Here is a 111182-nt window from a genome sequence, read left to right as displayed (position 1 = left end):
GCCGGCTGGCCGAACGCGTCGAGTACAGCCAGCCGGTGCTCTACAGCCACTTCAACGGCAAGGACGCCATCGTCAGCGCCGTCGCCCTCGACGGCTTCACCGAACTCGCCGCCCACCTGCGCCGCGCCCGGCAGTCCGCCCCCGGCCCCGGCCAGGCCGCTCTGCGCGCCGTCTGCCACGCCTACCTGGAGTTCGCCACCGAGCGACCCGCTCTTTACCAGGCCATGTTCATCCTGCCCACCGACCTCAAGTTCGCCAGCAGCGAGACACCACCCGCGCTCAGGGCCGCGTTCGACGAGTTCGTCGACTGCTTCGACCCGGACAACAGGCGCCGCGAACTCTACGCCGAGGTCACGTGGAGCGCGCTGCACGGCATGGCGGTTCTGTCCGACAGCGGCCGCATCCCCCCGGAGCCCCAGGAGGAACGCCTTGACTTCCTCGTCACCCAGATCACCCGCTGATCCAGCCAGAGGCCGATGGGTTTCGGGCGGCGGATTCGTCTAACGCATCAGCGTCAGGTCACAGCCACGCGGCTGTGCCCTGGCACGCACGATCGCCTCGAGACCCCGGAGCCCCCATCATGCGAAAGCTGATAGCAACAGTCTTCAACTACTCCCTCGACGGTCTCCTCGCCGACGAGGGGACCGACTTCTGGAAGTTCTGCTTCGACCTGCCCGAGAACCGCGAGCCCGCCGACCAGGCGCACCTCGACTTCCTTCGCGGCGCGTACGCCCACGTCATGGGCCGCACCGCCTACGAGGGCATCTCCGCGGGCATGCGGGCGTCCACCGACCACCCGTTCGCCGACATCCTGAACCCCAGCCGCAAGATCGTCTTCTCCCGCACCCTGAAGACAGCCGACTGGACCAACACCACCATCGCCGGCGGCGACACCACAGAAGAGATCGACAAGCTCAGGCTGGACGGTGACGGCCACATCATCGTCTGGGGCGGCGTCACCCTCTGGCGCTCACTCATGCGCCTCGACCTGATCGACGAACTCCGGCTGAGCATGTTCCCCTACGTCTCAGGCGCCGGCACCCGCCTGTTCGACGGCGTCCCGGAGTCGTACCAGCTCGACCTGGTCTCCAGCACCCCCTCCAGCAACGGCATCGTCTACCTCCGCTACCAGCGCCCCCGCGACCTCTGAAGCCGGGACCGCTCACAGACAACTCCAGCAATAGAGCAACTGACCTTCGTCACGGGCCCGCCGGGCCAGCCCACGCAACTCGCCGATCAGCTCGGCCAGCTGAGCCGGCTCGGCGCCGAACATGGACTCCTCGTCACCCTCCGCCCACCGCTCACCCAGCTCGACCAGCCTCTCATCGGGAACGTCGGCGAGCGTGTCGCGCACGTCCACCGGCAGCTCCTCTATGCCCGGCCCGATGAAGTACGGCGAATCCTCGGGAAGGGCGCCCCACTCCTCATCGGTCTGGGGCGCGCCTTCCTGAGGCGGGTAGAGAACGACGGTCCGTACGAGGTCATCGGCGGAGGGCACGTCCCTGACCAACGCGACCAACTGCGCCAACGCCTCCCACGGACTGATCCACTTGGTCTCCACCGCATCGAAGACCGGACGCCCAGGCGGGGGATCGTCGACCGCGCGACAGCCGGGTTGCCGCTCGCGGCGGTTACGGCTTGACGACCCTGGTGGCGAAGTAACCAGGCATGTACCGGGCGGTGGCATCCGCGTGGTGCGGAGCCTCGTCGAAGTGGGTCAGCGCGAAGCCGGCCGCGAGCTGACCGCCGATCTGTCCGGCGAGTGAGTGGCTGTATTCGATCGGCCCGTTCCCGTACGAGCTCTGCCGCTCGGCATCCGGGAGATCAAGGCTGCTGAACGGGAGCGGATGACGTACGACGAGCTCACCCCGCTCCTCCATCGCCGTGACATCGAAGATGAAGACGTCGGGGTTCAGGAACCCGGCCATCAAGATTCCCCCCGGACGCAGCACACGGAACGACTCCCGCCAGACCGGTGCGAGATCGGGGCAGAACACGTTGGACACCGGATTGAAGACGACGTCGAAGCCGGCGTCGGGAAACACGCTCAGGTCGCGCATGTCGCCGAGCACAGTACGCACGGCCAGCCCCTCGCGGGTGGCGACCTCCTGATCGCGGCCCAGTTGCTGCGGCGAGTTGTCCAGCACCGTCACGGCCGCGCCCGCCGCAGCGAGCACCGGCCCCTGCTGCCCTCCACCGGAAGCCAGGCACAACACCTCGGCACCGGCCAGCTCAGCCGGAAACCAGTCACGCGGCACTGCCTCGTGGCCGATCAGGACGACGGACCAATCACCGGCCCGGGCTCGGGCGATGACCTCCGGCCCGACCGGCCGCGTCCATTCGTTACCGTTGTCCACCTCGCGGTCCCAGGCGGCACGGTTGTACGCCACGGGGTCAAAGCTGTCCGTCACAACGGCACAGCTTAGGGGCCGGCACAAGGGCACCCGATGCGGGCTGGGCACTGCCCAAGGCTCTGGCTCAACCGTCCCGAGGTGCGGCCCGTCCGAGTCGGGCGAGGGCGGAGGCGGTCGCCGCGTCGGCCGGGAGGAAGGCCTCCATCCGCAGCTCGGCGACGGTGACGTCGACCGCGGTCCCGAAGTGGGTCAGCGTGGTCAGGAGCCGAAGCTCTCCGTCGCCGAGACGGAGCCGCAGCGGGACCGCGAAGCCGAGGTGATCCGGTCCTGGTTGCTGCGGGCGCTCGGGTACCGATTTCCTGAGCTCGGCGACCAGCGCCTCAAGCCGGTCATCGGGATTGCGAGCCGCCTCCTGCCGGATATGGTCGATCACGTGCCAGGCCCATACGTCCAGGTTGATGATCCGCGGTGCCATTCCTTGCGGATCTAGCAACAAGCGGGGCACGTTGGCGGGCGGCGTAAGGAGATGGGGCGCGGAGCCCTCGGTCAGCATCCAGAACGCGTCATTGGCCGAGACGAGATCACCGCGCCGATCGACGATCACCGCGGGATACGGGTGGTGCCCGCGCAGGACGCCTTCCAGCGCGGTGCGGACCGGTTCGAGCTCGGGGTCGTCGAACCGGGTTTCCGGGTAGGCGGGGGCGTAGCCCGCGGCCAGCAGCAGCGCGTTCCGCTCCCGGAGCGGCAGCTCCAGCGACTCGGCGAGCCGTACGACCATGGCTCTGCCGGGGATCGACCGTCCGCTCTCGATGAAGCTGACGTGCCGCTGCGTGGTTCCGGCACGCAGAGCGAGGTCCAGCTGGCTGACGCCGCGGCGTCCGCGCCACTCGCGCAGGGCGCCGGCGAACCCGCCGCGTTCCGAAGTGATGGTCACCTGACTTTGTCTAACGCAGCGAACGGCGGAGGACCATTCCCTCCAGGGAATTGCCGGGCCACGGTGTCGCGCCCAGGATCGGCAGCGTTCACGAACCCATTGCGACGAAGGAAAAGCCGTGATCGATGCCGAGGAACTGGTCGGCCGCTACGTGGCGGTCTGGAACGAACCGGATGCCGGGCTGCGCCGTAAGGCCGTCGCCGAGCTGTGGACCGAGGACGGCGTCCAGTTGCTCCAGCCACCGCAGGACATCCGGGAGGCGGCCGCCGCGCTGGGCGTCACCCCCATCCTCGAAGCGCGCGGACATGAGGCACTCGAAGCGAGAGTGACCCGCTCGTACGAGAAGTTCGTCGCGCCCGGGGAGTTCTTCTTCAGGCCGCGGGACAACGCCGACCGTCTCGCCGACATCGTCAAGTTCACCTGGGAGATGGTGCCCACGGACGGCGGTGAACCGGTGGGCGCCGGACTTGAGATTCTCGTCCTCGGCGCGGACGGCCGGATCCGGACCGACTACCAGTTCATCGAAGGATGAGCACTCAGACGGCACCAGGCCGGACGACCATGCGTTGTTACCGTCTGGAGAAGGGCGGCCACCTCGACGGGATCGTGCCGCGTGAAGAGCCGATGCCGACGCCGAAACCGACCGACATCCTCGTCCGCGTCCACGCGGTCTCGCTCAACCGGCGCGACGCGCTCATCCTGCACGAACGCTACCCCTTGCCGTCGGCACCGGACGTCATCCCGATCAGCGATGGAGCCGGTGAGGTCGTCGCCGTCGGTGCGGAAGTGACCCGTTTCCAGGTGGGCGACAGGATCGTCGGCGGCTACTGGCCCCGGTGGCACGACGGCAGGCTGAGGCCCGAACTCCTCGACCAGCCCGGCTGCACCTTGGACGGCATGCTGACCGAGTACGCGCTCCTCGATCAGCAGTGGGCGGTCCACGTGCCGGGCCATCTGAGCTGGGCGGAGGCGGCGACCCTGCCCTGCGCCGGCGTGACCGCGTGGAACTCGATCGTCGGCGGCGAACCCCTCCGCCCCGGACAGACCGTTCTCACCCTCGGCACCGGAAGCGTTTCTCTCTTCGCTCTCCAATTCGCGAAGATGCTGGGCTGCCGCGTCATCTCCACCACATCCAGCAAGATCAAGGCCGGCCGGCTCAAAGCACTCGGCGCAGACCACGTCATCAACTACATCGACACCCCCGAATGGGGACAGGCGGTGCGCGAGCTCACCGAAGGGCGCGGGGCGGATCTCATCGTCGAGACCAACGGGCCCGCCACCATCGAGCAGTCGGTCAGAGCCGCCGCCCTCTACGGGCAGATCGTGCTGCTCGCGGTCTCCGCCCCCACCAGCAGGTCTCACATCGAGATCTCCGGCGAAGCCTACGGATCCACCCTCGCGACCATCCGACGCATCTTCGCCGGCAACCGCGCTGATCACGAGGCCATGAACCAGGCGATCAGCGCACACCACCTGCGACCGGTCATCGACCGCGTGTTCGGCTTCGCCGAAACGCACGACGCCTTCACCTATTACCTCGGCAGCAAGCCCTTCGGAAAGGTGATCATCCGAATCGACTGACAGGCGACGCCCTGCTCTCGTGGTTCGCGGGGCGTGCCTCCAGATCCACGGCCTGAGGGGCCATCGCTCATCGCCGACCCACCGAGTCGACACGCGCGTGCTCGCTGCTCGACTCGTGGAGGCGGCTTCTCAGACATTCCCGGTGCGCGACGACGGCATGACTGCCAGGGCCGTCGGCGCTCCTGACATCCATGACCACGCCGTCACCTCCCGGGCTGAGGACGGTGGGCGTACCGCAGAAGTCGCATAGCCACTGAAAGCTGCGCAGGTCCTCAGCTCGAATCGTCAGACGCACCCACGCCGGCGGACTCCATCGACGGATCTCCTGCACCACGGCGTCCATCTCCGTCCCGGCCGCCGGATACTCGCCCAGCCACGCTCGGCCGGTACCGGAGGGACTGTCGATCGCCGCACCATCGATCGACGCACCGATGCCCTCATGACCGAGGATCTCCACCATGACACCCCACCGGTGCTGCTGGGTCACCCGGACCCGGACCCGTTGACCAGGGACCAGGCCGGCTCCCGCGGCGTCGAATCGCTGCACGAGATCATTGTGCCGCAGGGGACTCAGCGCGCTGATCGCGATGGTCGCGCCGGCCATAAGTACGATCACCGGCATGAAAGAGTTCCCGCAATACGACAGATACCGTCACGATGCTGCCGTGCTCGCAGAAGTCGGGCGGCGGGTCGAGCCTCAGGTGAACCCCCTACCCGTGCGCATGCCACGTGACCTGGCGGCCGCCGCCGTGGCCGCCTGGGAGCGCAGCGAGGATGACGAGATCAGCGAAGAGAACCATGAGGAGTCAAGAGTTCGCCATCAGGCTGGAGCGTTGGCTCTGATCGGGCTCGCAATCTCCGAACGTGGTGTGACCGAGGGCAATGAAGTCCTGGTCACCCTCAACATCACAGAGATCGCGGCTGCTCTGTCAGCGGCACTCGAAGCACGCTGAAGCAGCCACCGCTAAGAACCTTCAATCGCCCCGGCGGGCACCGACGCCCGCCACCTCGCCGCAACGCTCCTCATCGAGCAAGGTGTGCGCATCCACGCCGCCCAGAAGATCCACTTCCGGCCGTTCCAGGTAGTTCCATTCGTCGTATCTCAGACTGTCGGATCGCAAGTCTCTGCCATACCATCACGCAGTGGCGAAAAGACCAACAGATATGTGGCGCGAGCACGTCGCCGAGGAGATCGCCGAGCGGGCTGCCGGGCTTAGAAGTGTCAAGGACACGAACTTTGCCGCACTGTATCCGGAGCCGTTCGTAGTGGCGACTGAGCGGGTTCTCATGTCCTTCGAGGATGAGGTCCATGGCATTGATTCGCCGTCCGACGAAGAGGTCTTCGCAGCGATTCAAAAGGTGGTCGAGGGGCTCAACGCCGTCGACGCTGCCCATGACGATCACGACTACGAGACGATCGAACGGGAAGAGTTGTGCGAGTTCATCGACGACGTGCTCAGCGAGGCTGGGATAGATCTTGATGCACTCACCGCTCGTCGGGGGATCAAGCGATTTGAGATCACAGACGAATGGCGTGAGTGGTGATCTAGTCTGCGAGCCCCCTGCCTGACGCCCGAAGGGGAAGCAGGCCGGGGCATGCCCGAAGAAATCTGTGTCCCTACGCTGTCACCGTGGGAACCGACATCTACGGCTTCATCGAAACTCGTCACCCGTGTGCTGACGAGGATTGGTACGACGGAGAGCCATGGTCGGTATCGACGCCCCTTTATCCCCTCTATGACGGCTGCGACTACGACGCCTTCGGTTGTCTCTTCGGCGTCCGCAACCGGCTTGGCTGGACTCCCGTAGCGGCCGGCCGAGGCCTACCGGCCGACGCTTCGGAAGCGATCCGTCATGACTACGAGAAGTCGGTGCACATCGATACCGCCGTGCACGGCTGCACATGGGTCGCGTGGGCGGAGCTTCGTGACCTGGACATGACTGTCCGGCCCGCCGCTCGCGGAGTACTGCAGATCCGCTCGGCGAAATCGGTGATCCACCAGTATCGAATCGACGATCAGTGGCCGGAAGAGCTCGTGGACCTCTATTCCATACCGCCCTTCGGCGTCTCGCCTGATCGAGCCCTGGCTGGTCGATGGGACCTTCCCGATGTGACGCTCGAGTACGGCCCGTCGACCCGGCAGGCCGTGCTGGGCCCTGGATCAGGCTGGGAACACGTCTTCGGGGTGATGGAGGCGTTGGGGCGGCGCTTCAGGCCCGATGGCGTGCGGTTGGTGGTCTGGTTCGACTGAGAGAAGAGGTATCTGAGCCGCAAGGCATCCACATTCGGCTCGTCCAAGAGATCCTCGGCCGCACCCGGGACCACCATCACGGAGCGCTACACCCACGTGGCGATCCTTCAGATGTGAAGGACGCCATCGAGCGCATGCATGCCCCCCTCTGGGAGTCACCCTGAGGCCAACTGCGATCCCGATGTCCACAGAGATCGAAAGGCCCTCCCCCGAAGATCGGGAGAGGGCCTTTCACGTGCGGAGGATCGGGGATTTGAACCCCGGATGGTGTTGCCACCAAACCGCATTAGCAGTGCGGCGCCATAGACCTGACTAGGCGAATCCTCCTGGAAGCCATCGCGGCAAGCACAGCGTACCGGCCTTCTGGCGAGGCGGCAAAGCGATTGCGCGGCACGCCTTCGCCAAGAGTTATCAACAGCCTGTGGGTAACTATCTGTGGATGAAGCCCGCCCAGAGCTAGGGCGGGCTTCCGGCTTGTGGATAACCCCGAGATGACCGTCAGGCGGCCGGGTTGGCCTCGCCCTCGATCTCGATCTTGACCTTCTTGCCCACCAGCACGCCGCCCGTCTCCAGGGCCTGGTTCCAGGTCAGGCCGAAGTCCTCGCGGTCGAACTCCGTGGTGATCGTGTAGCCCCAGACGGCCTGGCCCCACGGGTTGGTGCCGGCGCCACCGTACTCGACCGTGAGCTCGACCTCCTTGGTCACGTCACGGATGGTCAGGTCGCCGACGACGGTGAACTCGTCGCCCTTGTGGCCGGTCACGCGGGTGCTCTTGAAGGTGATGGTCGGGAACTTCTCGACGGACAGGAAGTCGTCGCTGCGCAGGTGGCCGTCGCGGTCGGCGGCGCCCGTGGTGATGCTTTCCGCCTGGATGGTGAGCTCGGCGGTCGACTCCAGCGGGTTCTCCGCGATCGTGACCGCGCCCTCGAACGTGTCGAAACGGCCGCGGACCTTGCTGACCATCATGTGCTTGACGACGAAGCCGATGCTGGTGTGCGCTACGTCCAGGTTGTACGTTCCGGCGGCCGGGATGGTCAGGGATTCCCAGGTGCGGGTGGTCATCGGAGGCTCCTATGGAAGATTGTCGTGCGGATATCTGCGGCAACAACTTTCTACCTGAGGAATATTCCGCACGTCAACTATCGTCGTCTAAGGTATGAGTGTGATGAAGTACGACGACCCCCGAGCGGACGGCCACCAGCTGTACGACGACTCCCGGCTGACGGCCATCGGCCTGTTCGCCGAGGTGCACGCGGGCCTGATGAGCAGGTTCTCGCCAGTGATGAACGCGGCAGGGCTGTCGGAGGTCGACTTCGAGACCCTCATCCGTTTGGCACGTTCCCCCGGGCAGAGGCTGCGGATGAGTGATCTCGCCGCGCAGACCGGACTGTCCACGAGCGGGGTGACCCGGGTGGTGGACCGGCTGGAGCGCGAGGAGCTGGTGCAGCGGGAGGCCTGCGCGAGCGATCGGCGGGCGTCCTACACCGTGCTCACCGTGGCGGGGGCCGAGCGGCTGGAGCGGGTGCTGCCCCAGCACCTTCAGGACATCGAGAATCTCTTCACCGGGCTGCTGGGCGCCGAGGAAATGGAAGCCTTCCTGGACACTCTGCGCAAGATCAGGACCGTCGTACGGCCGTGCGCCACCGCCGGAGCCGAGACCTCCCCGGACAAGAACCCCTGCGAGTCCTAGGCAGAGCCCTAAAAGCCTAGGAAAGACCCAGCGATGTCCTCAGCTTGGCCATGGCACGCGACACCGTGCTCTTGACCGTCCCCACGCTGATCCCCAGCGTCCTGGCGATCTCCGGCTCGGTCATGTCCTCGTAGTACCGCAGCACGATCGCGGCCCGCATGCGCTCGGGCAGCTCGCGCAGGGCCTGTTCGAGGGCCTCGTGGATCTCCGGGGCCGGGAGCGGGTCGTGGGCGGCCGGCTCGGGCAGCTCGTCCGACGGGTACTCCTCCAGCTTGCGCCGCCGCCACTGCGAGATGTTGATGTTGACCATGGCCCGCCGCACGTAGCCGTCCAGCGCGTTGCGGTCCTCGATGCGGTCCCAGGCCAGGTACGTCTTGGTCAGCGCGTTCTGCAGCAGGTCCTCGGCGTCGAGCGGATGGCCGGTCAGCTGATGGGCCGCGCGCAGCAGCGCGGGACCGCGCGCCGTGACGTACTCGCGGAACTCGTCTTCCCAGCTCGTGGTCTGCATCGTGGCCAGAATCGCAGCCTGATGCCCGTTTGTGCCGGAACCACAATTCAGGTTTCGGCCCGCCGACGATAAAGGTCCGTATAGGTCGGTGGCGGTTTGTACGCCGCCGTAGGTGAACTCCCTTCCCCAGGGATGGGTATTTTGCTCCCATCTGATCTACTACGGTGTGGCCCGCCCTCAAGTCGTGTGAATCTAGTACCCGACGAGGGAGGGGTTCATGGGTCATCCGAGCGTCGAGCGCCGCCGGGTGCTCGCCGCGGCCGTGCTCGGCCGTACGGGCGCCGTCCCCGGTGCCGACCCCGGCGACGAGGAGCCCCTGCGGGCCGTCGTCGGCGAGGTCCTGGACGTCAGCCCGCACCTGATCACCATCGAGACCCCCGGCGGCGTCCAGGAGCGGCTCGTGATCGCGCCGTGGGCCACCGCATGGAACGGCTCCGACACCACGCCGGGCGACCTGTCCGTGGGCTCCATGGTGCTGATGCGCACGCTGCGCGACGGCCGCGTGGTCGAGCGCATCTGGGCCGACACCACCCGCATCACCGGGACGATCCTCTCCATCACCGGCAAGAAGGACCTGACGGTCGAACTCGACTGCGGGCCTCATCGCGGCCACCGCTCGGTGGTCATCCCCTACCGCGCGTCGGGCCGGCTGCAGGTGCGCCACCCCCAGTTCGAGCCCGGCTACCTGTTCGACGCGATCGGCATCAGGCGCGACGGCGCCAGCCTGGCCCTGCTGCCCGCGACCTCGCAACCGCCCTACCCGGCCCGGTCCGTGCCACCCCCGCCGCCCGCCTACGCGGGCACGCTGTCACGCATCGCGGGCACCGCGACCTGGTCGGACACGTTCGACGAGGAAGAGCGCGGCGCGGCTTACCCCATGCTGGAACGTACCGACACCGGCTGCCCCAAGACCGGCGTCTCGTGCGCCGGCCTGCCGTATCTGGCCGTCGGCTCGCTGCTCCAGGTCAGGAACGTCTGCTCCAACCGCTCCGCCAACGTGCCCGTGGTCGCCTGCGGCTGCATGGCGGGGCGCTTCTGCGACCGCTGCGTCGAGTGCGACACCTCGCCGCGCGGGCGGATCGCGGAGCTGTCGCCGTCCTCGTACGTGGAGCTCGGCGGCGAGTTGATCAAAGGGTGCTTCAACGCGCAGATCGGATTAGGGTGACGCTCGTGCTGGAATCACAGCTCCCGCTCCTGATCGTCATGCTCACCCTGGGGACGGTGGCGAAGGTGCGCACCGTCGGCTCGGGGGGCGAGCCGGGGGCGCTGTCCAGGCTGGGGCCCGCGGTGCTGGTGCCCGGGCGCATGCAGGCTCCCGCGCTGCTGGTGTGCGCGGCCGGCGAGCTGGTGCTGGCGGCAGGGCTGCTGGTCAGCACGCATCCGTTCTTCCGGTGGGGTACGGTCGCGTTCTTCGCGATGTCCACGTACGTGCTGCTGGAGCTGCGCCGGCGCCGGCCCGACGCGGGTTGCGGCTGCTTCGGCGAGGTGAGCTCGGCGCCGGTCGGATGGCGTTCGATCGGCCGGACGGTCGCGCTGACCGGTCTGGCCGCCGTGTCGGTGTGGTCACCGGTGACGGGGTGGGCGGCCGCGGCGGGATGGGTGATTGCGGGCCCGCCGCCGTGGTACGCGGCCGCCGGGGTGGCCCTGCTCGCGCTGCTGTCGCCCGAGATCGAGGAGCTGATCGACCGGGTACGGTACCGCGCCCCCTGCGAGCAGCGCCACGGTCCGGCCGAGTCGGTGACCCTGTCCAAGCTGAGGTCCAGCGGCACCTGGCGGGCCCACCACCAGGACCTGGTGTCGGCGGAGCCGTACGACAGCTGGCGGGAGCTGTGCTGGCGCTTCTTCGCCTTCCGGAACCACGAGGACGACGACGTGGTCTTCGCCGTCTATCTGAGCGGTCGCCGCCCGGCGGTGCGGATGGCCGTGGTCAGCCGGGAGGGCAGCGACTCTCTGCCGGACTATATCCCCGTATCGGCCTGACGCTAGAGAGCACTAGATTTCCCTCGACAGGCATGGCGATATTGCTCTATTGGGCTGTCTAGCTTCCCCACTAGACAGCCCAATAGAGGTCTAGGGGCGTCGCTCAGATCGGCTGAGCGCGCAGGAACCTCCCGAAATGCGGCACCGTGAACGCGATCAGGCCACGCTCGGCGCTGTAGATGAGCCCTTTCTTGATCAGGCTGTCGCGGGCGGGTGACAGGCTGGACGGCTTACGCCCGAGGGCGTCGGCCACCTCGGCGGTCGCGACCGGCTCGTCGCCGATCTGCGCCATGGCGTGCATGTAGTCGCGCTCGGCCGGGGTGGCCCGCTCGTAGCGGCTGCCGAAGAACCCGACCGCGAGCTCCTCCTCGGCCTCCGGCGCGGAGACCTTGACGTCGTCGATGGTGATCGGGCTGCGCGGGGCCAGGTCCCAGGCGACCTTGCCGTACGCCTGCACGAAGTAGGGGTAGCCGTCGGCCGCCTCGTAGAGGGCGTCGAGCGCCTCCTGGGTGAACTCCACCTCTTCCTCCCGCGCGGGAAGGATGAGCGCGAGGTCGGCCGCGTCGCGGTCGAGCTTGTCGATGCGCGCGTAGCGGAAGAGCCGTTCGGAATAGCTCTTGCTCGCCGACAGCACGCTCGGCAGGTGCGGCAGGCCGGCCCCCACCACGATCAGCGGGCCGCCCGACTGCGACAGCTCGTGGCAGGCCGCGCAGAGCGCCGAGACGTCGGCGGCCTGCACGTCCTGCATCTCGTCGATGAACAGCGCGATGCCCACCGCCAGGTCGGTGGCCACGCTCGCCGCGTCGACGAACAACTCGGTGAGGTCGATCTCCAGATCGCCCGAGTCGGCGCGCCCGCGGCTGGCGGGCACCTCGATCCCGGGCGACCAGTGGGAGGTGCCCTTGGCCGCGGCCGGATCGCGCATGGCGAACGCCTTGAGCACGCCGAGGAACTCCTCGATGCGCTCGGGCGCGCGATGCCGCGGCGCCAGCTCGCGGATGGCCATGTGCAGGGCGGCCGCCACCGGCCGTCTGATCGACTGGTCGGGCCGGGCCTCGATCTTGCCCGTGCCCCACAGCCGCTGCATGGCCATGGACTTGAAGGTGTTGAGCAGGACGGTCTTGCCGACGCCCCGCAGGCCGGTCACGACCATGCTGCGCTCGGGACGGCCGCGGGCCACCCGCTCCAGCACGACCTCGAACTGCTGCAGCTCGCGGTCGCGCCCGGCGAGCTCCGGCGGGCGCTGCCCGGCGCCTGGAGCGTAGGGGTTTCGCACAGGGTCCACGCTCTCGGACTTTATTGCCGGATATAGCGGCCGTCTTAGATTTGGGAAGAAAGTGCTACGGCGTGTCCGAGCAGGGGCCAGCGCGAGCACCGTCATCCGGACACACCCCCTCTCACCAGGCCGAACCTCTGTTCGATTGCGGTACCTAAGACTGTAGCGCGGACTCGAACACCTATGCGATGGTTTCGAGTAAAGATCTTCGTGACGGGTCCGGGAGAGACCCGAACTTGGCACCCGTCCCGCGCGCGCAATAGCGTTCGACACCATGCGGACCTTCGCGAACGTTCAGGAGCTCAAGGCGGCCGTCGGCGAGTCGTTCGGCCCGACCGAGTGGCGCACCGTCACCCAGGACCAGGTCAATCTCTTCGCCGACGCCACCGACGACCATCAGTGGATCCACGTGGACGTGGAGCGGGCCAAGGAGGGGCCGTTCGGCGGCACGATCGCCCACGGCTACCTGACCTTGTCGCTGCTGCCGTCGTTCATGTTCGCCCTGATCAAGGTGAATGGCATCGCGATGGGCGTCAACTACGGCCTCAACAAGGTCCGCTTCCCGCGGCCGGTCCCGGTCGGCGGCCGGATCAGGGCGCTGGGCGAGCTCACCGACGTCAAGGGCACCCCGGCCGGCTACCTGGCCAACCTCAAGGTGACGATCGAGATCGAGGGCGAGAGGCGGCCAGCCTGCATCGCCGAGACGCTCAGCCTGTACGTCCCCGCGCCGTAATCTTCCTCCCGCGTGCAACAGAAGCCCGCGTGACGTGATCCCTGGGTTCGTGGAGGATTTCGACGAGTTCGTCCGGACCCGGGGTGACGCGCTTCTCCGGTACGGCTACGTGCTGGCCGGCAACACGGAGGACGCGGCCGATCTCGTGCAGGAGGCCCTGGCCCGGCTGGGTGACGCCTGGTCCCGCGTGCGCAGGAAACACGACCCCGAGGGATACGTGCGCACGACCATGGTCAGGCTGCACATCAGGTCGTGGCGACGGCGGCGCAGGGAGGACCTGGTCGCCGCCGTGCCCGAGCAGGGCGAACACGACCGTTACGGCGACGCCGACCTCTGGGCCGAACTCCAGGAGCTCCCCCGCAGACAGCGGGCCGTCCTCGTGCTGCGTTACTACGAGGACCTGCCGGACCGCGACATCGCCGAGATTCTCGGCGTTTCACGTGGAACGGTACGCAGCCAGGCGGCCCGCGCCCTGGACAAGCTCCGGATCAAGCGAGAGACACCTGTGCCGCGGGAGGCCCGCGCAGGTGGCCTCACCGGTGCCCGGCGCGATCGAGCCGGTCGCCTCGGTGTGGCCGCGGGCGCTGTCCCAGGTGCCCGCCGTGGACGCCGACGGCTGGCGGACGACGCCGGTGACCGCGGTCAGCGCCACCGAGCTGCTCATGTACGTCATGCCCGGGGAGGGGAGGGCGGAGCGGCTGGAGATCTACGACACGGCGACAGGGCGGACCCGCGTGCTGGGCGCCGTACCGTACCCCGAGAAGGACTACTACCCGCAGTCCCTCGACGTCGGCGAGAAGTACATCGCCTGGCACGCCGAGAAGGGCGCGAACCGCGAGCGGGCCGACTTCTGGATCATGCCGAGGGAGGGCGGCGCGGCGCGGCGCGTCGGCGAGGTCGCCGCGGACGTGGACAGGACCGGCATCGCGGGCGACCACCTCGTCTGGTCGCTGGAGAAGGGCGGCGGCGTCTACCGGATGCCGCTGACCGGCGGCACGCCGGAGCGGCTGCCGGGCAGCGACGGGCTGCATCTCTCGGCCTGGCCCTGGGCGCACGAGGGCGAGACCGGGCTGAACATGACGAAGATCGTCAACCTGGAGACCGGGCGAGCCTCCGCCGTGGCGATCCCGGAGGGCGTCGACATGATGCAGTGTCATCCGCAGTGGTGCGCGGGGATGCGGGACAGCCGGCTGGTCGTGCAGCGGGTGGACGGGTCCGCGCGGCGCACGCTGCCCGGCACGCTCGTCCGTACGGGCTTCACGTGGTTGCACGGCGACCGTTTCGCGCTCTTCCTGCTGAACGCTCCCGACCGGCAGCAGCCCGTCCTGTACGACCTGAGCACGGGGACGATGGCCGCGATCGGGCCCGTCCAGCCGCACGACACCTCCTCCAGGCCGTCGAGCGCGCTCTTCTGGGGCGACGGCGCTGAGCGGACCGTCCTCAACCTCAAGGCCATCCCGGGCTGACCGCTCAGCCTGACGGCCACCCCAGGACGATCGCCGCCAGCGCGGCGAGGCCGATGAGGCCGAGGTAGGCCAGCACGAGCCGGGTGTCGCGCAGGAAGCACTTGCTCCTGGTCAGCCCGGCTCGCCGCGCCCGCCAGTAACCGGCGAACCCGAGCGCCGCGAACCCCAGCACCGCCCACGGCCCGAGCAGCCAGGCGAGCAGCGCGACGGTCGCGTACACGCACAGGCGGAGCGGATCGTACGGCTCCTTCGCCGCACCACCCCGAACGGCCTTCTGGACGTCTTCCTTCACAGCACCACCTCGAACGGCCCCCTCGACTTGGAGGCCACCGCCGACAGCCGCTGCCCGGACAGTTGCGGCCACGCCTGCACGGCGCAGAACGGCGCGCACTGGTCCTGCTCGGCCCGCGTGCCCACGTGCACGCAGCACTGCGTGAGCCGTTCCTCGATCATGGTGGACAGGTCCATGAACGGTTTGACGGTGATGCGCACGACCCGCTCCCCGAGCATCGCGCGCAGCTTCCTGCGCCGCCCGGGCAGGGCCGAGGAGGCGAGGGTGAGCAGGGTGGCGACGCCGAGGTCGCAGTTCTCGCAGATGGTCCGCCACAGGTCTCCAACCTGCGGATGCGACAGCGACGACTGCTCGGACAGCAGTCCGAGCAGCGACTCCTGTACGGCCAGGCGCAGCTCGCGCGGGATCTCGCTGTCGGCGATGCGGTTGGAGACCAGGCCGAGGTTCGCCTTGAGCCGGTCGTGGCCGATCAACTCGGTGAGCGAGCGCCAGCGGGCGGAGTCGTCGCGGATGAGGTAGCCGACCGAGCAGCAGTGGGGGTGTGAGCAGGGCAGCGCGGTCAGGTCGCGCCAGGTCACCAGGCCGTCGGTCTGCGGGCCGAGGCGCTTGAGCACGCCGGTGTGGGTGAGCCGGTCCTGCTCGCCGATCGGGGCCGACCGGCCCGAGCCGAACTGGGGCTGCAGGGACACGCCGCCGACGTACGGGGTGTCCAGGGCCAGGCGGACGACGTCGCCGATCTCCCCGTCGTTCACGCCGAGCGCGGCGGTCATCACCAGCGTGGTGAAGATCTCCCGCTCGGACAGGCGTCGTACGGCGCTCGCCTTGATCCGGGTCAGGTCGCCGCCCCGGTGGTGCCGCGACGCCTCGGCCGAACTGCCGTCGTACTGGAGGTAGACCTCGACCCGCTCCCTGTGCGCGGTGAGGAGGTCGAGCAGGACGTCGTCCCTGGCGACGCGGACGCCGTTGGTGTTGATCAGGATGCGGGTGATCGGGCGTTCGGCCAGCTCGGCGAGGAGTCTGTCGAGCTCGGGGTGGAGGGTGGGCTCGCCGCCGCTCAGCATGAGGACGTCGAGCTTGCCGTTCTCCCTGGACAGGCGCTGGTCGACGTTCGCCAGGACGTCCTCGACGGGGACGATGCCGGTCAGGTCGGGCGAGCTGTCGGCGAAGCAGGTGGGGCAGCGCAGGTTGCAGGCTTCGGCGATGTCCTCAAGGAGGATGCAGGTGTGCTGGGTCTGCAGCTCGGGCAGGCCGCGCAGGTAGGCCTGGGGTACCGGATCAAAATTTCCGGATATATCCGGTACGTGCTGCTTCGTCGGGGCGGTCCACTCCTCCAGGTACGCCAGGATCTCCGGATCCTCGTCGTACAACGTACGGACGAGACCGTGCTCGCGGCACCCGCGCTCCAGCCACACGCGGCCCTCACGCTCGGCCAGATACCCGCTCAGCCGCTCCACCTGCGACAGGTCGCGGTCGTGGCAGCGCGGGCAGAACGCGTTCACGTACCTGAGGATGCGGTCACCCCGCAGCCCCATCCCTGCACTCATGTCATGACCTTCCGCTCGAAAAGGGGATCGTAGTAGCCGCGCCGCCAGCCGTACGCGAGCCGGACGCCGAGCAGCAGCAGCCCGGGGATCAGGAACCACTGGGGCCTGGTCAGGTCGAGCCAGACCGTCTCGTTGGCCCTCGTGAACTCGACGAGGAAGCGGAAGGCGGCGTACCCGGCCAGGTAGAGCGTGAACAACTCCCCCGGCTGCGTGAGCCGCTTACGTGCCCAGAGCAGCGCGGCGAACGCGGCCAGCTGGAAGACGATCTCGTAGATGAACGACGGGTGCATGGCCTGCCCGGTCAGGCAGCCAGGGCACTCCGGGATGGCCGGCGGGGCGTGCACCCCCCACGGCAGGTCGGTGGGCCGGCCCGGCGCCTCCGTCAGATGACAGCCGATCCTGCCGACGGCCATGCCGAGCGCCACCGCCGGGGCGAACAGGTCGCCGGTCCGCTCCTTGTAGCCGATGATCCGCTTGGCGACCAGGACGCCGACGTACGCGCCGGTGAGGCCGCCGAGGATGCTGCGGGAGCCGTACAGCCAGAGGTCTCGCAGCTCCAGGGTCTCCAGCCAGCCGGCCAGCCGCATCCCGATCGCGCCGCCGACCAGGGCTCCGGCCACCGCGATCAGGGACTGCTCGTTGAGCGCGCCGCGCCTCCTGGCCTCCCTGACGAAGACGACGGAGGCCACAAGGACGCCCAGGCCGACGAAGATCTCGTGAAAGGGCATGTCAGCCGTACAGGCCCGGGTTGATGCCGGTGCAGAAGCCGGCGGAGAGGATCGACCAGAGCGCCCAGCCGATCATCAGCCCCAGCCCCAGGCCTCTGCTCCAGGTCTTACGGACGAAGCACAACCCGATCCCCGCGCCCAGCCCGGCCAGGGCCAGGGCTATGGCGCCTGCGGCCAGGTAGGGGATGGAGTTGGCGGGGGTGCTCATGGCGGCGAAGAAGACGAAGAAGCCGATGACGATGTTGAGGGCGCTGTAGGCGGCGAGGCCGGCGAACAGGAAGCCGATCAGGGCGCCTGTGTTGCCGCCGCTGGATGGGGGCGGGGTGGGGTGGGGGCCGGGAGGTGGGGGGCCGTACTGCGGGGGGCCTTGAGGAGGCGGACCACTGTACGAAGGCTGGCCGCCGTGAGGGGACGGACCGCCGTGCGAGAGCGGGCCTCCATGAGCCGAACCGCCGTGAAAAGGCTGGCCACCGCTGGAAGGCGAGCCGCCGTGAGAAGGAGGGCCACCCTGAGAAGGCTGGCCTCCATGCGGAGCCGAGCCACCCTGAGAAGGCGGGCCACCGTAAGGGCCTCCGCTGGAAGGCGGGCCGGCGTGGCCGGCCGGGGGGCTGTAGCCAGGCGGGGGTCCGTACTCCGGCGGGCCTTCGTAACCGGGCGGCGGCCCCTGCGGCGATTGCCCCTGGCCTCCTGCGACATTTCCGGAATATCCGTACGCCGACTGCCCTTGCTGCGGACCCACCTGCCCCGGCGTCTGCCCACCCGAATCCGGCTGCCCCGCCGACGAAGGCTTCACCACGGGCGCGACGAAGGACGGCCTCCCCGCACCGGGCGGAATGCCTGGCCCCCGCGCGGCCGGTGCCGAAGCGCCACCCGACTGCCCAGCCGACGGTGACGCCTCACCCGGCTCCCCGACGGCTCCGGACGACGACGCCCGGCCCGGTTGCACAGCTCCCGGAACCTCCCCAGAACCGCCACCCCCTTCCTCACGTCCAGCGCCCGTTCCCCCTCCGCCCGCCGCCAGAAACTTCGGCTGGCCGGCAGGCGGCGGCAGAGGCACCGGCCGCCCCGTCGGCGGCGGCGGCAGAAGCGACGGCTCACCACTGGGAGGCGGCACCGACGCCGGCGCCCGCTCACCGATGGCAGGTGACGACACCCTCTCCCCGGTCGGAGGCGGCAGAAACTCCGGCTCCCCCTCCTGCCCCGATCCCGGCCCCGCCTCCTGCCCCGATCTCGACCCTGCCCCCAGCCCCGACACCGCCTCCGGCCCCGGCTCCGATCCCGACTGCCGCTGCGGCCCCGACCCTGACTCCAGCCCAGACCCGGCCCCCTGCCCCGGCTCCTCCGGTTCCCCGGACGACGACGGCGGTGCAGGCGGCGTGGGTGGTCTCGTACTCATGCGCTTTGCTCTACCCCCTAGTCGCGATCAGACCAGGAGCCGAGCCCGCGACCGACATCCGCTCAACACCGTCATCACACGTACAACAGTTCGTAGGCCTACGTATACATCTCAGGGTTGAGCCCCGTACAGAAGCCCGCCGACACGATCGACGCCAGCCCCCACCCGATCATCAACCCGAGTCCCAACCCCACCGACCACGACCTCCGCAGCCGGACGAGCACCACCCCGGCCCCGATCCCCCGAACCGCCAGCACCCCCCCCCCCACCCCGATCGCCACCGTCGACTCCAAGCTCAGGGCGACGACCCCCACGACCACGTTGACCACGAGATAACCGAGGACCCCGACCAGGGCCAGCCCGACCACCACCCCCGTCCGCCGAGGCGACGGCTCACCGCCCGAGGACGAAGGCGAGGACGAATCAGACGGCGGCGGCATTTCGCTCACCCCCTCACAGTACGACGTATGCGCGCCCTCCACCCGAACAAGTTCCAGCGCCCCCACCGCGAAGCACCATCCTCATCAGACCACCTCCTCCGGACGCCGGAACACGCAGATCCCCAACCTGTGGATACATCGAACGGTGTATCCACAGGCGGACCTCCGCAGGAGGAAAACGCTGGCCAGAAGTGATGGGATGAAGCCTTGACATCCTTCCCCGCCTGAAGGAGGGGGTCCCACGGTCGCCCGTGAGGTTTCCTGCTTCATCGCCGGTCGCCCGCCCGAGAAAGGGATCTCTCGTTGAGGTCTTACACCAGCTCCACAGGCGTTTCACCTCTCCGCCAGCCCGGCGGCGAGGGTATTGCCGATCGTTGCTCCGACGGCTTGGTCATCGCCGCCATCGAACACACTACCGAATTCTGCGGCATCGCGCCGCGTTTCGACGGCGGTCCGCCTGGCTGCGAATCGCCTGCCTCTGTCCTGCTCCCGCAAGGTCCGATTCCTCCCCCGCCTGAAGGCTGGGGTCTCCTCGGAGGTTTCTGATGAACCGGGTGACGCTGGGAGCGGCGCTGGCCTTCGCGATGGGCGCGCTGCTCATCGCGGGCGGGTCGTACGTCCATCGCGGCACGCCCACCTGGCTGCTGTTCGTGCCGCTGGCGCTCACCTGCGCGGGAGTCCTGCTGCGGACGCGGGCGCCGCTGCTCTGCCTGGGGCTCGGGGTCGTCGGGATCGCGATCGACGGGCTCGTGGGCCCGTCCCTGGGGACGGTACTGGTCTTCACCGACAACCTGTACGCGGCCGCGCTCTACGGTCCGGCCGGCCTGTCCCGCATCCTGCTGGGCACCACCTCCGTGCTGGCGGTCGGGGCGGGCGCCACGGCCGGGTTCCTCGCCGCAGACTGGCGCGCGCTGGCCGTGATGGGCGTGCAGGCGGGGCTGGTGCTCGTCACGCCCGTCCTCACCGCGGTCTACCTGCGCGAGCAGCGAGATCGGGCGGCGGCCGAGCGGGCGCGGGCCGAGCAGGTGGCCCGCCTGGCGGAGCTCGACCGCCAGGCCGCCGTCACCGCCGAACGCACCCGGATGGCTCGCGAGCTGCACGATATGATCGCCAACCACTTCAGCGCCATCGCCATCCAGTCCACCGCCGCGCTGTCGCGCAAGGATCTCGATCGGGAGACGGTGCGGAAGGTCATGGAGTCCGTACGGGAGAACAGTGTCGCGGGCATGGCCGAGATGCGAGCCATGATCGGCCTGCTGAGACAGGAAGGCGACGAGGCCGAGAGCGAGACGACCCGCCCACGCCTCGGGGACGCCGATCCCCTGGTCGAACGGGTGCGGCAAGCAGGCATGGACGTACGGACCCGGATCGAGGGCGAGCCCCGCGACCTGCCCCCGTCCGTGGATCTCGCCGGCTACCGCATACTCCAGGAAGCGCTCACCAACGCCCTCAAACACGGCGAGTCTCCAGTCTCCGTGGTGCTCGGCTATGAGCCCGACCAGGTCGTCGTCCGCGTCGACAACGCGCTGAGTCTCGACCGGCGAGGCGGGCTACCCGGCGCCGGCGCCGGCCTGATCGGCATGCGCGAACGAGCAACCCTGGTCGGAGGGCGGTTCGAGGCCGGAGCGGCCGACGGGGAAAGCTGGCGGGTCTCGGTGGCCCTGCCGACGACGACCGAGATGGACACGAGAGGCGCCGGGTCCGACCCGGCAGCCGAGAAGAAGAACACTGGAGGCGGACGGTGACCATCAGGGTGCTCGTGGCCGATGATCACGCCGCGGTCCGGGCCGGAATCGTGCTGATCCTGGGCGGAGCCGACGACATCGAGGTCGTGGGCGAGGCCGAGGACGGCGAACGCGCCGTCGCCATGGCCGAGGAGCTGCGCCCCGACCTCGTCCTGATGGACGTACGCATGCCCCGGCTCGACGGCATCTCCGCCACGCGCGCGCTGGCGGGAGTCTGCGACGTCCTCATCCTCACCACGTTCGACGTCGACGAATACGTCTTCGGCGCCCTCCGGGCCGGCGCGGCCGGCTTCCTGCTGAAGAACACCGACGCCGAATCCCTGGTGGAGGCGGTCCGCGTGGTGGCCCGCGGCGAGGGGCTCATCGCACCAGGCGTCACCCGCCGCCTGATAGCCGCCTTCGCCGAGCAACTCCCCACCCGCAGAGAACCGGCAACCGACCCAGCCGGCCTGACCCCCCGCGAACAACAAGTGCTGGCCTGCATCGGACGGGGCCTGTCCAACGCCGAGATCGCCCGCGAACTCGACATGGCAGAAGCCACCACGAAGACCCACGTAAGCCGCGTGCTCAACAAACTAGGCCTGAAAAGCCGCGTCCAAGCAGCCATCTACTACTCAGAGGGCACGTAGCGGCACGCCACTCCAAGGCCCCGGAGCGCACTCACCCTCTCCCGCGTTTTGCCTGCTCTTGCCGTAGATGCCACCTTCACCACCCACCCGCCGAGCAGAGAAACGCACCCAGCGGTGATCTCCACTACACCCCCGGGAGAAAGTCTTCACCCCGCCCACCCATCACGGTTTCCCACTTCCCCCCACACCTTGCAACCATGTGCTCACAGAACGTGGGACCACGAGCGCACACCCTCGCAAGCGGATCCCTCCCAACTACCGCGAAGGTAGAGGTACGTGGACATCGAGACGGAGATTCGCCAACTGAAACTCCGCGCGGACGCCCTGGAGGCCACCGTACGTACCGGCGACCCGACCCTCAGCCCCCTGAGACCTCGACGCCGACGACGCAGACACCCCCGCACGCCGGGAGACTCGCACACCGACACAAGAACCCAGGTCATATGCCTCCAAGCGGAGCTGAACCAAGACTTCTCCGCCCTCAACGACGAGATCGAAAGCTTCCGCAGGCACACGACCGACCAGCTCACCAAGATCCGCGTCCAGACCCACGACCAGTACGCCCTCATCCTCCGCAGACTGACTGACATGGCCATCCTGCTCGACGTCCTCCTGAACCAAGCGGACCCGTAAGCCCGCACCCAGAAGACCCACAAGCTCCCCCTGCTCAAACCCCCTCACACCACCCCACACCCACCCAGCCCCCGAACCAACACCAGTCATAACCCCGTATCCGGTTCGAGGCACTCCCGAAAACCCGCTATGCTTGCTTACGCAGCGAGCGGCCGTAGCTCAATGGATAGAGCATCTGACTACGGATCAGAAGGTTACGGGTTCGACTCCTGTCGGCCGCGCACAGCACAAAAGGCCCGCCACCAGGGATCCCTGGAGCGGGCCTTTCTGCTTGTCTAGGACGATCGCGCGATCTGGCTGACACCCCTGCTTACGCGGGTCCGCCTCACTCACCGATCGCCTCGGCGAAGATGCCGGCGGCTGAGGCGCACTGGCGAGCAAGGTTGACGACGGTTGACGTCAGCTGCCGTTGTCGGCCTTGGTCTTCCACCAGGACTTGTCATCGATCACTACGCAAGGTGCGACCTGGCCGGTGATCAACGTCCCGGTCAGCCGCCACAACAGGCGGTGCTCCTTCGTCTCGGCGATCTCCTGAACGTCTCCGGCGAACTCCAGCACAAGCGTCTGGCCCGAGCCGATGTACCGGGGTCGATGTCGACTCCGCCGTTGCTCATCCAGGCAGCCCGCGCCCCTGCGTACAGTCGGCGGGTCATGCGGCGCGGCAGACAACTCGCTTGGCGGGTCGAGTTCGGCCTTCCCCCCATCACCCCGGCAATCTGGCCAAGCACCGCACCGTCCCGCATGAGCTCGCGCCGATCGCAGTCGGGGCACAGCCGAGCGTTGGGCGGCCTCTGACCGCCGTTACCGCTGGATTGCGATGAAGCTCAAATGAAGGCTGTTCATGTCAAAGTGACATGGAAGCGGGTGCAGCTAGGGCTGGCCTTCTCTCATCGGCCGAGCACTGAATAGCGGCCGCTTCGCGAATAAGCAAGCAGTCCATTCGAGGAAGCTCCGGTCTTCCTCATCGAAAGGGGCAACAATGTTCCGACTCCGGTTGGCAGCCGTCGCCCTGGCGATCCCCATGCTTGTCCTCGGCGGCGTGGGAAGTGCGTCAGCGAGTCCACGCAGTGAAGGTTCCAGCGCCGACTATCCTCCCGGAACTCCCGGGCCATTCAAAATCGCCAATCATGCGAACCAGGGGTTGTGCCTGGACACCAGCGGCAACTTGGGTTGGGGCGTCTACCTGGGTCGTTGCAACAGCAGCGACACCGGCCAGAGGTGGGGCTGGTGGAACGGTGGGTGGCTGATCCACCTCCAAAGCGGCTACTGCTTAGCTGCCGTAACCGTATCCGGAGTCAACGTGACGCAGTTACAGCACTGCATCGACCATCGCATTCAGTATTGGACGCACCTGAACTCCGCCATTCGCAACTCGAGCACGGGCACAGAGCGATGCCTGTCTCCCGCTGCCATTACGGAGGGGGCGGACGTGGAGCCCTTGCCCTGCATCAGCAGTCCATCGAGGGGGTGGAGCGTGACCTACTGGTGACAGCCGCCATGTGCATCACTCGACGGTCCCCGACGGCTCGCAGCATCAGCGATCGCGGCTGAATGCGAAGACGTAACATGCCCAGGCCAGAACTACCCTAAGAAAGTGCCAGGACAACGCAGAAGATAAGGAAGAGGGCCAGAACCAAACTGCGCCTTCGCCACGACAGGCGCGGCGAGCTCACCAGGGCGGCCAGCGGGTAGGCGAACGTTCCGGCCATCACGCTGAGCGGCATTTCGGCGAGCTCCCAGATCGGCACCAGGAAGAAGGGCGCCAGCACGGCGACGGGCCACGCCGGGCGCACGCGAAAGAGGTGCAGCAGCGGCCAGGCGAGCACGATCGCCGCCCAGCTGCCCACCTTCCACGCGTCGGCCAGTAAGCCGACACAGCCGAAGTGACCGCAACGTGAGTCGTCGGACAGGGCGGCCAGCAGCAGCAACACGCCGAGCGGGACGAGGATCAGGATGGTGCCGGCGAACGCGGCGGCTACCGCCCGCTCGGCCAGCCGTCCCTCGGCGGCAGGTGAGATGCTCACCTTGCCCGTATCCACACCTGCAAGCATCTGATCCGGCCGTCTCGCGACGCACACGCATTGATCACGATTCATGGGGCGCCCGGCCACCCGTGCCGGAAAGGCCCAGCGGCAGCGCTGAGCCGTCCCCCGTACGCGGAAACCTAGGTCCAAAGCAGTAGGGGTTCCCGGTCGGAGGGCCGAGGTGTGGGGTGGTGGGAGCTACTAGCGTCCGATGGCATGAATGACACCGGGACTTTGGACGAAGCGTACGGACGGCTGCACACGACCGGACCCGAGTTCGACGGGTGGCTGTCCAACCACGGGCCGATGGCGGTCGAATCGATGGTCAGGCACGGGTACGGGCGTGAAGTGCACCGTTGGCTCGACACGTACGTCGGACGGCTGGATGAGCTGCCGCGCGGCAGCTCGCCGATCGAGGCCGGGGAGTGGCGGGAGGCGCTGGGTGATCCGCGCCGGCTCGGCGACTGGCTGGCGTACTTCGACAGGGAGTTGCGGGAGCAGCCGTGGCGGGCCGTGCTGGGGACCTGGTGGCCACGGTTGCTGCCGGGGATCGCGGCCGGAGCCACGCACGGGGTGATTCGCACGGGGCATGCGATTCATGCGTTGTTGCGGCAGGAGGACGAGACGCGGCTGGCTGAGCTGGGGCAGGCGCTCGGGTACTGGGCGGCGCGGTGGCAGGCCATCGCGGGGTTCGAGGCGCTGTCCGGTAGGGGCGGCTCCGAGCGCGTCATGACGGGGTCCGGTACGCCTGGGATCGACGCGCCGTCCAGTACAGGCGCGTCCGAGCGCGCCACCGCGGGATTCGACGCGCCGTCCGGTACGGCCGGGCCCGAGCGTGCCTTCGCGGGAGTGCCCCGTGTGCCGGACCAGAGTGCGGGGATCAATCATCGCCTCGAACAGCTGGGTGAGCTCGCCGGATGGAGGTCCTCGCTCGCCGCGCTCAAGCCGGCCGCCGACCCCGAGCAGGCGCGTGCGTACCTGACCGAGCTCGCGGACGCGGCGACCCTGCGGTACGCCACTCACGCGCACGGCAATGCCGTCATGCTGGTCCACACCGCGACGGCGCCGACGGCGGTGCTGCGGGCGCTGCCCGCGTTGCCGGCCGAGATGTGGGTGGCCGGCTTGAACGCGGCGTGGGCGGCAGGTGCTGCGGTGACCGCCGCCTATGCCCCCGATCAGCCCGTTCCCCGCCAGGACCTGCCCGCTGTCCCCGGGCCGGCGGAGGAGGTGTTCGAGCTGGCGGTGCGGCACGGAGACGAGCACGTGATCAAGCTGGCCGACACCGCGCTGGACGTCCACCGGCGCACCGGCGATCCCGATGCCCTCGCCGCGGTGGTCCGCGCGACCGGCCTGATCAAGCCTTTGCGATGAGGTCCAGGGTGCGGCTTCTTTCGTTGAGGGGTGAGACGACCAGGTCGGTCACCCCCGCGTCCTGATACCGCTTCAGCGCGTCCGTGATCGTCGTCTCGTCTCCGATGACGATGGTGTCGGCGGGGTTGTCGAGCCCGGCGCGGCCGAGGGAGGCGCGGTACGCGGGCATCTGGCCGATCGCGGCGAGTTGTTCGGCGACGGCGGCCCGGGCGGCGTCGGGGTCCGGGCTCAGCAGGGTGATGAGCTGGGCCACGATGCGGGCGCCGGGAGCGGTGTGCGGGGCGATGTGCTCGGCGAGCATCTCCGGGGTGATCCAGGTGACGACCACCCCGTCCGCGAGGTCGTACGCCACCTCCAGCATGCGCGGTCCGAGCGCCGACATCAGCAGGCTGGGCGCCGGGGCGGTGATGTCCAGGCGGGTGTCGACGGTGAAGAACTCGCCCGTGTGCCGGACCGGTTCGCCGTGCAGCAGGGGGCGCAGCACGGTCAGATATTCGCGGGTGTGCCGCAGCGGTGACGTGTAGGGGAGGCCGAGCTGGTCCTGGACGTACCAGGCGTGGCTCGGGCCGACGCCCAGGGCGAGCCCGCCGCCCGCGGCGGCCTGGAAGGTCAGCGCCTCGGTCGCGGTGGTCACCGGGTGACGGGGGTAGGTGGCCAGGATCGCCGTGCCCACCTCGGCCGGCCGGCGGCCGAGGGAGGCCAGCAGCGTGAGCGGGTCCCAGCCGCCCGGGTTCTGATTGGTCCAGAAGGTGTCGAGTCCGCGGTCGGCGGCGTCGGCCGCGGCGGCCGCCACGTCCGCGGGTGACGTGGGATTGATCAAAGCAGTGCCATAGTGCATGTCTCCATCCCAGCCGTCCGATACCCGGCGGAACCAGCCCCAGTTAGACTGTTCAGCGATTACTTTTTGTCATCGTAGGAGCGTGGGACGTGGAGCTGCGCGCGTTGCGCTACTTCGTGACCGTCGCCGAGGAGCTCCACTTCGGCCGGGCCGCCGAGCGGCTCAACATCGTGCAGCCGGCCGTCAGCCACCAGATCGCCCGGCTCGAACGGGAGCTCGGCACCCGCCTGTTCGACCGTTCCCCGCGGCACGTCCGGCTCACCCCGGCCGGCCGGCGCGTGCTGGAGGCGGCTCAGGAGACCCTCGCCGCGGCGGCCCGCGTGCGCGTGGTGGCCGGGGAGCAGGCGGCCCTCCTGCGGATCGGCGTCGCCCCCGGCCTGACCGCGCGCCTGGAGCGCGGCGCGGAGCTCCTGCACGAAGGGGAACGGCCCGCCGAGGCGATGCTGGTGGACCTGCCGGTGCCCGCGCGGCTCGCCGCGGTCAGGGACGGTGAGCTGGATCTCGCGCTGGTACGCGGTCCGGTGGAGGCCACCGGCGTCCGCGTCGTCCGCGCCTGGTCCGAGTCGCTGCTGGCCGTGGTCTCCGACCGGCACCCGATGGCCGGCCTCCCCGTCGCGCGGCTCGCGGACCTGGATCGCGCCGCGCTGCGCCTGCCCGCGCACGAGGAGGACCCGGCGCTGCACGAAGCGGTCACCTCGGCGTTGCACCAGGCCGGAGGGGGATCGACGGGCCGGTCGGGCGGCTCACTGCTCACCGTCCTGATCGAGATCGGCGCCGGGCAGGGCGCGTGGACGCTGCTGACCGCCGAGCAACTGACCGGGTACGCCGCCCGCCGGATCCGCGCGTTGCCGCTCGACCCGCCGCTGAGCATCGACGGGCACATCGTCGCTTCGCTGGCGACTCCTGACGTCTGCGTGTCCTCGTTCGTCCGGGCGTTCACCGACCCGCCCCAAGCGGCACAGTGACCCGCCGTCAGCTCGCCCGGTGCCGCTCGCTCCAGTGCGCCAGCGGCTGAAGTGCGGAGACGAGCTCTTCGGCGCCGGGCGTGAGGGCGTACGTGATCTGAACCGGCGGGCCCCGGCGAGGAGGATCGGCCCGACCCGGATCCGGTGTCCCGGCCGGGCGGCCCATCGGTGAGTCCGTGTACGCCAGCGGCCCCTTCGTGATGAACACCCGCGCCGAGATCGAGCAGGCCTACCGCGACTTCCACTCCGGCAAGTTCGGCAGCATCCCCCGTGCCCTCCGGCACGTGATCCACGAGCGCGGCGCGGTTTCCGGCATCAGGCAGCCTGGATGATCAACTCCGGCTAAGGTACGGATGACCGTCGATCGAGTGGGGGCTCCTTCGGGGGGCGTTTCCCGGTGCCCTGCTCGAAGCGGCCCGGGTCGAGATTTCGCCATGACATCGCCGCCGCGGTCATGCGCGCGAGCGCCATACGCGTCACGCGGAAGGAGCGTGATCGTGGAGTTCAAGGTTCTGGGTCCGTTGCGGGTCCGGTCCGGCGACGTCGTCCCGGCCCTGGGGCCGCGTAAGCAGCGGCTCCTGCTCGCCGTGCTGCTCGGCCATCCGCATGGCAGCTTCCGCGCCGACTACCTGGTCGACGCGCTGTGGGGGTCCGCGCCTCCGCCTTCAGCCGCGGCCAACCTGCGGCTGTACACGCGGGGCCTGCGGGTGATCCTCGGGCCCGATCGGGTGCTGCGGGAGGGTGGCGCCGGGTACCGGCTCGACGTCGACTGCGCCGAGGTCGACGCCTGCCGGTTCGTCGCTTCCGTACGGGAGGGGCAGGAGGCCCTGGCGGCGGAGGATCCCGTACGGGCCCGGCGGGTGCTGAGCACGGCGCTGGAGCTGTGGCAGGGACCCCCGTTCGTGGACCTCTCGGCCGAGTCCGCCCTGAGCGAGGAGCGGTCCCGCCTGGAGGAGTGGCACCTGGTCGCCCTGGAGCAGCGGATAGAGGCGGACCTGCGCCTGGGGCAGGACGCCTCGCTGGTGGCGGAGCTGTCGACGCTGGTGAACCGGCATGCCTTCCGTGAGCGCCTGTGGTCACACCTGATGCTCGCCCTCTACCGGTCCGGCCGCCGGGCGGACGCGCTGGAGACCTACCGGCGGGCGCGTGGCGTCCTCGTGGACGAGCTGGGGCTGGAGCCGGGCCCGGAGCTGCGTTCCCTGGAAAGGGCCGTCCTCACCTCCGACCCCAAGCTCGACCGGTCACGCCGGACGGACACCGCGGATGTCCCTGATGTCACCGATGTCCCGGCCGGGCCGCCGGTGCCGGCCCAGTTACCGGGGAGCCCGCTCGGATTCGTCGGACGCGACGACGAGATCGACCGGCTGAACGAGATCACGGCGGGCGCGGGCGTCGTCGCCGTGGTGGGGCCGGCGGGGGTGGGGAAGACGGCCCTGGCGGTCCGGTGGGCGCAGCTCACCCGTCACCTGTTCCCCGACGGGCAGCTCTTCGCGGACCTCCGGGGCTTCGGGGCCGAGACGCCGCTGCATCCGGGGCTGGTGCTGGAGCGTTTCCTGCGCGCCCTGGACGTCCCGCCCTGGCGGATCCCCGCCGAGACGGAGGAGCGGGGAGCGGTGTTCCGGTCGCTGATGGCCGACCGGCGGATGCTGGTAGTGCTGGACAACGCCGCCTCGGCCGCGCAGGTGCGCGCACTGCTCCCGGGGGCCGCGCGGGTCCTGACCCTGGTCACCAGCCGGCTCCGCCTGGACGGTCTGGCCACCACGCACGGCGTGCCGCGATTATCGCTCGGGCCGCTGCCGATGGCCGACGCCGTCGCCCTCATCCGCGGACGGCTCCCGTACGACGGGAGGGTCGCGGGCGCCGAGAAGCTGGCCGAGCTGTGCGACCGGAACCCCCTGGCGCTGCGCATCGCCGCCTCCCGCCTGGAGATGTCGACCTACGCTTCGGCCGTCGCGGAGCTGGTGGCGGAGATGGCCGACGAGCGCGTACGCCTGGACCGGCTCGCCGTCGACGAGGACGAGATCTCGGTCCGCGCGGTGCTGCGCGCCTCACTCCGCCAGCTGAGCGAGCCCGCCCGCAGGATGTTCCGCCTGCTCGGGCTGCACCCCGGCCCCAAACCGTCCCTGGCCGTCGCGACCGCCCTGATGGGCGGGACGGCCGGCGAGACGCGGGAGTTCCTCGGCCGGCTCGTCTCCGCCCACCTGCTCCGGCCGGTCTCCGGCGACCACTATGTGATGCACGATCTGGTACGGATCTACGCCCACGAGCGATGCCTGGCCGAGGAGAGCGCGGAGCGGCGGGACCTGGCCATGACCGCGATGCTGACCTGGTACCGCGACGCCGCGAACGCGGCCGACCGGGTGCTGCGGCCGAAGGAACGGCCCAACTTCACCTCCCCGGCCAGCCCCGTGGGCTTCGCCGACGAGAACGCGGCCCTGGCCTGGTTCGACGCCGACGCCGCGAACCTGAACGCCGCCGTACGGGCAGCGGCACGTTCTCATCCGGCGCCGGCCTGGCAGCTCGCGGCGGCCATGTACGGCTGGCTGCAGCGGCGCCACCACACCAGGCAGTGGGCCGACCTGTACACCGTCGCCGCGGAGGCGGCCGTGCGGGCCGCGGACCCCGGGGGCGAGGCGATGATCACGGGCCGGCTCGCCGTCGCGCACAGCCTGCTCGGTGACACGGAAAGCGCCGTGGCGGCCTGCCTGCGGGCGCACCGGCTCCGGCTCGGCCTCGGGGACACCTTGGGCGCGGCCACGGCCCTGCTCAACCTCGCCGCCGTGTACGTCAACGCCCGCCGCCCCGAGGAGGCCATCCGCCGGCTCGACCAGGCGGCCACCCTGGGTGCGTCGCTGCAGGACGCCCACCACTTCAACGCCCTGCTGCACAGCAACCTCGGCGAGGCGCACCACCTCGTCGGGCGGCTCGACCAGGCGATGAGCCACTATCGTACGTCGCTGGAGATCAGCGAGACCGGCTGTGGTGACCGGGACATCGCCCAGATCCTGGTCAGCATGAGCGCGCTGCACCGCGACATGGGCGCGTACGAGGACTCGGTGTCGTGCGGCCGGCGTGCTCTGGCGCTGGCCGGCCGGGCGGGTGACACCCTGCTGCGCGCGGAGGCGCATGAGGCGCTCGGTCTCGCCCACGGCGCGCGGGAGCGCGCCAAGGAGGCGGTGGCGCACCTGGAAGCGGCGCTGGCCGTTTACGAGGAGCTCGGGCACGACAAGGCCGGAGCGGTACGCGATCACCTCGACCGCCTCGGTGGCACGCCCGCCCGCTGACTCTGCGCGGCGGGGATGCGGTGCTCCGCGCATATACGTCACGTATACGACGCCTATCCCCGCCGATGCCACGATCTTGGTGGCCAACGCACTGCTCTCACCTGGCCGTGACACCCGTCTGTCCGTCCGTCCGTACGACGACGTGTGAGAACACCCGGGCGGCGACCGACCCCTGGTCGCCGTCCGCTGAATTCGCAGGCAGCACTTCATCCCATCATTCGCAGAAAGAACTCCCATGCCCTTCTCTAACATCGCCCGTCCCGCCTCCTTGCTCGTCGCCGCCCTCTTCCTCGTCTCGGGCCTCGCCGCCTGCGGCGGGACGGGCGAGAGCGCCGGGAGCGGTGGCGGCGGGGTCGACAAGGCGAGCCTCCTCGCCAAGTTCAAGACGGAGAAGGACGCTGAGGGCGTCCCGGACAAAGCCTTGAACTGCCTGGTCGACGTCATGCTCAAGCACGGCGACCAGGCCGGCCTCCAGGACTACATCGACGGGAAGGTCAAGGTCGACGACATCAAGGGGCTCGGCCCGTCCAACAAGAAGTCCGAGGAAGAGGGCTTCAAGTGCGTGTCCTGAGCTGACGCCTGCGCCCCGGGGCGCAGGACTACGTCGGCCAGGCGCTCGTCGTGGTGGAGCGGTACGAGGGCCCGACCGCGCGGTCACGACGTTCCCCACCCTCGCGGTCGTCGTCGGGGGCACGACCGTGGCCGCCGCCACTCCGCCGGTGGCGGCGGCCTTCTCGATACGTACGGGGCGAGCCGACCGCCACCGCCCGACGGCGGGCTGACCGTCAGCGTCCTACTGGGGCAGGACGGAAGAGCTCGGCGATGTCGTCGAGTCGCACGACGACCAGCACGCACACCGCCGCCGCCACCGCCGCGATCACGACCCCAGGAAGCTCGACGCCACCCGACGTCCCAGCGAACGTCGCCCCCATCGCCACCAGAGCCACCCCGATCAACACCACGTTACGGATGACGTGATGCCGGCCGACGGGCTTCTCAGACGCGCCAAAACAGCGACAGGACGCCCCCTTCCCCCGCCCCATGGCACGAACCAGCGCATACCCGAACCCACCCAGCGTGACCGCCGCCAGCGCGAACCCCAGGGGTACGGTGCCCGGCACAGCGACCAGCACCACGATCCCCACCTCCGCCACCACCGCGAGCGAACCGAGCCACCGCGCCCACCTCCGCTCCACGGCCAGCAACGTGCCGGTGGCCACGACGAACTCCCGGAACGCCTGACGGCCGCGCACCTTGCCGGCCAGCGAGACCAGAAAGACCCCCAGCACCAGCAGCCGACCCCAAACAACCACATAGCCCATCACGGCAACTCCGTACCAGCAGTGATCATCCCGGCCCTCATTATCAGGCCAGAACAGATCACCCACCTTCCCGCCCGTTCGCAGCGTCGCCGGCGAGCACATGATCCGCGAAGCGCACGATGGCAAGTCGCCGCTCATGCAGGGTGCCGGCCGCCCAGATGCGTCGTTCGAGCCGAACACCCTGCTCGTTCAGCCGCAGATGCCGGACCCACTGACCAAGCCGCTTGGGAAAAGGCAGGTGGTGCCCTTCGACCGCGAACCAGGCGACGTAAATGTGCCTGACCAGCCGTGCGGCGAGCTGATGAAAGAGCCACTCGTCACCACGGTCAGCACAGTCGAGCAGCGCGTGCGAATAGCCGGGCAACTGCTCCGCCAACGCGCCCGTAGCCTTGCCGATCAGTCGGGGAGCCGGGGCGCGCATCGCTTCCCTGATCGCCTGGCCCTCCCGTTCGCCGTCCGCCAGCAGGACGCCGTGAACGAAGCCGGCCACCGCGTGCAGCGGCTGGGGCCACTCCTCCTGCTGCCATCCGTCACCGTCCCTGACCAACGCGCACCAGGAGTCGAACCGGGTCCGCGGGTAGTGAGCGACATCGACCTCCCACCCGGAGACGCGCATCTTGTCGAGCCCGAACGTGCGGTCATGAAACTGCGTGGGCGTACTGCCGGCGTCAGTCAACTGCCCGACCGGCCGGCTGGCTGCCGGCGGCGGTTCGTCCTCAGCCCAGATGATCACGAGGTCAAGGTCCGACTCTGTGCTGAATCCGGTGAACACGGACCCCTGGCCATAGGCGAAGTCCACCTTGCCGCAACCGGCGAAGGCCGTGACCACACTCCGCCCCACCTGCTCAGCCGCCCCGTTCAACGGGGTCCCGGCCACGCTCATCAGCTGCCGCGAAGGGCGCTCAAGGCTCGGCGGCACACGGCGTGCCACGTCTCCCCGCCCCCGTCCCGGGTCAGGACGCTGGCGACCACCGGCTCTTCGCAGGTACGGCCGTGCCAGGAGCACCCGCCCTCGGCGGCGCGGCGCCCCCGGTGCAGCGCCGGTTCGTACGGGCGTTCCTCGACCAGTTCGGTCGCCATAGGGCGCGACACTCCGTCCCCTCGCTCGTCTGCCGCGATCCGCGGGTCGGTGAGGATCGCGTACACGTACGACGGACCGATGATGTCCTTGCTGAGCTGCCCAGGCCCCGACAGCGGTCGCCGGTCCCACGCGCGGGCGAAATTTGAGCGGTGAATACCGATCGTCGTCCGGTCGGGATAGATCTCGTTCTCGCCCAGCCGATAGGTGAAGGTGGCGCCGCGGCGGAGCCGGAACGCCTCGCCCGCATGCCTCCCGATACGACCCCAGACCGGCTCGAAGGCCTGAGCCGGATCGGCGCTCCGGGACCGCCTCGGCGGGGGCGGGGAAGAGACGGGTCTCGCCCGGCCGGAGCTTGGGCCGGCGTCCGGGGCCGGACGGGCGGTGACCGAGGCCGCGACCTTCCAGAGCAGCGGGATACGGGGGCTCCGGCCGGTGAGCGCCAGGACGGTCAGGAGAAGGTGCAGGGCAGGCGGCCCGAGCAGGGAGGAGAGCGTCCAGGTCCACATGACGACGTCATCCGACGGGATCGCTGCCCCCTGGTACCGGATCGAGGTGTAGACGCCCACCAGAACGAGACTGATCACGAGATACACGACGGCGACGATGTCGATGAGGATCGACTGCACGGCGTGAAACCGTACGCGACGCCGATGATCGCGACGGAAGATCAGTCCCCCGACGAACCCGAGAAGGTAGGCGAGAGCGGACCGCCAGGAACTGCTGACGACATCCGGATTCCAGGGCGCCTCGATGTCGAACGCCTCGGCGTCACGGCGAGGCGCTGCTACCTGGCTGCCGACGCCGCCGCCCTCGCCGCTTGACGCGGTCGTCTGCGATTCACGACGCCTGCGTTCGCCCCGTTCGATGATGACGACCACGGTCTGGACGATCCCGGCGATCGAGGCGACGACACCGAGCACCGCCAGCACAACGCTCATACACCCTCCCGGGAAGGGGATGCCCGCTCCAGCCGGCGCTGTGGGCTGGGGACAGTGTCTCAAGAAGTGATGATCGATTCCCGGGCGAGCGGCAGTTCATCTTTCCGGAAGCGGATCGTCCGCAACCGGCGCTAGCGTGCCTCCACGACCGACATCGGCGCTCACGCGAGAAGGTGCACCAGTGCGATCACGAACCAAGGGCATGTGGTGGGGCACCGCGATCGAGGCCCCCGACCCCGCCGCTCTGGCGCAGTTCTACTCCGACCTGCTCGGATGGCCCATCGGCCATCAGGAGCCGGGAACCACGATTCTCGCCGCTCCCGAAGGCTCCATCTACATCGTGTTCCAGCAGGCGACCGATTACCAAGCCCCCGTCTGGCCGCCCGCCGCCGGGCAACAGCGCCCGATGATGCACTTCGACTTCCAGGTCGGCGATCTGGACTCAGCGGTCGCCGAGGCAGTCGCCCTCGGAGCCTCGGTCGCCACAGAACAACCCCAGGACAACGTCCGCGTCCTCTTCGACCCAGCCGGCCACCCCTTCTGCTTGTGCCGCGACGACGGCTGATCACGCGATCCGCTCATCGGCAGCAGCGGCTGAGGCCATCGGCCCAGCATCACTCTCTTCGTCGGTACGCGCCCTGTCCCGGAGGCGACAGGGCGGTGCATGATGTGGGCTGTCGATCTTGTGCGGGAGGTGGTTCGTGCGCTTTCTACGTTGGTGGGCGGCCTCGCTGGCGGTGTGTGTTCTGACGTTTCTGCTGCTGTTGTCGCAGCGGTACGTTCCCGGCGGGGAGGTGTGGTGCGCCGGGCCGCTTTCGAGCTTTCCGGAGGATACGTGGGTCGAGCAGTTGCGGGCTCGCGTGCTGAACACCATCGAGCGGGTCCTGCTGGCGAACGCGCTGCCCTCCGTGTGCGCGCTGCTGTCGGGCGTGGTGGCGGTCTGGGCGGGGCGGCGGGTCGGTGTGGTGGTGGGGGTGCTGGCTGAGTCGGTCATGCTGGTGGTCGCGCTCATGCAGGTGCTGGAGATGGTCTCGTTCGTCAGGTTGCTCGACTGCGCCGGCTGGGACGGGAGGCTTCCGTGGCTGGCCTTGCTTGCGTCGCAGCCGCTCGGGTACGGCGTCGCGGCCGGCTTGCTGGGTGTGGGGGTTCGGGTGCGGTGGAGGGCGGGGTGAGGATCGTGGTGGAGGGGCGTGGTCGCGCGCCTCGGCGGGCGGTCGTCCGTAAGCTGTGGGTATGTCCCCTGCCCTGATCCTGCTGAACGGCGTTCGCTGGCGGGGTGTGCGCGTGGTCGGGGATCGCGCCCATACGCTGCTGGCCGTGCTCGCCCTGCACGGACGCGCGGGGGTGAGTGACGAGCGGCTGGTCGAGGAGTTGTGGCCGGAGGAGGCGCCGGCCAATCCGACGAAGGCACTGCAGGTGGTCGTGTCGCGGACGCGGGCGGCGACCGGGGCCGACGTGGTGGTACGGATGCCGCGGGGGTATCGGCTCGGGCTGCCCGCCGACCAGGTGGACGCGTTGCTGCTCGGCGGGCTGGTGGAGCAGGCGCGGGAGGCGCTGGCCGAGGGTGACATGGTGCTGGCGCGGCGGCGGGCCGATGAGGCCATGGCGATGACGGTCATGGCCGATGGTGTGGTGGCCGGTGCTAGGAATGCCTTTGGTGCTGGAGGTGCGGGTAGTGGAGGTACCCGTGGTGCCGGTGGTGCGGGTGGCGCGGGTGGTGGCGGTGTCCGTGGTGCGGGTGGTGCGGGTGGTGCTGGGGTAGGTGGTTCGGGTGGCTCTGGGGCGGTCGGAGGGCTGGACGGGGCTGTGGGGGCGTTGGCTGAGTTGCGGGAAGTGGCGGCGGCGTGGGTGGGTGAGGCGCGGCGGGTGGCGGCGGTGGCCCTGAGCCGGAGTGGCGCCCATGAGAGCGCGCTGCCCCTGCTGGAGGAGGTGGCCGCCGGGCGGCCGCAGGACGAGGAACTGCTCGCCTGCCTGCTCCGCAGCGAGGCCGCCGTACGAGGTGCGGGGTCCGCGCTGGAGCGCTACGAGCGGTATCGCGCCGGGCTGGTCGCGCGGCTGGGCACCGAGCCGGGGCCCGAGCTCGCCCGCGTCCACGCCGAGCTGCTGGTAGCGGATCGGCCGGTGCGTCAGGGCATCCTGTACGACGGTTCGTCGCTGCTCGGCCGGGACGGTGACATCCGCGCGGTGCACGCCCTGCTGCACACCCACCGGGTGGTGTCGATCATCGGCCCCGGCGGGCTGGGCAAGACGCGGCTGGCTCATGTGGTGGGCAGGAACGCGGCCCAGCCTGTCGCTCATTTCGTCGAGCTCGTGGGCGTGTCCTCGCCGGAGGGCGTGGTGGGCGAGGTGGGCTCGGCGCTGGGGGTGCGCGACTCGGTCAGCGGGCGCCGGGTGCTGACCGCCGAGCAGCGTTCGGACGTACGCGCCCGGATCGCCCGGCATCTCGACCAGGCTCCCGCGCTGCTGATCCTGGACAACTGTGAGCACCTGATCGAGGCCGTCGCCGATCTGGTGGCGTTCCTCACCGTGACGACCCGCGACCTGCGGGTGCTCGTCACCTCGCGCGCACCTCTGTCGATCCCCGCCGAACGCGTCTACCTGCTCGGCGAGCTGCCGGCCGGTGACGCGGTGGAGCTGTTCCGCCAGCGGGCCACGGCGGCGAGGCCGGACGTGCGGATCGACGAGCGGGTGGTCGGGGAGGTCGTCGCCCGCCTGGACGGGCTGCCGCTGGCGATCGAGCTGGCCGCGGCGCGGGTGCGGGTGATGTCGGTGGAGGAGATCGCGCGGCGGCTGGCGGACCGGTTCGCGCTGCTGCGCGGCGGTAACCGGACGGCCCCCGACCGGCATCAGACGCTGCTCGCGGTCATCGACTGGTCGTGGAATCTGCTGGACGAGCCGGAGCGGCGGGCGTTGCGCTGGTTGTCGCTGTTCGGCGACGGGTTCACGCTGGCCGCGGCGGAGGACGTCCTCGGGCCTGACGCCCTGCCCGTCGTGGACGCGCTGACCGAGCAGTCGATGCTGAGCGTCCGCGAGACCACGTACGGCCTGCGTTACCGGATGCTGGAGACCGTCAGGGAGTTCGGGCGGATGCGGCTGAGGGAGGCCGGCGAGGAGGAGCCCGCCCGCGCGGCGCAGCGGGCGTGGGCGACGGCGTACGCGCTCGAACACGCAGCCCGGTTGTTCAGCCCGGAGGAGTTCGCGGCGGCCGACGCGTTGCGCGCGGAGGAGAGCAACCTCGCCGACCTGCTCAGGCAGGCTCTCGGCGAGTCCGATCCGGCCACGACGGTGCGCTTGCTCACGGGCATCGGCGCGCTGTGGTCGATCCGCGGCGACCACGCGCGGGTCCTCGTCCATCGGGACGCGATCAACCAGGTGCTGTCCGGCTGGAAGCCGCCGCCCCACCTGGTCGAGGTGACGCGGACCGCGCTGCTGGTCGCGCTGGTCAACATCATGATCATTGTCGATGATCGCGGGGAGACGGTGCGCGAGTTGCTCCGTTCGCTGCCCGTCTCGGAGGGGACGGATCCCACCGTCGCGGCGCTGTGGCGGGTGATGCTCGAATGCGATGGACTCGACGGCCCCGAGATGCTGCGGCGGCTGACGCAGCTGGCGGAGAGCCCCGACAGGGCCGAGGCCTTCGCGGCGACGCGGCAGATCGCCCACATCCTGGAGAACGCGGGTGACGTACGCGGAGCCATCGCGGCCGCCGAGCGGACCCTGGAGCTGGTCCACGGCGACGAGGGCTCGTGGCTGATCGCGATCATGCACGCCATGCTGGCCCACCTGTACCTGAACCTCGCCGAGCGCGGCCGGGCGGTCCGGTACGCGCGGCTCGCCATCCCGGTGCTGAGCCGGCTCGGCGCCGCCGACGACGAGGCGCAACTGCGCGCCGTGCTGGTGGCCTGCGCCATCGCCGGGGGCGACCTGGACGGCGCGGAAGCCGAAATGGCGGCGATCTCCAGGATCAACGACAGCGAGGCGGTGATCGGCGGGATGGCGATCGTCTCGTTGTGCGCCGCCGAGCTCTCCCTGGCGCGCGGCCGGACGTCCGTCGCGCTGGCGGAGTATCGGCTGGCCGTCCAGCGAGCGCGTGACCTGCGCATGCCCGGGGTGCCGCGGTTGGAGCGCGCCCCGTGGACGGTGATCTCGGAGTCGATCGCGCTGACGGCGTACGCCTACCACGCCGCGCCGGAGGACCTCCCGTACGGGGAGGAGTTGTTCGCCTGCGTCAGGAGGTACGACCTGCTGACCCCCGACAACCCCATCCTCGACTACCCCATGTGCGGTTCGATGCTCTTCGGGCTCGGCGCCTGGGGGCTGTTGCGGGGGGCCATGGACCCTGAGGCCGCGATCAGGTTGCTGCTGCTGGCCGAGCGGTTCGCGTACAACGGCACCATGCCCGTCATGTCCATCGAGCGGATCGAGCCGTACGCGGAGCGGATCGCGCCGGGGACGTTCGCCGCGGTGCGGGCCGAGTACGGCGCCCGCCGCGGCTCCGACCTGCTGGACGAGGCGATGCGTCTCGTCGAGCAGACCGGCGGAGGCGGCGCGGACAGGCCGGCGTGCAGCTCACATGTGCCGCTTGTAGCTGCGTACCGACAGGGGCGCGAAGATCACGATGGAGATCAGGCCCGCGACGAGCGTCCAGGCCACCTCTCCGGTGACGAGGCCGCCGTTGGCGAGGTCGCGGGCGGCCGTGACCAGATGTGAGACCGGGTTGATCCGGACGAACGCCGCCAGCCAATCCGGCAGGGACTCGACCGGGACGAACGCGTTCGACAGGAACGTCAGCGGGAACAGGATCATCATCGAGATGCCCTGCACGGCCTGGGCGCTCCTGGCGATCGTGCCGATCCAGGTGAAGATCCACGCCAGCGACCAGCCCGTGAAGATGGCCAGCAGGATCGCGGCGAGCACGCCGCCCGCCCCGCCGCCCGGGCGATAACCCATCACGATGCCCATGCCGAAGGTCAGCGTGGCCGCGATCGCGTACCGCAGCAGGTCGGCGACCATGGGGCCGGCCAGGGGCGCGATCCGGGCGATCGGCAGCGACTTGAACCGGTCGAAGACGCCCTTCTCCATGTCCTCGCGCAGTTGCGTGCCGGTGGCCATGCACGTCGTGAGCACGGTCTGGGCGAGGATGCCGGGGATCATCAGGGGCAGGTAGCTCTCCACGTCGCCGGCGATGGCGCCGCCGAAGACGTAGGCGAACATCGCGGTGAACAGGATGGGCTGCAGCGCCACGTCGAAGAACTGCTCCGGGTTGCGGCGCATCCGCTTCAGCGCCCGCCAGGCCAGCGTCATGGTCTGGCTGAACGTCTCGCCGACGGTGACGCGCCGCCGGGCGGTGGCGACGCGGTCGGTGGCGCGGACGCTCTCGCGGGCGGGTGCGATCGTGGTGCTCATCGGTTCTCCTCCATGGTGCCGGCAGCGTTCCCGGCCTCGTCGCCGTCCGTCTCGTGGCCGGTGAGGGCGAGGAACACCTCGTCCAGGCTGGGCTTGGCCACGCTCACCGAGGAGATCGACACCCCGGCGGTACGCAGCGCGATCAGCACCTCCGCCGCCAGGTCGGCCTGGTCGAGCGCGACGTTGAGCCGGCCCTGCTCCGGGCTGAGCACGGGCTCTGAGCCGAGCACGCGCCGCACCACCCGCACGGCGGCGGGTACGTCGTCCGGCTGGGCGAGCAGCAGCTGGAGGGTCGAGTTGCCGACCGCCGTCTTGAGCTCGTCGGGGGTACCCTCGGCGACCTTGCGGCCGTGGTCGATGACGGCGACGCGGTCGGCGAGCTGGTCGGCCTCGTCCAGGTACTGGGTGGTCAGCAGCACGGTGCAGCCGTCGGCGACCAGGCCGCGGATGGTCTCCCACATCTGGCCGCGGGTACGCGGGTCGAGCCCGGTGGTCGGCTCGTCCAGGAAGATCAGCGGCGGCCTGGTGATCAGGCTGGCCGCCAGGTCGAGGCGACGCCGCATGCCGCCGGAGAACTGCGCGATCGGCTTGTCGGCGGCCTCCTCCAGGCCGAACTGCTCCAGCAGCTCGGCGGCGATGCTCCGGGCTCGCGAGCTGGCGACGCCCTGGAGCCGGCCGAACAGCCAGAGGTTCTCGCGGGCGGTCAGGCTCTCGTCGACGGAGGCGTACTGTCCGGTGACGCCGACGAGCTGGCGGATGACGTGCGGCTGATCGACCACGTCGACCCCGAAGATCTCGGCCCGGCCGGCGTCGATCTTCAGCAGGGTGGCCAGCATCCGCAGCATGGTGGTCTTCCCGGCGCCGTTCGGGCCGAGCACGCCGAAGATCTCGCCGGTCCGCACGTCCAGGTTGATCCCGTCGACCGCGCGATGGCCGCCGAACGTCTTCGCCAAGCCCTGGGCGCGTACGGCCACGTCGGGGGGCGGGTCGAGTTCTGTGATGCTCATGGCGCCACTCTCGGCGGCGCCGGTTTCACGGTGCCCTCGACCGGGTTTCACGGAGCGCCGGCGGCGTGAAACTTTCACCGTGAAACGGCGGGCCGATATTCATGTGGCCTGGTCTCCGGCACATTGTCAGCGGCGCGCGAAATTCTTTTGATACGCGGACGTCCCTCCGGCGAATACGGAACTGCGCGTTTCATGGAGACACGGCGACGTCACGGGGAGAATTCGACATGGGGGACCTCTTCGGCATGCTCGGACGCCGGGCCGACGACAATGCCAGGAAAGTGGTGGACGCCTGCGCCCGCGAGATCGCCGGCTTCCAGGCCGTCGAGCCCAGGGCGCGGGCGTCGATGCTGGAGTTCGCGGTCGTCGTACGGAGGCGGACAGCCGAGCTGGCCGCGTCCGGCGAGCCGCTGCTGGACGGCGACCTGGCCTTCATCGAGTCGGTCGGCGAGCAGCGCGGCGCGCAGGGCGTGGCGCCCGCCTGCCAGCGCGGCGCGCTCGCGCTGCACGCCGCCTTCACCCTGCGGGAGATCGCCGAGGCGGCCGGGCCGGGCGATCTAACCGACACGATGCGGCTGATCGACTGGCTGGGCCGTAACGGCCCGACGGCGCAGGCGGCCTACACGCGCGGCTATTTCCGCGGGTACGAACGGTTCCTGCCGACGGCCTCGCGCGTGCACCTGCTGGCCACCATGGTGCTGCACGACGACCCGATGGCCGCCGAGCTGGCCGACCACCTCGGGGTGCCGACGGCCGAGCACTACCTGGTCACGGTCGTCCGGGTGGCCTCGGCGCCGCCGCCGAAGCGCAGGGAGGAGGTCGTGTGCACGCTGCTGCGGCGGCACCGGGTGCCGTTCGGGTGGCAGGAGCCGGACGAGTTCGTGGCGCTGGTGCCGTATCACGGGACGCGGCCCGAGCACCGTACGGCGGCCGAGGAGACGGGGCTGGCGCTGGCGCGGACGGTGGCCGAGATCGCGGGGCGGCCGTGCTCGACCGGCACCGCACACGGCCGCCGCCACACCCTGGCGCAGGCGGCCGCGCTGGCGCGAAAGGTCAGCAGGGTGGCGCCGATGGAGCGGGTGCCGCGCAGGTCGTACGGGGTGGCGGACGTGTTCGCCGAGCTGGGCGCGGTGGAGACGCCGCAGGTGGACCAGTGGCTGCGGGAGACGGCGCGCCGGCTCGGGGACGGGCCCGACCTGGTCCCGACGCTGGACGCCTACTACCGCCACGACATGAACCGCCTGCGTACGGCCGAGTCGCTGCACATCCATCCGCGCACGCTCGACTACCGGCTGCGGCGGGTGCGGGAACTGGTGGGCATCGAGCCCGGCTCCACCCACGGCGTCCGGGTGCTGAGCACCACCGTGGCCAGGCTGCTGGCGGGCGCGTGGACCGAACACACCCTTATCTGACCCTGTCCGAACCCTTTACCGGCCCTGTTTTGACACGAGTGACAATCGCCGCCGCGCCGCCGTCGCGGTGTTTCTCGTGAAGTGACGATGACCGGAAGTCCCGGGCTCGGCGAAAGTAGCGGCGCAGGGCTCGGCCGAGCCGAAATGGAAACCAGCGAAAGGTTTCGACGACATGGCAGTACATGCGAGAAGAATGCTCATCGGCGTGCTCAGCGCGATCGCGGCGTTGCTGTTCTCCGTCGCACTGCACACCGGTACGGCCACCGCGGCGCCGGAACGCGGCTTCACCGACCAGTCGACCTCGGAGCTCGCGGACACGCCGGGCAAGGACGGCGGGGCGTCGGTGAACGCCCAGTATTCGTGCTCCCGCCGAGTGCCCATCCCCGCGTACTACATCGACATCGACTGCTCGGTGTTCAGCGGGGCGATCAGGATCCTGGTGACCTGCTCCGACGGTTACCAGTTCGCCAGCCCGATCATCTTCGCCGGTAACCGGTTCACCGGGCGCGGCACGTGCGGGCCGCCGTGGACCGTGCGCTCCGCCAACGTCCAGGAGGTCTGACCCCCGATCCGCCCCTTACCGAGCCACCCGGGTGTGCCCCCGGGTGGCTCGCCGGCGTACCGGGCGGGTTAGGCGCGCAGGATCTTCCTGAGCAGCTCGGCGAACTCGGCGGGATGCGTGGTCAGGCCCGTGTGCCCGCCGGGGAAGTGCACGAGCTCGGCGCCGAAGCGCTCGGCCAGGTACGCGGCCGGGCGGTAGGGCAGCTCGCCGCGCGAGTCCTGGCCGGCGGCGAGCACGAGCCGGTCCGACAGCGCCGCCAGCCGGTCGACGTCCGGCACGTAGGACATGAAGCTCGGCACGATGCGGCCGACGAAGAACGGCAGGCCGGCCATCGTCTGCTCGGCCCGCGCCGCCGCCTGCGGCGGCAGCTCGGGCTGGGCGGGCTCACCGTCCTTGCTCAGCCCGGCCGCGAACACCGCCATCGCGGGCATGAGCCCCTCGGTACGGAACGTCTCGCCCACACGGGCGACGAGGGCACGATGCACCGCGGCGTCCGGAAGCACCTCCACCACCGGCGGCTCGTGCGCGACCACCCGTTCGAGGCGTTCCTGATGGGCGGTGAGCAGGTGCAGGGCGACGATCGCACCCGAGCTGGAGCCGAAGACGCGGGCCGGCACGCCGGGGGCGAGCAGGTCCAGCAGGCGCAGCGCGTCGCCGGCGTGCTCGGCCACCCGCTGCCCGGCCTCCGGGTCGTCGAGCGGGCTGCGGCCGAGGCCGCGCGGGTCGTAGGTCACGACCGTGTGCTCGGTGGCCAGATCTTCGGCGACGGTCTCCAGAGAGGCGGCGCCGCCCGTCCCGCCGGGGATCAACAGCAGCGGCGGCCCCTCGCCGCGCGCCTCGTAGTGCAGGGTGGCGCCGCGCACCCGCAGGCTGCCGTTCATACGGACTCCCCTTCCGGCCAGTGCTCCAGGAGGACGTGCAGGGCGTCGAGCGTGCGGGCCCAGGTCTGCTGCGGGGTGCGCGCGTGGGCGAACCCGCCCGCGGCCTCCAGGGCGACGAACCCGTGGAAGGTGCTGCGCAGCACCCGTACGGCGTCGGTCAGGTCGGGCTCGGCCAGCCCGTACGCGCGCAGCATGCTGTACGTCAGCTCGACCGCGCGCCGCGGCCCCGTCGCCTTGGCGGCCAGCTCGGGATCGATCCTGATCGGCACCTGCGTCGCCATGTACCGGCCCGGATGCTCGTGGGCGAACTCCCGCCACGCGTTCGCGTACGCGACCAGCGCGTCCTTGCCCGCCAGCCCGGCGGTCGCCTCCGCGATGCGCACGGTCTTCTCGTCCGCGGCCAGCAGCGCGATGCGCCCGCGCAGGTCCTCGACGTTGCGTACGTGGGTGTAGAGGCTGGCGTCCTTCACGCCGAGCCGCCGCGCGACCTCGGACATGGTCACCTGATCGAGTCCGACCTCGTCGGCGAGATCGGCGCCCGCGACCGTCACCCGCTCCGCCGTCAGCCCGGCCCGCGCCATGCGCCCTCCTCATTTCCAAGACTTCCTAGGCATATCCTAGGGCCTCTCGGAAACGAGCAGGACTCCGCCGTTGAGCGGGACGCGGCGGGACGGAAGGTCAGGCGGCCTCTACGCGCTGCTGGTCCTGGAGCAGGTCCACGACCGCGTCGATGTCGTTCGCGCTCACCGTCTGATGCAGGCCGCGGTGTATCTCGTCGTCATCCAGCCGGACACCGCGCCTGGTCGCGTACAGGACACCCTCGTCGCTGTAGAAGAAGGACCAGCCGGGGAACGCACTACGCAGCGCATCAATGTCGTAACCCAGAGTAGTCATACGGCCACTCTAACGAGCCGGGTGGCAGCCGGTCCAGCCCTCGATTCCCCGGCCCCCGTTCCACCGGAAAACCCGCTCGGCGGAGGTTACGATAAGGCCATCTAGGACTAACTATATGCATTACCCTGGCAACCGTGAGTAACGGAGACGCCGTCAGAACGGCTTTATTCCGCCGCGCCCTGCACCGCATCGGCAGGCGCGGCGCGTCGCTCGCCTTCGTCGGCCTGCTGGGCGAGGTGATCGCCGTCTCGCTGGTGTTCGCGCCGCCCTCCCAGCGGGCCACCTCGGGCTACACCACGCTCGCCTCCGTCGCCCCGCTGAACGTCTGGGCGCTGGCCTGGTTCCTCGTCGGCACCCTGTGCCTGGTGCAGATGTTCATGCGCTCCGACCGGATGGCGTTCGCCGCCGCCACCGCGCTGCTCCTGCTGTACGGGCTGGTGCACATGGTCTCCACCGTGACCGGCGCCAACCAGCGCGGCTGGGTGGCCGGCGCGGTCTGGCTGGCGTTCGGCAGCTGGATCGCGCTGATCGCCACCTGGCCGGAGGCGCCCAGGCCGCCGGGACGGCTGCCCGGCACCCTGCCTCCGGCGGCGGCCGTGGTGGTCGCCGACTCCGCCGGCATCATCCAGTCGTGGAACCTCCAGGCGGCCGACCTGTTCGGCTGGAGCACCGAGGAGGCCGTGGGGCGGCCGCTGACGATGCTGATGCCACGCCGTCTGCGCGAACAGCACTCCGCCGGGCTGCTCCGGGTAAGCTCGTCCGGCCGGTCCGAGCTGGCCGGGCGGATCATCCCGCTGGTGGGCCTGCGACGCGACGGCACCGAGTTCCCGATCGCGCTGACCGTGAACGCCTGGCATCACGAGGACGGGATCGCCTACACGGGCGTGATCCGGCCCGTCGGAGGAGGTGGCGATGCCGAGCCTGACTGACATCCTCATTCAGGTCGCCGTGGGCGCCGTTCCGCTCGGAGTGGCGTACATGGCCTTCCGGTCGGCCACCGACGCCAACAAGAAGACCCAGGAGACCTCGCTGCTCCAGGTGGAGCGCCAGGCCGAGCTGGAGCGTTCCAAGGTGGACGCCGAGGCCTTCATCAGGGCCAAGACGATCTACGAGGACGCGCTCAGCCAGCTGGAGAGACAGCTGGTCCGGATGCAGACGCAGGCCTCCCAGGTGAGCACCGACCTGGCCAGCGAGCAGAGCGCGTCCACCGCGATGCGCGACCAGATCAACCGGCTCCAGGCCCAGATCAGGGCTCTGGAGCGGACGGTCGTCACGTTGCGCGCGCAGCTCATCTCGGCCGGCCTGGCCCCGGCGCCCGCGTCCGAGACGACCGGCCCCTACCAGCTCCGGTACCCCCAGAAGGAATGACCCCGGGTGGCACCCGGCAAGAAGGGTGGTGGACAACCGTCGCTCGCGTCTGTCACCATTTATCGCATGATCATGCGAAAGGAGGGCGCTTCCGCCCTCAACCGGTGAACGCGCTCGTGCAGCGGGAAGCTGCCGCGATTCGCCAGGAATGGCTGGGCCGGGCGCTGTCGACGCTCCCCGCCGACCGCCCGGCCGTAGAAGCCGCCGTCTCCGCCCTCTACCGTCTGGCAGGGCTCTCCCCACCCCGGTTCCACTGGGTCGCCTCACCACTGGCGGCCCTGGCGACCGTTCCTCCAGGTCTGTCGCACTCGCCTGAGCATCCGGACCGATGGCCGCTCCTGTCCCGGTTCGCCGAGCTCAAGGACGAGTGGTCCCGGACCGTCGAAGCGGGCATGCGCAGGCCGCACTGGACGATCGACCGGATCGTCCAGCAGGAGGTGTTCTTCCCGCTCCAGCGTTCGATCAGCAGTTGCCTGCTGCCACCGCTGCGGCGGGCGCACAGCTGGGGGGCGCCCGGCTGGATGCGCTGGGACCGGACCCACTACGTCTCCCGGATCGCCCGTTACGACGCGCTGCGCCGCACCGCCGGCCTGGTGCTCGACGCCGAGCAGGAACGGCGGTTCGAGCTGTGGGCGGCCGTGCTCGGCTCGTGCCACTGGTGGTGGCCGGACGAGCACGTCTGTGTCGTCTCCGAGCGGCCGGTCGCCCTGCACACCGAGGTCGCGGGCGACGACGGCGAGGTGAGACCGCACCACGCGAGCGGCCCGGCCGTCCGGTACACGGACGGATGGGCCGTGCACGCCTGGCACGGCACGCAGGTGCCGTCCTGGGTGATCGAGAACCCGACCGTCGAACGCATCGCCGACGAGGTCAACGTCGAGGTCAGGCGGTGCGCGATCGAGCGACTCGGCTGGGACGCCTACATCGAGCAGGCCGGGCTGCGCCTGGTCTCCCGCGCGCCCGACCCGGGCAACCCGGGCTCCGAGCTGCGGCTCTACGACGTGCGCCGGGGCACGAGAGTGCTCCTCGCGGTCAACGGCTCGGTCGAGCGCGACGGCCACCGCCGCCGGTACGGGCTCACCGTGCCCGTCTACCTCAACGATCCGATCGAGGCCGCCGGATGGACGTACGGGCTGTCCGGCGAGCAGTACGCCACACTCCTCCGCAGAACATAGGTGATGCCCATGACCGTCACACTCGCCTCTCTCAGCCGGCGGACCGGACTCGCGGTGCTCGACCACCTGGAGCAGTCGGTCCGCATCCCCGTCGTCGACGGCCTCCAGGCCCAGGGCGACCTCATCGTCATCCCGCTCCCGCTCGTCGCCACGTCGGTGACCCTGATTCCGGAAGACCGATGGGAGCCGGTGCCGGCCGAAGGCGTCGAGCTGCTGCGCGGCGCGGCCGGCGGCAACCCGCACACCCTCGTCGCCGACCCCGGCACCTGCCGCTGGACCACGCACGTCGCGGACTCCCAGGGCCTGGCGATCGGCGTCTTCACCGCCTCGGTCCCGGTCTACCTGCTCCATCCGGAGCACGGGGGCTCGGGCTGCGCGCCGGGCACGTACGTGGTCAGGCGCCAGCGCGAGCACGAGGGCACCAGGGCCCGGCTGGTCGCGGACTGAACCTCAGTCCGAGTACGCCTGCGCCAGCAGCTCGGCCGACCGCATCCACGCCTTCCTGTCGGGCGCGGCGAAGGCCACGATGAGCTCGTCGGCGCGGGCGTGCTCGGCGAACCTGTCCACGTACTCCTTCACCTCGGCCGGATCGCCGACCGCCGAGTATTTGGCCATCTGCACGATCTGCTGACCCGCGGGCGACTGCAGGATCATGTCGGCCTCCTCGGTGGTGAACGTGCGCCCCCTGCCGAGGAACCGGGTGACCCGGAGCCGCTTGGAGTCGAGGAACTGCTCCTGCGCCTCCTCCGTCGTCTCGGCCGCGATCACGTTGAGCGCCGCGATGACGTGCGGGCGGTCGAGCTGGGCGGAGGGCTTGAACTCCTGCCGGTAGATGGCGACGGCCTCCTCCAGCGCGGCGGGCGCGAAGTGGGAGGCGAACGCGTACGGGAGCCCCAGTGCCGCGGCGAGCTGCGCGCCGAACAGCGAGGACCCGAGGATGTACAGCGGCACGTTGGTGCCCTTGCCCGGGGTGGCGTCCACTCCGGGGATGCGGGACTCGCCCGCCAGGTAACCCTGCAGCTCCAGCACGTCCTGCGGGAACGAGTCCGCCGACGCGGGCGAGCGCCGCAGGGCCCGCATGGTCTGCTGGTCGCTGCCCGGCGCGCGGCCGAGCCCGAGGTCGATGCGGCCCGGGTGCAGCGTCTCCAGCGTGCCGAACTGCTCGGCGATGGTCAGCGGCGAGTGGTTGGGCAGCATGACGCCGCCCGCTCCGAGGCGGATCGTGCTGGTATGGGCGGCCACGTGGGCGATGAGGACGCTGGTCGCGGAGGAGGCGATGCTCGGCATGTTGTGGTGCTCCGCGTACCAGACCCGCTGGTATCCGAGCTCTTCGGCCCGCTGTGCCAGGGCGACGCTGGCGGCGAAGCTGTCGCCCGCCGTCTCGCCCTCGCCGATGTGCGCCAGATCGAGGATGGACAGCGGCAGAGCCATGAGTACGCGCCTTTCGCAGAGCGGTGTGACCAGCTCTGTGCAACAGCCGCGAATGCGGTGTTATTTCATGGCTGATCCCCCACGGCGCTGCCGTGGGGGATCAGGAGGCGCTCAGGAGGCGGTGCAGGAGAGCGTGGCGGGAGTGCCGTTCTGCCCTGAGTGTCCGCCGAGGAAGCCGAACGTGGCCGTCGCGCCGGCGCCGACCGCGCCGTTCCAGTCGAGGTTGGTGACGGTGACGGAGCCGCCGCCCGCCGTCAGGTTGCCGTTCCAGAGCTGGGAGATCGTCTGACCGTTCGGGAACGTCCAGCCGACCCGCCAGCCGTTCAGCGGCGACGTGCCGGTGTTGCGCACGGTGACCTCGGCCTGGAAGCCGTTGTTCCACTGACTGGTCACCTGGTACGTCGCCGCGCACCCGCCGGGACCGCCCGTCGGCGTCACCGTCGGGGTGACGGTCGGGGTGACCGTGGGAGTGGTGGGGGGCGGCGCGGCGATGGCCAGGTCGTACGCCCGCTGCGGCACGAACTGCCCCGCCTGCGCGATGCACCCGTCGGCCTCGCCGGGCGGCTTGACCCACAGGTAGGCGTCGATCGCGGAGTCACCCGTGTTCGTGGTGCTCCAGGTGCCGGTGGCGCGGCCTCCCGGGTCGCACCACTCGCTGCCGGCGGGGCCGTTGCCGTTGCGGCTGGTGTCGATGACCGCCTTGAGCCGGGAGACGCCGGTCGCCGCGATGATGCTCTTCGCGTACGACACCAGCCCCGCCGTGGCCCGGTAGTTCGAGGTGTTGACCGCGATGCCGTCGGCGCTGTTGGCCACGTCCGCGCCGGTCAGCCTGGAGGCGGCCTCCGAGGGGGACAGCCAGGCGTCGTGCCCGATGTCGAAGTAGACCTTCACCTGCGACGACGTCCCCTTGAGCTTCTTGCCCGCGTAGGCCATGGAGGCCTTCACCTCGGCCTGCTCGGAGGAGTTCATGCAGTTGGTCATGATCGCCAGGGCGTCCGGTTCGAGGACGACGGCGGCAGGCCGGCCGCCGAGCCCGGCCGCGATCTGGTCGATCCAGGCCCGGTAGGCGGAGTGGTCGGGCGCGCCGCCCGCGCTGGGGCCGCCGCAGTCGCGGTTCGGCATGGCGTACACGGCCATGATCGGGATCTTGCCGGCCGCGGCGGCGGCGCCGACGTAGGCGTCCACCTGGCCGCGCACGGTCGTGGGGTTGTAGGTGGCGAACCAGCGGCCCTGCGGCACCGCGGCGATCCGGTCCCTGATCACGGCGGTACGGCTGTCGTTCGGGTTGGCCGCCACCCATTTGGCGGCGTTCGTTTGGGGATCCACGTAGAAAGCGGAGTCGGCGGCCTGAGCGGTGGAGGAGGAGAGGACGACCGCTCCCGCCACGGCCGAGGCGGCCGCCGCGGCGAGCACCGCCAGCACGGACCTTCTGCGAGACATGTGGATAACTCCGTCCGTCATGTGGGAGCGCTCCCACCGGCACCCCGGATGCTAGGGAGCCCGGCTCGCCGGACAAAGACATCGGATCGATCCTTTAGCCATCACCGCAGGTCGGACCCAAGTAATCGGGTGAAACTTTCACTCCGCCAGGCAGGCCTCGAAGACGGCGGTCAGCCGGTCGACGTCGGCCGGCGTGGGCTCCTCCGGGCCGAGCCTGCGGCGCGTCGCCCCGATGCCGAGCAGGATCGCCGCGGCCATGCGGGCCCTGGCCCGGGCGTCCGACCCGGAGAGCCTGGCCTCCAGCGGGATCAGCACCGCCGCGATGAGGCGCTCTCTGGCCACCGCCTGCACCTCGGGATGGCGGGCCGAGCGTTCGAGCGTGCGCAGGATCGGGCTGTCCGGCGGCTGCCGCATGCGCTCGGCCGCGTATTCGGCCAGCCGCCTGGGCAGCCCCTGCTCGTCGCCCTCGAACAGGGCGCTGAAGACCGGCTCGCCCTCAAGGACCGCCGCGAAGAGGCCGGCCTTCGAGCCGAAGTATCGGCCCACCAGGGCGATGTTGGCGTCGGCCGCCGCCGCGATCATGCGTACGGTCACCTGCTCATAGCCCTGCTCGCCGAACAAGGTGCGGGCGGCCCGCAAAATCCGCTCCCGAGTGGCCTCGCGGTCGCGTGGCCTGGCCTCGGTCACCTGGGGACTCATGCCCGCACTCTACTCAACAGACACCCCACTAACCGCACGGCTAGTAAACAGGCGTATACTCAAGTCGGTTAAGACGGTAAGAAGGAGATGTGGGAGCTTTGGTAGCTCAGGCGCAGGCCGCATCTCCCACGAAACGGCACTATTCCCACCGCGAGATCCTCGAGATCATGTCCGGGCTCATGCTCGCGATGCTCACGTCGATGATCTCGACCTCTGTGGTGGGCACCGCGCTGCCGACGATCGTGGGGGAACTAGGCGGTCAGGACCAGTACTCATGGGTCGCGAGCGCGACCATGCTGACGATGACGGTGTCCACGCCGTTGTGGGGCAAACTGTCCGACGTCTTCGGACGCAAGCTGCTGTTCCAGACGGCGCTGGGGCTGTTCGTCGCGGCCTCGCTGGTGGCCGGCCTGTCGCAGAACATCGGGCAGCTGATCGCGGCGCGGGCCATCCAGGGCCTGGGTGTGGGCGGATTGTCGGCCTTGTCGCAGGTGATCCTGGGGGACATCGTCTCCCCCAGGGAGCGCGGCCGCTACTCCGGCTACATGGGTGCCGTCTTCGGCATCTCCACGGTCGCGGGCCCGCTGCTGGGCGGTTTCATCGTGGACGCCGACTGGCTGGGCTGGCGCTGGTGCTTCTACGTGGTGGTGCCGTTCGCCGTGGTGGCCTTCGTGGTCATCCAGAAGGTGCTGAAGCTGGAGCGGATCAAGCGCAGCACGTCGATCGACATCTGGGGCGCCACGACGATCACGGCCAGCGCGAGCGCGCTCATGCTGCTGCTGACGCTGGGCGGCGTCGAGTTCGAGTGGAACTCGTTCTGGACCTACGCCCTGTCCGCGACCGCGCTGCTCATGCTGGCCCTGGCGGTGCTGTCGGAGCGCACCGCGCGTAATCCGATCCTGCCGCCGCGGCTGTTCCGCAACCCGACGTTCGTGCTCACCAGTCTGGCCTCGCTGTTCGTCGGCATGGCCATGTTCGGCGCGATGATCTACCTGCCGCAGTACCTGCAGATCGTCAAGGGGCTCAGCCCGACCAACTCGGGTCTGATGACGCTGCCCATGGTGGTGGCGCTGTTCCTGTCCGGCGTGATCTCCGGCAAGATCGTCACCCAGACCGGCAGGTGGAAGATCTTCCCGGTCGCGGGCCTGCTCATCGTGGCGATCGGCCTGTTCCTGCTGTCCAGGCTGCACGTCGACTCCAGCCTGTGGCTCATCGGGTTCGACGTGGGCGTGCTGGGCGTCGGCCTCGGCCTGTCCATGCAGATGCTCATCCTGGCCGCCCAGAACGGCTCCGAGCTGCGCGACATGGCCGCGACCACGTCGGGCGTTTCGTTCTTCAGGTCGCTGGGCGGCGCCGTCGGCGTCTCCGCGTTCGGCGCCATCCTGACCGGCCGGCTCAAGGACGAGATGGCCGAGATGCTGCGGGCCGCGCACATCTCGGTGCCGGGCGGCGGGGACGTCAAGCTCGGCAGTCCCGACGCCATCCAGATGTTGCCCGCGCCGATCAAGAACATCGTCCTGGAGGCGTTCACCCGCGGCCTTGAGACCGTGTTCCTGGTGGGCGTGCCCATCGCCCTGCTCGGGTTCCTGGCCACGCTCTTCCTCAAGGAGCTGCCGCTGCGCGGCACGAGCGCTCCGGTCGAGCCCGTCGCCGCCAAGCCGCTCAGCAAGGACGACCTGGTCCTGGCCGGTCTGCTGCTCGAACTCATCTCCCAGCGCATCGAACGGGTGAACGGCGAGCCCTCCGCGCTGCTGAGCGCGGTCGCCAGGCTGGCCCCGCCCGACGAGCGCTCCGAGCGCGAACGGGCCCGATCGGTCGTGCACAACGTGCTGCGGCCCACCTCGCGCACTCTGATCGCGCAGGCCACGCCGCCACAGAAGGACCTTGTAACAGGAGGAACCTCCCGATGATTCGCAAGTTCGTGGGCGCCGTCGCGGCGGCCCTGGCCGTGCCGGCCGGGCTGTGGCTGATGATCGCGCCCTTCGCCCTCGGCACCCAGCCCGAGGACGCCGATTGGACGAACGCCACGCAGTCCGAGTTCTTCACCGGGCTCGGCGTGGCGGTCGTGGGACTGGTCGGCGCCATCGCCTTCGTGCTGGCCATCCGCGAGGAGCTCGTCCTGCGCGGGCTGGTGCAGCCCAGGCCGCGCAAGGCCGAGCCCGAGCCTGAGCCCGAGCCCGAGCCGGTGCCGGTCCCCGCGCCGCAGGCGTCGTCCGCGGAGCTGGCCAGCCTGCTGGCGCCCCTCGTCGAGGCGCTGCGTGAGGACCTGAACACCGGAGCCCGTCCCGGCGGCGGCGAGCACCGCCAGAACGGCAAGACGTCCCTGGTCGGAGTGGAGGAGAACCGATGATGGCGAAACTGGGCGTGTCCGCCCTCGTCCTGCTGTTCCTCGGCGGCCTGTGGCTGGTCGCCGCGCCGTTCGTGGTCGGCTACCAGCCCCGCGGCGGGTCCTACGCGGACGCGACGGTCAACGATTTGTGGCTCGGCGGCGGGATCGCCGCGGTGTCGTTCGTCAGCCTCGTCGTCTTCGCCGCCGACGCCCTGCGCGAGCTGGCCTCGCGCGGCAGGCACGCCGAGTCCTGACGCGAGACATGCCGTGTTCGGCAGTGGGACAGACCCCCAGGGGGAGCCGCTGGAAGGCAGGCTCCCCGAAGGGCGGTTCGAGATCGGCAAGGACGGCGCCAGCCTGCTCGTCGTGGGCTTCGACGGATCGGGCCCGAGCCGCAACGCGCTCGCGTACGCGGCCGGGCTCGCCCGCAGGGACGACGCCGCGCTGCTCGTCGCCTTCGTCGAGGCGCTGAACGCCACCCCTCTCTGGTTCTGGGCCGGGTCGCCGATCATCCCCGACTCGGCCAGTGACCTGGCCGAGGAGCTCAGGGACGAGTTGCGTGGCGCCGGGGTGCCGTGGCAGTTCGTCAGCATGCGGGGTGACGCGGCGCGGGAGCTGGAGACGCTGGCCAGTTCGTACAAGGCCGACGCGATCGTCGTGGGCCGCTCACGCAGGTCGTGGTGGAGCTCGGTTTCCTCCGGGCTGGCCAAGCGGGCTCGCCGTACTGTGCTGATAGTCCCTTGACCAGGGCGGATGTCGCATATGGTGGCGAGATGAAACGTGCTGCCGCCATGGCGTTCGTGGTGCTCGCGTCCGTTTCGTGCGGCGCGGGGGAGCCGGTCGCCTCGCCCGCTTCCGTCCACGAGACGCCCGGATCGACCACGCCCGTGTCCGCCTCCGACTCCACCAGCCCCAGCCCCAGCCCCACCGGTCCGCCGCCGTTCAGCGCGAAGGTCTCGCGGGTCGCGCGCGACCAGCTCCCCTACTCGTGGCGTCCCGGCTGCCCGGTCCACTACCGGGACCTGCGGCTGGTCACGCTGACGTACTGGGGCTTCGACGACAAACCGCACACCGGCCGGCTGGTCGTGCGCAAGACGGTGACCGACGACATCGTCACGGTCTTCAAGAGGTTGTACGGGTGGCGCTGGCCCATCAAGCAGATGAAGCTGGTGGACGCGTACAAGGGCGACGACTACGACTCGATCGACGCCGACAACACCTCGGCCTTCAACTGCCGCCCGGCGACCGGTTCGAGCAACTGGTCGAATCACGCCTACGGGGAAGCGATAGACATCAATCCCCGCGAGAACCCATATGTCACCGCAAGTGGCAGCACCGCACACCAGAATGCGAAAAAGTTCGCCAAACGGCCAGTTAGCGGTAAAGGTGTAGTAAACCCTGGTGACAAGGTCGTCAAGGCCTTCTCCCGCGTCGGCTGGGAGTGGGGCGGCTACTGGTCCGGCACCAAGGATTACCAGCATTTCTCCAAGGGCGGAGGCTGAGACAATCCCGTCATGGCAGCTAAGGACGGCGACGGCTGGACCGAGTGCGCGCAAGGGCACCGGCATTGGGGCGTTCATGGAGCCTCCGGGCTGCTGGTCGTCCACCACGACGAGCTCGGCGTGCCGTACGTGCTCATGCAGAAACGCTCGTGGTGGAGTCACCACGGCGGCACCTGGGGGCTGCCCGGCGGCGCCCGCGACAGCCACGAGGACGCCGTGGCCAGCGCGCTGCGCGAGGCCCGCGAGGAGGCGGCGCTCGGCGGCGAAGGGCTGCGGGTGCAGGGGGTCTACCTCGACGACCACGGCGGGTGGACGTTCGAGACGGTGATCGCCGCCTCGGCCGAGCTGCTGGCCGCCGCGCCGGCCAACGGCGAGAGCACCGAGCTGCGCTGGGTGGCGCTGCCCGAGATCGCCGAGCGTGAGCTGCATCCCGGCTTCGCCGCCACGTGGACCGACATCCAGGGCGCGATCAGGCCCGAAACCCTGGTGCTCGACGTGGCCAACATCGTCGGGGCGCGGGCCGAGCGGGGCTGGTGGAACGACCGGCTCGGAGCGGCGACGCGGCTGCTGAACGACGTGTCCGGGCTGCGGCTGGCGCATCCCGTGCTGGCGCAGTGGTATCCGCGGATGGTGGCGGTCGTGGAGGGGGCGGCTCGGAGCGCTCCGGCCGTACCGGGGATCCAGGTGGTGGCGGCGACGGGGAGCGGCGATGACGCCATCGTCGACGTCGTACGCGCGGCCAAGCCGTGGGAGCGGGTGCTCGTCGTGACGGCGGACCGGGGGCTCAAGGAGCGGGTCGGTGAGCTCGGCGCGGAGACCGTGGGCCCCAAGTGGCTGCTGTCGCAGCTCGGAAGCTGAGGTCGGCGGCTCGGCTCGGCCCGGCTTGGCTTTGGTCGGCGGCTTGGCTCGGCGGCTGTTTTCGCGCGGTCGGAGCTCCGCGGGTGCGTTCGGCGGCTGATTCGGCCTGTTCAGAGCTCCGCGGGGACCACGCGGTCGAAGGCGGTCTTGAGCCCGGTCACGTCGAGCACCCGCTGTAAGACGCCGTGCACGCCGACGATGCCTAAGCTCCCGGCGTGCGCGGACAGCCTGCGCTGGTGCTCGACCAGCACCCACAGGCCGCTGGAGTCGCAGAACTCCAGCTCGGCCGCGTCGACCACGATCTCCACGCGCCCCTCGGCGAACAGCGTCACCAGGCAGTCCTTCAGCAGCGGAGCCGTGAGCTTGTCGAGGTCACCGCTCACGCGCACGAGCGCTTGGCAGGCGCCGCGCTGCACCTCGACGTTGAGATCCGCCACCTCCTGAACGTACACCCCTGCCACCACAGCCGCTATCGTGGTTTCCGCACGGGAGGGTTCGCATAGTGGACGAGTGCAGCCGCCTTGAAAGCGGCCAGGTCAGCGATGGCCTCGTGGGTTCGAATCCCACACCCTCCGCTCACTCGCGGGTCCCCGCGAAGCCGTCGCCCACGCTGGCGGCGAGCTGCAGGTAAGCCTCCCTCGTCGCGTCCTGGAGCCGGTCGAGGTCGATCTCCGCGCCCTCCTCCAGATGCGGGTCATAGGGCACCCTGATCACCGCGCGGCACCGGGCGGCGAAGTGGGCCTCCAGCTTCTTGATGTCGACCGCCGACTTCGACCTGGGCCGGACGCTGCACAGCACCACGGTGGCGTTCTTGACCAGGTCGGCGTAGTGGTGGGCCTCCAGCCAGTCGAGCGTCGCCGAGGCCGCCCTGGCGCCGTCGACCGACGGGGAGCTGACCAGCACGATCTGGTCGGCCAGCCCGAGCACGCCGCCCATGGCGGAGTGGAGCAGGCCGGTGCCGCAGTCGGTGATGCAGATCGAGTAGAAGTTCTCCAGGACCTGGGAGACGTCCTGGTAGTCGGAGCCACTGAACGCCTCGGAGACCGCCGGGTCGCGGTCGGAGGCCAGCACCTCCAGCCGCGAGGAGGCCTGGGACGTGAACGCCCTGATGTCGACGTACCGCTTGACCTGGTCACGCTCGTTGAGCAGGTCGCGTACGGTGGCCGAGGTCTCCAGGACGAGCTTGTCGGACAGCGTGCCCCGGTCGGGGTTGGCGTCGACGGCGATGACGCGGTCACCGCGCACCGAGGCCAGCGTGGCGCCGAGGCCGACCGTGGTCGTGGTCTTGCCCACGCCGCCCTTCAGGCTCAGCACGGCCACCCGGTGGTGCCCGGCCGTCACCGGGGTGCGGGCCCTGGTGAGCAGCTCGCGGCGGCGGCGGACCTCCGGGGGCTCGCCCGGCTTGATCCAGCCGCCGGACGCCTTGTAGACGATGCGGCGCCAGCCCTTGGAGGGCGCGTTACGCCGTCCGCGTAGCAGGGACTCGGGGTCGAGGCTCTCCGCCGTCGGGCGGCCGGTGACCGGGGGCCTGGGCGGGGCGGTGAAGACGGGGATGGGGGCCGGGCGGCGGCGTGGCCGCGTCTGGGGCGGGATCTCGCGTTCGGCGGGCCGCCACTCCTGCTGGTCGGCCCACTGCGGCTGGTCGGCCCACTGGGGCCGCTCGGACGGCTCGCTCCTGGCGGGGTTCTCGGGCTGCTGCGCCCTCCGCGAACGCCGCGGCTCGTCCCGCTGCGGCTCCTCCCGCTCTTCGCGCTGAGCACGCTGGGGCTCGTCCCACGGGGAGCGCTGCGGCTCGTCCCATGGAGAACGCTGGGGCTCCTCCTGCTGGGAACGTACCGCGTCACCGGAGGAACGCTCGTCGTCCCGCTGAGACCTGTCGTCGTCCCGCTGCGGCTGCTCGTCCCGCTGAGCACGATCCTCCGACCAGGAGGGCCGCTCGGCGGACCACGCGGACGGCTCGTCGGACCACGTGAGCCGCTGCTCATCGCCCCACTTGGGGGCCTGCTCGGTGCTCCACGCCAGACGCTCGGGCTCCGCGGCCTCGTCACGCTCCTGAGACCCGTGGAGCGGCTCCTGGGAGCCGTGAAGCGGCGTACGCAGCGACGGGGACGACTCCTGGGAACGCGGCTCGGGGTCGCCCCACTGCGGGCGCTCGCTCCGGGGCAGCGTCTCGGACGGCTCGGCCCACTGCGGCCGGTCGGCGGCCGAGGGCGTCTCCGCCGGGCCCGCCTTGGCGGCCGGCTTCTCGCCTGGCTGGTCCTGCGCCCACGACGGGGCCTCGTCGCCCGGCTGGGTGTCCGCCCACGAGGACTTGGCCTCCGTGACGACCGGCTCGTCACGCGCGGGCTCGGCACGTGCGGCCTCGGCACCCACCGACTCGGGACGCGCCTTCTCCTCGTCCGCGGGCTCGGCGGCGGCCTCGGGACGCCGCGTCTCCTCGCTCTCCGTGGACTCCCGCGCCCAGTCGGGGATGTGCGGCCACGGTTCGTCCTCCGTCGCCTCGGCCTTGCTCCCGGCCGCCTCAGGCTTGCTCGCGGCCGGCTGCGGCGGGGTGAGCGGCAGCGAGAAGGCGTCGGTGTCGTCGGGGCGCGGCAGCGGCTTCAGCGGGCCGTGGAAGGGGTCGTCGGCGCTCGGGGCGGGCTTCTCCTGCAGCGCGGCCCGGTCGAGCCACTGGGTGGCCTCGCTCTCCGCCTGGGGAAGGTCCTCGGCGGCCTCGGGGCCGTACACGGAGTCGACCGCCGCACGGAACAGCGGCGGCGTCGGCGTGTCGTGCTGCTGCGGCACGTGCTGCCATGGATCCTTGGGGTACGGCGAAGCGACCGGCTCGTCGGCGACCGCGGCCGAGGCGCTGACCGGAACGGGCGCCTCCTCCGTCTCCTTGATCGCGTCGAGCCAGGCCAGCTGTTCCTCGAGAGATTCTTCTCGATCGTGTCTTGCCACCGTGTTCCCCCTCGGGTGGGTCTAAAGGGGCAGCAAATACATTGCAGGTTAACGCCACATGGTCCGGCGCAGCTCGGCAACCCAGAACTTCTTTGCCCGGCTACCGTGGTTCGCATGCGAGCCATTGAGATCGTCAAGCCGGGCGGACCGGAGGTCCTGGAGTGGCACGAGGTGCCGGAGCCGAGCGTCGAGCGGGGCGACGTGCTCATCGACACCACCGCCTCGGCGGTGAACCGGGCCGACGTCCTGCAGCGGATGGGATTCTACGAGCCGCCTCCCGGCTCCTCACCGTACCCGGGGCTTGAGGTCTCGGGGGTGGTGACCGAGGTCGGGGCGGACGTGGAGCAGTTCAAGCCGGGGGACGAGGTGTGCGCGCTGCTCGGGGGCGGCGGTTACGCCGAGCGCGTAGCCGTACCGTGGCAGCAGGTCATGCCCGTCCCCGAAGGGGTGGCGCTGCGCGAGGCCGCCGGGCTGCCCGAGGTGGCCTGCACGGTCTGGTCGAACGTGTTCATGGTCGGACGGCTGCGCAGGGGCGAGACGCTGCTGATCCACGGCGGCGCCAGCGGCATCGGCACCTTCGCGATCCAGCTCGCCAAGGCGCTCGGCGCGCACGTCGTCACCACGGTCGGCTCGGACGCCAAGGCCGAGCGCGTCAGGGAGCTCGGAGCCGACGAGGTGATCAACTACCGCGAGGAGGACTTCGCGGACAAGGTTCACGCCGACGTCATCCTCGACATCATGGGCGCGAAATACCTGGCAGGAAACGTGCGCGCGCTCAAGACCGGCGGCCGGCTGGTGGTCATCGGGCTGCAGGGCGGGCGCACGGCCGAGCTCGACCTCGGCGCCCTGCTCGCCAAGCGCGCCTCCGTGCACGCCACCGCGCTGCGCTCGCGTCCCGTGGACGAGAAGGGCGTCATCGTCCGCAGCGTCGTCGACAACGTCTGGCCCCTGGTCGGAGCCGGTGCCGTACGTCCCGTGATCTACGCGGAGGTGCCCATGGCGGAAGCCGCCGAAGCCCACCGAATGTTGGATTCCGGAGAGCACGTCGGCAAGATCCTGCTAGTACGGTGAGTGTTATGAATGCTGAGGACAACAACACCCCCCACATCGTGGTGGTGGGCCCTGACTTCCAAGGTCAGGGCGATAGTGGCGAGGACGACCGCTCGGTCACCAACCTGGTCGAGCAGCCCGCCAAGGTGATGCGCATCGGCAGCATGATCCGCCAGCTTCTCGAGGAGGTCCGCGCGGCTCCCCTCGACGAGGCCAGCCGCAAGCGCCTGAAGGAGATCCACGAGTCCTCCATCAAGGAGCTCGAGGACGGCCTGGCGCCGGAGCTGGTCGACGAGCTGGAGCGGCTGTCGCTCCCGTTCACCGACGAGAACGGCACGCCGCCGAGTGAGGCCGAGCTGCGCATCGCGCACGCCCAGCTGGTCGGATGGCTCGAAGGTCTCTTCCACGGCATCCAGACCACGCTGTTCGCGCAGCAGATGGCCGCCCGCGCGCAGCTGGAGCAGATGCGCAGGGCGCTGCCCGGTGTGCCGCAGGGCGACGACGGCGGCCCCCAGCGCCCTCATGGCGGTTCCGGCCCCTACCTGTAGCCCCCGTCGCGGAGGTTATGCGTAGAGCTCCTCGATCACCCGTGCGACCCCGTCGTCGTCGTTGGTCGCGGTCACGTGATCGACCGCCGCCAGCACGGCCGGGTGCGCGTTGGCGACCGCGTACGACGTACCTGCCCAGCTCAGCATGGGCAGGTCGTTCGGCATGTCACCGAACGCGACGGTCTCAGCAGGCTTGACCTCGTGCTGCCCGGCGAGCGCCGCCAGGGCCGTCGCCTTCGTCACGCCCTGGGCGCTCATCTCGATCAGGCCCCTTCCGCTGGAGTGCGTGGCCGTCACCAGATGCCCCACCAGTTCCTCCACCGTGGCCTGAAGCTCGTCCGCGCCCATGGCCGGATGCAGGGCCAGCAACTTGGCGCACGGACGCGAGGTCATCGAGGCGATCCCGACGGCTCCCGGGCGCCTGTCCTGGGCACTCAGGAGGAAATCCGACTCATGCGCAAAACCGGCTTCGTACTCGACCGAAAATACGAGGTCCGTTACGTTCGCTCTTAGCTGAGCGACGACTTCCTCGAGTACCTCGACCGTGATCAGGTGAGATTCCACTATCCGTTCGGTATGGAGATCGTAGATCAGCGCTCCGTTTGCACAGACGGCCAGCCCGCGGTGACGTACCGCACTCGCCACACCGCCCATCCACCGGGGCGGACGCCCCGTCACGAACGCCAGGACGGCCCCGGATTCCTCGACTTTGCCGAAGGCGGCGACCGTGCGGGGAGACACGGTTCCGTCGGTGCGCAACGCGGTACCGTCGAGGTCGGTGGCCACTAGGCGCGGTGCTGGAAGGCTCTGCATAACAGGTTCCAGTTTGCCCGGTGATGCCGCCTGACAGAAATCTTCGTTGGGACGGGAACACCAACGCTCCAGAATGGTGTTAGATGTGATGGCGTTGTATTAGCTGATCCCGTAGTGAAAACCAGCATGACTTTGTCTGAGCCACCCCGGGTGCTTGCTGTACGACACACCGGGACCCACGAGGTGTGGGTCCCATAGATTCACATCCTGAGGGAGAGCTTTTATGGCTCAGGGAACCGTCAAGTGGTTCAACGCCGAGAAGGGCTTCGGCTTCATCGCCCCGGACGGCGGTGCGCCGGACGTGTTCGTGCACTTCTCCGAGATCGTCGGCAACGGCTACCGCAGCCTTGAAGACGGCCAGCGGGTCGAGTTCGAGATCACGCAGGGCCAGAAGGGGCCGCAGGCCTCCCAGGTCCGAGCCATCTAACCTGTAGCAGCGAGATAGACCGGAGTTCGCTTCCAGCGGGCTCCGGTCTTTTGCTTGTACCTGGACCGGTCCCGATCATGCCGAGGCCGGTCGCGCCGCTACCGCAGTCGCTGTCGCTCAGCCCGGGTCGGGCCCAGCCAAGCCGTGCCCGGTTGATCCCGGTGGTGTCGAGGCCGGTTCCGCTGGTGTGGGGGCTGATCATGCTTGCGGCAGACCCGTCCCGCCGGCGCGCCGGATCCATCCCACCGGCATCGGGCCGATCCTGGTGGTGTCGAGGCCGATTCCGCTGGCGTCTTGGCTGATCACACTTGCGGCAGACCCGTCCTGCCAGCGGGCCGGGCCGATCCCACCGGCATCGGGCCGATCCCGCTCGCGCCGGACCGGCCCCGGCCGAGGTTCGGCCCCAGGCCCACCAGTGCCGAGTCGATCCGCCGGCATTAGGACGCTCACGCTGAGGTCCGGGTCGTCCAACTGGAGCCCGACTGCCCCGCTGAAGCTTGGCTGGTCCTGCTGGAGCCTGAGTGGCCCGCTGAAGTCTGGCCCATCACGCCTGCCTTGTCGCGCCGGTCTCGCTCGCGTCGGGCTGGTCCCGACCTGCGTCGGGCAGTCCCGTGAACGTCCGGGCCGGTCATGCCTGCATCGGGCGGTCCCGCCGGCGTCCGGGCCGGTCCGCCCGTCGTCCAAGCCGATCATGCCTGCGTCTGGCCTCATAGCGGCGCATCAAGAAGCGGCGGCGTACCGCAACCGCCCTACCCCGCTCCGTCCCGCACCCCGCTCCGTCCCGCCCCGCCCCCGTCTCGTCTCGTCATGGCCCGCCCCGCCCCGTCTCGTCCCGGTCTGGCCTGGCCCACCACCTCCGAGCCCAAGGGGGAGGGCACCGAAGTCGGAACCCTCGCAAGCCCTAGGTGGAGGTCGTAGCGGCACATCCAGAAGCGGCCGCGTACCGCCCAGCCCGGCTCCCGCTGAGGCAAGCACCGGCACCGCTACGCTCGGGAAGATCACACTTGCCTGCTTCTGTGCTGGTGTCGGGTTGGTCACGGCTGTGACTCGACTCACGTAACCGTTGAACCACCGGAGGCCCGCAGCGGTCGTCCTGTGTATGAGGTACGCGTGGTTGTGTCACCCCGTGACCGTTACCGGGGTGCTCGTGCTGCTGATCAACGACCACCTGCTCAAACACACCTGGCCGGGATTCGTCACGGGCAAGCTCAGCGACGTCGCGGGCCTGGTCGTAGCACCGGCCCTGCTGGCACTACTGCTGCGGCGCCGGGCGGACCTGGCTGCGATCCTGGCGACGGGCGTGGCCTTCGCGCTCGTGAAGACCACGGAGACGGGCGCTGAGCTCGCCTCCCAGGCTTGGACCTTCGTCGCGGGCCCTTCGCGCGTCCTGGCCGATCCTACGGACCTCCTGGCCCTGCCCGCCCTCGCCCTCGCCTGGTGGGTACGCGCCCGCAGCCTCAGCCGTCCTTCCTCGTCCCGGTGGCGGATCATCGTGACGATGCCGCTGGCCCTGCTCGCGGTCACCGCCACCTCCTCCGCCACGCCCCCTTATTCGGCCGAGTCCGTCGAGGTGGATTCGGGCGGCCGGATCAGCGTGCCCACGTACGGGAGGACCACGTGGATCTCCGACGACGGAGGGCTCAGCTGGTCGGAGATCACCGGCGACAACCACCCCAGACCGGCCCAGAGCGCCCAGTGCGTACCCGGGCAGGCCACGAGGTGCTACCGGATCACCGCCGGCCGGCTGGGCGTGGAGCAGTCGGACGACGGGGGACGTACATGGCGGCCCTCCTGGGAGGTCACCGGCGACGCACTGGAGCGGGTGACCAGGCAGTACGGGGGTCAGGCCCCGGACTTGCGTTCCAGGGCCCTGGCCGTCCAGGCGCGGCCCGGCGGGCACGTCGTCGTCGTGGCGAACGGCGTGGACGGGCTGGCGATCCGCGACACGTCGGGCACATGGCGGCGAATCGGCTGGCCGGGGCTCCGGACGGCCGAAGTGGACACGGGCCCCGAATGGGGCGTGGCGCTCTTCCTCGCCGCCTGCGTGCTGTTCGGCGGAGTGGGGGCGGGGTTGCGCCGATACACCCGCGCGTACACGGGCTCCGCGGTGGCCGCCTGCCTGGGCCTGCTGCTCCTGCTCAACGGCTGGCCGACGCCGTCCGACGACATCTCGTTACCGCTCCGCGTCCTCGGCTTCCTCGCCGTACTGACGGGCGGGGTGATCTGCGTCGTCCTGGCGGTGGGCCGGACCCGACCAGTGGCGACGGCTGTCGGGGTGCTGGGGGCACCACTGGTGTACGGGAGCGTCTACCTGCCGTTCGCGGGGTGGGCCGAGGGGACGCCCGAGTCGTACTCGGTAGCGGTCGCCATCGCGTCCCTGTTGACCGCCATCGTCGTACTGACGAGCGCCGCCCTCATCCGACACGACACCCGCCGACCAAAGCCCTTCCCAGACGAGTAACCGTTCCGGCCTCACCGCCCACGTCAATCCGGTCCCCCGAATCTGAACCTCGCACGGCCGACTCCCTCTGCACCGGTCGCCCGAAGCCCCCGGAGCCTGTGACCGAATCCGGTGACCAGCGATCCGGCGACTCGGGCCGATGATCCGGTGATCCGGTGATTGGGGTCGGTGATCCGGTGACTCTGGCCGGGGATCCGATGCCCAAAGGCCGGTAGCCCGCTGGCCCGGGCCGGTAACCCCAGCTGGCCCCAGACCGGTGACCCGCCGACCGGTGACCCCGGGCCGGTCACCCCAGGCCGGTGACCCCAAGCCAGTGACCCCAAGCCAGTGACCGCAGGCCGGTGACCCGGTGACCCGCGGCCGGTGACCTGGGCCAGTCACTCGAAGGCACGCACCTCGTTCCAGCCACGTGGATCCCGTCACCCCAAACGGGCAACCCGAGCCGGCCACCCGGGTTCCGTCGCATGAACCCGGCGGCCCGCACCCCCGCACCCGCAACAACCGAAACCCGGTCCAGTCGGTCACCCGCACCCCGAACCCGCGCACCCCGAACCCGGCAACCCGAGCCGCTCACCCGTAGCCCCGCACATAGGTCCCGGCGACCCGACACCCCTCACCCAAAACCCAGCGACCCACAGCCGCGCACCCGGAGTCCGTCGCATGGACCTGGCAGCTCGCACCCCCGTACCCGCAACAACCGAAGGCCCGGATCCGGTCACCCGATTTCCGTCACATCAATCCGGCGGGCCGGATCCGCACACCCCGAACCTGGCAAGCCCAAGCCGGTCAGCCGTAGCCCTCACATGGGTCCGGCGACCCGAGCCCCTAACCCTGCGACCCGCAGCCGCGCGTCCGGACTCCGTCGCATGGACCGTCCGCACCCACACACCCGGAACCACCCAAGGTCCGGATCCGGTCGGTCACCTGCACCCACCTCACCCGAAACCCAACGACCCGCAACCGCCTGCCCGAATTCCGTCGCATGGACCCGGCGGCTCGCACCCACGCACTCGGAACCGACGGACACGAATCCGGTCAGCCGAATTCCGTCACATCGATCCGGCGGCCCGGATCCGCTCACCCGAAACCGGCCGCGCGGACCAGCCGCCCTTGTCCGATCACTCGGAACTAGGTCGGCCGTCACGCGGGGCCGGTCACCAGGATCCAGTCACGTGACTCTGATGGTCACTTGCCAGGAGTGAGCACGTCGAGCCCCACGTACGGGCGCAGCGCCTCGGGAACCACCACGGAGCCGTCGGCCTGCTGGTGGTTCTCCAGGATGGCCACGATCCAGCGGGTGGTGGCCAGGGTGCCGTTGAGTGTGGCCAGGTGCTGGGGCTTGCCGTCCTTGTCGCGATAGCGGACGGCCAGCCTGCGCGCCTGGAACTCGGTGCAGTTGGAGGTCGAGGTCAGCTCGCGGTAGCGGCCCTGGGTCGGGATCCACGCCTCGCAGTCGAACTTCCGGGCCGCCGACATGCCGAGATCGCCCGCGGCGGTGTCGATGATCCGGTACGGCACCTCGATCTTGGCCAGCATCTCCTTCTCCCAGTCGAGCAGGCGCTTGTGCTCTGCCTGGGCGTCCTCAGGACGCACATAGGAGAACATCTCGACCTTGTCGAACTGGTGGACGCGGATGATCCCCCGGGTGTCCTTGCCGTACGAGCCGGCCTCGCGCCGGAAGCACGACGACCAGCCCGCGTACCGCAGCGGCAACTCGTCGGCGGCGAGGATCTCCTGGGCGTGGTAGCCGGCCATCGACACCTCCGACGTGCCGACCAGGTAGAGGTCGTCGTCGGGGAGCCGGTAGATCTCCTTGTCGTGGGCGACGTGGAAGCCGGTGCCCTGCATGGTCTCCGGCTTGACGAGCACCGGAGTGATCATCGGGATGAACCCGGCCTCGATCGCCTGCTGCATGGCCATGTTGAGCAGGCCGAGCTGCAGCCGCGCGCCGACGCCCTTGAGGAAGAAGAACCGCGAGCCCGACACCTTGGCGCCGCGCTCCATGTCGATCGCGCCGAGCGCCTCGCCCAGCTCCAGATGGTCCTTCGGCTCGAAGTCGAACGTCCGGGGCTCGCCGTAGGTCTCGAGCACCACGTAGTCGTCCTCGCCGCCCTCCGGTGCCCCCTCCTCGACGATGTTGGGCACCGTCTGGAGCACGCCGTCCAGCTCGGCGGCCAGCTTCTCCGCCTCGGACTCGGCGCCCTTCACCTGACCCGCGAGGTCCTTGGCCCGCTGGAGCAGCGCGGCCTTCTCCTCGCCCTGCGCCTTGGAGACCGACTTGCCCATACTCTTCTGCTCGGCGCGCAGAGACTCGAACGAGGTCAGCGCGGATCGGCGGCGCTCGTCGAGGTCGAGCAGCGTGTCGACGATCGAGTCGTCCTCACCGCGGGCACGCTGCGACGCCCGTAGCCGGTCGGGGTCCTCACGAAGGGTACGCAGGTCAATCACAAACAAAGGCTACCGGCGTACGGAGGCGTTCCGCCCCTGCTTTCCCACCCACGCCACCGAACACTCATCCGACCCCGGCCCTGAACCCGAATGCCTCCTCCCCGGGTCAGGACCAGCTCCGGTCGGCAAGTGGTCCTCGAACGATGACTCGGACCCGCTTTCGAGGGCCGGTTGGTTCGGGCTTGCTCGCTGGAACGGGCCTGAGCCCGGGGAGGCGTCCTGGTGGGCGGGTCGGGCTGGCGGTCGGGAGTGGTCCCAGATCGGCGGGTCGGGCTAGCAATGGGCAGTGGTCCCAGGTCGGCGAGTCGGACCTTGTTCGGCGGGACGGCGTCCACGTCGCTGAGGCGGCCCCGAGCCCGGGGAGTCGTTCCTGGTAGGCGCGCCGGACCTGGTTCGGTGAAACAGATCGACGTCGCTGGGCCAGCCCTGAGCTGGGAAGGCGCTTCGTCAGGCGGGGCGGGCCAGGGTGAAAGTCGTCCGATTGATCGGGCTCAGGTGGTGAAGCCCCTCCGATTGGCGAATCGGACTCGGGGCAAGGAGTCATCCCGCTCGATGGGTTGGACTCGATCTGGACAGCCATCCCGCTCGATGAGTTGAGCTCAGGCCCGACAGCCATCCGCCCGATGGGTGGAGCTCAGGCCGGACAGCCATCCGCCCGATGAATCGGACTCAAGCCGGACACTCACCCCGCTCGATGAGCTGAGCTCAGGCCTGACAGCCATCCGCCCGATGGGTGGGGCTCAGGCTGGAGAGTCATCCCGCTCGATGGGTAGGGCTCAGGCCGGACCACCATCCCGTTGGCCGGTGGACTCGAAGGTGGAAGCATGCCTGGTGAGCCACCGATCTGGAGCCGCCTCCGGTCCGAAGACCAAGCGTCCCCCGGGCCCCGCTCAGACCTTGCCTGCTCGAACCCTGGCCAGCCAGTCGCCGGCCTCCGTGAACTCGGAGTCGGAGGTGCCGGGCTTGATCTGGGGTGCGAGGCCGTCAGCGCGCGGGTAACTGCCGAGGAAGCGCACCTCGCCGCAGATCCGGTGCAGCCCGGCGATGGCCTCCCCGACGCGGGCGTCGGCGACGTGACCCTCGAAGTCGAAGTGGAAGAAGTAACGCCCGATGCCGCCCCCGGTCGGCCGCGACTCGATGCGGGTCAGGTTGACCCCGCGCACGGAGAACTCGGTCAGCATCTCCAGCAGGGCGCCGGGGTGGTCGTCGGCGAGGAAGACGACCAGCGACGTGCGGTCGGAGCCGGTCGGCTCGGGCAGTGCGCCAGGGCGGGCGACCCGGACGAACCTGGTCACGGTGTCGGATCTGTCGCCGATTTCGGTGGCCAGCTGCACCAGCCCGTAGTGCTCGCCGGCGATGCGGGCGGCGATGGCGGCGTCGTACGGCGAGCCGGGCAGTGAGACCTCCTGCGCGGCGGCGGCGGTCGAGGGCGCGGCCACCACGACGGCGTCGGGCAGCTCGCGCGCGAGGAAGGCACGGGTCTGGGTGATGGCCGCGGGATGCGTGTAGACCCGCTTGATGTGCGGAATCTCGGTGCCCGGGGGCGCCAGCAGCGAGAACTGCACCGGCAGCAGCAACTCGGCGGTGATCAGCAACGGCTCGCCCCAGGCGAACTCGTCGAGCGTCGTGGTGATCGCGCCCTCGATCGAGTTTTCCAGCGGCACCACCGCGCCGTCGGCGTCACCCGCGCGGGCGGCGTTGAGCGCCGCGCTCACGGTGGCGCAGGGCAGCCGCTCGGCGGTGGGGTCGAGCAACCGCAGGGCCTCTTCGGTGAAGGTCCCTTCCGGCCCGAGGTAGGCGAGTCTGGGCATGCGTCCAGGGTATCCGCAGGCGGACAGCACCTGTGGCCGTTTCTTCCCACGGCGTATCCGCAGGTCAGATGCCCCGGACAGGCGGACAGCAGCTCTCGGGAGGAGGTCGGTCAGCACGACCGACCTCCTCCAGGCGACGACCTACGCGGGCGGTCAACACCTCTCGGAGGCAGGTCGGTCAACACGACCCACCTGCTCCAGGCGGTGACCTGCCCGGGCGGTCAACGCGACCGACACCTCCGAGCGGCACCTGCGCCGGCGGTCAACAGCTCCCAGAAGCAGGTCGGTCAGCACGATCGACCTCTCCAGGCGACGGCCGACGCGGGCGGTCGACAGCTCTCGGAAGGAAGTCGGTCAGCGTGACCGACACCTCCAGGCGGCAGCCGCGCCGGCGGTCAGTAGGTCTCGGAGGGGCGGGGTGTGACGAAGGGGCCCAGGCCGAGACGGGCGGCCCGTACCGCGTCCTCCTCCTCCGGAGACAGCGGCTGCTGCCCCCGCCCGCCGACCACAGGCCGTACGTACGTGCGCGTCTCGCTGCGCCCGTTGATGGACGTCAGCACGATCCCGTCGCCCAGCCCGTTGATCATCGCCACCGAGAACGACAGTCGCCCGGTCATCTCGGACAGCGCGTCGTACCGGCACACGGCGACGTCCCGGATGGCCTTGAGATCGCTCAGACCCTCACCGCTCTGCCGGGCGAGCAGCCGCCGGCACTCCTCCATCGTGGCTCTGGCCTGCCGCAACGCCAGAAAGCCGATCGACACGCCGCTGACCCCGGCGACAACGCCCACGATCACCCAAGTGGTAACGAGCACGGCACAGAGGGTAATGGCTGAGTCAAGCCGACTCCCGGCGTTTCGGCAGCCAGGACACCAACAACCACACCAGGGCCAGTGCTCCGAGGCCGAACCCGTTCTGCACGATCTTGCCCAGCACCAGGCTGACGCCCGGAATGTCGGCCGCCTTGAGCGAGACCCCCCACCACGGGACCGGCACCACGTAGTACAGCCACACCCCCGCGGCGACGCGCAGCCTGACCGGGTCGCGGCCGTCGCCCACGATCGCGGCCAGCACCACGACCACCCAGGCCAGGTGGTGGATCCACGCGACCGGCGACAGCAGCACGGCCATCAGCCCCACGAGCGCGACCGCGGTGAGCGGATCACCCGTCCGGTACGCCTCCCGCGCCCCCCTGAACCCGTACCATCCGACGGCGGCCACGACCACCACCCAGATCACGGAGGTGAGCAGGTCGGGCCAGTACAGCCGGATCAGCATGCCCCTGATCGACTGGTTGGTGGTGGCCGCGTTCGCGCCGAGACGTTCGGGATCGAGCAGCGCCGAGAACCAGAAGTCGGCCGCGTCCTGCGGAATCACCGCGAACGGCAGCAGCGTGAGCACCGCCGCCGCGAACGACGCCATGAAGAACGTCCGCCACTGCCTGGTGATCAGCAGATAGATCAGGAAGACGCCGGGAGTCAGCTTGACCGCCGTGGCCAGCCCGATCAGGAACCCGCGCGGCCACCACGGCCGCCTGGCCACGCAGTCGGCCACGCACAGGGCGACCAGCAGGATGTCCACCTGCCCGAACCGCACCTGGTCGCGGATCGGCATCAGGTACGCGCACGCCACCATGATCAGCCCGAACACCCATGGCGCGTACTTCCGCAGCCGGGGCCCCTCCAGCACCTGCCGGAACGAGAACCCGACCGTCACGGCCAGCGCCACGTAGACCCCGACCGTCCACACCCACTGCGCCGTGGCCCACGACATGCCGGCCAGCGCCACAGCCATCATGGCCGCTATCGGTGGATAGGTGAACGGCAGTAACTGCGGGGCTGGCGTGACGTAGTCGTACACCGGCCGTCCTTCGAGCAGCATCTGCCCGCCGGTACGGTAAACGTCCAGGTCGACCAGTCGTTGGTCGTCGGGATTGGTGAGCCACGCGTGCACCAGCGGCGCCACGGCCGCCGCGACGGCGAGCGCCACGATCACCCACGCCCACCACTGCCGCTGCGTCACCCGCACCTCGCCACTTGTCACGGTGTGGCACGTTACCGTGGCTGTTGTTGATCGAGGGGCACACATGGGGAGTCCGTACATGCCGAACGCCACGCCGCACCCGCTCCAGGGCCGGCACGGAGCGCGCCACCACCCCAGCCCCCGCCTGCCCTCCCCCTTCCTCGGTCGCCACCTCACCCGCTCCCTCACCACCGCCCTGCTCGCCCTCGCCCTCACCCCCCTCCTGGCCGCCCCCGCCACAGCCACCCCGTCCTCCGACGCCGGCACCCACGCGGCCAACCCAAGCGAAACCGGCCCCTTCGCCACCTCGGCGACCTTCACCACCCCTAGGACCTTCACCGCCCCCGGGACCTTCGCCGCCTCCGGTGCCTTCGGGGCCTCCGCTCCCTCGGTCGCCTCCTCCACCTCCCTCTCCAGTTCCACCCTCGCCCGCGCCGCCATCCCCGCCGCCCTCTCGGCGTCCGGCTCCTCCGCCTCCTCCATCACCTCCACCGCCATCTCGGCCGCCGACCCCTTGGCCCCCGCCGGTTCCTTCGCCTCCGCTGCCTCGGTCGCCTCCCCCCATCTCCCCGCCGCCGACGCTTCCGCTTTCGGCCGTGGTACGGCGCAGGCCGCGATGGCCGGGCGGGTGGTCATCGTCGGCGTGCCGGGGTTGGAGTGGAGCGACCTGGACGAGGCCAGGACCCCCAACCTGTGGCGCCTGGTCGCCCAAGGCGCTTCGGCCTCCCTCTCGACGCGTGCCGTACCGCCGCCCGACCGTGGCATCACCTGCCCCACCGCCGGCTGGCTGACCGTCTCGGCAGGTCAGCGAGCAGGTACGGCGGGCAAGGGCTGCCCGGAGCCGCCGCAGCCCGAGCCCACCCCGCAGGGCGGTGCCACGGTTCCCGGCTGGAGTGCCCTGGCCGCGCACCAGGCGGAGACCGGTTACAACGCTCAGCTGGGCACGCTGGGGCAACTCGTGACGGACAGCGGTGGCAAGGTCGCCGCCGTCGGCCCGGGTGCCGCGCTGGCCGCAGCCGACAAGTCAGGAAATATCGCTAAATACGCCCCCACTCCGGCTGCCCTCGGCGACCCCACTCCGTACCACCTGATCGTCCTGGAAGCCGCCGACCTCGCGGACGCCTGGGCGGAGCAGCCGCTCGACGAGTACGGAGTCCCCGCCTCACTCACCCCCGCCGCTCGCCAGGAGGCGACGAAACGAGCGGACCAGCAGATCGGCGCCCTGCTCGGACGGCTCCCCACCGACACCACGGTCCTGGTGGCCGGCGTCTCCGACGTGACCCCGAACGCCCACCTCCACGTCGCCATCGCCACCGGCCCCTCGCCGGACGGCCCGCCGTACCGGCACGGCTTCCTCACCGCCACCTCCACCCGCCAGGACGGCCTCGTCGCCATCACCGACCTGACCGCCACAGCCATCGACGTCCTGGGCCTGCCCGCCCAGCGCGCGGTGGTCGGCCGCCCTTGGCGCCCTGGCGGCGCCGCTCCTGCCACGCCGTCCGGCACGGTGGCCGAACTCGCCGACGAAGACCTCGCCAGCCAGGTCCTGCGTGAGGTACGCGGCCCGTTCTTCGCCGTCTTCGTCACGATCCAGCTCCTCTTCTACGCCTTCGCCGCCCTGGCCCTCCGCCGCCGCCGCACAACCGGCCGCACTGCGGCCGAACCGGGTGATCGTGCTACGTACGGCTCCAGCGTTCCGCCGGCGAACGAGGCGGACGTTCGCGTTGCGGATGACTCGGACGCCCGCACCAGCCGAACCGAGGGTGACACGGCCCCCGCCGCTCGCACAGCAGGAGACACGGACAGCACCGCCGCTCGGGCAGCGGGAGACACGGACAGCCCTGTTGTTCGGGCAGGGAGCGACACGAACAGCGCCGCCGCTCGGGCAGGGAGTGACGCAGACAGCACCGCTGCCCGGGCAGAGAGCGACATAGCCGCTTCTGCGAGCGACCCCGGAGGAGGTGGACGGCCGCAGGCGAGCACGTCCAAGCTGCTCGTCTCCGTGCAGATCGTCGCGGTCGTCAGCGGCGCCATCGCCGTCTCCACCTTCCTGGCCCAGCTGGTGCCCTGGTGGAGCCTGCCCGTGCCGATGGTGTCGGTGATCGTGACGATCCTGGCCATCGCCGGTCTCATCACCGCCGCCGCCTTCGCCGGTCCGTGGCGGGCGGACGTGCTCGGCCCGCTCACCGTCGTCTCCGCGGTCACGTCGGTCGCTCTCCTTCTCGATGTCATGACGGGCTCGAAACTGCAGGTCAACGCGGTGTCCGGTTATGAGCCGGTGACCGGCGGCCGCTTCTACGGGTTCAGCAACATCGCCTTCGCCATCTACACCACGGGCACCGTTCTGGGGCTGGCGGGGGTGGCTCAGTGGCTGCTGCGCCGGGGACTGCCCAGGGTCGTGGTGGTGGTCCTGTGCGGTCTGTACGGGGGGTTCGCGGTGTTCGCGGACGGATGGCCCTCCTGGGGTGCGGACTTCGGTGGTGTGCCGGCGTTCGTGATCGGTCTGGCGGTCTTCCTGATCCTGCTGTCGGGCAAGCGCGTCTCTTTGCTCCGGCTCCTGCTCGTGGGCCTGGCCGGGGTGGCGCTGGTGGGCGCCCTCTCCGTGTTCGACTGGTTGCGCCCGGACTCGGAACGCACCCATCTGGGCACCTTCGTCCAGCAGATCATCGACGGGGAGGCGTGGACCGTCGTCGGCCGCAAGTTCGGCGCCATGATCGGCGTAACCGTGGGGAACTGGTCATTGACGCTCCTCTCGCTGGTCGCGCTGGCCTTCCTGTTCCTGGTGCTGGCCCGTCCTTCGCGCTGGGGCGCCTCGGCCCTCGGCCAGGCCTACCGCCTGGCGCCGACGCTCAGGGCGGGCCTTTTCGGCGCGCTGACGTGCGCCTTCGTCGGCTTCCTGATGAACGACTCGGGCATCGCCATCCCCGCTATGGCCTTGACCGTGGCCGTTCCGCTAACGCTGGCGGCGTGCGTTCGCGCCCTGCAGCTCTCCAAGCCCACACCAGCAGCGCCACGGTCAGAGCGAGCAGAGCCCAGGCGAGCTGACGCCTGACCACCTCCCTGAGCCACAGCAGGTCGGCGGGCGGCCCGTCCACCCGCGCGGGCAGGTAGGCCAGCGACAGGACCAGCAGGTGCGCCACCACGAACCCGTCGAGCGCCGAGGCCCCGACGAGCGCCAGCAGTCCGAAGGCCAGCCCGTCGTACCAGGGCAGGATGTACGGCGTCGCGAACAGGTAGGCCACCATCAGCCCGGCCGCCACCACCGGCGCCTCCAGCCCTCCACCGGGCGAAGGGTAAGACCTCTGCGTGAGGGGGTCCGTGCGGCTGGGGCCGGTGAAGGCGCGGGCGTGGCGGCGGAGCAGGGTCCAGGCGATGAGGGTGAGCAGGAGGAGCGAGCCGATCTGGATCTCTCCCCGGTAGGCGCTGCCCAGGCCCACGATCGACTGCAACCAGCCCTGGACGAGCTTCCAGAACGAGACGTGCGAGATGGACTTGCTCGTCCGGGTCATCGGCTCGAACGCGTCCGGCCCGACGATCGCGTACCCCACGGCCACCACCGCGACCGCGCAGCCCGCCATGAGCGCCAGCCGGGCGGGACGTCGCCGCAGCTCCCAGGCCGGGCCCAGCGCCACGAGGCCCGCGTTGACCTTGATCGCCACCCCTAGGCCGAGCAGCACACCTGAGCCGACCGGCCGGCTTCTGGCCAGGAGGGCGGCGACCATGCAGGCGATGGCGAGGGTGTCGACGTGCATGCCCGCCACCAGTTGGTAGAGCAGCAGCGGGTTGGCCGTCCACAGCAGGGCGCCGCGCAGGCGTCTGGCCGGGTCGTCCTTGGTGCAGCGGTCGATGAGCAGGGCGGTCGCGATGAAGGCGGCGGCGTTGAACAGAGCCAGGATGAAGATCGTCAGCCGGAGCGAGTCGCCGCCGATCCAGCTCGCCACCGCCTGCAGGGCGGTGGCCACCGGGCCGTAGACGCTGGGCTCCTCGCGCCATGGGTTCTCCACGGCGTCGGCGATCGGGTCGCCGGGCAGGTCGGCCGCGCCGTGGGTGTAGGGGCTGAGGCCCAGCGTGACCATGCGGCCGTACGCGGCATAGTTGAGGTGGTCGCCGGAGCCGGAGGGGGGCAGGAAGGCCAGGATCGCGGCGGCCGTGCAGCCGATGAGCACCAGTGCCCGCGCCCCATCGGAGAACAGCCCTCCCTGCGGTCGTCCTTCCGTGGGGGGTCGGGAGCGGGCTTTCCCTTGTGGTCGGGCACGGAGGATTGGTGGGTGGTTAGGGGCTCTTGTCGCGTACAGGGCGGTGAGGAGGCCGAGGCCGCCGAGGATGAGGGCGGCGGTGGTGAGGATGACCACCAGGTGGGGGTCAGAGGCCAGGGCGAGCGAGTACGGCGGGTGCCAGGCCGGCCCTGGCAGGGCGGGAACCATCGGTGACGGGCCCAGAAGGCCGATGATGATCGTCAGCAGGATCGAGACGCCGATCGCCGCCATGGCCGGCCCGGCGAGCCGGCCTCTGACCCTTTCCTGCCACGTCTCCGAAGTCACCGGGAAATTCCAGCACACTCCCGGAACGGTGACGGCCAGACCCGGCCCGCCTGTGGATAACGGGCTTGCCTGTGGATGACTACGAGCGGGCGCCACGCCGCCCAGCGCCCGGCGTAGGCGGCAAGTTAGCCGACGGCGCACTTTCAAACACTTTGAAGTGAGCCGTCGTCCCGCGAGCGCTGGATAGCGTCACGTCTCTGATCAACACAGGTCCTGAACAACCACAGGTCCTGAACAACGGCACTCGTGGGAGCGACGACATGAAGAGGTTCCCGGTTTACGCCGGCGCGTTGGTGCTGGCGCTCGCGGGCCCGATGGTCACGGCCGCGGTCACGGCTTCCGCCCAGGCGGCCACGGTCCAGGAGCGGCCCCGTACCACGTGGCTGAACCCGGGGCAGCGGCTGCAGGCGGGTGACTCCGTGCGCTCGTCGAACGGCGAGTACGTCCTGCAGCAGCAGAAGGACGGCAACCTCGTCCTCTACCGCGGCACCAAGCCGCTGTGGAACAGCCAGACCGGCGACAGCCCCGGCGCGTTCGCCGCCATGCAGGAGGACGGCAACCTGGTCGTCTACCGGGGCAGGACCGCGCTGTGGGCCTCCAACACCGGTGACACGCCCGGCGCCCGCCTGGCCGTGCAGGACGACGGCAACCTGGTCATCTACGACGGCAAGTCGCCCGTGTGGACCCGCCAGTCCACGATCAGCGTGCTCAAGCCCGGCTTCAGCCTCAAGGCCAACCAGTACGTACGTTCCCAGAACGGCGACTACCAGTTCGTCATGCAGGAGGACGGCAACCTGGTGCTGTACAAGGCGGGCAAGCCCCTGTGGGACACGAAGACGGGCGGCAACCCGGGCGCGTCCGCGCAGATGCAGAAGGACGGCAACCTGGTCGTCTACCTGGGCACCAGGCCGCTGTGGAACTCCGAGACCGGCAAGAACCCGGGCGCCAGGCTGGAGGTCCAGAACGACGGCAACGTGGTGATCTACGACGGCAGGACGCCGCTGTGGTCCACGAAGACGGGCCGCTGACAGCACGTGAGATGACGTGAGACCGCCTCCCCGACGCGTTCCCCGCGTCGAGGACGGCGGTCTCGCCCGTGCGACCGGGTCCGGATCACGGCCGATGACGCCGCCGCTATCGGTCAGGACGAAGCCGTACGAAGTGCACGGGCTACTCGCCAACGAGGCCGTACGAAGTGGACGGGCTACTCGGAGAAGAGGCCGTACGAAGTGGACGGGCTACTCGGAGAAGAGGCCGTACGAAGTGGACGGGCTACTCGCCGACGAGGCCGTCCACCGACTCCCGGATGAGGTCGGCGTGGCCGTTGTGGCGGGCGTACTCCTCGATCATGTGCACGACGAGCCACCGCAGACTGGGCGCCGTCCCGTCCGATCGGATCTGCTGGGCGAGCTGGCCCATGCCGCCGCCGCCCGCCAACGCCTCCTCCACCGCCGCCCGTGAGCGGGACACCGAGTCGTCCCAGAGCGCGTAGATCTCCTCGGGGGAATCGTCGGCGGCCGAGTGCCAGTCCCAGTCGACGTCGGCCTTCCAGTCGACCGTGCCCCACAGCGCCTGCCCCTCGCGGGCGTGCAGCGTCCGGGAGAACCAGTAGTCCTCCACGTACGCCAGATGCTTGAGCATCCCGCCCAGCGTCATCGCCGACGCCCCGACGGTCGCCTTCAGGGCGCCCGCGTCCAGGCCGCCGCACTTCCACGCGAAGGTCGCACGCTGGAATTCCAGGAAGCCCAGCAGGGTCCCGGTCTCGTCGGCGGCGATGGGAGGTTCGGGACGGCCCTGCTCGTCCAGGTCTGTCATGGCCGGTGAGTCTAGATCACCGGACCCGGGACGCGACAGGGTCAGCGTTTGGGGCGCAGCAGCTTGTCGAAGTTGTGGGCGACCAGATGCTCGCGAGCGGCCAGCGCCCGCGCCACGTCCCGCAACTGCCTGGCCCGGTGGAGCTGGGCCCGCCAGTCGGTGCCCGTCGCCCGGTGGGCCATCTCCACCTCGACCTCGGCGATCCGGTATCCCCTGCGCAGCAGGTCGATCGTCAGCGCCGTCTCGACGCCGAACCCGTGTGCCAGCGGCCTGGCCGCCTCGAAGGCCGCCCTGGTGAGGCAGCGCTGCCCGTTGAGCGGCTGGGCGGCGTCGAAGCCGGTGGCCCGGCGGATGCCCTCCTTCGACAGGCGTACGACTAAGCCGTGGCCTCCGAGCTTCACCCTCGTGCTGAACACCGCGATGGTCATGTCGGCGGTGCCCTCGCGTACGGGGGCGATGAGCGGGGCCGCGGCCTGGGCGGTCTCGCCCAGGTCGGCGTCGAGGAAGAGGAGGTGGCGAGGCTCGGCGTCCTCGTCGAGGAGGCGTACGGCCTCCGCTCCGGTCTCCATCGCCGCCGCCTTGCCCCTGTTGCGGCTGTGCCGCACCACCCGGGCTCCGGCCGCGCGCGCCACCCGTCCGGTCTGGTCGGACGAGCCGTCGTCGACGACCACGACGAGATCGACGCCCGGCAGGGCCGCGGCGGCCTTGACCGTCGAGGCGATCCGGTCGGCCTCGTTGACGGCCGGGATGACGACGGCGGTGTCGCCGCTCACGCGCCCTCACCTCCCCTGCGGGAAACCGCGGAACGGCCGCGCTCCGCATCCGCCGATCGCGGAACCGTGGAACGGCAGCTCTCCACGCCTCCCGATCGCGAGATCGCGGAACGGCCGCGGCCCGCGCCCGCCGATCCGGTCATGATCCCTCGGCGATGAGGAATTCCTGCGGCACCTCATCATGCACGGTGAACACCGAGTCGAGCCCGGTGACCTGCAGAATCTTGCGTACGGCAGGGCGCGGCGCGGCGACTTCGAGCGACCCGCCCTGTTCTTTCATGCGTTTGAGTGCCGACAGCAGCACGTTCATCCCCGTGGAGTCGCAGAAATCCACGGCGGACATGTCGATGACCACCCGGCTGGGCCCGTCCTGCAGCAGCCGAGTGAACTCGGACTGCAGGTGGGGCGCCGTATAGAGGTCGATTTCTCCGGTGATGGCGACGAGCGCGCACCCGGCATGTGATCGAGTCGAGACCTTGAGCTCCACATGGGCAGGCTAGCGGGGCGATGGCTTCCGGTCACGTTGTCACGCCGATAGGGGAACCACAGGTTTTTGTCCTCCGTTTGGGCTCCATGAAAACGGAGAGTACGCGAAGCTTGACAGCGTGACACCGGAAGCGGCACATCTTCGCGGCGAGGGAGGGGCTGGGGCGCGACCGACGGGCCCCGCATCGATGAACGCAGAGAAACCCGAAGATCCTCAGCGTCAGGGGCTCCGTGAACGTCTGGAGGCCATCCTCATCAACACAGAGAAGGCGACGCCATGGCATGACGAAGCCGACCGCCTGCGCGGCCTGGTGAACCACGAGGGCTACGTGCCGATCCGCACCCGGCTCGGGATCGAGGACCTGGAGTTCCTCGGCGGGGCCCGCACCGAGCTGCTCAGGTTCTCCGAGCTCGGGCTCAGGCTGCTCGACCTGCACCAGCCGCGTGACGCGGGCGGGATCACGAGTGACACCGCGCACCCGATCCTGCGCTGCCGGAGCTGCATGTGGCGCTGGCCGTGCCCGACGTTTCGCGCCATGTCGGAGTCGTTCGGCGCCACCCGCGACCTGCCGGAGAACGCCTGACCGGCGGTGACGACCGCCGCGCGCGCACGGCCGGCACGACGACGAGCGCGCCTGAACGACGGACACGCGGCCGGTACGACCGCGGGAGCGCGTCCGGCCGGTGGTCAGCCGCCGATCTGGGGCAGGCGGATCTCGAACCGGCACCCCGGCCCGTCGTTGACCACGCCGATCATCCCGTCGTGCGCCTCCACGATCCCCTGCGCGATGGCGAGCCCCAGCCCGGCCCCGCCATCGGCGGTAGGCGTACGCGCGGCCTCCCCACGGAAAGCCACCTCGAACACCCGGGGCAGGTCCTCCTCGGGGATCCCCCCGCAGCAGTCGGTGACCGACAGGCAGGCCATCCCCTCGTCGTCCACGCCGGCCCTGAGCACCACACCGCGGTCGGACGGCGTGTGCCTGATGGCGTTGACCACCAGGTTGCCCAGCGCCCGCCCCAGGGCCCCCGCGTCGGCGTCCACGGGCACGGCCGCCGACGCCTCGGCGGTGAGGAGCACCCCCTTGGCCCTGGCGAGCGGCTCGGCGCCGGCCAGGGTGTCGGCGACCAGGTCGGCGAGCCCGATCTTGGCCCGCGAGAGCCGCAGGGCCCCCGCGTGGATCCTGGACAGCTCGAACAGGTCGTCCACCATCCCCGACAGCCGCTCGACCTCCAGCTTGATCTGGCCGTGGTAGCGGGCGACCGTCTCGGGGTCGGACACCACGCCGTCCTCCAGCGCCTCGGCCATGGCCCGCATCCCGGCCAGCGGCGTACGCAGGTCGTGGCTCACCCACGCCACCAGCTCCCGCCTGGCCTCCTCCAGGGCCCGCTCCCGCGCGTACGCCTCCTCCAGGGTGTTGGCGATCGTCTGCAGCTCGGCCGGCAGCCCCTGGGGCGCCACGAACGGCAGGTCGCGTACGGCGGCCATCAGCCTCTTGCTCTCCCCGACCACCCGCTTGGCCAGCACGAACGCCACCCCCAATCCCACGAGTCCCCCGACGGCGACGACGCTGAGCACGAAGTCCTTGATCTCCCCCTCGATGATCATCTTCTGGATGATCGCCACGACGCCGGCCAGCGTGGCCGCCACCGCGACCACCACGACCACGGCCAGCATCACCCCGATCGACCGGGTGCGCAGCCGCCACATCACCCAGACGCCGGCCAGCGCGATCAGCAGCCCGAACCCGGCCGTGACCGCCACCACCATCGGCAACTCCCCGGCCGCCACAGCCGGGGCAGCCGCCGCACGCAGGCCCGCCCCGATCGCCACGACCGGGGCAGCCGCCGCGAACGCGCCCGCACCGACCATCAGGAGCCCTCCAACGGCTCGTACCGGTACCCGACCCCCCACACCGTGACGATCCTGCGCGGCTCGGTCGGATCGGGCTCGATCTTCTCCCGCAGCCGCCGCACATGGACGGTCACGGTCGAGGAGTCGCCGAACGACCAGCCCCACACCTGGTTGAGCAGCGCCGACCGGCTGAAGGCCTGCCGGGGGTTGCGCATGAGGTAGGCCAGCAGGTCGAACTCCCTGGCCGTCAGCATCACCTCGCCGCCCCGCAGCCGCGCCTCGTGGGCGCCCACGTCCACGACCAGGTCCCCGTCACGCAGCACCCCGGTGCCGCCGGTGACGGAGGCCCCGCGGGCCCGCCGCAGCACCGACTGCACCCGAAGCGCCAGCTCGCGCGGGCTGAACGGCTTGGTCACGTAGTCGTCGGCCCCGGTCTCCAGCCCGACCACCCGGTCGATCTCCTCGCCCAGCGCGGTCAGCATGATCACCGGCACCGGCCAGCGTTCCCTGAGCTTCCTGCACACCTGCAAGCCGTCGATCTTGGGCAGCATCAGGTCGAGCACCATGAGGTCCGGCGGGTTCGCCAGCGCCCTGCGCAGCGCCTCCGCGCCGTCGCCGACACACTCGACCTCGTGCCCGTCGCGCTCCAGATAGCGCGCCACGACCTCGGAGACCGTGGGATCGTCGTCCACCACCAGGATGCGCGTGTTCACCACTTCACCGTACGGCCACAACCCCAGGAGGCGGCGTTCACGTCATTGGTTCGTAAGCCTCGCAGATCATCCGCCGAGGACGTACGGTTGCCTCATGGGTAAAGTCGTCATGCTCGTCGTCGGGACCTTGCTGGGTCTCTTCGTCCTGTTCAACTTCCTCCTGCCGATGCTGGTAGGCCTGGTCAAGCTGGCCCTGATCGTCGGCGTGATCGCCCTCGTCGCCTTCATCGCGGTCACCGTCGTGAGCAAGTCCTCCCGCTCACACTGATGCAGTTCCTGTTCGATCCGTGGCTGGTCGGGATCACCATGGTGGCGATCCTGCTACTGGCCACGTGGGCGGCCACGCTGCTGCCCGTCCTCGGCGGAGAGTCACCGGGCTTCCCGCTGTCCTACGCGCGCCGCACCGCCTTCCAGCGGCAGCGCGATCCTGACGCGGCCGGTCGCCCGCGTCCACGAGCTCCTTAGGCGTGCCCCGCTTCCCGTCAAGCGGGGCTCCCTCATACGGGTGAGCCCTCAGTTCACGAGACACCCCACGAGGAAACAGGGCTCATGATCGATTCTCTCGTCACGTTCGTCATCGGCATGTCCGGCGGCAGTGCCGCGCTCGGCATCGTGCTGTTCACCCTGGCCGTACGGCTGCTCCTGCTCCCGCTGAACGTGCGCCAGGCCCGCACGATGAAGATCCGCGAACGGCTCGCGCCCAAGCAGAAGGAGCTGCGCAAGCGCTGGAGCCGCAATCCCGAGCGCCTGGCCAAGGAGCTCAACGCCCTCTACGCGAAGGAGGGCAGCTCGCCGTTCGCCGGGATTCTGCCGATGCTGGCGCAGCTGCCGTTCATGTGGCTGATGTTCCGGGTGGCCACGCATCCGACCGCGCTGGCCGGTCACACGTTGCTGGGGGCTCCGCTGGGTCAGCAGGTGGCGGGCATTGTGGCCAATTACGGTCTGGTCAGCGTGCCATTTACGGTCTTTGTACTGGTCATCGTGCTGGTCGCGGCGGTGGCGTGGTGGTCTTCCCGGCTGATCGCGGCGAACGCCGGCCGGCAGGAGGAGATCGCGGGCGTGCGGCCCGAGCTGATGTCGAAGATCACGCGGCTGATGCCGTACGGCTCCGTGCTGGCCGCGCTGGTGCTCCCCCTGGCCGCCGGGCTCTATCTGCTCGTCTCGACGGCGTGGGCCACCGGGGAGCGCGCGGTGCTCGCTAGCCGGCCTCTCTGAGTGCCGCCACCTGCCCGTTCACCGTCTGGCTCGGGGCGGGCAGGATGGCCCAGACCGTCGTCGTGTCACCGTCGTGCCTGACCCCCCAGCTCTCCGCCACGTATTCCACGATGCCGAGCCCCCGGCCCCCGAGCGATGACAGTGTCGGGCGGCCCGCGCGCGGCTCGGTCGCCGCACCTCCGTCACTCACCGCCACCTCTACGTGATCGTCGCTTCGCAGCCACGCCACTCTCACCATGCCGGACGGCAGCGGGTGCGCGTGGCGCAGCGCGTTGCTCAGCAACTCGCTCACCACGAGCACCGCGTCGTCGATCGCGGCGGTGAAGACCCCACTGTCCTGCAGATCTGTGCTCAGACGCTGGCGGGCGACGGCGACGCTGGACGGCGCGTACGGTAGCAGCACCACGCTCGACACACCCACCTCCCCGTTACCTGTGCCCCCCGCGGGAACACTCCCCGGTACGACCGAAATGCCCCGTTACTCGATCCCAGAAACCGCATTGCGATCACAGCTTGTACTCATTGGACGATAGATCAGCTCAACCGTGACCACCTCGTTACCGCATCGGTGTGTCGGATCCGATAGGGGAAGCGCATCGCAGCACGAGTCGCATCCTGGTGCCCCCTTCCGGTCGCGGATGAGCGCTCACATCTCCTCCCTGTGCTCGGGCGAGGCTGCGGACGATGTAGAGACCGAGCCCCACTCCACCAAACCGTCTCCGGTCGCCGCTGTCCACCTGGACGAAGCGCTCAAAGATCCGCTCCCGGTCAGGCGGGGCGATACCGACGCCCTCGTCGTCCACGACGACCACCACGTTGTCGTCGTCGTCCGGCCAGGCGGCGACGCTGATGAGCCCGCCCTTCGGCGAGTACTTGAAGGCGTTCTCCAGCAACTGGCCGAGGATGATGTCCGTGGCCAGCGGATCGCCGAAGACGGGCGGCAGCCCCTCGGCGATGTCCACCTCCACCCGGTGCTTGTCCGACAGCGCCGGCAGGCCCAGCGTGGCCGCGTCGATCCGCTCGGCCAGATCCACCTTCTCGATCCGCACCTTGAGCTCGTCGGCCCCCGCCCTGGCCCCCAGCAGCAGGTGGTCCATGAGCTCACCTAACGACCTGGAGCGCTCGGCGATCGTGTGCACGGCGGCCCGGCGCTCGGGGTCGGCCATCTTGTCCCAGCGCGCGTCCAGCGTGCTGGCGAAGCCCCGCACGATCGTGATCGGCGTCCGCAGCTCGTGGCTGGTCGTGGCCAGGAACAGGTCCTTGGCCTCCTCCAGCTCCTTGGCCGAGGTGACGTCGCGGAAGTCGACGACCACCTCGCCCGTCTCCTCGATCTGCGCGCTCACCACGTCCAGCCACCTGCCGTTCTCCATCTGGAAGGTGACCTTCTCGCCGGGCTTGGGCATGGGGAACGGCGGCGGCGCGCCGATGACGGACTCGGGGGCCAGCGCGGTCAGCCCGGCCGCCGCGGGGTTCCAGCGCACCACCAGGCCGTCCTGGTCGAGCACGGCGATGCCGTCGGCGCTGGCGTCGAAGACGGCCCGCTCGTGCGCCCGCTGGCGTACCGCCTCCTGATAGGCCACCGCGTTGCCGACGGCGATGCCCGCGTGCCCAGCCAGCAGCTCCAGCAGCTCCAGCTCCAGGTGGCCGGGGTTGCGCCGGGCGAAGAGCGCGTACAGCGCGCCGTACGGCCGCCCGCCCACGGCGGCCAGGCCCAGCGCGATCGTGTGCAGGCCGCGCAACCGGGCCCACACCAGGTCGCCGAGCCCGTCGGACTCCAGCATCACGGTCTTGCCGGTGCGTAAGAGCTGATCCACCAGGCTCGTGCGCAGGTCGGTGGTGGTGCCCCTGATCGAGTCGGGCAGCTGGTACGTGCTCACCAGCCGCAGCCGGTCACCCTCGATGAGCACGAACCCGCCGGCGTCCGCCCCGGTCAGCTCGGTGAGGTTGGCCGAGATCCGGTCGAGCACGGCCGACAGCTCCAGCTCGGAGTTGATGTCGCCGACCACGTCGGTGAGCCGGCGCACGAGCCTGGCCCGGCGCGCCATCCGGTTCCTGGCCAGCTCGTCGGCCCGCGCCGGGTGGTAGACGCACACGTAGCCGCCCACGGCGCTGCCCAGCCGCAGCGCGCTGATGTCGACCCGCAGGTCGAGCAGGGCGCCGTCGCTGTGCAGCCGCTTGGTGCGCAGCGACACCGGCTCCCCGGTGCGGACGCGCTCCAGGACGGCGTTGTGCTCGGCGGTCAGCTCGCCGGGCACGATCGGCGCCCTGCGCCCCAGCACCTCCTCGGCCGCCCAGCCGAACACGCGCTCGGCGGCGGCGTTCCAGACCAGGACGCTCTGGTCCCGATCGAGCGCCACGACGGCGTTGGGCGAGCTGTCCAGCGCCGCGCGAGCGATCTCATCGTCACTACCGGCCCATTCGTCCCCCACTACTCCATAGTGCACGTGGCGCGGTGGGTGCGTCGGGCGATCCGTCCGATACGCTGCGGTCACGGTGATTCCGGCGGGTGGAGGTTGAGGGTATGTCGAGCAACGATCTCGATGCCCTGCTGCGTGTGACCTCTAGCACCTATCGAGGTGATACGCCGCCCGACATCGCTTTCGGCACCTATGACGGGGCTGTGGGCCGGTTGGTGCTGGCCGTGACGGGCAAGGGCGTCGCGGCGTGCAGCTTCGAGGCGGAGAACGACGTCTTCGAGCTGGTCAGCAGGCATGTGGGCAGCTTCATCGGGCCCGACGCGCGACGGCTCGACCCGGTCCGCAGAGAGCTGGACGCCTACTTCTCAGGCCGGCTGCGCGCGTTCACCCTGCCGGTGGACCTGGCGCTGGCGACGTCGTTCGCGCGCACGGTGCTGCAGAAGACGATGGCCGTCCCCTACGGCACGACCACGACGCTGGAGGAGATCGGCCAGAGCATCGGCCGGCCACGCGCGCTGCGGGCGATCGGCAACGCGCTGTCCTCCAACCCCGTCTGCGTGATCGTGCCCTGCCACCGGGTGGTGCGCGAGGACGGCGCGCTCGGCGACTACGCCGGCGGGTCCGTCGCCAAGCAGCACCTGCTCAACGTCGAACAGCGGGCCGCCGCAGCGCCAGGCCGATGAGCAGCGTGACGAGCGCGGCCACCAAGGCCCCGCCGAGCGCGCCGTTCATCCAGGTCTGCCGGGTGAAGCCGATGGCCTCGCGCAGGCTCGTCCAGAGCCCGTCCCACGCCTCGACCGTCGGCGTCGAGGTGGTCAGCCAGTAGGCCGCGAAGCCGAGCGCCCACGGCACCAGCATCGACCAGCGTGAGGGCGCGTCCTGCGCGGTGTTCCAGCTCTCGCCGCGGCGCAGCACGAAGTAGTCCACGGCGAGGACGGCGAACATCGGCACGAACACCGCCCCGATCACGCCCAAGAACGCGCCGTAGGACGTGACGTCGACCAGCAGCGCGATCACCACGGTGAGCACGCCGATGAGGACGGAGAAGACACGCCGGTCCATCCGCGGCAGCAGGTTCTGCAGCGAGACGGTGGTCGAGTAGACGTTGGCGAAGGACTGGTCGGTCTCGCGCAGGACCAGGATGCCGAAGAACAGCGCGCCCAGCGGCATCGCCACGAACGGGCTGAACACCGAGGTCCCGTCGGCCTGGACCTGGGCGACGCCCGCCATCGCCACCGCGTAGACGCCCAGCCCGAGGCAGGCGACCTGGGCCAGGGTGTAGCCGCCGACCACCCCGGTGAAGGCCGCCCTGCTGGAGCGCGAGTGGCGGGCGAAGTCCGCGGCCATGGGCACCCAGGACACCGACAGCGCGATCACGTAGTCGACCGCGGCGGGGAAGGCCGTCCACGTCCCGCCGGTCTGCGGCGGCGCCTCACGCAGGAAGAACACGGTGAACCAGATCATCGCGATGATCACGCCGACGGTGACGTACCGGCGCAGCAGCCGGATCGAGCCGAGCGGCCAGATGCTCAGCGCGGTGGTCAGCACCCCGGCCACGATCACCCACACCTGGTACGGCACCGAGCCGAAGATCGCCGTGGCGCCCTTGGCGATCACCCACAGCTCGAAGGCGCCCCAGCCGAGCATCTGCACGATGTTCAGCACCGTCGGCACGTAGGAGATTCTGGCGCCGAACAGGCCGCGCAGCAGCACCATGGCCGGCTGCCCCGTACGCGTGCCGGGGATGGCGGACAGGCCGACCATGGCGGTGCCGATGAGGCTGCCCACCACCGTGGCCACGAGCGCGGCGCCCAGGGTGAGCGGGGCGTCGCCCAGTGGGTTGATCAGGAACAGGGCGCCGGAGAAGCCGAGGAGGCTCACTCCGAGATTCGCCCAGAGCGCACCCTGATCGAGCACGCCCAGGGTCTTCGGGGGCTCGCCTTCGAGGGTCAGCGGAACTTCTTCGACGCCGTGCGACATCGCACACTCCCTACGCCGGCATTATCCGGACAGGTTCCGGCGGTCGGCAGCGGAACGTGCTGCCCTCTCAGCCCGGCGACCCCGAGCTCCCGCGACAATGTGTAGTTTGCGCCCTCATCATGCCTCAATGGCGGCAGAACCGCCATAGTGGGCGACTTGCTGCCCTACCCCCGATTCAGGCGACGAACGGCTCCTGCCCCGTCTCGCTCACCATCGGCCGGCGGGCGAACTCCCACGACTGCATGCCGCCGCCGACGTTGATCGCCTCGCGCCCTAGCTGGTTGAGCCAGGCCGTGACCTGCATCGACCGGCCGCCCACGCGGCAGACGACGTAGACGGTCGTGTCGGCGGGAACCTCGTCGACCCGGCCCTGAATCTGGGTCATGGGGATGTGCACGGCCTGCGGCGCGTGCCCCGCCACCCATTCGTCCTGCTCACGGACGTCGAGCAGGTAGGCATCGGCGGGAACGGCGTTGGCCTCGATCTCGGGAACGGTCATGCCTCCATCATCTCGCGTCGCCGGTCGTAGGCGGCACGCGCCGCGGCGATCTCCTGCTGGTGCGCCTCGGTCCACGTGACCAGGGACTTGATGGTCTCGTGCAGGGTACGGCCGAGCGGCGTCAGCGCGTAGTCGACCCGGGGCGGGACCACGGGGTGGACCGTGCGGCTGACCAGGCCGTCGCGTTCGAGCTGGCGCAGGGTGACGCTGAGCATGCGCTGGCTGACGCCGTCGATCTCGCGGCGCAGCTGGGTGAAGCGCAGGCTCTCGCAGTCGAGCAGGGCGATCACCAGCAGCGACCACTTGTCCGCGATGCGATCGAGGATCTGCCGGACCTCGCAGTCCTCGCGGGTGTCCCACTGCCGAACGTCGTAGTCGTCCATGGTGCCTTCGCGGTAACCGAGTGATTCGAAAGTGCCGTCTTCCATCGTCTCCCATGGTGACTCATGATGTGACCGGTTACAAGAAATAACCGATATGCAGAGAAGTAACCGGGGGTCTGAGATGTCCGTGCCTGCCCGATCGTGGGGTGTGCTGATCGTTCTGTGCGGTGCCATCTTTCTCGAAGGCATCGACGTGGCCATGCTGAACATCGCCCTTCCGGCCATCAGGGCCGACCTCGGGCTGTCCACGGGCATGCTGAGCGGGGTCGTGAGCGCGTACGTGCTCGGTTACGGCGGTTTCATGCTGCTCGGCGGCCGGGCGGCCGACCTGCTGGGACGGCGGCGGATGTTCCTGCTCTGGCTGGTGGTGTTCCTGGTCTTCTCCGGGCTCGGCGGCTTCGCGGACGAGGGCTGGGTGCTGCTGCTGGCCAGGTTCGTCACGGGGGTGGCCGCCGCGTTCCTGACGCCCGCCGGGCTCTCGCTGATCACCACGACCTTTCCCGAGGGCAGGCTGCGCAACCAGGCCCTGCTCATCTACGCGGGCACGGCGGCGGGCGGCTTCGCGCTCGGGCTCGTGGCCGGCGGCCTGCTGACCGCGATCGGCTGGCGCTGGGTGTTCTTCGCGCCCGTGCTGATGTCGCTGCTCATCCTGATCGCCGCCGTCCCCCTGATCAGGGAGCCGGTCCGGGAGGACCGTCCGGCGGGCGGCTTCGACGTGATGGGCGCGGTGACGATCACGGGCGCGATGATGCTGCTGGCGTACGGCGTCGTACGTCTGGAGCACCCGGCCGACGGCTGGCCCCTCACGGTGGCGGCCTTCGCCGGCGGCCTGGCCCTGGTGGCGGCCTTCACCGCCGTCGAGCGCCGGTCGGCCAGCCCGCTCGTCCGGCTCGGCCTGCTGCGCTCGGCCACCCTGATCCGCGCCAACGTGATGGCCGTCATGCTCACGGCCTCGTTCTTCGGCTTCCAGTTCCTGGTCACGATCTACCTCCAGGAGCTGCGCGGGTGGTCGACCATCCAGACCGGCCTGGCCCTGCTGGCGGCGGCCGTCGACGTGGTGATCGCCCCGGTGCTCACCCCCTGGCTGGTCAACCGATTCGGCAGCGCCAGGGTGGTGCTCGGCGGCCTGCTGTCGGGCCTGCTGGCCTACGCGTTGTTCCTGGGCGTGGGGCTCGACTGGACCTACGCGGCCATGCTGCCCTCCATGCTGCTCATCGGCCTGATGTTCGCCTTCGTCTACGGCCCGGTGACCATCGTGGCCACGGACGGGGTGGCCGAGCACGAGCAGGGGCTGGCCGGCGGGCTGATCAACTCCTCGTTCCAGTTCGGGGCGGCGCTGGGCCTGTCGATGGTGACCGCGGTCAACGTGGCCGCCCTGGGCGGCGGCACGGACCCCGAGGCCGGGCTGGCCGCGATGCGCACGGCGCTGCTGGTGCCCGTCACGGCCACGCTGCTGGGCGCGCTGGTCGCCGTGAGCGCTCTGCGCCCCCGGACGAGAGACCGCGCCCTCAGCGCCGCCTGAGCCCGCGGGGGCCGGCTCCGCCACCCGGGCACGCGGTCAATGGCCAGGCGGCTATTTGAGCAGTTTGGACAGGCGGCGGTCGGCCAGCGGCTTGCCGCCTGTCTGGCACGTGGGGCAGTACTGGAGCGAGGAGTCGGCGAACGACACCTCTCTGATCGTGTCGCCGCACACGTCGCACGGCTGCCCCGCCCGGTTGTGCACGCGCAGCCCCGACTTCTTCTCCGCCTTCAGATCCTTGGCCGCCAGCCCGTGGGCCCGCTCGACCGCGTCCGCCAGCGTGGTGACGATGGCCTCGTGCAGGTCGGCGATCTGGGCGTCCGTCAGACTACCGGCGATCTTGAACGGGGACATCTTCGCGGCGTGCAGCACCTCGTCGGAGTAGGCGTTGCCGATGCCGGCGATGACCTTCTGGTCGCGCAGCAGCCCCTTGATCTGGGTGCGGTTGCCGCCCACGATGCGCTTGAGCGCCTCGACCGTGAAGGAGTCGGCGAGGGGATCGGGACCGAGAGCGGCGACACCGGGCACTTGGTCCGGATTTTTCGTGACATAGACGGCGAGACGCTTCTGCGTCCCCGCCTCCGTCAGCTCGAACCCCGGCGCCAGCCCTTCGTCGTCGGGCGCCAGCCGCACCCGCACCGCCAGCGGCCCCTTCCCCGGCCGCACCGGCTTGGCCCCCGACAGGTCGTCGCGCCAGCGCAGCCACCCCGCGCGGGCCAGATGGATGACCAGATGGAGACCGTCGCAGTCGAGGTCGAGGAACTTGCCGTGCCTGGTCACGCCGGTGACGGTCAGCCCGCCGAGCGCGCCGACCGGCGGATCGAACGTCTTGAGTGCCTGGAAGGCGACCACGTCGACCCCCAGAATCGTGCGGCCCACCGCCCGCTCGCGCAGGAAGTGGGTGAGCGACTCCACCTCGGGAAGTTCGGGCATGCCACCAGACTACGACGCGCCACCGACTGTTCTACGGCACGTCCCAGAACGCCAGCTCGTGCGCCATCCCCTCCCTGAACAGGGCCTCCGCTCGCTCCGGAGCCGGATCCGCCTCGTCGATCATGCGCGCGATGCGTTCGGTCAGCGCCGCGAACCCCGGGTCCGCGTACGTGTCCACCCAGGCCCGATATCTCGGCTCAGCAGGCGGATTCTCCGCCAATATCTGCCCGAGACTCGAATATCCCCACATGCACGGATAGAGGGCCGCCAGCCCCTCCCCGTACGTCGCCGCCGACTCCAGCAGGAACCGCGTGTACGCCGCGCAGGCCGGCCCCTTCACCGCCCCCTCCAGATCGGCCCCGAACCCCGCCGACATCGACCGGTGCAGGCTCAGCTCGTCGTGATAGGTGGTGTGCGCCAGATCCACCAGGTCGCCGAGATGCCCGTCGGGCGCCTGCCAGGCCAGCCGGGCGAAGACCCGTACATAGTCCAGCAGGAACAGGTAGTCCTGCTCCAGCCACGAACGGAACACCTGCTCCGGCAGGTCGCCACGCCCGATCCCGGCCACGGTCGGGTGCGCGAGCTGGTCCGAGAGCAGGGGCCGCCCGATGGCATGAAGCTTGTCGGAAATGCTCATGGTCAGGAGGTTAAGCCCATCCCTGACGCAGACTCATCCGGCGTCCAGGATGTCCTTCGGCACCGGCTTGTCCTCCTTCAGCGCGTTGAACAGCGCCAGCGCCTTGGTGCGATCCCACTTGACGGCCGCACCGCCGCCCGCGACCGTCTCGTTGCCGCCGAACGGCACCACCGTGGTCACCGGGCTGTCACCCATGGCCAGCCCCAGGGAGAGCATGTTGAACGCCCCCGTGCCCGAGTCGACCTCGACCGCGTCGGTGGCGCTCATCGCCAGCGGGATGGCGGTGAACGGGTTGAGCAGCACTCCGGGACTGGCGGCCTTCTTCACGACCGCGCCGAGGAACTGCCGCTGCCGCTTGGTGCGCTCGAAGTCGGGCAGCGCGCCGCCCTTGCGGGTGCGGACGTAGCCGAGCGCCTGCGAGCCGGTGAGGACCTGGGGGCCCTTCTTCAGCTTGAGCCCCGCCTTGGGGTCGTTGACGGCCGCGCGTACGTTGATCTCGACGCCGCCGACGGCGTCCACGATGTCCACGAAGCCCGCGAAGCCGATCTCCATGTAGTTGTCGACGTGCACCCCCGTCACCGTCTCCACGGTGCGGACCAGCAGCTTGGGCCCGCCCAGCGCGTACGCGGAGTTGAGCTTGTCGCGGCCCCTGCCCGGGATGGTGACGGCCGAGTCGCGCGGCAGGCTGACCAGCGTCGGCTTGTCGCTGCCCTCGGGGATGTGCAGCAGCATCATCGAGTCGGTGCGCTGCCCGGCGGCCCGCCCGGTGGCGAGCTTCTTGCGCTGGGCCGCGCTCAGCCCCTTACGGCTGTCGGAGCCCACCAGCAGCCAGTTGGTGCCGGGGGTGTCGCCGGGACGCCCCTCGTAGTCGTCGAGCACGCCGTCGATGCCGGCCAGCCGCGAGTCGATCCAGAAGAACATGCCGATCGCGGCCACCAGCAGCAGGACCAGTAACCCCGCCAGACCCCCGACGACCATCTTCCAGGAGATCTTCCTGCGCGGCCGTCGCGGAGCCGGCTCACCGGAGTCGCTCCGCGACCCGAACGGCTTGACCGGGCTCTGCCCGGACCGCTGACGCCCGTAGACCCGCGACCGCGAGCCGGCACCCCGCTGCTGGTCCTCAGGGGCCCCGGGCTGAGGCCCGGGGGAGCCCACGACGGGAAGCTTGTGCGTAGGCGCCGCGGGATTGCCCGCAGGGCCTCCCGAGGGGCCTGCCGCGGGCATGCGGTGCGCTGGCGCGCCACCCGAACGCGGCACGTCGCCGGGCCGTGGTGGCAGCGGGCGGCCGTCGCCTGGTGAGCGCATCGCCCGCGTACGGTCGTCCTCAGTCACTTCGCCTACTTCCCTTCGCTTTGTCATAAACGCTACGTCGAACCCCTCAGCAGTGAAGACGTTCCGGCAAGGTTTTCCCACGGAAAAGTACGCGGAACTAGCTGAGAGTCACTGCGGAAACATAGATGCCAACAGCGTCGTTACGGTTATGGACGATGTCTATCGAAGGGATGATCGTGTCCGATCCGGACCCGTGGGATCTTCGCCCGTGCTCGGGCACGGGTTCCTCTGAGGGCTCACTCCGGTGAGCGCCTATCTCGGGCTTCTCGCCCTCCTGCTCCTCACCGCCGCGACCGGTTATTTCGTCGCCCAGGAGTTCGCCTTCGTCGCCGCCGACCGGTCCCTGCTGCGTGAGCAGGCCGCCGCGGGCGACGCCGCCGCCGAGAAGGCGCTGCAAGTGACCTCCCGCCTGTCCTTCATGCTCTCCGGCGCCCAGCTGGGCATCACGGTGACGGCGCTGCTGGTCGGCTTCCTGGCCGAGCCCGCGATCGCCGTCATCGTACGGCCGTGGCTGACCGACGCGGGCCTGCCCGACGCCATGATCACGGGCGTCTCCGTGGCCAGCGGCGTCTTCGTGGCGACGGTCGTGCAGATGGTCTTCGGCGAACTGGCCCCGAAGAACCTGGGCATCGCCAGGCCGGAGCCGGTGGCCAAGTTCCTGGCCTCCTCGACGCTGGTCTACCTGGCCGTCGTGGGCCCGGTGGTCAAGCTGTTCGACTCCGCCGCCACCGGCCTGCTCAAGCGGGTCGGCATCGAGCCGGTGGAGGAGGTCGAACACGGCGCGACCCCGGAGGAGCTCTCCCGCATCATCGCGGAGTCGACGCAGGCGGGCGAGCTGCCGCCGCGGCTGTCGGACCTGCTGGAGCGGGCCCTGGAGTTCGGCGACCGCACCGCCGAGGAGATCATGGTCCCTCGCCCCAGGGTGGTGGCCCTGCGCACCTCACAACCCATCGCCGACCTGCTCGACGTCATGCGCACCTGCGGCCACTCCCGCTACCCGGTGCTGGGCGAGGACGGCGACGTCGCCGGCGTGACGGGCGTACGCGAACTGCTGGCCTCCGGCCTGGAGACCGGCGACATCGCCCGCATCACCCGGCCCGCCCTCATGGTGCCGGACTCCGTCCCGCTGCCCGCCGTCCTCGACCGGATGCGGACGGCGAAGGACGACATCGTCCTCGTCATCGACGAGTACGGCGGCCTGGCCGGCGTCATCACGGTCGAGGACCTGGCCGAGGAGCTGGTGGGCGAGCTGGTCGACGAGAACGACCCGGAGCCGGCCGGCGCCGTCGAGCAGCCCGGCGGCGTCTGGGAGGTGCCCGGCACCCTCCGGCTCGACGAGGTCGAACGCGCGACGGGCGTCTCGCTGCCCGAGAGCGACGACTACGACACTCTCGCCGGTCTGGTCCTGGCCAGGCTGGGCCGGATGCCGAACCCGGGCGACACGGTCACGGTGCCGGTCGTGCCCGACAACCAGGACCCGTTCGCGGAAGAGGACCAGGAGCACCTGGCTGAGCTCACGGTCATGTCGCTGAACCGCCGCGTACCCGAATGGGTGCGCCTGACCCCCATCCAGCACGCGGAGGCGACCCGCCGATGACCATGATCATTATCAGCCTCGCCCTGCTGGCGCTCAACGCCCTGTTCGTGGCCGCCGAGTTCGCCTTCGTCTCCTCCAGGCGCCACCGCCTGGAGGAGATGGCGACGGGCGGCAACCGCCTGGTCAGGCTGGCGGCCAAGTCGGCGGCGGGCGGCAGCCGCCGCCTGTCCCTCATGCTCGCCGGCGCCCAGCTCGGCATCACCCTGTGCACGCTGGGCCTGGGCCAGGTGACCGAGCCGGCGATCGAGCACTATCTGGAGCCGGTCTTCGCGGCCATCGGCGTTCCCGAGGCCCTGCGGCTGCCCATAGCCCTGACGCTGGCGCTGGCCCTGGTCACCTTCCTCCACATGGTGGTGGGCGAGATGGCCCCGAAGAGCTGGGCGCTCACCCATCCCGAGCGCGCGGCCCTGATCCTGACCTTCCCGTTCAGGGCCTTCACCACGGTCATGCGCCCGCTGCTCTCAGCGCTGAACGCGGTGACCAACTTGATACTCCACCTCTTCGGCGTCCAGCCGAGAGACGAACTGGCGACGACGAGAACTCCACGCCAGCTGGCCCTGCTGGTGGGCGAGTCGGGCCGGATGGGCCTGCTGGACCGGGAGGAGCACGACCTCCTCACCAGAGCACTCCGCCTGGACGACGAGGGCATCGAACGCCTCATGGTCCCCATCGACCAGGCGATCAAGGTCAAGGCGACGGCGACGGCGACCGAGATCAGGAAGACGGCGGCGGGCAGCGCCCACCTCCGCCTTCTCGTGGAAAGCCCCACGGGCATCGACCAGGCACTCCACGTACGGGACGCCCTGCTGACCCCGGGAAGCACGGCCGGCGACCTGGCCAGGCCACTGCCCAAGCTGCCCTGCACCACCCAGGTCCCCGAGGCGGTGACCACCCTCCAGGAGCGGCGATCCCACCTGGCCCTGGTAACGAACCAGGAGGGAACCGTCATAGGAATGGTCAGCCTCACCGATCTGGTGGGCGAACTCCTCGACACCAGAGCCGCTTAAGTGTGACCTAACCCACAAAGGGCCCGGATGGCAGCAAGTCACCAGAAACCACCTTGCAACCATCCGGGCTCAAGCTCCGAAGGCGCCCACAGCCGTTACCAACAGGTGCCAGAAAAGAAAGACGCACCCTCTTGCGACCCTCCCCAACCTTCGCCAAGGTGGTGAAGCCAGCAAGCGGCACAAAGACCCAGACGGCCAGACGGGGGGCCACGGCATCAACGCCAAAGCACCCATAAAGCCAAGAACCCAGCAGCATCAGCAAGACCAGAACAGTCACCTGGAGCTAACTCGCCCCCTGAACGACCAGCAGCCCCAAGCCGGAACCCCAACAGGGTTGTGCCGGGGGTCTGGGGCCTCCGGCCCCAGGAGCAAAGCGAAAAACACTGGGGGTCCGGGGGTCATCCCCCGGTCAGATATGACGAGGGGACCCAAGGAAAGCTGGCCAAAGGCCAGCGACCAAGAGTCCCCAGTCACCGAGTGGGCGAGGAGGGATTTGAACCCTCACGTCCTTTCGGACACACGGACCTGAACCGTGCGCGTCTGCCGTTCCGCCACCCGCCCTTGTGGGTGCGGAAAGAACAGTAGCACGGAACAGCCACTGGTACTGAACCCGGATACGATCGCATAAGACACGGGAGCGGAGGAGCTGGGCGCGACAGCCGATGAGCGTCTGGAAGGCCGTGACGTGGGAACGAGCGGAAACCGGGCGCCGGAGCGTCTGGGGGCCGCGATCATATGCACGGAGGAAGGGAGGTACCCGGTGGGAGTCCTTCAGCGCTTCGAGCGAAGGCTCGAAGGCTTGGTTGAGGGAGCCTTTGCGCGGGCGTTCAAATCTGACCTTCAGCCGGTCGAGGTCGCCAGCGCGGTTCAGCGGGAGATGGATGAGCGTGCGGCGATCGTCGCGCAGGGTCGCACGCTCGTGCCCAACGACTTCGTGGTTGAGTTGTCCACGACCGACAGCGAACGGCTTGAGGTCTACGCCGACAGCATCAGCCACGAGCTGGCCAACCTCGCCAGGGAGTACGCCAAAGAACAGGGCTACTCTTTCGTGGGACCGGTCCGGGTCCGTTTCGAAACCGCAGGCGATCTGGCTGTGGGCTTGTTCCGCATCCGGTCTGGGGTCATCCGCGGTGCGACGGTGGAGCAGGACGAGATTCGCCAGCCGGCGAGCGACCTGCCTCCGTCGAGGCCGCACGCGTTCAACGGGCGGCCTCGGCTGCTCGTGTCCACCCAGGACGATCCGCAGGGTGACCGCTCTTACGAGCTCACCACTCCGGTGACCTTGCTCGGCAGGGGCACGGACTGCGATCTTCGTCTAGTCGATCCGGGCGTCTCTCGGCATCACGCGGAGCTACGTGTCGAGGGCCAGCTGGTGGCCCTCGTGGATCTCGGATCGACGAACGGCACTTTCGTCAATGGCCAGCCGGTACGCAGGATCGAGCTCCAGAACGGCACGCGAGTGACTCTGGGGCGTACGACTCTGGTGTTCCGGCGCGATTAGGGGTAGACAGACGGTCCATGTCCGAGCTCACGCTGCTGCTGATCCGGCTCGCATTCCTGGCGGTGCTGTGGTTCTTCGTCATTGCCGCAGTCGGCGTGATCCGGACTGACTTGTTCGGTTCACGCACGGCCACCGCAGGTGCACGCAAGGCCGCGAAACCCGCCAAACCCGTGGCGAAGCCCAAGAGCAAGAAGGGCGAGCCACGCCAGCTCATCGTCACCGGTGGCCCCCTCCAAGGCACCACCATCACTCTCACGGAGACGCCCATCACCATTGGCCGGGCGAATGACGCCACGCTGGTAGTCACCGACGACTACGCTTCCAGCCGGCATGCCCGGCTCTTCCCTCAGGACGGTCAATGGATCGTGGAAGATCTTGGGTCCACCAACGGCACGTATCTCGACCGCTCGAAAGTCACCCGCCCGACCCCGGTGCCGCTCGGTGTTCCGATCCGCGTCGGCAAGACAGTCATTGAATTGCGCAAATGACCATCGCACTCCGCTACGCCGCCCGCTCGGACGTCGGCCTCCTCCGCGAAGGAAACGAGGACTCGGCGTACGCTAGCGGCCGCCTGCTGGCCGTCGCCGACGGCATGGGCGGGCACGCACACGGCGAGGTGGCGAGCTCAGTCGCCATCGCCGCCATGGCCTCTCTCGACGAGGCCCAACAGGGGGGTGACCTGCTCAACGCCATCGAGGCCGCGGTACGCGACGCCAATCGCAAGCTGCACGAGATGGTGGGGCGGGATCCCAGCCTCAAAGGCATGGGCACGACTCTCACGGCCATGCTCTGGCACGGCACCCAGGTCGCCTTGGTCCATGTGGGCGACTCGCGCGCCTATCTACTGAGACGTGGTGAGCTGTACCAGATCACCCACGATCACACGCTGGTGCAGCAGCTCGTCGACGACGGGCGCATCACGCCGGAGGAGGCGGCCACCCATCCGCAGCGTTCGATCCTGCTGCGCGCCCTCGACGGCAGTGGTGAGGTCGATCCCGACCTCACGCTGCGCGAGGCGCAGATAGGCGATCGTTACCTGCTGTGCTCCGACGGGCTCTCCGGGGTGGTGAGCGCGGAGACGATGCACGCCACGCTCACCAACATCGACGATCCTGAAGAGGTCGTCCGCCAGCTCATCGATCTGGCGAACCGGGGTGGGGGGCCCGACAACATCACCTGCGTTCTGGCCGACGTGCTGGAGATCAACGACGGGCAGCAGGTGCCTGTGGAGGCCGCTGTGGTCGGCGCCGCGGGCATGACCAGGCTGCACGGAAGTCCGCAGGACACTTCGCCGGGGCGAGCCGGCGCGGTGACCGCACCCCAGCCGGTGCTCACCGATGACGCGTTCGAGGAGCCGGTCGCCGAGGCGGCGTCCCGGCGGCCGCGGAAACGTCGTCGGATGTGGCCCGTTCTGGTCACCGTGCTCGGTATAGGCGTCGTCGTGGTGGGCGTCGGCGGTTACTTTGGATATCAGTGGACTCAGGACCAGTTCTTCGTCGGTGCTAGGGGCGACGAGGTGGTCGTGTTCCAGGGGATACAGAAGGAGCTGGGCCCCTTCCCGCTCTTTCACGTCTCCAAGGCGACTGGCAGGAAGATCTCCCAGCTGTCCGAGGCGGACCAGGCACTGATCAAGGGTGGCATCCCCGTCACCACCGAGGCCGAAGGCATCACGAAGATCAACGGTTTGAAGTTCACCGAGCAGCAGAAGGACAACGAGGAAACCCCACCGGAGGCGAGTGAGAGCCCCACTCCCACCGCCTCCGCCACCAAGACGAAACAGCGATAGATGAGCGAAGTCGCCGTCACCCCCGTAGCGATGCCCGCCAAGCGGCGCATGGCCCAGCTGGTCATGCTCGCCCTGGCGGTCGTGGTCATCATGGGCGCGTACGCCAATGTGGGCCTGGCCGTCGACGGCCAGATCCCGGCCGGCATGCTCGCCTACGGGCTCGGGCTCGGCGGCCTGATGCTGGCCGCCTATTTCGTCCTGGCCAAGTTCGCCCCGTGGGCCGATCCGCTGATCCTGCCGCTGGTGACGCTGATCAACGGCCTGGGTCTGGTGGTGATCTACCGGCTGGAGGCGGCCGGGATGCGCGGCGCCTCCACCAACAGTCAGATCATGTGGACCGCGCTCGGGGTCGTCATGTTCTCGATCACGCTGGTCGTGGTGCGTGACCATCGCATGCTGCAGCGCCTGACGTACACGGCGGGCGCGGTGGGCCTGGTGCTGCTGGCGATCCCCGCGCTGCTGCCCGGCAGCCTCAGCGAGGTGCAGGGCGCGAAGATCTGGATCAGGATCGGCGGCTTCTCCATCCAGCCGGGCGAGTTCGCCAAGCTGGCGCTGGTGGTCTTCTTCGCCGGTTACCTGGTGGCCAAGCGCGACGTGCTGGCGCTGGCCGGGCGGCGGCTGCTGTTCATCGACCTGCCGCGGGCCAGAGACCTCGGCCCGGTGCTCGCCACGTGGGTGCTGAGCCTGCTGGTCCTGGTGTTCGAGAAGGACCTGGGCACCTCGCTGCTGCTGTTCGGCACGTTCATCGCGATGCTCTACATCGCCACGCAGCGCACCTCGTGGGTGCTGATCGGCATTCTGCTGTTCGTCGGCGGCGCCTTCCTCGCCGGGCAGGTCTTCGACCACGTGGGGGCCCGCTTCGACTCGTGGCTCGACCCGGCCAACCCGGTCTACTACGGCAACGCCGACATCTGCCAGACCAGCCCGCCGGGCGACGCGATGTGCGGCAAGAGCTTCCAGATCATGCAGGGCCTGTACGGCTTCGGCGCGGGCGGCATCCTGGGCACGGGTCTCGGCCAGGGGCACCCCTACCTGATCCCGCTGAGCTTCTCCGACTTCATCTTCGCCGCGACCGGCGAGGAGCTGGGCCTGACCGGTCTGATGGCGCTGCTCATGCTCTACGCGCTGCTGGTGCAGCGGGGCCTGCGCACTTCGCTGGCGGCCCGCGACCCGTTCTCGAAGCTGCTGGCGGGCGGCCTGTCGTTCATCCTGGCCTGGCAGGTCTTCATCATCGTCGGCGGCGTGACGAACCTGATCCCCCTGACCGGCCTGGTGACGCCGTTCATGTCACAGGGCGGCTCGGCGCTGCTGGCTAACTGGATCCTTATCGCGCTCCTGGTACGCATGTCGGACGCGGCGCGCAGGCCCCCGCCCCAGGCGATCCAGAACGAAGGACTGACGCAGGTGTTCCAGCGATGAACCGGACATTGAAGCGCGCGGCCGTGGCCTGTCTGGCCATGTTCGCGCTCCTGATGGTCAACGTGAACATCATCCAGGCGGTGCGCGCGGAGAATCTGCAGAGCGACTCCCGCAACCAGCGCAATTTCTTCGAGCGGTACGCGATCGAGCGGGGCCGCATCACGGCCGGCGGCAAGGTGATCGCCCAGTCGGTCGACACCGGCAACAAGGAGTTCCGCTTCATCAGGAAGTATCCTGACGCGAAGCTCTACGCCCACGTCACCGGCTTCTTCTCCCCCGAGAGCGCCGACGCCATCGAGGCGACCGAGAACAAGCTGCTCGACGGCTCCAGCGCCGACCTGCTGCTGCGGCGGAGCATCGACCTGTTCACGGGCGAGCCCACCAGGGGCGCCAACGTCGATCTGACCATCAACCCGAAGGCGCAGAAGGCGGCCTACGACGCGTTGCGGCAGAGCGGCAAGCGCGGCGCGCTGGTCGCGCTCGACCCGAAGACCGGCGGCATCCTGGCGATGGTCTCGCTGCCCACCTACGACCCCACCGAGCTGTCGGGCACGAACAAGGGCAAGGTGTTCAGCCGCTACGACGAGCTGGCCAAGGAGAAGGACCAGCCGCTGCTCAACCGGGCCATCGGCCAGACGTACGCGCCGGGGTCGACGTTCAAGGTCGTGACGGCGGCGGCGTTCCTGGAGGACGACTCCTCGCGCGGGCCCGACACCACCGTGGAGGCCCCGCAGCGGCTGCCGCTGCCCAACACGAACATCAGCCTGCCCAACTACGGCGGCGCGGCCTGCGGCAGCGGGCAGGTCACCCTGGTCTACGCGCTGGAGAAGTCCTGCAACACGCCGTTCGGCTCGATCGGCATGGAGCTGGGCTACGACAAGATGAAGGAGCAGACCGAGAAGTTCGGCATGGGCGAGCCGATCGCCGTGCCGATGCCGGTGGCCCAGAGCGACTTCGGCAAGAAGGAGGACCAGGCGGCCGTGGCCATGGCCTCCATCGGGCAGCGCAGCAACCGGATGACGCCGCTGCAGATGGCCATGATCGCCGCGGGCATCGCCAACGACGGCACGGTGATGAAGCCGTACCTCGTCAACAAGATCACCGACTCCAAGGGTGACGAGCTCGACGCGGCCGACCCCCAGGAGCTGACCACCGCCGTCAGCTCCGAGACGGCGGGCAAGCTGCGCGACATGATGGTGAGCGTCGTCTCCAACGGAACGGCCAACCTGGCGCAGGTGCCGGGCGTCCAAGTAGCGGGCAAGACGGGCACCGCGGAGACCAGCGACGGCAAGCCTCCGCACGCCTGGTTCATCTCCTTCGCGCCCGCGGAGGACCCCAAGGTGGCTCTGGCCGTCATCGTCGAGTCCGGTGCCGCCTCGGTCGGCGCGGAGGCGACCGGCGGTCACACCGCCGCGCCGATCGCAAAGGCTGTGCTGGAGGCGGTGCTGAACAAGTGAGTGACGGTAACCTGCTGCATCATGCGGCTCCGTAACCGCTATCTGCTGATCTCCCGCATCGCCACGGGCGGTATGGGAGAGGTCTGGCGTGCCCGCGACGAGTTGCTGGGCCGCGAGGTGGCGGTGAAGATCCTGCGCAGCCACATCTACGCCGACCTCACCTTCCGCGAGCGCTTCCGCAACGAGGCGCGGATCACCGCGGCGCTGGCCGACCCGGGTGTGGCGCAGATCTTCGACTACGGCGAGCAGGACGACCTGGCCTACCTCGTGATGGAGCTGGTGCACGGGGAGCCGCTGTCGGCCATCCTGGCGCGCAACGGCGCCATCGGGCCCGAGGTGACCCTCGACGTCGTCCACCAGACGGCCAAGGCGCTGCACGCGGCGCACTCGGCCGGGATCATCCACCGCGACATCAAGCCGGGCAACCTGCTGGTCACGCCCGAGGGCGCGATCAAGGTGACCGACTTCGGCATCGCGCGCGCCCTGGAGGCGGCGCCGGTGACGCAGACGGGCACCGTGCTCGGCACGGCCCAGTACGTCAGCCCCGAGCAGGCGCAGGGCTTCGCGCTCACGCCGTCGACCGACCTCTACTCGCTGGGCGTGGTGGCCTACGAGTGCCTGGCGGGGCGGACGCCGTTCCGGGCCGACAGCCAGGTGGCGATCGCGCTGCTGCACCTCAACGAGCAGCCGCCGCCGCTCGGGGTCGACGTGCCCGCGCCGGTGCGCGAGCTGGTCATGTCGCTGCTGGCCAAGGAACCGGCGCAGCGTCCGGCGACCGCGCTGGAGCTGTCCGACCGCGCCCACGTGCTGCGCGAGTCGCTGGCCGGCGTGGCGCAGGGCGCCGAGCTCAGCATGCTCACCGACCCGGGAGGCTTCCGCGTCCGCGAGCCGGCCGCTGAGGACGAGCGGGCGACCGACGACCTCCAACCGGCCGCGACGATGCAGGAGCGGTCTGGGGGCCGCAGGAGAGGCGCCAGGACGCTGGCACTGGTCGCCGCGGCGGGTTGCGCGGCGGCGGTGGGGCTGACGGCGATCTCCTTCGCCAACCGGCAGCCGCCGGCGCCGCCCGAGGTGGCCGAGCCGTCGGCGACGGTACGCCAGACGACGAAGAGCCCGTCGCCCCCGCGGGCGAAACCGTCGAAGACCAAGTCGCGCACCCGCCGGCCCACGGTGGTTCCGACGAAGTCGCAGCGGCCTATAGCCTCGCCTTCGGCTACGGTAAGCAAGACGGCTACTCCGACGAGGAAGCCGACGCCGAAACCGACCCGGACCACCCCTACCCCTAAGCCCACCCCGACCCCAACGCCCACAGATACACCGACAAGTCCGACACCCACCGCCTCGCCGGACCCGGGTGAAACAAACCCGCCCAAAGAGGAGACGTGATGCGCTACGGGGTCGATGATGGACACCGGCGGCCCCCCGAGCCGGCCGGTACCCAAGATGAACGGTAAGGGACAGTGCAGGAAATGACTCAGCCTCGGCTACTCGGAGGTCGCTACGAGCTCGACGGTGTCGTCGGGCGCGGCGGCATGGCCGAGGTGTATCGCGCCCGAGACATCCGGCTGGACCGCATAGTCGCGATCAAAACCCTCCGCTCCGACCTGGCGCGCGACCACACCTTCCAGGCCCGCTTCCGCCGTGAGGCGCAGTCGGCGGCCTCCCTGAACCACCCGGCCGTCGTCGCGGTCTACGACACCGGCGAAGACTCCACCGACGGCACCCCCGTGCCGTACATCGTGATGGAGTACGTCGACGGCCGGACGCTGCGCGACCTGCTGCGCCAGGATCGGCGGTTGCTGCCCGAGCGCGCGGTCGAGCTGGTCGACGGCATCCTGCGCGCTCTCGACTACAGCCACCGCGGCGGCATCGTGCACCGCGACATCAAGCCGGCCAACGTCATGATCACGCGCGCCGGCGACGTCAAGGTGATGGACTTCGGCATCGCCCGCGCGATGGCCGACTCGGCGGCAACGATGACGCAGACGGCCCAGGTGATCGGCACCGCCCAATACCTGTCGCCCGAGCAGGCCCGCGGCGAGCGGGTCGACGCGCGCAGCGACATCTACTCCACCGGCTGCCTGCTGTACGAGCTGCTCACCGGCCAGCCGCCGTTCACCGGCGACTCCCCGGTGGCGATCGCCTACCAGCACGTGCGCGAGGACCCGATCCCGCCGTCGCAGATCGACCCCGAGATCCCGGCCTGGGCCGACGCGATCGTGCTCAAGGCCATGGCCAAGGACCCGGCGCACCGCTACCAGAACGCCGGCGAGATGCGGGCCGACATCCAGCGGGCGATGTCCGGCATGCCGGTCGACGCCCAGACGATGGCGATGAGCAACTACCAGGGCACGCGGATGATGACCGCGACCCAGTCCGCCGCCGGCCCGGCCACGCAGCGCTCCGGCGCGATCCCCGACTACGAGTACGACGAGGGCGGCCGCGGCGGCGGCCGGCGCCGGGCCAACAACGGCGGCGGCAACACCGTGCTCAAGACCGCGTTGTGGATCATCATTCCGCTGCTCATCATCGGTGGCTTCATCACCATCGGCTACGTGGTGTTCGCCGGCAAGGACTCGCCGACCGACACGATGGTCACGATCCCGTCGCTCGCCTCGCAGGAGGGCTCCTACGCCAAGGGCGAGCTGGAGAAACTCGGACTGACCGTCCAGGTGACGCAGGACTTCAGCTCGGAGATCGAGAAGGGCGCCGTCATCAAGACGGAGCCCGCCGAGGGCACCAAGGTCGAGCCGGAGTCCGGGGTCAAGCTCATCGTGTCCAAGGGCACGGAGAAGGTGAAGGTCCCCGACGGTCTCATCGGCAAGTCCAAGGAGGACGCCGAGGCGATCCTCACCGAGGCCAACCTGCGCGGCGTCATCAAGACGAGAAACTCGTCGAGGCCGCAGAACACCGTCATCGCCACCGACCCGAAGGCCGGATCCTCGGTGGAGAAGGGCGGCACGGTCACGCTCTTCATCCCGAAGGAGCTCGGCGAGGTGCCCAGCGTGATCGGGCTCACCCAGGCGGACGCCACCGCGCAGCTCAAGTCCTCGGGCTTCAAGGTCAAGGTCAACCCGCAGCCCAGCAACGAGGTGCCGGAGGGCACGGTCGTGCAGCAGAACCCGGGTGAGGGCGCCAAGTACCCGGCGAACACGACGGTCACGATCGTGGTGTCCACCGGTCCCGAGGAGAGCGCCCCGCCGCCCACCGACGAGGTGCCGACGGACGAGGTCCCGACGGACGAGCAGCCGAGCGACGGTTTCCCGGACCAGGACGAGCCTCCGAGCGACGGTGACACCGGCGGCGACGACGGCCTCGGCGGCGGCCTGAACGGCTGAGGTCCCGCGTACACGCCAAGGGCCGCTCTTCCCCGGCGAGGGGGAGGGCGGCCCTTCGGCTGTGCGCCCTTCGGGCACAAAAAAGAACGCCCCCGCCGCTCGGGGGCAACGGCGGGGACGCTCACTTGTACCTCGCTCCGGGCGAGAGGTTCGTTACACGATTCCGCGCAGCCAATTCCGGAGCAACCGGTGACCGTGCTCCGACAGCACGGACTCGGGATGGAACTGGATGCCCTCTATCGGGGCCTCACGGTGCCGCAGGCCCATGATGACGCCGTCCTCCGTGCGCGCGGTCACGTCGAGCGCCGCGGGCACCGTGCCGGGCAGCACGGCCAGCGAGTGGTAGCGGGTCATCCGCACGGGTGAGGGCAGAGTCCGGAACACGCCCTGGCCGTCGTGGGCGACGGCGCTGGTCCTGCCGTGGAAGAGCTCGGGGGCGCGGGTCACGGTGGCGCCGTACGCGATGGCGATGGCCTGGTGGCCGAGGCAGACGCCGAGCAGCGGCAGGCGCCTATCGGCCGCGTGATGGACCAGGGGGACGCTCACGCCGGCCGCCTCGGGGGTGCCGGGGCCCGGGCTGATCAGGACGCCGTCGAAGCCGTCGGCGTCGTGGACGCGTACGTCGTCGCGCGGGCGCACGTCGCAGTCGGCGCCCAGCTCGCGCAGGTACTGCACGATGGTGTGGACGAAGCTGTCGTGGTTGTCCACGACCAGCACGCGGCTCATTTGGCTACGGTCACCTCGTCCAGCGTCACCACGGGCTCCAGGAGCGGGAACACGACATACCAGAGTACGGCCACCGCCGCACCGGCCAGGACGAGGGCCGTCAGGATCCGGGTGCGCGGGCGGCCGGGCAGCTTGCGCCAGAGCCAGGCGTACATGTCACTCCTCGCGTGGTTCGCTGTCCTTCAGGACGCCGTAGACGATGAGCCGTTCGGCGGCCGAGTATTCGGGGTGGCAGGTGGACAGCGTGATGAAGGCGCGGATGGGCCGGATGTCGGGCTTGCCGGGCACGGGGGCCAGCACGTCGACCTCGTCGGGCCGCACGATGTCCTGGGAGGTCACGCGGTAGGTGTGGCGGGCCTCACGGGTCTCCACGACGATCTCGTCGTCGCGTTCGAGCTCGTCGATCTCGTTGAACGGCGCCGCGTACGTGGTGCGGTGGCCCGACAGCACGAAGTTGCCGACCTGGCCCGGCATGGCGGTGTCGGGGTAGTGTCCAGGGCCCTTCCTGAGCTGGTCGGCGCCGACGCCCTCGACCACGGCGTACTGGTAGTCGCGGCCCAGCTTGGGGATGCGCAGCAGCGCGACGGCCTGGCCCGGCCGGACCGGCTGCTCGGGCCGGGGCGGCCCCGCCTTCTTCGCGGCGAGCTGGCGCTGGAGCAGCAGCTGCTGGCTCTCGGTGTAGGCGCCGGTGCCCCAGAGCAGGTAGGCGCAGAACAGCATGAGGATCAGGCCCGCGGTGATGCACATCTCCCCCACGGCCCGCAGCATGGCCCGCATCCGGTCAGCGTATTCGGCGGCGAAGCGGCCCAGGGGGATCGCCATGTCATGCGCGTGGCGACTATCCTGGGGCACGCTTCAACTACGCTTATCGAAGAGCCTGTGGACGATCCGGAAGCCCAGGCCGCCAGCAGGAGTTATCCAGTGCCCAAGTCCAAGGCTCGCAAGAAGGCGGTTTACACCCCGCCGCAGAGGTCACAGCAGGTCAAGGTCAGCCCGCGCTGGCTGGCGCCCACGATGGTCGTCGCATGGATCGTCGGCATCCTGTGGATCTCGATCTATTACGTCGCACCGCAGGCGCCCTTCTTCAGCGACCTCCAGAACTGGAACCTGCTGATCGGGTTTGTTTTCATCATCTTCGGTGTGGTGCTTTCCACCCGCTGGCGCTAGTTCTTTCCACAGTCTTTTCCACAGGCTGTTGAAGTCAGGCCGCGCCGCTCAGGATGGCCGACACCCTGACCATCACCAGCACGGCCAGCACGGCCAGCGCTCCCGCGATCGCCAGCACCTGCCAGAGGGTCCGGTTGTTCCTGGGGGCGTAGGCCAGTGCTCCTGACAACAGCGCTCCGGTGATCAGCCCGCCGATGTGGCCGGTCCAGCTGATGCCGGGGGCGATGAACGTGATGGCCAGGTTGATCACGATGAGCACGGCGATGCCGCGCACGTCGAGATTGAGCTTGCGGCCCACCACGAAGACGGCGGCGAACAGACCGAAGATGGCGCCGGACGCGCCGACCGTCGGCTGCATGAGCGGGTCGAACCAGAGGCCGAGCACCGAGCCGCCGAGCGCGCTGACCAGATAGAGCGCCGTGTAGCGGACGTGGCCGAAGGCCCGCTCCAGGTAGGGGCCGACGACGTAGAGGGCCCAGGAGTTGAACAGGATGTGGAAGACGCCGCCGTGCACGAAGGCCGCGGTGATCAGACGGTAGTACTCCTCGTTGACGGCCACGCCGCCGGGCCACATGGCCAGCTCGGCCGTGACCTGGTCGCCCGTGAGGTATTGGGCGCCGAAGACCAGGAGGTTGATCACCAGGAGGGTGTACGTGACGATCGGCGTGCGTACGACGTTGCCGCCGAAGGTGGACCTGGCCTGGCGCAGGCCCTTGTTGCCCTCGGCCACGCACTCGGGGCACTGGAAGCCGACCGCGGCGTCGCGCATGCAGTCGGGACAGATGGGACGCTCACATCGCTGGCAGCGGACCCACGTCTCCTTGTCCGGGTGTCGGTAGCACGTGGGCACCGCCTGCTCGGGCTGCTCGGGCTGCGGGGGCGGGCTGGGCGGCTGGCTGGTCATGACCGAAGCCTAAGGCTTGCCGAAGCGTGCCGCGCGGGCCGGGAAGGGCAGCGCGGACTCCCCCGGCTCAGGTGAGCCGGGGGACCGCGATCGGGTCAGGTCAGGCGGGAACCTGCTCGATGGTGACCGACTCGATGATGACGTCCTCGGCCGGCCGGTCGCGCTGGTCGGTGCGGGTCTTGGCGATGGCGTCGACCACGTCCTGACCCTCGATCACCTCACCGAAGATCGAGTGCTTGCCGTTGAGGTGCGGCGTCGGCACGACCGTGATGAAGAACTGCGAGCCGTTGGTGCCCCTGCCGCCGCGGACTCCGGCGTTGGCCATGGCCAGCAGGTAGGGGCGGTTGAAGTAGAGATCCGGGTGGATCTCGTCGTCGAACTCGTAGCCGGGGCCGCCGATGCCCTGGCCGAGCGGGTCTCCGCCCTGGATCATGAAACCGGAGATGACCCGGTGGAAGATCGTGCCGTCGTAGTAGCGGCCGGTGCTCTTCGCACCGGTGCCCGGGTGGGTCCACTCGCGCTGGCCTTCGGCCAGTTCCACGAAGTTTCGCACCGTTTTCGGGGCCTTGGTGGGGAAGAGTTCCACCTTGATATTGCCGCGGTTGGTGTTCAGATTTGCGATCAGCTTCTCAGCCACGAGACAGCTGCCCCCCTCTATGCACAGGGTTGGTTTGTAGTGTTTTGAGATTTATGGCCGTCCGGCCTTCCGAGCCATCCTCCCATGGACGGCCATGATTGAGCCGCCTTGTCCAGGGAAGGTCAGGCTCGGGGCCCCGATAGACAGGGGAGGTTGTCGTGTCCCTGACAATGAGAAGACGCCGCGTGGTCATAGAGGTTCCCGCCACGTGGATGGGCCGAATGAAGGCTCAGGCCGTGCGAACCGGCCACCGGATGCAGCCCATGGCGGACCAGGCCAAGGTGGTCGCCGCCCAGCGCATCGAAGACGCCCGATACTGGGCGGCGCCGCGGCTGGAGTCCGCGGCGCACGGATTCGAGGACCAGGTCGCACCCAAGGTCAGCGAGATGCTGACCACCGCGGCCAGGAAGATCGACCCCACGCCGTCGCGGTCGCGGCGCTGGCCGATGCTCGTCCTGCTCACCGGTCTCGCGGTGGGGGCGATCGGTTACACGTTCTACCGCCGCAACGCACAGCAGTGGACCGAACACATGAAGGACTCCGCCTCCGATGCCTCACGATGGGTCAATGAGCAGGCGGAGCAGACTTCCGGGTCCACGGACCGGATGGCGACCGACGTGTCGAACAAGGCGGACGAGACGTCTCGCAAGATGTCCTGATCTCGCTGGAAAGCGCGCCCTCGCGAGACTGCGGGGGCGCGCTTCCGTCTGCAGAGGGCGCTTCCTCCACGTACGGGAGCGTTGACGTACGACCAAGCGCTTGTTACAACCCCGCTATGGCGCTGTCACCCCTCGACGACTTCCCGGTGCACCAGGCGGCCCAGGTCATGCGGCACGTGACCACCGGCGACCGCAACTTCTACGACCGCTACTACTTCAACTGCCACGCCGCCTCCGACGAGCTGATGCTGATCGTCGGCCTCGGCCAGTACCCCAACCTGGGCGTCACCGACGCCTTCGCCTGCCTGCGCACCCCCGACCTGCACCGCGTCGTGCGGGCCTCGCGCGAGCTGGGCGCCGACCGGATGGACACGCGCGTCGGCCCGTTCCGCGTCGAGGTGATCGAAGGGCTCAAGCGGCTCAGGGTGGTCCTGGAGCCGAACGAGCATGGCCTGTCCTTCGACCTCACGTGGGAGGGGACGATCCCGGCCGTGCTGGAGCCCCGGCACTTCCTGCGCTGGCAGGAGCGGGTGGTCTTCGACTCCGTACGCCTGGCGCAGACCGGCCGCTGGTCCGGAAACATCAGGATCGGGGAGGACGAGGAGATCCCGGTCACCTCCGACCGCTGGATGGGCACCAGGGACCGCAGCTGGGGCATCAGGCCCGTGGGCGAACCCGAGCCGCCCGGCATCCAGGCCAAGAACTCCGGCACGTTCTACTGGCTCTACACGCCGATGCGCTTCGACGACCACGCCATCCTCTGCATCATCCAGGAGGACGAGCGGGGCCGCCGGCTGCTGGAGGAGGCCGTACGCGTCTGGTCCGACGGGCGCGAGGAGGAATACCTCGGCCGGCCGGAGTACCGCCCGGTCTACGCCCCCGGCACCCGCGACGTCGTCGAGGCCACGATCACGTTCGCACCGCCCGGCGGCAAGCCGTTCGACGTGCGCTGCACGCCGCTGCTGCCCGTCCACCTCATGGTCGGCACCGGCTACGGGCTGGAGCAGGAGTGGCGCCACGGGATGTACCAGGGGGCCGATCCCGTCGTGCAGGGCGTGACGCACCGGCTGCCCGACGACGCGGCCAGGATGTGGGGCCTGGTCGACGCCGTCGGGCGCTTCGAGTACGACGGCCTCGTGGGCCACGGGCTCTACGAGTACTGGGCCCTGGGACCGCACCCGTCGTTCACGGACTGACCGGGAGCCGCTACTCCGCCTTCTTGCAGCTGATGGAGATGGTCTCGGCCAGACCGTTCTCCGGCGGCGCCACGCCCTCCGCCGCGTCGCTCGGCTGCGCGGGCCTGGCCGGGAGGGCGACGCCCATCTCGGGGACCTCCTCCGACGCGATCCTGCTGCCCTTGACGACCTTGCCCGCCTCGCCCTCGAATCCGTCACTCAGGTCCTTGACCCGTACGGCCACCCCGTCGGCTCCGGCCCGCACCGCCTCGCCCTTGGCCAGGACGTCCTTGGCCGGGAGCGCCGGCATGATCTCGATGGTCTTGCCGTCGCTCGTCGTGCAGACCACCTTCGAGCCGGCGGCGGGCGCGGGGGTCTGGTCGGCCATCGCGGATCCGGCCACACCGGTGATGGCGAGCACGGCGACCGCGCCGAGCACCGCGAGACGTCGTTTGAACATGAGGGCTCCTCACTGGGAATCGAACGAACGCCTCCGAGACTGGCCTGCCGTACCTGAAGTGATCCTGAAGAGCCCTCAAATGATCTTCAGGTTGGCTTTAGGTCCGGTGCGGCACTCTGGACGACGTGCGAGTGTTACTGGTGGAGGACGAGGAGCGGCTGGCCGACCTGGTCAAGGGCGGGCTGGCAGGCGAGGGCTTCGCGGTCGACGTGGCCCACGACGGGCGCGACGGGCTGTGGATGGCCACCGAGAACACCTACGACGTGATCGTCCTGGACGTGATGCTGCCCCGGATGAACGGCTACGCCGTCTGCTCCAAGCTGCGCGAGGCGGGCGACTGGACGCCGATCATGATGCTCACGGCCAAGGACGGCATCTACGACGAGGCCGAGGCGCTCGACAACGGCGCCGACGACTACCTGGCCAAACCCTTCTCGTACGTGGTGCTGCTGGCCAGGCTGCGCGCTCTGGTCCGGCGGGGCGGGCGTGAGCGGCCCGTTTCGATCAGCGTCGGCGACCTCGTGATCGATCCGGCCGGGCTGCGCTGCCGCAGGGGCGAGGTGCAGATCGGGCTGACGCCGAAGGAGTTCGCGGTGCTGCACGCGCTCGCCCGCCGGCCCGGCGAGGTGGTCTCCAAGAGCGAGCTGCTCTCCCAGGCATGGGACTTCTCCTACGACGGCGACCCGAACATCGTCGAGGTCTACATCAGCGCTCTGCGGCGGAAGATCGACGTGCCGTTCGGCAGGATGACGCTCATGACGGTCCGCGGGGCCGGCTACCGGCTGGAGGCGGCGTGACGATCGAGCCGAACAGGCTGGCGGGTGGGTTGTCGTCGGTGCGGCTGCGGGCGACCGCCGCGGCCACGCTCGTCGTCGCGCTCGCCCTGGGAGCGGCGGCCCTGGTGCTGATCATGGCGCTGCGCGGCACGCTGGAGAGCAGCGCCGACGCCGCGGCGGCCAGGAAGGTCTCGGCGGTGCTGCCGTACGCGGAGACGATAGAACTCTCCGCCACGGAAGCCGCGGAAGCCACGGAGGCCGCGAAGGCCGCGGAAGCGCCGCCCGGCCGGGCCGCCGAGCCCCTGAAGCCGCCCGCCAGGACAGAACCCGCCCCCGCGGGCGTGTCCGCGCTGATCAGGGCGGGCCAGGTGCAGCTGACCGACGGCACGGTGGCGCGGATCGCCGACCCCGACGTCCTGCTGACCAGGCGGGCCGACGCGGCGGAGAACTGGGCGGCGTCCGGCCAGTACGCCGTCGCGAAAGCCCAGGTGGCCACCGCCGCCGGCCCCGCCGTGGTGTTCGGCCGGGTCTCGCTGGAGGGCGCGGAGGAGGCGCTGAACACGCTGTACGGTGCGCTGCTGCCCGGCGTGCCCGCACTGCTGCTGGTGGTGGCCGGCATGACCTGGCTCTCGGTGGGCCGCGCGCTCGGCCCCGTGGCCGCGATCAGGGCCAAGGTGGCCGACATCACGGCCCGCGATCTGCACCAGCGGGTGCCCGTACCGAGCTCGAAGGACGAGATCGCGGCGCTGGCGACCACCGTGAACGGCACGCTCGACCGGCTGGAGACGGCCGTGGAGCGGCACAAGCGCTTCGTCGCCGACGCCGCGCACGAGCTGCGCAGCCCCATCGCGACCCTGCGGGCCCGGCTGGAGCTGGCCGAGTCGAGCGAGCTGACCGTGGAGGCCCTGGCCGACGTCGAACGCCTGCAGTCGCTGGCCGCCGACCTGCTCATGCTGGCCAAGCTGGACGCGGGCGAGCCGCTGCGGGCCGCCGAGCTGGACCTGGGCCAGGTGGCGGCGGAGGCGTCGCTGCGGGCCAGGCGGCGGCCGGAGGTGCGGGTCGAGCTGGACGTCGAGCCCGACGTGGTGATGCGGGGGTCGAGCGCGCATCTCGACCGCCTGGTGACGAACCTGGCCGACAACGCCGTCCGGCACGCGGCCTCGACCGTACGGGTGCGGGTGGCCGCCGAGGACGGCCAGGCGGTGCTGGAGGTGTGCGACGACGGACCGGGGATCCCGCCGGAGCACCGGGAGGCGGTGTTCGACCGCTTCACCCGGCTGGACGAGGCGCGGGCCAGGGACGCGGGCGGCGCGGGGCTCGGGCTGCCGATCGCGCGGGACATCGCGCTCCTGCACGAGGGCTCACTCGTGTACGCCGGCTCCGGCTTCGTCGCGCGCTTCCCCCTGGACGACGGGTAGCGCGTACGTGGTGTGCCGCCTGGTGATCGCGAACCCGGCGCGCGTGTAGACGCCGACGGCCCCCGTGGCGTTGTCGACGTCGACGCCCAGCCCGGCGCTGTGATAGCCCTGGCGGGCGAGGACGGTCAGGGCGTGCGCCATCAGCGCGCCCGCCACGCCCTTGCCGCGCCACTCCTTGAGTGTGCCGACGATCTGGATCCACGCCTGGCGCTCCTCGCGGCGGGCGTTTCTGGCCTCGAAGACGTGCGTGATCAGCACGCCCACGGCCCGGTCACCGGCCAGCGCCAGGAACGACGACTCCGGCCGGAAGTTCACGGAGCCGGTGATCTGGCTCGTCCAGCTCTCCCGTGTGTGCGCCACGTAACCCCAGTGGTCGCGGAACGACTCGTCGCGTACGTGGCGGGCCTGTTCGTCCAGCTCGGGCGACCAGGTGACGATGCGCACGCCGTCCGGCGTCCTGAGCGGGGGCGGGTCGCCCGGCAGGGGGCGTTCCATGTCGGCGAAGGTGCGGACGACGGCGAACCCGGTCCGCTCGGCCAGCGCCCTGACGCCCGCGTTGTCGTGGGCGGCGA

116 protein-coding genes, 4 tRNA genes, 3 pseudogenes and 1 riboswitch (2 of these 124 cut by a window edge) are annotated in these 111182 nt (G+C 69.9%); of the genes and pseudogenes, 66 read left to right on the top strand and 57 right to left on the bottom strand.

Annotated elements, in window-relative coordinates:
- Positions 1–461, top strand: the 3' portion of a protein-coding gene (locus tag B0I32_RS36460; RefSeq protein ID WP_106247518.1) for a TetR/AcrR family transcriptional regulator. It extends 112 nt beyond the left edge of the window; only the last 461 of its 573 coding nucleotides appear in the window; its start codon lies beyond the left edge, outside the window; the stop codon is at positions 459–461.
- A 119-nt stretch (positions 462–580) separates the two neighbouring features.
- A complete protein-coding gene (locus tag B0I32_RS36455; protein ID WP_106247517.1) occupies positions 581–1150 on the top strand; it encodes a dihydrofolate reductase family protein in 570 nt (189 codons plus the stop codon).
- A gap of 12 nt (positions 1151–1162) precedes the next feature.
- On the opposite strand, the gene B0I32_RS36450 is transcribed toward B0I32_RS36455, so the two are convergent.
- From B0I32_RS36450 to B0I32_RS36440, 3 genes are all read right to left on the bottom strand, one after another.
- Positions 1163–1561 (bottom strand): hypothetical protein, encoded by a 399-nt coding sequence (locus tag B0I32_RS36450; protein WP_106247515.1) that lies wholly within the window; start codon positions 1559–1561, stop codon positions 1163–1165.
- Positions 1562–1631: 70 nt separating this feature from the next.
- A complete protein-coding gene (locus B0I32_RS36445; RefSeq protein WP_219912188.1) occupies positions 1632–2462 on the bottom strand; it encodes a class I SAM-dependent methyltransferase in 831 nt (276 codons plus the stop codon).
- Between the two features lie 16 nt (positions 2463–2478).
- Positions 2479–3288, bottom strand: a complete 810-nt coding sequence (locus B0I32_RS36440; protein ID WP_219912187.1) for a helix-turn-helix domain-containing protein — start codon at positions 3286–3288, stop codon at positions 2479–2481.
- A gap of 118 nt (positions 3289–3406) precedes the next feature.
- Here B0I32_RS36440 and B0I32_RS36435 point away from each other — a divergent pair, with 118 nt between their 5' ends.
- Positions 3407–3820, top strand: a complete 414-nt coding sequence (locus B0I32_RS36435) for a hypothetical protein (RefSeq protein ID WP_106247512.1) — start codon at positions 3407–3409, stop codon at positions 3818–3820.
- A 74-nt stretch (positions 3821–3894) separates the two neighbouring features.
- Positions 3895–4869 (top strand): zinc-dependent alcohol dehydrogenase family protein, encoded by a 975-nt coding sequence (locus B0I32_RS36430; protein WP_219912186.1) that lies wholly within the window; start codon positions 3895–3897, stop codon positions 4867–4869.
- Between the two features lie 67 nt (positions 4870–4936).
- Here the strand turns inward: B0I32_RS36430 and B0I32_RS58115 are convergent, their stop codons facing one another.
- A complete protein-coding gene (locus B0I32_RS58115; RefSeq protein WP_181308171.1) occupies positions 4937–5491 on the bottom strand; it encodes a hypothetical protein in 555 nt (184 codons plus the stop codon).
- Here B0I32_RS58115 and B0I32_RS36420 point away from each other — a divergent pair.
- Positions 5490–5822, top strand: a complete 333-nt coding sequence (locus B0I32_RS36420) for a hypothetical protein (RefSeq protein WP_106247509.1) — start codon at positions 5490–5492, stop codon at positions 5820–5822. The two genes, B0I32_RS58115 and B0I32_RS36420, sit on opposite strands and share 2 nt — an antisense overlap.
- A 21-nt stretch (positions 5823–5843) precedes the next feature.
- On the opposite strand, the gene B0I32_RS58110 is transcribed toward B0I32_RS36420, so the two are convergent.
- Positions 5844–5990, bottom strand: a complete 147-nt coding sequence (locus tag B0I32_RS58110) for a hypothetical protein (RefSeq protein WP_181308169.1) — start codon at positions 5988–5990, stop codon at positions 5844–5846.
- A gap of 22 nt (positions 5991–6012) precedes the next feature.
- Between B0I32_RS58110 and B0I32_RS36415 the strand changes: the two genes are divergently transcribed.
- On the top strand, positions 6013–6414 hold the full coding sequence (locus tag B0I32_RS36415) for a hypothetical protein (RefSeq protein WP_181308167.1): 402 nt from the start codon (positions 6013–6015) through the stop codon (positions 6412–6414).
- Positions 6415–6500: 86 nt separating this feature from the next.
- The gene (locus tag B0I32_RS56795) at positions 6501–7121 is read left to right on the top strand and encodes a hypothetical protein (protein ID WP_146178445.1); all 621 of its coding nucleotides are present in this window, start codon (positions 6501–6503) and stop codon (positions 7119–7121) included.
- Positions 7122–7359: 238 nt separating this feature from the next.
- Here B0I32_RS56795 and B0I32_RS36405 read toward each other — a convergent pair.
- Both B0I32_RS36405 and B0I32_RS36400 read right to left on the bottom strand, forming a co-directional pair.
- A tRNA-Ser gene (locus tag B0I32_RS36405) sits at positions 7360–7448 on the bottom strand.
- Between the two features lie 171 nt (positions 7449–7619).
- Entirely contained in the window at positions 7620–8183 is a 564-nt protein-coding gene (locus B0I32_RS36400) for a YceI family protein (RefSeq protein ID WP_106247506.1), read from the bottom strand.
- A 94-nt stretch (positions 8184–8277) separates the two neighbouring features.
- On the opposite strand from B0I32_RS36400, the gene B0I32_RS36395 reads away from it, so the two are divergent.
- Positions 8278–8811 carry a MarR family winged helix-turn-helix transcriptional regulator gene (locus tag B0I32_RS36395; RefSeq protein WP_245956239.1) on the top strand — a complete coding sequence of 178 codons (534 nt, stop codon included), beginning with the start codon at positions 8278–8280 and terminating at the stop codon, positions 8809–8811.
- A 16-nt stretch (positions 8812–8827) separates the two neighbouring features.
- Here the strand turns inward: B0I32_RS36395 and B0I32_RS36390 are convergent, their stop codons facing one another.
- Positions 8828–9319, bottom strand: coding sequence for a SigE family RNA polymerase sigma factor (locus tag B0I32_RS36390; RefSeq protein WP_106247503.1), 492 nt, complete (start codon positions 9317–9319; stop codon positions 8828–8830).
- A 217-nt stretch (positions 9320–9536) separates the two neighbouring features.
- Between B0I32_RS36390 and B0I32_RS36385 the strand changes: the two genes are divergently transcribed.
- Both B0I32_RS36385 and B0I32_RS36380 read left to right on the top strand, forming a co-directional pair.
- The gene (locus tag B0I32_RS36385; RefSeq protein ID WP_106247501.1) at positions 9537–10484 is read left to right on the top strand and encodes a hypothetical protein; all 948 of its coding nucleotides are present in this window, start codon (positions 9537–9539) and stop codon (positions 10482–10484) included.
- Positions 10485–10489: 5 nt separating this feature from the next.
- The gene (locus tag B0I32_RS36380; RefSeq protein WP_245956238.1) at positions 10490–11299 is read left to right on the top strand and encodes a MauE/DoxX family redox-associated membrane protein; all 810 of its coding nucleotides are present in this window, start codon (positions 10490–10492) and stop codon (positions 11297–11299) included.
- A 103-nt stretch (positions 11300–11402) separates the two neighbouring features.
- On the opposite strand, the gene B0I32_RS36375 is transcribed toward B0I32_RS36380, so the two are convergent.
- The gene (locus B0I32_RS36375; protein WP_106247498.1) at positions 11403–12584 is read right to left on the bottom strand and encodes an ATP-binding protein; all 1182 of its coding nucleotides are present in this window, start codon (positions 12582–12584) and stop codon (positions 11403–11405) included.
- Positions 12585–12849: 265 nt separating this feature from the next.
- Here B0I32_RS36375 and B0I32_RS36370 point away from each other — a divergent pair, with 265 nt between their 5' ends.
- The 3 genes and pseudogenes from B0I32_RS36370 to B0I32_RS60325 all read left to right on the top strand — a co-directional run bounded on the left by B0I32_RS36370 (position 12850) and on the right by B0I32_RS60325 (position 14774).
- The gene (locus B0I32_RS36370; protein WP_106247496.1) at positions 12850–13308 is read left to right on the top strand and encodes a MaoC family dehydratase; all 459 of its coding nucleotides are present in this window, start codon (positions 12850–12852) and stop codon (positions 13306–13308) included.
- Positions 13309–13342: 34 nt separating this feature from the next.
- Positions 13343–13798 (top strand): annotated as a pseudogene (locus tag B0I32_RS60330) (SigE family RNA polymerase sigma factor); the annotation flags it as partial.
- Between the two features lie 37 nt (positions 13799–13835).
- Positions 13836–14774: a TolB-like translocation protein gene (locus B0I32_RS60325; RefSeq protein ID WP_106247495.1), complete on the top strand. Its 939-nt coding sequence runs from the start codon at positions 13836–13838 to the stop codon at positions 14772–14774.
- A gap of 4 nt (positions 14775–14778) precedes the next feature.
- Here B0I32_RS60325 and B0I32_RS36355 read toward each other — a convergent pair whose 3' ends face one another.
- From B0I32_RS36355 to B0I32_RS36335, 5 genes are all read right to left on the bottom strand, one after another.
- Positions 14779–15066 (bottom strand): hypothetical protein, encoded by a 288-nt coding sequence (locus B0I32_RS36355; protein WP_106247493.1) that lies wholly within the window; start codon positions 15064–15066, stop codon positions 14779–14781.
- The gene (locus B0I32_RS36350; RefSeq protein ID WP_106247492.1) at positions 15063–16610 is read right to left on the bottom strand and encodes a radical SAM protein; all 1548 of its coding nucleotides are present in this window, start codon (positions 16608–16610) and stop codon (positions 15063–15065) included. Before B0I32_RS36350 ends, B0I32_RS36355 begins: the two co-directional genes overlap by 4 nt.
- A complete protein-coding gene (locus tag B0I32_RS36345) occupies positions 16607–17338 on the bottom strand; it encodes a prolipoprotein diacylglyceryl transferase (protein ID WP_106247490.1) in 732 nt (243 codons plus the stop codon). Before B0I32_RS36345 ends, B0I32_RS36350 begins: the two co-directional genes overlap by 4 nt.
- A 1-nt stretch (position 17339) precedes the next feature.
- Entirely contained in the window at positions 17340–17546 is a 207-nt protein-coding gene (locus B0I32_RS36340; protein ID WP_106247489.1) for a hypothetical protein, read from the bottom strand.
- 1286 nt (positions 17547–18832) lie between these two features.
- Positions 18833–19183: a hypothetical protein gene (locus B0I32_RS36335; RefSeq protein ID WP_146178444.1), complete on the bottom strand. Its 351-nt coding sequence runs from the start codon at positions 19181–19183 to the stop codon at positions 18833–18835.
- A 536-nt stretch (positions 19184–19719) separates the two neighbouring features.
- On the opposite strand from B0I32_RS36335, the gene B0I32_RS36325 reads away from it, so the two are divergent.
- From B0I32_RS36325 to B0I32_RS36310, 4 genes are all read left to right on the top strand, one after another.
- The gene (locus tag B0I32_RS36325) at positions 19720–20919 is read left to right on the top strand and encodes a sensor histidine kinase (protein ID WP_245956237.1); all 1200 of its coding nucleotides are present in this window, start codon (positions 19720–19722) and stop codon (positions 20917–20919) included.
- The gene (locus B0I32_RS36320; RefSeq protein ID WP_106247485.1) at positions 20916–21548 is read left to right on the top strand and encodes a response regulator; all 633 of its coding nucleotides are present in this window, start codon (positions 20916–20918) and stop codon (positions 21546–21548) included. The genes B0I32_RS36325 and B0I32_RS36320 overlap by 4 nt, the downstream gene beginning before the upstream one ends.
- A 276-nt stretch (positions 21549–21824) precedes the next feature.
- Positions 21825–22181 (top strand): hypothetical protein, encoded by a 357-nt coding sequence (locus B0I32_RS36315; RefSeq protein WP_106247483.1) that lies wholly within the window; start codon positions 21825–21827, stop codon positions 22179–22181.
- A gap of 148 nt (positions 22182–22329) precedes the next feature.
- A tRNA-Arg gene (locus tag B0I32_RS36310) sits at positions 22330–22402 on the top strand.
- A gap of 178 nt (positions 22403–22580) precedes the next feature.
- Here B0I32_RS36310 and B0I32_RS58100 read toward each other — a convergent pair.
- Positions 22581–22739, bottom strand: coding sequence for a hypothetical protein (locus B0I32_RS58100; RefSeq protein WP_181308165.1), 159 nt, complete (start codon positions 22737–22739; stop codon positions 22581–22583).
- A 421-nt stretch (positions 22740–23160) separates the two neighbouring features.
- Between B0I32_RS58100 and B0I32_RS61805 the strand changes: the two genes are divergently transcribed.
- Entirely contained in the window at positions 23161–23670 is a 510-nt protein-coding gene (locus tag B0I32_RS61805; RefSeq protein ID WP_425438126.1) for an RICIN domain-containing protein, read from the top strand.
- Positions 23671–23767: 97 nt separating this feature from the next.
- Here the strand turns inward: B0I32_RS61805 and B0I32_RS36305 are convergent, their stop codons facing one another.
- Positions 23768–24220: a hypothetical protein gene (locus tag B0I32_RS36305; protein WP_146178443.1), complete on the bottom strand. Its 453-nt coding sequence runs from the start codon at positions 24218–24220 to the stop codon at positions 23768–23770.
- Between the two features lie 201 nt (positions 24221–24421).
- Here B0I32_RS36305 and B0I32_RS36300 point away from each other — a divergent pair, with 201 nt between their 5' ends.
- Positions 24422–25576 (top strand): questin oxidase family protein, encoded by a 1155-nt coding sequence (locus B0I32_RS36300; RefSeq protein WP_106247480.1) that lies wholly within the window; start codon positions 24422–24424, stop codon positions 25574–25576.
- On the opposite strand, the gene B0I32_RS36295 is transcribed toward B0I32_RS36300, so the two are convergent.
- Positions 25560–26414, bottom strand: coding sequence for a TIGR03564 family F420-dependent LLM class oxidoreductase (locus tag B0I32_RS36295; protein WP_106247479.1), 855 nt, complete (start codon positions 26412–26414; stop codon positions 25560–25562). The genes B0I32_RS36300 and B0I32_RS36295 overlap by 17 nt on opposite strands.
- A gap of 89 nt (positions 26415–26503) precedes the next feature.
- On the opposite strand from B0I32_RS36295, the gene B0I32_RS36290 reads away from it, so the two are divergent.
- The 4 genes from B0I32_RS36290 (at position 26504) to B0I32_RS36275 (ending at position 31234) form a co-directional block, all read left to right on the top strand.
- Entirely contained in the window at positions 26504–27379 is an 876-nt protein-coding gene (locus B0I32_RS36290; protein ID WP_106247477.1) for a LysR family transcriptional regulator, read from the top strand.
- Between the two features lie 164 nt (positions 27380–27543).
- Complete coding sequence (locus B0I32_RS36285) at positions 27544–27711, top strand: pirin-like C-terminal cupin domain-containing protein (protein WP_106247476.1); 168 nt, start codon at positions 27544–27546, stop codon at positions 27709–27711.
- A gap of 165 nt (positions 27712–27876) precedes the next feature.
- Positions 27877–30663, top strand: a complete 2787-nt coding sequence (locus B0I32_RS36280) for an AfsR/SARP family transcriptional regulator (RefSeq protein ID WP_181308163.1) — start codon at positions 27877–27879, stop codon at positions 30661–30663.
- 235 nt (positions 30664–30898) lie between these two features.
- Complete coding sequence (locus tag B0I32_RS36275) at positions 30899–31234, top strand: hypothetical protein (protein ID WP_106247472.1); 336 nt, start codon at positions 30899–30901, stop codon at positions 31232–31234.
- A 214-nt stretch (positions 31235–31448) separates the two neighbouring features.
- Here the strand turns inward: B0I32_RS36275 and B0I32_RS36270 are convergent, their stop codons facing one another.
- Genes B0I32_RS36270 through B0I32_RS36260 form a run of 3 tightly spaced genes read right to left on the bottom strand, consistent with a single transcriptional unit; the run spans position 31449 to position 34004 of the window.
- Positions 31449–32051, bottom strand: a complete 603-nt coding sequence (locus B0I32_RS36270; RefSeq protein WP_146178442.1) for a MauE/DoxX family redox-associated membrane protein — start codon at positions 32049–32051, stop codon at positions 31449–31451.
- Positions 32044–32814 carry a hypothetical protein gene (locus tag B0I32_RS36265; RefSeq protein WP_146178441.1) on the bottom strand — a complete coding sequence of 257 codons (771 nt, stop codon included), beginning with the start codon at positions 32812–32814 and terminating at the stop codon, positions 32044–32046. Before B0I32_RS36265 ends, B0I32_RS36270 begins: the two co-directional genes overlap by 8 nt.
- A gap of 53 nt (positions 32815–32867) precedes the next feature.
- Positions 32868–34004: a hypothetical protein gene (locus tag B0I32_RS36260; RefSeq protein WP_146178440.1), complete on the bottom strand. Its 1137-nt coding sequence runs from the start codon at positions 34002–34004 to the stop codon at positions 32868–32870.
- 181 nt (positions 34005–34185) lie between these two features.
- On the opposite strand from B0I32_RS36260, the gene B0I32_RS36255 reads away from it, so the two are divergent.
- From B0I32_RS36255 to B0I32_RS60320, 4 genes and pseudogenes are all read left to right on the top strand, one after another.
- The gene (locus B0I32_RS36255) at positions 34186–34569 is read left to right on the top strand and encodes a VOC family protein (RefSeq protein WP_245956236.1); all 384 of its coding nucleotides are present in this window, start codon (positions 34186–34188) and stop codon (positions 34567–34569) included.
- Positions 34570–34668: 99 nt separating this feature from the next.
- Positions 34669–34989: a VENN motif pre-toxin domain-containing protein gene (locus B0I32_RS61800; RefSeq protein ID WP_146178439.1), complete on the top strand. Its 321-nt coding sequence runs from the start codon at positions 34669–34671 to the stop codon at positions 34987–34989.
- Positions 34979–35176, top strand: a complete 198-nt coding sequence (locus B0I32_RS61795; protein WP_181308161.1) for a hypothetical protein — start codon at positions 34979–34981, stop codon at positions 35174–35176. Before B0I32_RS61800 ends, B0I32_RS61795 begins: the two co-directional genes overlap by 11 nt.
- A 61-nt stretch (positions 35177–35237) precedes the next feature.
- Positions 35238–36545, top strand: a pseudogene (locus tag B0I32_RS60320) (AfsR/SARP family transcriptional regulator); the annotation flags it as partial.
- A gap of 2028 nt (positions 36546–38573) precedes the next feature.
- On the opposite strand, the gene B0I32_RS60315 reads toward B0I32_RS60320, so the two are convergent.
- Both B0I32_RS60315 and B0I32_RS36235 read right to left on the bottom strand, forming a co-directional pair.
- Positions 38574–39410: an ABC transporter permease gene (locus B0I32_RS60315; RefSeq protein WP_106247462.1), complete on the bottom strand. Its 837-nt coding sequence runs from the start codon at positions 39408–39410 to the stop codon at positions 38574–38576.
- Entirely contained in the window at positions 39407–40417 is a 1011-nt protein-coding gene (locus B0I32_RS36235; protein ID WP_106247460.1) for an ATP-binding cassette domain-containing protein, read from the bottom strand. Before B0I32_RS36235 ends, B0I32_RS60315 begins: the two co-directional genes overlap by 4 nt.
- A gap of 227 nt (positions 40418–40644) precedes the next feature.
- Between B0I32_RS36235 and B0I32_RS61110 the strand changes: the two genes are divergently transcribed.
- Both B0I32_RS61110 and B0I32_RS36225 read left to right on the top strand, forming a co-directional pair.
- Positions 40645–41829: a PucR family transcriptional regulator gene (locus B0I32_RS61110; protein ID WP_106247458.1), complete on the top strand. Its 1185-nt coding sequence runs from the start codon at positions 40645–40647 to the stop codon at positions 41827–41829.
- A gap of 172 nt (positions 41830–42001) precedes the next feature.
- Positions 42002–42391 carry a hypothetical protein gene (locus B0I32_RS36225; protein ID WP_146178438.1) on the top strand — a complete coding sequence of 130 codons (390 nt, stop codon included), beginning with the start codon at positions 42002–42004 and terminating at the stop codon, positions 42389–42391.
- A 68-nt stretch (positions 42392–42459) separates the two neighbouring features.
- Here the strand turns inward: B0I32_RS36225 and B0I32_RS36220 are convergent, their stop codons facing one another.
- The 3 genes from B0I32_RS36220 to B0I32_RS36210 form a co-directional block, all read right to left on the bottom strand.
- Positions 42460–43272, bottom strand: coding sequence for an alpha/beta fold hydrolase (locus tag B0I32_RS36220; protein ID WP_106247454.1), 813 nt, complete (start codon positions 43270–43272; stop codon positions 42460–42462).
- Positions 43269–43853, bottom strand: a complete 585-nt coding sequence (locus B0I32_RS36215; RefSeq protein WP_106247453.1) for a TetR/AcrR family transcriptional regulator — start codon at positions 43851–43853, stop codon at positions 43269–43271. Before B0I32_RS36215 ends, B0I32_RS36220 begins: the two co-directional genes overlap by 4 nt.
- A gap of 97 nt (positions 43854–43950) precedes the next feature.
- On the bottom strand, positions 43951–44166 hold the full coding sequence (locus B0I32_RS36210; RefSeq protein ID WP_245956235.1) for a hypothetical protein: 216 nt from the start codon (positions 44164–44166) through the stop codon (positions 43951–43953).
- 134 nt (positions 44167–44300) lie between these two features.
- On the opposite strand from B0I32_RS36210, the gene B0I32_RS36205 reads away from it, so the two are divergent.
- From B0I32_RS36205 to B0I32_RS36190, 4 genes are all read left to right on the top strand, one after another.
- Positions 44301–45095: a PAS domain S-box protein gene (locus tag B0I32_RS36205; protein WP_106247451.1), complete on the top strand. Its 795-nt coding sequence runs from the start codon at positions 44301–44303 to the stop codon at positions 45093–45095.
- Positions 45079–45534 (top strand): hypothetical protein, encoded by a 456-nt coding sequence (locus B0I32_RS36200; protein ID WP_106247450.1) that lies wholly within the window; start codon positions 45079–45081, stop codon positions 45532–45534. The genes B0I32_RS36205 and B0I32_RS36200 overlap by 17 nt, the downstream gene beginning before the upstream one ends.
- Before the next feature lie 104 nt (positions 45535–45638).
- Complete coding sequence (locus tag B0I32_RS36195; protein ID WP_106247448.1) at positions 45639–46709, top strand: DUF6745 domain-containing protein; 1071 nt, start codon at positions 45639–45641, stop codon at positions 46707–46709.
- A 9-nt stretch (positions 46710–46718) separates the two neighbouring features.
- Positions 46719–47156, top strand: coding sequence for a hypothetical protein (locus B0I32_RS36190; RefSeq protein WP_219912184.1), 438 nt, complete (start codon positions 46719–46721; stop codon positions 47154–47156).
- 3 nt (positions 47157–47159) lie between these two features.
- On the opposite strand, the gene B0I32_RS36185 is transcribed toward B0I32_RS36190, so the two are convergent.
- The 3 genes from B0I32_RS36185 to B0I32_RS36175 form a co-directional block, all read right to left on the bottom strand.
- Positions 47160–48140: an LLM class flavin-dependent oxidoreductase gene (locus B0I32_RS36185; protein WP_106247447.1), complete on the bottom strand. Its 981-nt coding sequence runs from the start codon at positions 48138–48140 to the stop codon at positions 47160–47162.
- Between the two features lie 111 nt (positions 48141–48251).
- On the bottom strand, positions 48252–49580 hold the full coding sequence (locus tag B0I32_RS36180) for a glycoside hydrolase family 6 protein (protein WP_106247445.1): 1329 nt from the start codon (positions 49578–49580) through the stop codon (positions 48252–48254).
- A 138-nt stretch (positions 49581–49718) separates the two neighbouring features.
- Positions 49719–50279: a TetR/AcrR family transcriptional regulator gene (locus B0I32_RS36175; RefSeq protein WP_106247444.1), complete on the bottom strand. Its 561-nt coding sequence runs from the start codon at positions 50277–50279 to the stop codon at positions 49719–49721.
- 98 nt (positions 50280–50377) lie between these two features.
- On the opposite strand from B0I32_RS36175, the gene B0I32_RS36170 reads away from it, so the two are divergent.
- Genes B0I32_RS36170 through B0I32_RS36145 form a run of 6 tightly spaced genes read left to right on the top strand, consistent with a single transcriptional unit; the run spans position 50378 to position 54968 of the window.
- Positions 50378–52189 carry an MDR family MFS transporter gene (locus tag B0I32_RS36170; RefSeq protein WP_106247442.1) on the top strand — a complete coding sequence of 604 codons (1812 nt, stop codon included), beginning with the start codon at positions 50378–50380 and terminating at the stop codon, positions 52187–52189.
- Positions 52186–52629: a hypothetical protein gene (locus tag B0I32_RS36165; protein WP_106247440.1), complete on the top strand. Its 444-nt coding sequence runs from the start codon at positions 52186–52188 to the stop codon at positions 52627–52629. The genes B0I32_RS36170 and B0I32_RS36165 overlap by 4 nt, the downstream gene beginning before the upstream one ends.
- The gene (locus tag B0I32_RS36160; RefSeq protein ID WP_106247439.1) at positions 52626–52862 is read left to right on the top strand and encodes a hypothetical protein; all 237 of its coding nucleotides are present in this window, start codon (positions 52626–52628) and stop codon (positions 52860–52862) included. The genes B0I32_RS36165 and B0I32_RS36160 overlap by 4 nt, the downstream gene beginning before the upstream one ends.
- Positions 52863–52875: 13 nt before the next feature.
- Positions 52876–53352, top strand: coding sequence for a universal stress protein (locus B0I32_RS36155; protein ID WP_181308159.1), 477 nt, complete (start codon positions 52876–52878; stop codon positions 53350–53352).
- Positions 53353–53399: 47 nt separating this feature from the next.
- On the top strand, positions 53400–54110 hold the full coding sequence (locus B0I32_RS36150) for a M15 family metallopeptidase (protein ID WP_106247436.1): 711 nt from the start codon (positions 53400–53402) through the stop codon (positions 54108–54110).
- A gap of 12 nt (positions 54111–54122) precedes the next feature.
- Positions 54123–54968, top strand: a complete 846-nt coding sequence (locus tag B0I32_RS36145; protein WP_106247434.1) for an NUDIX hydrolase — start codon at positions 54123–54125, stop codon at positions 54966–54968.
- Positions 54969–55078: 110 nt separating this feature from the next.
- Here the strand turns inward: B0I32_RS36145 and B0I32_RS36140 are convergent, their stop codons facing one another.
- The gene (locus B0I32_RS36140; protein ID WP_181308157.1) at positions 55079–55405 is read right to left on the bottom strand and encodes an STAS domain-containing protein; all 327 of its coding nucleotides are present in this window, start codon (positions 55403–55405) and stop codon (positions 55079–55081) included.
- Positions 55406–55456: 51 nt separating this feature from the next.
- Here B0I32_RS36140 and B0I32_RS36135 point away from each other — a divergent pair.
- Positions 55457–55543: transfer RNA gene (locus B0I32_RS36135), tRNA-Ser, on the top strand.
- A gap of 1 nt (position 55544) precedes the next feature.
- Here the strand turns inward: B0I32_RS36135 and B0I32_RS36130 are convergent.
- Positions 55545–57908 (bottom strand): nucleotide-binding protein, encoded by a 2364-nt coding sequence (locus B0I32_RS36130; RefSeq protein ID WP_342751816.1) that lies wholly within the window; start codon positions 57906–57908, stop codon positions 55545–55547.
- A gap of 114 nt (positions 57909–58022) precedes the next feature.
- On the opposite strand from B0I32_RS36130, the gene B0I32_RS36125 reads away from it, so the two are divergent.
- Positions 58023–58979 carry an NAD(P)H-quinone oxidoreductase gene (locus tag B0I32_RS36125; protein WP_106247431.1) on the top strand — a complete coding sequence of 319 codons (957 nt, stop codon included), beginning with the start codon at positions 58023–58025 and terminating at the stop codon, positions 58977–58979.
- Positions 58980–58984: 5 nt separating this feature from the next.
- A complete protein-coding gene (locus B0I32_RS36120; RefSeq protein WP_106247429.1) occupies positions 58985–59506 on the top strand; it encodes a bacterial proteasome activator family protein in 522 nt (173 codons plus the stop codon).
- A 15-nt stretch (positions 59507–59521) separates the two neighbouring features.
- On the opposite strand, the gene B0I32_RS36115 is transcribed toward B0I32_RS36120, so the two are convergent.
- Positions 59522–60292, bottom strand: a complete 771-nt coding sequence (locus B0I32_RS36115) for an HAD family hydrolase (protein ID WP_342751815.1) — start codon at positions 60290–60292, stop codon at positions 59522–59524.
- A 250-nt stretch (positions 60293–60542) separates the two neighbouring features.
- Between B0I32_RS36115 and B0I32_RS36110 the strand changes: the two genes are divergently transcribed.
- Together B0I32_RS36110 and B0I32_RS58090 are read left to right on the top strand one after the other, a co-directional pair.
- A complete protein-coding gene (locus B0I32_RS36110; RefSeq protein ID WP_043619750.1) occupies positions 60543–60746 on the top strand; it encodes a cold-shock protein in 204 nt (67 codons plus the stop codon).
- Positions 60747–61872: 1126 nt separating this feature from the next.
- Positions 61873–63207, top strand: a complete 1335-nt coding sequence (locus tag B0I32_RS58090) for a sialidase/neuraminidase family protein (RefSeq protein WP_181308155.1) — start codon at positions 61873–61875, stop codon at positions 63205–63207.
- Between the two features lie 1185 nt (positions 63208–64392).
- On the opposite strand, the gene serS is transcribed toward B0I32_RS58090, so the two are convergent.
- The 4 genes from serS to B0I32_RS36085 form a co-directional block, all read right to left on the bottom strand.
- Entirely contained in the window at positions 64393–65655 is a 1263-nt protein-coding gene (gene serS / locus B0I32_RS36100) for a serine--tRNA ligase (protein WP_106247426.1), read from the bottom strand.
- An 890-nt stretch (positions 65656–66545) separates the two neighbouring features.
- Positions 66546–67466: a prephenate dehydratase gene (pheA, locus tag B0I32_RS36095; protein WP_106247425.1), complete on the bottom strand. Its 921-nt coding sequence runs from the start codon at positions 67464–67466 to the stop codon at positions 66546–66548.
- Positions 67467–67861: 395 nt separating this feature from the next.
- A complete protein-coding gene (locus B0I32_RS36090) occupies positions 67862–68281 on the bottom strand; it encodes a DUF4446 family protein (RefSeq protein ID WP_245956233.1) in 420 nt (139 codons plus the stop codon).
- Between the two features lie 22 nt (positions 68282–68303).
- Positions 68304–69509 (bottom strand): glycosyltransferase 87 family protein, encoded by a 1206-nt coding sequence (locus B0I32_RS36085; protein WP_245956232.1) that lies wholly within the window; start codon positions 69507–69509, stop codon positions 68304–68306.
- 58 nt (positions 69510–69567) lie between these two features.
- On the opposite strand from B0I32_RS36085, the gene B0I32_RS60305 reads away from it, so the two are divergent.
- Positions 69568–72540, top strand: coding sequence for a hypothetical protein (locus B0I32_RS60305; RefSeq protein ID WP_245956231.1), 2973 nt, complete (start codon positions 69568–69570; stop codon positions 72538–72540).
- A gap of 304 nt (positions 72541–72844) precedes the next feature.
- Here the strand turns inward: B0I32_RS60305 and mptB are convergent.
- Positions 72845–73912: pseudogene (gene mptB, locus B0I32_RS61105) on the bottom strand (polyprenol phosphomannose-dependent alpha 1,6 mannosyltransferase MptB); the annotation flags it as partial.
- Between the two features lie 377 nt (positions 73913–74289).
- On the opposite strand from mptB, the gene B0I32_RS36070 reads away from it, so the two are divergent.
- Positions 74290–75057, top strand: coding sequence for a curculin domain-containing protein (locus B0I32_RS36070; RefSeq protein ID WP_106247418.1), 768 nt, complete (start codon positions 74290–74292; stop codon positions 75055–75057).
- A 244-nt stretch (positions 75058–75301) separates the two neighbouring features.
- On the opposite strand, the gene B0I32_RS36065 is transcribed toward B0I32_RS36070, so the two are convergent.
- The 3 genes from B0I32_RS36065 to B0I32_RS36055 form a co-directional block, all read right to left on the bottom strand.
- A complete protein-coding gene (locus B0I32_RS36065; RefSeq protein ID WP_106247416.1) occupies positions 75302–75844 on the bottom strand; it encodes a DinB family protein in 543 nt (180 codons plus the stop codon).
- Positions 75845–75885: 41 nt separating this feature from the next.
- Positions 75886–76617, bottom strand: a complete 732-nt coding sequence (locus B0I32_RS36060) for a glycosyltransferase family 2 protein (protein ID WP_106247415.1) — start codon at positions 76615–76617, stop codon at positions 75886–75888.
- Positions 76618–76756: 139 nt separating this feature from the next.
- Positions 76757–77104 (bottom strand): STAS domain-containing protein, encoded by a 348-nt coding sequence (locus B0I32_RS36055; protein WP_106247413.1) that lies wholly within the window; start codon positions 77102–77104, stop codon positions 76757–76759.
- 187 nt (positions 77105–77291) lie between these two features.
- Here B0I32_RS36055 and B0I32_RS36050 point away from each other — a divergent pair, with 187 nt between their 5' ends.
- The gene (locus tag B0I32_RS36050) at positions 77292–77687 is read left to right on the top strand and encodes a hypothetical protein (protein WP_106247412.1); all 396 of its coding nucleotides are present in this window, start codon (positions 77292–77294) and stop codon (positions 77685–77687) included.
- Between the two features lie 104 nt (positions 77688–77791).
- Here B0I32_RS36050 and B0I32_RS36045 read toward each other — a convergent pair whose 3' ends face one another.
- A complete protein-coding gene (locus B0I32_RS36045; protein ID WP_245956230.1) occupies positions 77792–78973 on the bottom strand; it encodes a sensor histidine kinase in 1182 nt (393 codons plus the stop codon).
- Complete coding sequence (locus tag B0I32_RS36040; protein WP_106247703.1) at positions 78973–79668, bottom strand: response regulator transcription factor; 696 nt, start codon at positions 79666–79668, stop codon at positions 78973–78975. Before B0I32_RS36040 ends, B0I32_RS36045 begins: the two co-directional genes overlap by 1 nt.
- Before the next feature lie 94 nt (positions 79669–79762).
- Here B0I32_RS36040 and B0I32_RS58085 point away from each other — a divergent pair, with 94 nt between their 5' ends.
- From B0I32_RS58085 to B0I32_RS36030, 3 genes are all read left to right on the top strand, one after another.
- The gene (locus B0I32_RS58085; protein WP_181308202.1) at positions 79763–79936 is read left to right on the top strand and encodes a hypothetical protein; all 174 of its coding nucleotides are present in this window, start codon (positions 79763–79765) and stop codon (positions 79934–79936) included.
- Positions 79936–80133, top strand: a complete 198-nt coding sequence (locus B0I32_RS36035; RefSeq protein ID WP_106247410.1) for a DUF6412 domain-containing protein — start codon at positions 79936–79938, stop codon at positions 80131–80133. Before B0I32_RS58085 ends, B0I32_RS36035 begins: the two co-directional genes overlap by 1 nt.
- Positions 80134–80217: 84 nt before the next feature.
- Complete coding sequence (locus B0I32_RS36030; RefSeq protein ID WP_106247409.1) at positions 80218–80883, top strand: YidC/Oxa1 family membrane protein insertase; 666 nt, start codon at positions 80218–80220, stop codon at positions 80881–80883.
- On the opposite strand, the gene B0I32_RS36025 is transcribed toward B0I32_RS36030, so the two are convergent.
- Positions 80867–81289: an ATP-binding protein gene (locus tag B0I32_RS36025; protein ID WP_245956229.1), complete on the bottom strand. Its 423-nt coding sequence runs from the start codon at positions 81287–81289 to the stop codon at positions 80867–80869. The genes B0I32_RS36030 and B0I32_RS36025 overlap by 17 nt on opposite strands.
- Positions 81290–81440: 151 nt before the next feature.
- On the bottom strand, positions 81441–83312 hold the full coding sequence (locus B0I32_RS36020) for a sensor histidine kinase (RefSeq protein WP_106247405.1): 1872 nt from the start codon (positions 83310–83312) through the stop codon (positions 81441–81443).
- Positions 83313–83404: 92 nt separating this feature from the next.
- Between B0I32_RS36020 and B0I32_RS36015 the strand changes: the two genes are divergently transcribed.
- Positions 83405–83983 carry a methylated-DNA--[protein]-cysteine S-methyltransferase gene (locus tag B0I32_RS36015; RefSeq protein WP_106247402.1) on the top strand — a complete coding sequence of 193 codons (579 nt, stop codon included), beginning with the start codon at positions 83405–83407 and terminating at the stop codon, positions 83981–83983.
- Here the strand turns inward: B0I32_RS36015 and B0I32_RS36010 are convergent.
- From B0I32_RS36010 to B0I32_RS36000, 3 genes are all read right to left on the bottom strand, one after another.
- Positions 83943–85280 carry a purine-cytosine permease family protein gene (locus B0I32_RS36010; RefSeq protein WP_106247401.1) on the bottom strand — a complete coding sequence of 446 codons (1338 nt, stop codon included), beginning with the start codon at positions 85278–85280 and terminating at the stop codon, positions 83943–83945. The two genes, B0I32_RS36015 and B0I32_RS36010, sit on opposite strands and share 41 nt — an antisense overlap.
- A riboswitch (TPP riboswitch) is annotated at positions 85271–85383 on the bottom strand. Its footprint overlaps the gene before it by 10 nt.
- 72 nt (positions 85384–85455) lie before the next feature.
- Positions 85456–85779, bottom strand: a complete 324-nt coding sequence (locus B0I32_RS36005; protein WP_106247399.1) for a rhodanese-like domain-containing protein — start codon at positions 85777–85779, stop codon at positions 85456–85458.
- On the bottom strand, positions 85776–86207 hold the full coding sequence (locus B0I32_RS36000) for a winged helix-turn-helix transcriptional regulator (protein WP_106247398.1): 432 nt from the start codon (positions 86205–86207) through the stop codon (positions 85776–85778). The genes B0I32_RS36005 and B0I32_RS36000 overlap by 4 nt, the downstream gene beginning before the upstream one ends.
- A gap of 103 nt (positions 86208–86310) precedes the next feature.
- Here B0I32_RS36000 and B0I32_RS35995 point away from each other — a divergent pair, with 103 nt between their 5' ends.
- Positions 86311–87684 (top strand): MFS transporter, encoded by a 1374-nt coding sequence (locus tag B0I32_RS35995; RefSeq protein WP_245956228.1) that lies wholly within the window; start codon positions 86311–86313, stop codon positions 87682–87684.
- A gap of 51 nt (positions 87685–87735) precedes the next feature.
- Here B0I32_RS35995 and B0I32_RS35990 read toward each other — a convergent pair whose 3' ends face one another.
- Genes B0I32_RS35990 through B0I32_RS35980 form a run of 3 tightly spaced genes read right to left on the bottom strand, consistent with a single transcriptional unit; the run spans position 87736 to position 90406 of the window.
- Entirely contained in the window at positions 87736–88614 is an 879-nt protein-coding gene (locus B0I32_RS35990; RefSeq protein ID WP_106247395.1) for an Fpg/Nei family DNA glycosylase, read from the bottom strand.
- A 31-nt stretch (positions 88615–88645) separates the two neighbouring features.
- The gene (locus B0I32_RS35985; protein ID WP_106247393.1) at positions 88646–89251 is read right to left on the bottom strand and encodes a TenA family protein; all 606 of its coding nucleotides are present in this window, start codon (positions 89249–89251) and stop codon (positions 88646–88648) included.
- 33 nt (positions 89252–89284) lie between these two features.
- Positions 89285–90406 (bottom strand): LCP family protein, encoded by a 1122-nt coding sequence (locus B0I32_RS35980; RefSeq protein ID WP_245956227.1) that lies wholly within the window; start codon positions 90404–90406, stop codon positions 89285–89287.
- Positions 90407–90827: 421 nt separating this feature from the next.
- On the opposite strand from B0I32_RS35980, the gene B0I32_RS35975 reads away from it, so the two are divergent.
- Positions 90828–92180 (top strand): hemolysin family protein, encoded by a 1353-nt coding sequence (locus B0I32_RS35975; protein ID WP_106247390.1) that lies wholly within the window; start codon positions 90828–90830, stop codon positions 92178–92180.
- Complete coding sequence (locus tag B0I32_RS35970) at positions 92177–93187, top strand: hemolysin family protein (protein ID WP_106247389.1); 1011 nt, start codon at positions 92177–92179, stop codon at positions 93185–93187. Before B0I32_RS35975 ends, B0I32_RS35970 begins: the two co-directional genes overlap by 4 nt.
- 478 nt (positions 93188–93665) lie before the next feature.
- Here B0I32_RS35970 and B0I32_RS35965 read toward each other — a convergent pair.
- Positions 93666–93748, bottom strand: a tRNA-Leu gene (locus B0I32_RS35965).
- A 199-nt stretch (positions 93749–93947) separates the two neighbouring features.
- On the opposite strand from B0I32_RS35965, the gene B0I32_RS35960 reads away from it, so the two are divergent.
- The 7 genes from B0I32_RS35960 (at position 93948) to pknB (ending at position 102688) form a co-directional block, all read left to right on the top strand.
- The gene (locus B0I32_RS35960; RefSeq protein WP_106247387.1) at positions 93948–94688 is read left to right on the top strand and encodes an FHA domain-containing protein; all 741 of its coding nucleotides are present in this window, start codon (positions 93948–93950) and stop codon (positions 94686–94688) included.
- 17 nt (positions 94689–94705) lie between these two features.
- Positions 94706–95176 (top strand): FHA domain-containing protein FhaB/FipA, encoded by a 471-nt coding sequence (locus B0I32_RS35955; protein ID WP_106247386.1) that lies wholly within the window; start codon positions 94706–94708, stop codon positions 95174–95176.
- Positions 95173–96474, top strand: a complete 1302-nt coding sequence (locus B0I32_RS61100; RefSeq protein WP_106247384.1) for a Stp1/IreP family PP2C-type Ser/Thr phosphatase — start codon at positions 95173–95175, stop codon at positions 96472–96474. The genes B0I32_RS35955 and B0I32_RS61100 overlap by 4 nt, the downstream gene beginning before the upstream one ends.
- Positions 96475–97893 carry an FtsW/RodA/SpoVE family cell cycle protein gene (locus B0I32_RS35945; RefSeq protein ID WP_219912182.1) on the top strand — a complete coding sequence of 473 codons (1419 nt, stop codon included), beginning with the start codon at positions 96475–96477 and terminating at the stop codon, positions 97891–97893. It begins immediately after the preceding gene.
- Positions 97890–99350 carry a peptidoglycan D,D-transpeptidase FtsI family protein gene (locus B0I32_RS35940; RefSeq protein WP_106247382.1) on the top strand — a complete coding sequence of 487 codons (1461 nt, stop codon included), beginning with the start codon at positions 97890–97892 and terminating at the stop codon, positions 99348–99350. The genes B0I32_RS35945 and B0I32_RS35940 overlap by 4 nt, the downstream gene beginning before the upstream one ends.
- Positions 99351–99371: 21 nt before the next feature.
- On the top strand, positions 99372–100736 hold the full coding sequence (locus B0I32_RS35935) for a serine/threonine-protein kinase (RefSeq protein WP_106247381.1): 1365 nt from the start codon (positions 99372–99374) through the stop codon (positions 100734–100736).
- Positions 100737–100819: 83 nt separating this feature from the next.
- Positions 100820–102688, top strand: coding sequence for a Stk1 family PASTA domain-containing Ser/Thr kinase (pknB, locus tag B0I32_RS35930; RefSeq protein WP_106247379.1), 1869 nt, complete (start codon positions 100820–100822; stop codon positions 102686–102688).
- 153 nt (positions 102689–102841) lie between these two features.
- Here the strand turns inward: pknB and B0I32_RS35925 are convergent, their stop codons facing one another.
- Genes B0I32_RS35925 through B0I32_RS35920 form a run of 3 tightly spaced genes read right to left on the bottom strand, consistent with a single transcriptional unit; the run spans position 102842 to position 104236 of the window.
- Complete coding sequence (locus tag B0I32_RS35925; protein ID WP_106247377.1) at positions 102842–103414, bottom strand: anthranilate synthase component II; 573 nt, start codon at positions 103412–103414, stop codon at positions 102842–102844.
- Complete coding sequence (locus B0I32_RS58080; RefSeq protein ID WP_181308151.1) at positions 103411–103569, bottom strand: hypothetical protein; 159 nt, start codon at positions 103567–103569, stop codon at positions 103411–103413. The genes B0I32_RS35925 and B0I32_RS58080 overlap by 4 nt, the downstream gene beginning before the upstream one ends.
- Before the next feature lies 1 nt (position 103570).
- Positions 103571–104236: a class E sortase gene (locus B0I32_RS35920; RefSeq protein ID WP_245956226.1), complete on the bottom strand. Its 666-nt coding sequence runs from the start codon at positions 104234–104236 to the stop codon at positions 103571–103573.
- 99 nt (positions 104237–104335) lie between these two features.
- Between B0I32_RS35920 and B0I32_RS35915 the strand changes: the two genes are divergently transcribed.
- Positions 104336–104581 (top strand): cell division protein CrgA, encoded by a 246-nt coding sequence (locus B0I32_RS35915; protein WP_106247376.1) that lies wholly within the window; start codon positions 104336–104338, stop codon positions 104579–104581.
- A 34-nt stretch (positions 104582–104615) separates the two neighbouring features.
- On the opposite strand, the gene B0I32_RS35910 is transcribed toward B0I32_RS35915, so the two are convergent.
- Positions 104616–105485 (bottom strand): rhomboid family intramembrane serine protease, encoded by an 870-nt coding sequence (locus B0I32_RS35910; protein WP_181308149.1) that lies wholly within the window; start codon positions 105483–105485, stop codon positions 104616–104618.
- 100 nt (positions 105486–105585) lie between these two features.
- Complete coding sequence (locus B0I32_RS35905; RefSeq protein WP_106247374.1) at positions 105586–106122, bottom strand: peptidylprolyl isomerase; 537 nt, start codon at positions 106120–106122, stop codon at positions 105586–105588.
- Between the two features lie 221 nt (positions 106123–106343).
- Here B0I32_RS35905 and B0I32_RS35900 point away from each other — a divergent pair, with 221 nt between their 5' ends.
- Both B0I32_RS35900 and B0I32_RS35895 read left to right on the top strand, forming a co-directional pair.
- Positions 106344–106781 carry a hypothetical protein gene (locus B0I32_RS35900; RefSeq protein WP_106247372.1) on the top strand — a complete coding sequence of 146 codons (438 nt, stop codon included), beginning with the start codon at positions 106344–106346 and terminating at the stop codon, positions 106779–106781.
- A gap of 116 nt (positions 106782–106897) precedes the next feature.
- Positions 106898–107977, top strand: coding sequence for an Rv3169 family protein (locus B0I32_RS35895; protein WP_106247370.1), 1080 nt, complete (start codon positions 106898–106900; stop codon positions 107975–107977).
- Positions 107978–107987: 10 nt separating this feature from the next.
- Here the strand turns inward: B0I32_RS35895 and B0I32_RS35890 are convergent, their stop codons facing one another.
- Positions 107988–108416: a hypothetical protein gene (locus B0I32_RS35890; protein ID WP_106247369.1), complete on the bottom strand. Its 429-nt coding sequence runs from the start codon at positions 108414–108416 to the stop codon at positions 107988–107990.
- Positions 108417–108541: 125 nt separating this feature from the next.
- Between B0I32_RS35890 and B0I32_RS35885 the strand changes: the two genes are divergently transcribed.
- Positions 108542–109213, top strand: coding sequence for a response regulator transcription factor (locus tag B0I32_RS35885; RefSeq protein WP_106247367.1), 672 nt, complete (start codon positions 108542–108544; stop codon positions 109211–109213).
- Positions 109210–110610 carry a sensor histidine kinase gene (locus B0I32_RS35880; RefSeq protein WP_219912181.1) on the top strand — a complete coding sequence of 467 codons (1401 nt, stop codon included), beginning with the start codon at positions 109210–109212 and terminating at the stop codon, positions 110608–110610. Before B0I32_RS35885 ends, B0I32_RS35880 begins: the two co-directional genes overlap by 4 nt.
- On the opposite strand, the gene B0I32_RS35875 is transcribed toward B0I32_RS35880, so the two are convergent.
- Positions 110554–111182: the 3' portion of a GNAT family N-acetyltransferase gene (locus B0I32_RS35875; RefSeq protein WP_106247365.1), read on the bottom strand. 370 nt of this gene lie beyond the right edge of the window; 629 of the gene's 999 nt are visible here — the last part of the coding sequence; its start codon lies off the right edge, out of view; its stop codon occupies positions 110554–110556. The two genes, B0I32_RS35880 and B0I32_RS35875, sit on opposite strands and share 57 nt — an antisense overlap.

Source organism: Nonomuraea fuscirosea (genome assembly GCF_003001935.1).
Lineage (GTDB): Bacteria > Actinomycetota > Actinomycetes > Streptosporangiales > Streptosporangiaceae > Nonomuraea > Nonomuraea fuscirosea.
The sequence above is the reverse complement of the archived record's forward strand: the minus strand, read 5'-3'. Positions and strand labels throughout refer to the sequence as shown.

Coding starts and splice junctions, on each gene's coding strand:
- B0I32_RS36160 (WP_106247439.1), top strand. CDS start 52,626: ATGATGGCGAAACTGGGCGTGTCCGCCCTCGTCCTGCTGTTCCTCGGC.
- B0I32_RS60305 (WP_245956231.1), top strand. CDS start 69,568: ATGCCGAACGCCACGCCGCACCCGCTCCAGGGCCGGCACGGAGCGCGC.
- B0I32_RS36385 (WP_106247501.1), top strand. CDS start 9,537: ATGGGTCATCCGAGCGTCGAGCGCCGCCGGGTGCTCGCCGCGGCCGTG.
- B0I32_RS58085 (WP_181308202.1), top strand. CDS start 79,763: ATGGGTAAAGTCGTCATGCTCGTCGTCGGGACCTTGCTGGGTCTCTTC.
- B0I32_RS36185 (WP_106247447.1), bottom strand. CDS start 48,140: ATGGCTCTGCCGCTGTCCATCCTCGATCTGGCGCACATCGGCGAGGGC.
- B0I32_RS36180 (WP_106247445.1), bottom strand. CDS start 49,580: ATGTCTCGCAGAAGGTCCGTGCTGGCGGTGCTCGCCGCGGCGGCCGCC.
- B0I32_RS36370 (WP_106247496.1), top strand. CDS start 12,850: ATGCGGACCTTCGCGAACGTTCAGGAGCTCAAGGCGGCCGTCGGCGAG.
- B0I32_RS36455 (WP_106247517.1), top strand. CDS start 581: ATGCGAAAGCTGATAGCAACAGTCTTCAACTACTCCCTCGACGGTCTC.
- B0I32_RS36050 (WP_106247412.1), top strand. CDS start 77,292: ATGAACGCAGAGAAACCCGAAGATCCTCAGCGTCAGGGGCTCCGTGAA.
- B0I32_RS36120 (WP_106247429.1), top strand. CDS start 58,985: ATGAATGCTGAGGACAACAACACCCCCCACATCGTGGTGGTGGGCCCT.
- B0I32_RS36035 (WP_106247410.1), top strand. CDS start 79,936: ATGCAGTTCCTGTTCGATCCGTGGCTGGTCGGGATCACCATGGTGGCG.
- B0I32_RS35935 (WP_106247381.1), top strand. CDS start 99,372: ATGCGGCTCCGTAACCGCTATCTGCTGATCTCCCGCATCGCCACGGGC.
- B0I32_RS36000 (WP_106247398.1), bottom strand. CDS start 86,207: ATGGAAGACGGCACTTTCGAATCACTCGGTTACCGCGAAGGCACCATG.
- B0I32_RS35985 (WP_106247393.1), bottom strand. CDS start 89,251: ATGAGCATTTCCGACAAGCTTCATGCCATCGGGCGGCCCCTGCTCTCG.
- B0I32_RS36165 (WP_106247440.1), top strand. CDS start 52,186: ATGATTCGCAAGTTCGTGGGCGCCGTCGCGGCGGCCCTGGCCGTGCCG.
- pknB (WP_106247379.1), top strand. CDS start 100,820: ATGACTCAGCCTCGGCTACTCGGAGGTCGCTACGAGCTCGACGGTGTC.
- B0I32_RS36260 (WP_146178440.1), bottom strand. CDS start 34,004: ATGAGCGTTGTGCTGGCGGTGCTCGGTGTCGTCGCCTCGATCGCCGGG.
- B0I32_RS61110 (WP_106247458.1), top strand. CDS start 40,645: ATGGGGGACCTCTTCGGCATGCTCGGACGCCGGGCCGACGACAATGCC.
- B0I32_RS35920 (WP_245956226.1), bottom strand. CDS start 104,236: ATGGCGATCCCCCTGGGCCGCTTCGCCGCCGAATACGCTGACCGGATG.
- B0I32_RS61805 (WP_425438126.1), top strand. CDS start 23,161: ATGTTCCGACTCCGGTTGGCAGCCGTCGCCCTGGCGATCCCCATGCTT.
- B0I32_RS36275 (WP_106247472.1), top strand. CDS start 30,899: ATGCCCTTCTCTAACATCGCCCGTCCCGCCTCCTTGCTCGTCGCCGCC.
- B0I32_RS36295 (WP_106247479.1), bottom strand. CDS start 26,414: ATGCACTATGGCACTGCTTTGATCAATCCCACGTCACCCGCGGACGTG.
- B0I32_RS35925 (WP_106247377.1), bottom strand. CDS start 103,414: ATGAGCCGCGTGCTGGTCGTGGACAACCACGACAGCTTCGTCCACACC.
- B0I32_RS36015 (WP_106247402.1), top strand. CDS start 83,405: ATGTCGAGCAACGATCTCGATGCCCTGCTGCGTGTGACCTCTAGCACC.
- B0I32_RS36125 (WP_106247431.1), top strand. CDS start 58,023: ATGCGAGCCATTGAGATCGTCAAGCCGGGCGGACCGGAGGTCCTGGAG.
- B0I32_RS36350 (WP_106247492.1), bottom strand. CDS start 16,610: ATGAGTGCAGGGATGGGGCTGCGGGGTGACCGCATCCTCAGGTACGTG.
- B0I32_RS36395 (WP_245956239.1), top strand. CDS start 8,278: ATGAGTGTGATGAAGTACGACGACCCCCGAGCGGACGGCCACCAGCTG.
- B0I32_RS36420 (WP_106247509.1), top strand. CDS start 5,490: ATGAAAGAGTTCCCGCAATACGACAGATACCGTCACGATGCTGCCGTG.
- B0I32_RS61800 (WP_146178439.1), top strand. CDS start 34,669: ATGATGTGGGCTGTCGATCTTGTGCGGGAGGTGGTTCGTGCGCTTTCT.
- B0I32_RS61100 (WP_106247384.1), top strand. CDS start 95,173: ATGACCATCGCACTCCGCTACGCCGCCCGCTCGGACGTCGGCCTCCTC.
- B0I32_RS36030 (WP_106247409.1), top strand. CDS start 80,218: ATGATCGATTCTCTCGTCACGTTCGTCATCGGCATGTCCGGCGGCAGT.
- B0I32_RS58115 (WP_181308171.1), bottom strand. CDS start 5,491: ATGCCGGTGATCGTACTTATGGCCGGCGCGACCATCGCGATCAGCGCG.
- B0I32_RS36210 (WP_245956235.1), bottom strand. CDS start 44,166: ATGACTACTCTGGGTTACGACATTGATGCGCTGCGTAGTGCGTTCCCC.
- B0I32_RS36200 (WP_106247450.1), top strand. CDS start 45,079: ATGCCGAGCCTGACTGACATCCTCATTCAGGTCGCCGTGGGCGCCGTT.
- B0I32_RS35895 (WP_106247370.1), top strand. CDS start 106,898: ATGGCGCTGTCACCCCTCGACGACTTCCCGGTGCACCAGGCGGCCCAG.
- B0I32_RS36220 (WP_106247454.1), bottom strand. CDS start 43,272: ATGAACGGCAGCCTGCGGGTGCGCGGCGCCACCCTGCACTACGAGGCG.
- B0I32_RS36235 (WP_106247460.1), bottom strand. CDS start 40,417: ATGAGCATCACAGAACTCGACCCGCCCCCCGACGTGGCCGTACGCGCC.
- B0I32_RS35940 (WP_106247382.1), top strand. CDS start 97,890: ATGAACCGGACATTGAAGCGCGCGGCCGTGGCCTGTCTGGCCATGTTC.
- B0I32_RS36390 (WP_106247503.1), bottom strand. CDS start 9,319: ATGCAGACCACGAGCTGGGAAGACGAGTTCCGCGAGTACGTCACGGCG.
- B0I32_RS60315 (WP_106247462.1), bottom strand. CDS start 39,410: ATGAGCACCACGATCGCACCCGCCCGCGAGAGCGTCCGCGCCACCGAC.
- B0I32_RS35955 (WP_106247386.1), top strand. CDS start 94,706: ATGTCCGAGCTCACGCTGCTGCTGATCCGGCTCGCATTCCTGGCGGTG.
- B0I32_RS36300 (WP_106247480.1), top strand. CDS start 24,422: ATGAATGACACCGGGACTTTGGACGAAGCGTACGGACGGCTGCACACG.
- B0I32_RS36065 (WP_106247416.1), bottom strand. CDS start 75,844: ATGACAGACCTGGACGAGCAGGGCCGTCCCGAACCTCCCATCGCCGCC.
- B0I32_RS36215 (WP_106247453.1), bottom strand. CDS start 43,853: ATGGCGCGGGCCGGGCTGACGGCGGAGCGGGTGACGGTCGCGGGCGCC.
- B0I32_RS35900 (WP_106247372.1), top strand. CDS start 106,344: ATGAAGGCTCAGGCCGTGCGAACCGGCCACCGGATGCAGCCCATGGCG.
- B0I32_RS36225 (WP_146178438.1), top strand. CDS start 42,002: ATGGCAGTACATGCGAGAAGAATGCTCATCGGCGTGCTCAGCGCGATC.
- B0I32_RS35945 (WP_219912182.1), top strand. CDS start 96,475: ATGAGCGAAGTCGCCGTCACCCCCGTAGCGATGCCCGCCAAGCGGCGC.
- B0I32_RS36325 (WP_245956237.1), top strand. CDS start 19,720: ATGAACCGGGTGACGCTGGGAGCGGCGCTGGCCTTCGCGATGGGCGCG.
- B0I32_RS35990 (WP_106247395.1), bottom strand. CDS start 88,614: ATGCCCGAACTTCCCGAGGTGGAGTCGCTCACCCACTTCCTGCGCGAG.
- pheA (WP_106247425.1), bottom strand. CDS start 67,466: ATGCCCAGACTCGCCTACCTCGGGCCGGAAGGGACCTTCACCGAAGAG.
- B0I32_RS36190 (WP_219912184.1), top strand. CDS start 46,719: ATGACCGTCACACTCGCCTCTCTCAGCCGGCGGACCGGACTCGCGGTG.
- B0I32_RS36110 (WP_043619750.1), top strand. CDS start 60,543: ATGGCTCAGGGAACCGTCAAGTGGTTCAACGCCGAGAAGGGCTTCGGC.
- B0I32_RS36345 (WP_106247490.1), bottom strand. CDS start 17,338: ATGCCCTTTCACGAGATCTTCGTCGGCCTGGGCGTCCTTGTGGCCTCC.
- B0I32_RS36145 (WP_106247434.1), top strand. CDS start 54,123: ATGGCAGCTAAGGACGGCGACGGCTGGACCGAGTGCGCGCAAGGGCAC.
- B0I32_RS36070 (WP_106247418.1), top strand. CDS start 74,290: ATGAAGAGGTTCCCGGTTTACGCCGGCGCGTTGGTGCTGGCGCTCGCG.
- B0I32_RS35970 (WP_106247389.1), top strand. CDS start 92,177: ATGACCATGATCATTATCAGCCTCGCCCTGCTGGCGCTCAACGCCCTG.
- B0I32_RS36150 (WP_106247436.1), top strand. CDS start 53,400: ATGGCGTTCGTGGTGCTCGCGTCCGTTTCGTGCGGCGCGGGGGAGCCG.
- B0I32_RS36175 (WP_106247444.1), bottom strand. CDS start 50,279: ATGAGTCCCCAGGTGACCGAGGCCAGGCCACGCGACCGCGAGGCCACT.
- B0I32_RS58080 (WP_181308151.1), bottom strand. CDS start 103,569: ATGTACGCCTGGCTCTGGCGCAAGCTGCCCGGCCGCCCGCGCACCCGG.
- B0I32_RS36005 (WP_106247399.1), bottom strand. CDS start 85,779: ATGACCGTTCCCGAGATCGAGGCCAACGCCGTTCCCGCCGATGCCTAC.
- B0I32_RS36010 (WP_106247401.1), bottom strand. CDS start 85,280: ATGTCGCACGGCGTCGAAGAAGTTCCGCTGACCCTCGAAGGCGAGCCC.
- B0I32_RS35910 (WP_181308149.1), bottom strand. CDS start 105,485: ATGACCAGCCAGCCGCCCAGCCCGCCCCCGCAGCCCGAGCAGCCCGAG.
- B0I32_RS36045 (WP_245956230.1), bottom strand. CDS start 78,973: ATGGTCGGTGCGGGCGCGTTCGCGGCGGCTGCCCCGGTCGTGGCGATC.
- B0I32_RS36400 (WP_106247506.1), bottom strand. CDS start 8,183: ATGACCACCCGCACCTGGGAATCCCTGACCATCCCGGCCGCCGGAACG.
- B0I32_RS35890 (WP_106247369.1), bottom strand. CDS start 108,416: ATGTTCAAACGACGTCTCGCGGTGCTCGGCGCGGTCGCCGTGCTCGCC.
- B0I32_RS36340 (WP_106247489.1), bottom strand. CDS start 17,546: ATGAGCACCCCCGCCAACTCCATCCCCTACCTGGCCGCAGGCGCCATA.